General features: G+C 66.1%; 102 protein-coding genes, 4 pseudogenes and 2 riboswitches (2 of these 108 running past the window's edge). Of the genes and pseudogenes, 24 read left to right on the top strand and 82 right to left on the bottom strand.

From position 1 onward, the window contains the following. Positions 1 to 62, top strand: the final stretch of a protein-coding gene (locus IPG97_09740) for a hypothetical protein (protein MBK6856806.1). It extends 412 nt beyond the left edge of the window; the window shows 62 of its 474 coding nt (coding positions 413–474); the start codon falls outside the window, past its left edge; its stop codon occupies positions 60 to 62. A 155-nt stretch (positions 63 to 217) separates the two neighbouring features. Then, positions 218 to 760, top strand: coding sequence for a hypothetical protein (locus IPG97_09735; protein MBK6856805.1), 543 nt, complete (start codon positions 218 to 220; stop codon positions 758 to 760). 51 nt (positions 761 to 811) lie between these two features. Here the strand turns inward: IPG97_09735 and IPG97_09730 are convergent, their stop codons facing one another. The 20 genes from IPG97_09730 to IPG97_09635 form a co-directional block, all read right to left on the bottom strand. Then, entirely contained in the window at positions 812 to 2,110 is a 1,299-nt protein-coding gene (locus IPG97_09730) for a dihydroorotase (GenBank protein ID MBK6856804.1), read from the bottom strand. Next, a complete protein-coding gene (locus tag IPG97_09725) occupies positions 2,088 to 3,134 on the bottom strand; it encodes an aspartate carbamoyltransferase catalytic subunit (GenBank protein MBK6856803.1) in 1,047 nt (348 codons plus the stop codon). The genes IPG97_09730 and IPG97_09725 overlap by 23 nt, the downstream gene beginning before the upstream one ends. After that, on the bottom strand, positions 3,131 to 3,697 hold the full coding sequence (gene pyrR / locus IPG97_09720; protein MBK6856802.1) for a bifunctional pyr operon transcriptional regulator/uracil phosphoribosyltransferase PyrR: 567 nt from the start codon (positions 3,695 to 3,697) through the stop codon (positions 3,131 to 3,133). Before pyrR ends, IPG97_09725 begins: the two co-directional genes overlap by 4 nt. A gap of 85 nt (positions 3,698 to 3,782) precedes the next feature. After that, positions 3,783 to 4,469: a GNAT family N-acetyltransferase gene (locus IPG97_09715; protein MBK6856801.1), complete on the bottom strand. Its 687-nt coding sequence runs from the start codon at positions 4,467 to 4,469 to the stop codon at positions 3,783 to 3,785. Beyond that, on the bottom strand, positions 4,366 to 4,899 hold the full coding sequence (gene nusB, locus IPG97_09710; protein MBK6856800.1) for a transcription antitermination factor NusB: 534 nt from the start codon (positions 4,897 to 4,899) through the stop codon (positions 4,366 to 4,368). Before nusB ends, IPG97_09715 begins: the two co-directional genes overlap by 104 nt. A gap of 6 nt (positions 4,900 to 4,905) precedes the next feature. Then, positions 4,906 to 5,466: an elongation factor P gene (efp, locus tag IPG97_09705; GenBank protein MBK6856799.1), complete on the bottom strand. Its 561-nt coding sequence runs from the start codon at positions 5,464 to 5,466 to the stop codon at positions 4,906 to 4,908. Positions 5,467 to 5,853: 387 nt separating this feature from the next. After that, positions 5,854 to 6,948 (bottom strand): aminopeptidase P family protein, encoded by a 1,095-nt coding sequence (locus tag IPG97_09700; protein ID MBK6856798.1) that lies wholly within the window; start codon positions 6,946 to 6,948, stop codon positions 5,854 to 5,856. A gap of 70 nt (positions 6,949 to 7,018) precedes the next feature. Beyond that, on the bottom strand, positions 7,019 to 7,474 hold the full coding sequence (locus IPG97_09695) for a 3-dehydroquinate dehydratase (protein ID MBK6856797.1): 456 nt from the start codon (positions 7,472 to 7,474) through the stop codon (positions 7,019 to 7,021). A 243-nt stretch (positions 7,475 to 7,717) separates the two neighbouring features. Beyond that, complete coding sequence (locus IPG97_09690; GenBank protein ID MBK6856796.1) at positions 7,718 to 8,719, bottom strand: 3-dehydroquinate synthase; 1,002 nt, start codon at positions 8,717 to 8,719, stop codon at positions 7,718 to 7,720. Next, on the bottom strand, positions 8,716 to 9,285 hold the full coding sequence (locus tag IPG97_09685) for an AAA family ATPase (protein ID MBK6856795.1): 570 nt from the start codon (positions 9,283 to 9,285) through the stop codon (positions 8,716 to 8,718). Before IPG97_09685 ends, IPG97_09690 begins: the two co-directional genes overlap by 4 nt. Next, a complete protein-coding gene (gene aroC / locus IPG97_09680) occupies positions 9,278 to 10,465 on the bottom strand; it encodes a chorismate synthase (GenBank protein ID MBK6856794.1) in 1,188 nt (395 codons plus the stop codon). The genes IPG97_09685 and aroC overlap by 8 nt, the downstream gene beginning before the upstream one ends. Positions 10,466 to 10,504: 39 nt before the next feature. Further along, complete coding sequence (locus IPG97_09675; protein ID MBK6856793.1) at positions 10,505 to 11,086, bottom strand: prepilin peptidase; 582 nt, start codon at positions 11,084 to 11,086, stop codon at positions 10,505 to 10,507. 218 nt (positions 11,087 to 11,304) lie between these two features. Next, positions 11,305 to 12,435 (bottom strand): DUF4388 domain-containing protein, encoded by a 1,131-nt coding sequence (locus IPG97_09670; protein ID MBK6856792.1) that lies wholly within the window; start codon positions 12,433 to 12,435, stop codon positions 11,305 to 11,307. A 100-nt stretch (positions 12,436 to 12,535) separates the two neighbouring features. Next, the gene (gene aroE / locus IPG97_09665) at positions 12,536 to 13,387 is read right to left on the bottom strand and encodes a shikimate dehydrogenase (GenBank protein MBK6856791.1); all 852 of its coding nucleotides are present in this window, start codon (positions 13,385 to 13,387) and stop codon (positions 12,536 to 12,538) included. Continuing rightward, positions 13,380 to 14,618: an endolytic transglycosylase MltG gene (gene mltG, locus IPG97_09660; GenBank protein ID MBK6856790.1), complete on the bottom strand. Its 1,239-nt coding sequence runs from the start codon at positions 14,616 to 14,618 to the stop codon at positions 13,380 to 13,382. The genes aroE and mltG overlap by 8 nt, the downstream gene beginning before the upstream one ends. After that, positions 14,615 to 15,073 (bottom strand): Holliday junction resolvase RuvX, encoded by a 459-nt coding sequence (gene ruvX / locus IPG97_09655; protein ID MBK6856789.1) that lies wholly within the window; start codon positions 15,071 to 15,073, stop codon positions 14,615 to 14,617. Before ruvX ends, mltG begins: the two co-directional genes overlap by 4 nt. A 10-nt stretch (positions 15,074 to 15,083) precedes the next feature. Continuing rightward, on the bottom strand, positions 15,084 to 17,687 hold the full coding sequence (alaS, locus tag IPG97_09650) for an alanine--tRNA ligase (protein MBK6856788.1): 2,604 nt from the start codon (positions 17,685 to 17,687) through the stop codon (positions 15,084 to 15,086). A gap of 114 nt (positions 17,688 to 17,801) precedes the next feature. Next, positions 17,802 to 18,161, bottom strand: a complete 360-nt coding sequence (locus IPG97_09645) for a hypothetical protein (protein ID MBK6856787.1) — start codon at positions 18,159 to 18,161, stop codon at positions 17,802 to 17,804. Between the two features lie 10 nt (positions 18,162 to 18,171). Beyond that, positions 18,172 to 18,567 (bottom strand): hypothetical protein, encoded by a 396-nt coding sequence (locus tag IPG97_09640; protein MBK6856786.1) that lies wholly within the window; start codon positions 18,565 to 18,567, stop codon positions 18,172 to 18,174. Next, positions 18,564 to 19,817, bottom strand: coding sequence for a replication-associated recombination protein A (locus IPG97_09635; GenBank protein MBK6856785.1), 1,254 nt, complete (start codon positions 19,815 to 19,817; stop codon positions 18,564 to 18,566). The genes IPG97_09640 and IPG97_09635 overlap by 4 nt, the downstream gene beginning before the upstream one ends. Positions 19,818 to 20,074: 257 nt before the next feature. Here IPG97_09635 and IPG97_09630 point away from each other — a divergent pair, with 257 nt between their 5' ends. Then, positions 20,075 to 21,550, top strand: coding sequence for a phospholipase (locus tag IPG97_09630; GenBank protein MBK6856784.1), 1,476 nt, complete (start codon positions 20,075 to 20,077; stop codon positions 21,548 to 21,550). A 14-nt stretch (positions 21,551 to 21,564) separates the two neighbouring features. Here the strand turns inward: IPG97_09630 and IPG97_09625 are convergent, their stop codons facing one another. The 15 genes and pseudogenes from IPG97_09625 to ruvC form a co-directional block, all read right to left on the bottom strand. Then, the gene (locus tag IPG97_09625; GenBank protein MBK6856783.1) at positions 21,565 to 22,023 is read right to left on the bottom strand and encodes a DUF1003 domain-containing protein; all 459 of its coding nucleotides are present in this window, start codon (positions 22,021 to 22,023) and stop codon (positions 21,565 to 21,567) included. Positions 22,024 to 22,187: 164 nt separating this feature from the next. After that, positions 22,188 to 23,930: an aspartate--tRNA ligase gene (aspS, locus tag IPG97_09620; GenBank protein ID MBK6856782.1), complete on the bottom strand. Its 1,743-nt coding sequence runs from the start codon at positions 23,928 to 23,930 to the stop codon at positions 22,188 to 22,190. Then, complete coding sequence (locus IPG97_09615) at positions 23,927 to 25,294, bottom strand: histidine--tRNA ligase (protein MBK6856781.1); 1,368 nt, start codon at positions 25,292 to 25,294, stop codon at positions 23,927 to 23,929. Before IPG97_09615 ends, aspS begins: the two co-directional genes overlap by 4 nt. A gap of 64 nt (positions 25,295 to 25,358) precedes the next feature. Further along, complete coding sequence (locus IPG97_09610) at positions 25,359 to 26,252, bottom strand: alpha/beta hydrolase (protein MBK6856780.1); 894 nt, start codon at positions 26,250 to 26,252, stop codon at positions 25,359 to 25,361. A gap of 42 nt (positions 26,253 to 26,294) precedes the next feature. Next, positions 26,295 to 28,518: pseudogene (locus IPG97_09605) on the bottom strand (bifunctional (p)ppGpp synthetase/guanosine-3',5'-bis(diphosphate) 3'-pyrophosphohydrolase). A gap of 67 nt (positions 28,519 to 28,585) precedes the next feature. Beyond that, a complete protein-coding gene (locus tag IPG97_09600) occupies positions 28,586 to 29,167 on the bottom strand; it encodes an adenine phosphoribosyltransferase (GenBank protein MBK6856779.1) in 582 nt (193 codons plus the stop codon). After that, complete coding sequence (gene secF, locus IPG97_09595; GenBank protein MBK6856778.1) at positions 29,164 to 30,585, bottom strand: protein translocase subunit SecF; 1,422 nt, start codon at positions 30,583 to 30,585, stop codon at positions 29,164 to 29,166. The genes IPG97_09600 and secF overlap by 4 nt, the downstream gene beginning before the upstream one ends. Continuing rightward, positions 30,582 to 31,298, bottom strand: a complete 717-nt coding sequence (locus IPG97_09590; protein MBK6856777.1) for a SecD/SecF family protein translocase subunit — start codon at positions 31,296 to 31,298, stop codon at positions 30,582 to 30,584. Before IPG97_09590 ends, secF begins: the two co-directional genes overlap by 4 nt. Positions 31,299 to 31,307: 9 nt before the next feature. Then, positions 31,308 to 32,456, bottom strand: coding sequence for a hypothetical protein (locus IPG97_09585; GenBank protein ID MBK6856776.1), 1,149 nt, complete (start codon positions 32,454 to 32,456; stop codon positions 31,308 to 31,310). Further along, entirely contained in the window at positions 32,453 to 32,824 is a 372-nt protein-coding gene (yajC, locus tag IPG97_09580; protein ID MBK6856775.1) for a preprotein translocase subunit YajC, read from the bottom strand. Before yajC ends, IPG97_09585 begins: the two co-directional genes overlap by 4 nt. 93 nt (positions 32,825 to 32,917) lie before the next feature. Further along, on the bottom strand, positions 32,918 to 34,039 hold the full coding sequence (gene tgt / locus IPG97_09575; GenBank protein MBK6856774.1) for a tRNA guanosine(34) transglycosylase Tgt: 1,122 nt from the start codon (positions 34,037 to 34,039) through the stop codon (positions 32,918 to 32,920). Then, a pseudogene (gene queA / locus IPG97_09570) lies at positions 34,036 to 35,120 on the bottom strand (tRNA preQ1(34) S-adenosylmethionine ribosyltransferase-isomerase QueA). Before queA ends, tgt begins: the two are co-directional and overlap by 4 nt. Before the next feature lie 67 nt (positions 35,121 to 35,187). Next, positions 35,188 to 36,240, bottom strand: coding sequence for a Holliday junction branch migration DNA helicase RuvB (ruvB, locus tag IPG97_09565; GenBank protein MBK6856773.1), 1,053 nt, complete (start codon positions 36,238 to 36,240; stop codon positions 35,188 to 35,190). Further along, positions 36,230 to 36,844 carry a Holliday junction branch migration protein RuvA gene (gene ruvA, locus IPG97_09560; protein MBK6856772.1) on the bottom strand — a complete coding sequence of 205 codons (615 nt, stop codon included), beginning with the start codon at positions 36,842 to 36,844 and terminating at the stop codon, positions 36,230 to 36,232. Before ruvA ends, ruvB begins: the two co-directional genes overlap by 11 nt. Then, positions 36,841 to 37,356 carry a crossover junction endodeoxyribonuclease RuvC gene (gene ruvC / locus IPG97_09555; GenBank protein ID MBK6856771.1) on the bottom strand — a complete coding sequence of 172 codons (516 nt, stop codon included), beginning with the start codon at positions 37,354 to 37,356 and terminating at the stop codon, positions 36,841 to 36,843. Before ruvC ends, ruvA begins: the two co-directional genes overlap by 4 nt. A gap of 240 nt (positions 37,357 to 37,596) precedes the next feature. On the opposite strand from ruvC, the gene IPG97_09550 reads away from it, so the two are divergent. Next, positions 37,597 to 38,673 (top strand): ABC transporter ATP-binding protein, encoded by a 1,077-nt coding sequence (locus IPG97_09550; protein MBK6856770.1) that lies wholly within the window; start codon positions 37,597 to 37,599, stop codon positions 38,671 to 38,673. Next, positions 38,670 to 39,539 (top strand): ABC transporter permease subunit, encoded by an 870-nt coding sequence (locus IPG97_09545; GenBank protein MBK6856769.1) that lies wholly within the window; start codon positions 38,670 to 38,672, stop codon positions 39,537 to 39,539. Before IPG97_09550 ends, IPG97_09545 begins: the two co-directional genes overlap by 4 nt. 7 nt (positions 39,540 to 39,546) lie before the next feature. Here the strand turns inward: IPG97_09545 and IPG97_09540 are convergent, their stop codons facing one another. The 16 genes from IPG97_09540 to npdG form a co-directional block, all read right to left on the bottom strand. Further along, positions 39,547 to 40,011 carry a peroxiredoxin gene (locus IPG97_09540; protein MBK6856768.1) on the bottom strand — a complete coding sequence of 155 codons (465 nt, stop codon included), beginning with the start codon at positions 40,009 to 40,011 and terminating at the stop codon, positions 39,547 to 39,549. Positions 40,012 to 40,067: 56 nt separating this feature from the next. After that, on the bottom strand, positions 40,068 to 40,814 hold the full coding sequence (locus tag IPG97_09535) for a YebC/PmpR family DNA-binding transcriptional regulator (protein ID MBK6856767.1): 747 nt from the start codon (positions 40,812 to 40,814) through the stop codon (positions 40,068 to 40,070). Between the two features lie 79 nt (positions 40,815 to 40,893). Continuing rightward, complete coding sequence (gene pdxT / locus IPG97_09530) at positions 40,894 to 41,454, bottom strand: pyridoxal 5'-phosphate synthase glutaminase subunit PdxT (protein MBK6856766.1); 561 nt, start codon at positions 41,452 to 41,454, stop codon at positions 40,894 to 40,896. A gap of 100 nt (positions 41,455 to 41,554) precedes the next feature. Further along, positions 41,555 to 42,463 carry a pyridoxal 5'-phosphate synthase lyase subunit PdxS gene (pdxS, locus tag IPG97_09525; protein MBK6856765.1) on the bottom strand — a complete coding sequence of 303 codons (909 nt, stop codon included), beginning with the start codon at positions 42,461 to 42,463 and terminating at the stop codon, positions 41,555 to 41,557. A gap of 85 nt (positions 42,464 to 42,548) precedes the next feature. Next, positions 42,549 to 43,652, bottom strand: coding sequence for a DUF3048 domain-containing protein (locus IPG97_09520; protein MBK6856764.1), 1,104 nt, complete (start codon positions 43,650 to 43,652; stop codon positions 42,549 to 42,551). Positions 43,653 to 43,847: 195 nt separating this feature from the next. Beyond that, positions 43,848 to 44,756 (bottom strand): M48 family metalloprotease, encoded by a 909-nt coding sequence (locus tag IPG97_09515; GenBank protein ID MBK6856763.1) that lies wholly within the window; start codon positions 44,754 to 44,756, stop codon positions 43,848 to 43,850. A gap of 19 nt (positions 44,757 to 44,775) precedes the next feature. Next, positions 44,776 to 45,093 (bottom strand): LemA family protein, encoded by a 318-nt coding sequence (locus IPG97_09510; GenBank protein MBK6856762.1) that lies wholly within the window; start codon positions 45,091 to 45,093, stop codon positions 44,776 to 44,778. Positions 45,094 to 45,182: 89 nt separating this feature from the next. After that, positions 45,183 to 46,310, bottom strand: a complete 1,128-nt coding sequence (locus IPG97_09505) for a glycosyltransferase family 4 protein (protein ID MBK6856761.1) — start codon at positions 46,308 to 46,310, stop codon at positions 45,183 to 45,185. 1 nt (position 46,311) lies between these two features. Continuing rightward, complete coding sequence (locus IPG97_09500; GenBank protein MBK6856760.1) at positions 46,312 to 47,196, bottom strand: phosphatidylinositol mannoside acyltransferase; 885 nt, start codon at positions 47,194 to 47,196, stop codon at positions 46,312 to 46,314. A gap of 6 nt (positions 47,197 to 47,202) precedes the next feature. Then, positions 47,203 to 47,913, bottom strand: a complete 711-nt coding sequence (locus IPG97_09495) for a CDP-alcohol phosphatidyltransferase family protein (GenBank protein MBK6856759.1) — start codon at positions 47,911 to 47,913, stop codon at positions 47,203 to 47,205. Positions 47,914 to 48,085: 172 nt separating this feature from the next. Beyond that, on the bottom strand, positions 48,086 to 48,607 hold the full coding sequence (locus tag IPG97_09490; GenBank protein MBK6856758.1) for a hypothetical protein: 522 nt from the start codon (positions 48,605 to 48,607) through the stop codon (positions 48,086 to 48,088). 61 nt (positions 48,608 to 48,668) lie between these two features. Continuing rightward, positions 48,669 to 49,214: an HIT domain-containing protein gene (locus tag IPG97_09485; protein ID MBK6856757.1), complete on the bottom strand. Its 546-nt coding sequence runs from the start codon at positions 49,212 to 49,214 to the stop codon at positions 48,669 to 48,671. Positions 49,215 to 49,252: 38 nt separating this feature from the next. Then, entirely contained in the window at positions 49,253 to 51,268 is a 2,016-nt protein-coding gene (gene thrS / locus IPG97_09480; protein MBK6856756.1) for a threonine--tRNA ligase, read from the bottom strand. Between the two features lie 57 nt (positions 51,269 to 51,325). Continuing rightward, a complete protein-coding gene (locus tag IPG97_09475; GenBank protein MBK6856755.1) occupies positions 51,326 to 52,282 on the bottom strand; it encodes a 1-acyl-sn-glycerol-3-phosphate acyltransferase in 957 nt (318 codons plus the stop codon). A 125-nt stretch (positions 52,283 to 52,407) separates the two neighbouring features. Then, on the bottom strand, positions 52,408 to 53,529 hold the full coding sequence (locus IPG97_09470) for a cysteine--tRNA ligase (GenBank protein ID MBK6856754.1): 1,122 nt from the start codon (positions 53,527 to 53,529) through the stop codon (positions 52,408 to 52,410). Positions 53,530 to 53,543: 14 nt separating this feature from the next. After that, positions 53,544 to 54,260, bottom strand: a complete 717-nt coding sequence (gene npdG, locus IPG97_09465; protein ID MBK6856753.1) for an NADPH-dependent F420 reductase — start codon at positions 54,258 to 54,260, stop codon at positions 53,544 to 53,546. Positions 54,261 to 54,335: 75 nt separating this feature from the next. Between npdG and IPG97_09460 the strand changes: the two genes are divergently transcribed. Then, the gene (locus IPG97_09460) at positions 54,336 to 55,163 is read left to right on the top strand and encodes an ABC transporter ATP-binding protein (GenBank protein ID MBK6856752.1); all 828 of its coding nucleotides are present in this window, start codon (positions 54,336 to 54,338) and stop codon (positions 55,161 to 55,163) included. A gap of 102 nt (positions 55,164 to 55,265) precedes the next feature. On the opposite strand, the gene IPG97_09455 is transcribed toward IPG97_09460, so the two are convergent. The 5 genes from IPG97_09455 to IPG97_09435 all read right to left on the bottom strand — a co-directional run bounded on the left by IPG97_09455 (position 55,266) and on the right by IPG97_09435 (position 66,244). Then, positions 55,266 to 56,105: an ADP-ribosylglycohydrolase family protein gene (locus IPG97_09455; GenBank protein ID MBK6856751.1), complete on the bottom strand. Its 840-nt coding sequence runs from the start codon at positions 56,103 to 56,105 to the stop codon at positions 55,266 to 55,268. Positions 56,106 to 56,560: 455 nt separating this feature from the next. After that, complete coding sequence (locus tag IPG97_09450; GenBank protein MBK6856750.1) at positions 56,561 to 61,243, bottom strand: RHS repeat-associated core domain-containing protein; 4,683 nt, start codon at positions 61,241 to 61,243, stop codon at positions 56,561 to 56,563. Between the two features lie 1,037 nt (positions 61,244 to 62,280). Continuing rightward, complete coding sequence (locus IPG97_09445) at positions 62,281 to 63,543, bottom strand: IS256 family transposase (protein MBK6856749.1); 1,263 nt, start codon at positions 63,541 to 63,543, stop codon at positions 62,281 to 62,283. A 162-nt stretch (positions 63,544 to 63,705) separates the two neighbouring features. Continuing rightward, a complete protein-coding gene (locus IPG97_09440) occupies positions 63,706 to 65,799 on the bottom strand; it encodes a glycogen debranching enzyme GlgX (GenBank protein MBK6856748.1) in 2,094 nt (697 codons plus the stop codon). 7 nt (positions 65,800 to 65,806) lie between these two features. Further along, entirely contained in the window at positions 65,807 to 66,244 is a 438-nt protein-coding gene (locus tag IPG97_09435) for an SRPBCC family protein (protein ID MBK6856747.1), read from the bottom strand. A gap of 226 nt (positions 66,245 to 66,470) precedes the next feature. Here IPG97_09435 and IPG97_09430 point away from each other — a divergent pair, with 226 nt between their 5' ends. After that, positions 66,471 to 66,749: a DUF1778 domain-containing protein gene (locus IPG97_09430; protein MBK6856746.1), complete on the top strand. Its 279-nt coding sequence runs from the start codon at positions 66,471 to 66,473 to the stop codon at positions 66,747 to 66,749. Next, the gene (locus tag IPG97_09425) at positions 66,746 to 67,258 is read left to right on the top strand and encodes a GNAT family N-acetyltransferase (protein ID MBK6856745.1); all 513 of its coding nucleotides are present in this window, start codon (positions 66,746 to 66,748) and stop codon (positions 67,256 to 67,258) included. Before IPG97_09430 ends, IPG97_09425 begins: the two co-directional genes overlap by 4 nt. A 139-nt stretch (positions 67,259 to 67,397) precedes the next feature. Here IPG97_09425 and IPG97_09420 read toward each other — a convergent pair whose 3' ends face one another. The 5 genes from IPG97_09420 to IPG97_09400 all read right to left on the bottom strand — a co-directional run bounded on the left by IPG97_09420 (position 67,398) and on the right by IPG97_09400 (position 71,376). Next, on the bottom strand, positions 67,398 to 68,222 hold the full coding sequence (locus tag IPG97_09420; GenBank protein ID MBK6856744.1) for an ABC transporter ATP-binding protein: 825 nt from the start codon (positions 68,220 to 68,222) through the stop codon (positions 67,398 to 67,400). Positions 68,223 to 68,238: 16 nt separating this feature from the next. Next, positions 68,239 to 69,252 carry an ABC transporter substrate-binding protein gene (locus IPG97_09415; protein MBK6856743.1) on the bottom strand — a complete coding sequence of 338 codons (1,014 nt, stop codon included), beginning with the start codon at positions 69,250 to 69,252 and terminating at the stop codon, positions 68,239 to 68,241. A 104-nt stretch (positions 69,253 to 69,356) separates the two neighbouring features. Further along, positions 69,357 to 70,235 (bottom strand): ABC transporter permease, encoded by an 879-nt coding sequence (locus IPG97_09410; GenBank protein MBK6856742.1) that lies wholly within the window; start codon positions 70,233 to 70,235, stop codon positions 69,357 to 69,359. A 3-nt stretch (positions 70,236 to 70,238) separates the two neighbouring features. Beyond that, positions 70,239 to 70,532 carry a thiamine-binding protein gene (locus tag IPG97_09405; GenBank protein ID MBK6856741.1) on the bottom strand — a complete coding sequence of 98 codons (294 nt, stop codon included), beginning with the start codon at positions 70,530 to 70,532 and terminating at the stop codon, positions 70,239 to 70,241. Then, positions 70,522 to 71,376, bottom strand: coding sequence for a thiamine diphosphokinase (locus tag IPG97_09400; protein MBK6856740.1), 855 nt, complete (start codon positions 71,374 to 71,376; stop codon positions 70,522 to 70,524). The genes IPG97_09405 and IPG97_09400 overlap by 11 nt, the downstream gene beginning before the upstream one ends. Further along, positions 71,363 to 71,485, bottom strand: a riboswitch (TPP riboswitch). It overlaps the preceding gene by 14 nt. Positions 71,486 to 71,661: 176 nt before the next feature. Here IPG97_09400 and IPG97_09395 point away from each other — a divergent pair. Further along, a complete protein-coding gene (locus tag IPG97_09395; GenBank protein ID MBK6856739.1) occupies positions 71,662 to 72,810 on the top strand; it encodes an acyl-CoA dehydrogenase family protein in 1,149 nt (382 codons plus the stop codon). A gap of 305 nt (positions 72,811 to 73,115) precedes the next feature. On the opposite strand, the gene IPG97_09390 is transcribed toward IPG97_09395, so the two are convergent. After that, positions 73,116 to 74,357 carry an acyl-CoA dehydrogenase family protein gene (locus IPG97_09390; protein ID MBK6856738.1) on the bottom strand — a complete coding sequence of 414 codons (1,242 nt, stop codon included), beginning with the start codon at positions 74,355 to 74,357 and terminating at the stop codon, positions 73,116 to 73,118. Between the two features lie 279 nt (positions 74,358 to 74,636). Between IPG97_09390 and IPG97_09385 the strand changes: the two genes are divergently transcribed. The 4 genes from IPG97_09385 (at position 74,637) to IPG97_09370 (ending at position 77,654) form a co-directional block, all read left to right on the top strand. Next, the gene (locus IPG97_09385; protein MBK6856737.1) at positions 74,637 to 75,809 is read left to right on the top strand and encodes a CoA ester lyase; all 1,173 of its coding nucleotides are present in this window, start codon (positions 74,637 to 74,639) and stop codon (positions 75,807 to 75,809) included. Continuing rightward, positions 75,709 to 76,503 (top strand): CoA ester lyase, encoded by a 795-nt coding sequence (locus IPG97_09380; protein ID MBK6856736.1) that lies wholly within the window; start codon positions 75,709 to 75,711, stop codon positions 76,501 to 76,503. The genes IPG97_09385 and IPG97_09380 overlap by 101 nt, the downstream gene beginning before the upstream one ends. Positions 76,504 to 76,529: 26 nt before the next feature. Next, positions 76,530 to 76,931 carry an FAD-dependent oxidoreductase gene (locus tag IPG97_09375; protein ID MBK6856735.1) on the top strand — a complete coding sequence of 134 codons (402 nt, stop codon included), beginning with the start codon at positions 76,530 to 76,532 and terminating at the stop codon, positions 76,929 to 76,931. A gap of 78 nt (positions 76,932 to 77,009) precedes the next feature. Further along, on the top strand, positions 77,010 to 77,654 hold the full coding sequence (locus tag IPG97_09370; GenBank protein ID MBK6856734.1) for a hypothetical protein: 645 nt from the start codon (positions 77,010 to 77,012) through the stop codon (positions 77,652 to 77,654). Between the two features lie 274 nt (positions 77,655 to 77,928). Here IPG97_09370 and IPG97_09365 read toward each other — a convergent pair whose 3' ends face one another. Beyond that, positions 77,929 to 78,963 carry a hypothetical protein gene (locus IPG97_09365; protein MBK6856733.1) on the bottom strand — a complete coding sequence of 345 codons (1,035 nt, stop codon included), beginning with the start codon at positions 78,961 to 78,963 and terminating at the stop codon, positions 77,929 to 77,931. Between the two features lie 138 nt (positions 78,964 to 79,101). On the opposite strand from IPG97_09365, the gene IPG97_09360 reads away from it, so the two are divergent. The 3 genes and pseudogenes from IPG97_09360 (at position 79,102) to IPG97_09350 (ending at position 83,026) form a co-directional block, all read left to right on the top strand. Next, positions 79,102 to 79,563, top strand: coding sequence for a universal stress protein (locus IPG97_09360; protein MBK6856732.1), 462 nt, complete (start codon positions 79,102 to 79,104; stop codon positions 79,561 to 79,563). Positions 79,564 to 79,777: 214 nt separating this feature from the next. Beyond that, positions 79,778 to 80,953 carry a sterol desaturase family protein gene (locus IPG97_09355; protein ID MBK6856731.1) on the top strand — a complete coding sequence of 392 codons (1,176 nt, stop codon included), beginning with the start codon at positions 79,778 to 79,780 and terminating at the stop codon, positions 80,951 to 80,953. An 82-nt stretch (positions 80,954 to 81,035) separates the two neighbouring features. Continuing rightward, positions 81,036 to 83,026: pseudogene (locus IPG97_09350) on the top strand (peptidase M13). 100 nt (positions 83,027 to 83,126) lie between these two features. Here the strand turns inward: IPG97_09350 and IPG97_09345 are convergent. Genes IPG97_09345 through IPG97_09335 form a run of 3 tightly spaced genes read right to left on the bottom strand, consistent with a single transcriptional unit; the run spans position 83,127 to position 89,423 of the window. After that, complete coding sequence (locus tag IPG97_09345) at positions 83,127 to 85,067, bottom strand: NAD(P)/FAD-dependent oxidoreductase (protein MBK6856730.1); 1,941 nt, start codon at positions 85,065 to 85,067, stop codon at positions 83,127 to 83,129. Beyond that, entirely contained in the window at positions 85,012 to 85,722 is a 711-nt protein-coding gene (locus IPG97_09340; GenBank protein MBK6856729.1) for a hypothetical protein, read from the bottom strand. Before IPG97_09340 ends, IPG97_09345 begins: the two co-directional genes overlap by 56 nt. Before the next feature lie 17 nt (positions 85,723 to 85,739). Beyond that, positions 85,740 to 89,423, bottom strand: coding sequence for a DUF3367 domain-containing protein (locus IPG97_09335; protein MBK6856728.1), 3,684 nt, complete (start codon positions 89,421 to 89,423; stop codon positions 85,740 to 85,742). Between the two features lie 141 nt (positions 89,424 to 89,564). Here IPG97_09335 and IPG97_09330 point away from each other — a divergent pair, with 141 nt between their 5' ends. Beyond that, positions 89,565 to 93,833, top strand: a complete 4,269-nt coding sequence (locus tag IPG97_09330) for a DUF3367 domain-containing protein (GenBank protein MBK6856727.1) — start codon at positions 89,565 to 89,567, stop codon at positions 93,831 to 93,833. On the opposite strand, the gene IPG97_09325 is transcribed toward IPG97_09330, so the two are convergent. From IPG97_09325 to IPG97_09310, 4 genes are all read right to left on the bottom strand, one after another. Further along, positions 93,811 to 95,784, bottom strand: coding sequence for a glycosyltransferase family 39 protein (locus IPG97_09325; GenBank protein MBK6856726.1), 1,974 nt, complete (start codon positions 95,782 to 95,784; stop codon positions 93,811 to 93,813). The two genes, IPG97_09330 and IPG97_09325, sit on opposite strands and share 23 nt — an antisense overlap. A gap of 102 nt (positions 95,785 to 95,886) precedes the next feature. Continuing rightward, positions 95,887 to 96,759, bottom strand: coding sequence for a hypothetical protein (locus tag IPG97_09320; GenBank protein ID MBK6856725.1), 873 nt, complete (start codon positions 96,757 to 96,759; stop codon positions 95,887 to 95,889). Positions 96,760 to 96,813: 54 nt separating this feature from the next. Further along, positions 96,814 to 98,037 (bottom strand): cytochrome P450, encoded by a 1,224-nt coding sequence (locus IPG97_09315; GenBank protein MBK6856724.1) that lies wholly within the window; start codon positions 98,035 to 98,037, stop codon positions 96,814 to 96,816. Position 98,038: 1 nt separating this feature from the next. After that, positions 98,039 to 98,995: a DUF2236 domain-containing protein gene (locus IPG97_09310; protein MBK6856723.1), complete on the bottom strand. Its 957-nt coding sequence runs from the start codon at positions 98,993 to 98,995 to the stop codon at positions 98,039 to 98,041. Between the two features lie 154 nt (positions 98,996 to 99,149). On the opposite strand from IPG97_09310, the gene IPG97_09305 reads away from it, so the two are divergent. Further along, on the top strand, positions 99,150 to 99,809 hold the full coding sequence (locus IPG97_09305) for an endonuclease III (protein MBK6856722.1): 660 nt from the start codon (positions 99,150 to 99,152) through the stop codon (positions 99,807 to 99,809). Positions 99,810 to 99,820: 11 nt separating this feature from the next. On the opposite strand, the gene IPG97_09300 is transcribed toward IPG97_09305, so the two are convergent. Then, the gene (locus IPG97_09300; protein ID MBK6856721.1) at positions 99,821 to 101,050 is read right to left on the bottom strand and encodes a hypothetical protein; all 1,230 of its coding nucleotides are present in this window, start codon (positions 101,048 to 101,050) and stop codon (positions 99,821 to 99,823) included. A 141-nt stretch (positions 101,051 to 101,191) separates the two neighbouring features. Next, positions 101,192 to 102,202, bottom strand: coding sequence for an intradiol ring-cleavage dioxygenase (locus IPG97_09295; GenBank protein ID MBK6856720.1), 1,011 nt, complete (start codon positions 102,200 to 102,202; stop codon positions 101,192 to 101,194). A 513-nt stretch (positions 102,203 to 102,715) separates the two neighbouring features. Between IPG97_09295 and IPG97_09290 the strand changes: the two genes are divergently transcribed. The 4 genes from IPG97_09290 to IPG97_09275 all read left to right on the top strand — a co-directional run bounded on the left by IPG97_09290 (position 102,716) and on the right by IPG97_09275 (position 106,398). Further along, positions 102,716 to 103,933: an exo-alpha-sialidase gene (locus tag IPG97_09290; protein MBK6856719.1), complete on the top strand. Its 1,218-nt coding sequence runs from the start codon at positions 102,716 to 102,718 to the stop codon at positions 103,931 to 103,933. Between the two features lie 60 nt (positions 103,934 to 103,993). Beyond that, positions 103,994 to 105,307, top strand: coding sequence for a hypothetical protein (locus IPG97_09285; GenBank protein ID MBK6856718.1), 1,314 nt, complete (start codon positions 103,994 to 103,996; stop codon positions 105,305 to 105,307). A 147-nt stretch (positions 105,308 to 105,454) separates the two neighbouring features. After that, the gene (locus IPG97_09280; protein MBK6856717.1) at positions 105,455 to 105,988 is read left to right on the top strand and encodes a GNAT family N-acetyltransferase; all 534 of its coding nucleotides are present in this window, start codon (positions 105,455 to 105,457) and stop codon (positions 105,986 to 105,988) included. Positions 105,989 to 106,095: 107 nt separating this feature from the next. After that, complete coding sequence (locus IPG97_09275) at positions 106,096 to 106,398, top strand: antibiotic biosynthesis monooxygenase (GenBank protein ID MBK6856716.1); 303 nt, start codon at positions 106,096 to 106,098, stop codon at positions 106,396 to 106,398. An 80-nt stretch (positions 106,399 to 106,478) separates the two neighbouring features. Here IPG97_09275 and IPG97_09270 read toward each other — a convergent pair whose 3' ends face one another. After that, positions 106,479 to 106,778 (bottom strand): hypothetical protein, encoded by a 300-nt coding sequence (locus tag IPG97_09270; GenBank protein MBK6856715.1) that lies wholly within the window; start codon positions 106,776 to 106,778, stop codon positions 106,479 to 106,481. Then, entirely contained in the window at positions 106,775 to 107,107 is a 333-nt protein-coding gene (locus IPG97_09265; GenBank protein ID MBK6856714.1) for a hypothetical protein, read from the bottom strand. The genes IPG97_09270 and IPG97_09265 overlap by 4 nt, the downstream gene beginning before the upstream one ends. Before the next feature lie 824 nt (positions 107,108 to 107,931). On the opposite strand from IPG97_09265, the gene IPG97_09260 reads away from it, so the two are divergent. Beyond that, complete coding sequence (locus IPG97_09260) at positions 107,932 to 108,231, top strand: hypothetical protein (protein MBK6856713.1); 300 nt, start codon at positions 107,932 to 107,934, stop codon at positions 108,229 to 108,231. 41 nt (positions 108,232 to 108,272) lie between these two features. On the opposite strand, the gene IPG97_09255 is transcribed toward IPG97_09260, so the two are convergent. The 3 genes from IPG97_09255 to IPG97_09245 form a co-directional block, all read right to left on the bottom strand. Continuing rightward, complete coding sequence (locus IPG97_09255) at positions 108,273 to 108,593, bottom strand: type II toxin-antitoxin system RelE/ParE family toxin (protein ID MBK6856712.1); 321 nt, start codon at positions 108,591 to 108,593, stop codon at positions 108,273 to 108,275. Beyond that, positions 108,590 to 108,769: an addiction module protein gene (locus IPG97_09250; protein MBK6856711.1), complete on the bottom strand. Its 180-nt coding sequence runs from the start codon at positions 108,767 to 108,769 to the stop codon at positions 108,590 to 108,592. The genes IPG97_09255 and IPG97_09250 overlap by 4 nt, the downstream gene beginning before the upstream one ends. A 475-nt stretch (positions 108,770 to 109,244) precedes the next feature. Next, positions 109,245 to 109,622: a PIN domain-containing protein gene (locus IPG97_09245; GenBank protein ID MBK6856710.1), complete on the bottom strand. Its 378-nt coding sequence runs from the start codon at positions 109,620 to 109,622 to the stop codon at positions 109,245 to 109,247. 155 nt (positions 109,623 to 109,777) lie between these two features. On the opposite strand from IPG97_09245, the gene IPG97_09240 reads away from it, so the two are divergent. Then, on the top strand, positions 109,778 to 110,113 hold the full coding sequence (locus tag IPG97_09240; protein MBK6856709.1) for a hypothetical protein: 336 nt from the start codon (positions 109,778 to 109,780) through the stop codon (positions 110,111 to 110,113). Positions 110,114 to 110,586: 473 nt separating this feature from the next. Here the strand turns inward: IPG97_09240 and IPG97_09235 are convergent, their stop codons facing one another. The 5 genes and pseudogenes from IPG97_09235 to IPG97_09215 all read right to left on the bottom strand — a co-directional run. Then, positions 110,587 to 111,474, bottom strand: coding sequence for a cobalamin-dependent protein (locus IPG97_09235; GenBank protein ID MBK6856708.1), 888 nt, complete (start codon positions 111,472 to 111,474; stop codon positions 110,587 to 110,589). Between the two features lie 29 nt (positions 111,475 to 111,503). Next, positions 111,504 to 111,643, bottom strand: a riboswitch (cobalamin riboswitch). Positions 111,644 to 111,722: 79 nt separating this feature from the next. Then, a complete protein-coding gene (locus tag IPG97_09230; protein MBK6856707.1) occupies positions 111,723 to 112,769 on the bottom strand; it encodes a terpene cyclase/mutase family protein in 1,047 nt (348 codons plus the stop codon). Positions 112,770 to 112,780: 11 nt separating this feature from the next. Then, complete coding sequence (locus IPG97_09225; protein ID MBK6856706.1) at positions 112,781 to 113,569, bottom strand: ECF transporter S component; 789 nt, start codon at positions 113,567 to 113,569, stop codon at positions 112,781 to 112,783. Positions 113,570 to 113,658: 89 nt separating this feature from the next. Next, positions 113,659 to 115,313 (bottom strand): annotated as a pseudogene (locus IPG97_09220) (ATP-binding cassette domain-containing protein). Next, positions 115,310 to 115,343, bottom strand: partial view of a hypothetical protein gene (locus tag IPG97_09215; protein MBK6856705.1) — the 3' end only. The gene runs 464 nt beyond the window's last position; the window shows 34 of its 498 coding nt (coding positions 465–498); its start codon lies off the right edge, out of view — the gene reads right to left on this strand; its stop codon occupies positions 115,310 to 115,312. Before IPG97_09215 ends, IPG97_09220 begins: the two are co-directional and overlap by 4 nt.

The raw sequence follows: 115,343 nt of genomic DNA, 5'->3' as shown, positions 1-115,343 counted from the left end.
CCCTACCTCCGCGTAAGTACCTAGGTGAGACGAACTTCACGCTGATCAACGGAGCATACTGATGTCAAGAAGGGGAGACCGAATGCTCACGAGACCTACTATGGTTTGCATTGCTCTAGCGGTGATCGCCTCGCTTTCAACATCTGCGTGCGGCTCAGCCTCAAAGTCAGGCGGCCGACGACCGACAGGAGCTGTCGAGTTCCAAGGGATGTCTCTCATGCCAGTCGATGAGATCAACGACATTGTTGACTACACAGAGGTCGTCGCAGTTGTGACCGTCACTGCTGAGATTTTTGAGGAGCTTCCAGCAAACGACGATCAACCTGTCTTTTTCAAGCGGTTCCTGCATGTGTCCGTTGACGAAATCCTGCTCGATACCGGAGTGGCGATTGAGACATCTGTCACACTTCAGGTCCTAGGTGCCTTCAAGTCGGACGGTGAGCTACTACAGGAAACGGTTGACGGTGCGCCTCACATTGAGGTTGGGCGCCAGTACGTTGTCTCTCTCATTCGCGATGGTGATTACTGGATACCGCAAGATCCAATGGCAGTGTTTGAGTATCCCGATGGACGCGTCTCCATGAAAGGCCACAGGCAGGCCCAAACTATCCCGATCGATGGTTTGACATCCAGTGAGCTTCGACCACTCTTGACGCAGACTCCGAGAGACACGATCGCTGAGGAGTATCTCGAGCTTCCTTCACTGGAGAGGTCGGCCGCGGTTGCAGAGGAGAGGTCAGAAGGAGACTCAGCCAATTGAGGCCGTCCCAATAGCGCTCAGCTACACCGAGGCGAACCTCGATCTGACCGATTAGCGTTGGGGCTCACCCGCCATCACCACCGGCTCACCGTGGAGAAGGGTGTGACGGACCTTGCCACGCACCTCGCGGCCTTCGTAGGGGGTGTTGCGGCTGCGGCTGGCCATGTCGTCGGCCCGCACGGTCCATGTGGCCTCGGGGTCGAACACACACAGGTTCGCTGGTTCACCAGCGGCGATCGGTCGGCCGTGGCGGTCCTCAACCCCGGCCACTCGGGCCGGGTTCCACGACAACGCAGCCAGCACCTGACCGACGGGCATGTCCAACTCGGTGAGAGCCAAGGCCAGAGCGGTCTCGAGGCCCAGCATGCCGGGAGGGGCCTGGTCAAATGGCAGCTCCTTGCTCTCAGGAGTGTGGGGAGCATGGTCGGTGGCGATGGTGGCGATCGTCCCGTCGGCCAACCCGGCCCGGAGCGCATCCACATCCGCGGCGGTCCGCAACGGCGGGTTCACCTTGAACACCGGGTCGTAGGAGGCGCACTCGGCGTGGGTGAGGGTGAAGTGATGGGGCGTGGCTTCAGCAGTGACCGGTAGTCCTGCCGCGACTGCGTCTCGGATCATGGCCACCGAACGGGCGGTGGACATGTGCTGGAAGTGGATGCGACATCCGGTGAGGCGAGCAAGGGCGATGTCGCGCATGACCATCAACTCCTCGGCCTCAGCAGGCTGACCGGCGATACCGAGACGAGCCGACCACTCCCCCTCGTGCATGTGGCCGCCGCCGCACAGGGCATCGTCCTCGCAATGCTGCGCCAGGGTCACGCCGAGGCCCACGGCGTACTCCATGGCCCGACGCATCAGGCGGTTGTCCTGCACCCCGGCACCATCGTCGGTGAATACCTTCACCCCGAGCTCGGCCATCTCGGCCATGGGGGCGAGCTGCTCTCCAGCCCGCCCCACGGTGATGGCACCCGACGTGTACACGTCACACGGTGCAGTCCGCCCAAGTTCGAGGACCTGGCGAACCACCGCAGCACTGTCGATGGCCGGGGTGGTGTTTGGCATGGCCAACACCGCGGTGTAGCCGCCGAGGGCTGCCCCTCGCGCCCCCGTCTCCACCGTCTCGGCCTCCTCCTTGCCCGGCTCACGCAGGTGGGTGTGCACATCCACCAGGCCGGGGGCCACGATGCAACCGGCGGCGTCGAGGGTTCGGTCCGCGCTCAGGTCCGGACCTACCGCCTTCACCACGCCGTCGACCACGACGACGTCGGCGACACGCTCGCCGCTGGCATCGATCACGGTTCCGCCCTTGATCACGATCGTCGGCCGGTCAGCCACGGGAACTCTCCTCATCGGTGGGGGTGGCACCTACGGCGCCCGTCGGTTCGGGGGACGCATCGAGGCCCAACTGCGTCGAGGCGGTCGGGTCGTCGTTGCGGTGTTCGGGGTTCACCAGCCCGGCACCGGCTCCCAGCAACAGGTACAGCACGGCCATACGCACCGCCACGCCGTTGCGGACCTGGTCCAGGATCAGCGAACAGGGCAGGTCTGCCACCTCCGCCGCGATCTCCACGCCCCTGTTCATGGGACCGGGATGCATCACCACGGCCTCGGGTCGCAACAGAGCCGCCCGCCTAGTGGTGAGTCCATAGGTGGCGGTGTATTCGCGCAACGACGGCAAGAGGGCTTCGGTCATCCGCTCACGTTGCATGCGCAGGAGGTAGGCCACGTCCACGGTGGGCAGCACTGCGTCGATGTCGTGGCTCACCTTCACCGGCCAACCCTCCAGGCTCGGCGGCAGCAGGGTGGGAGGCGCCACCAGGGTCACCTCGGCGCCGAGAGCGGTGAAAGCCTCGACATCGGAGCGTGCCACCCGACTGTGCTTGATGTCGCCGATGATGGCGATGTGGCGACCGGCGACTCCACCGAGGTGCTGACGGATCGTGTAGCAGTCCAGCAGTGCTTGGGTTGGGTGCTGGTGCCAGCCGTCACCAGCGTTGATGACCGCGGCATCGACCCAGTCGGCAATGCGGTGGGGCGCGCCGGCCGAGGCGTGACGGACGACGATGGCGTCGATGCCCATGGCCTCGATGGTGCGGGCCGTGTCCCGGAGTGACTCGCCTTTCTTGACCGACGACGAACTGACCGAGAAGTTCATGGTGTCAGCCGACAACCGCTTGGCCGCGGTCTCGAACGACAGCCGAGTGCGAGTGGAGTCCTCGTAGAACAACCACGCAACCGTTCGGCCTCGCAGCGCAGGAACCTTGGGGATGGCTCGCTCCGACACCTCCACGAAGGAGTCGGTGAGCCGCAACACCTCCTCGATGCCCTCGGCTCCGCCCAGGTCTCCCACCTCGAGAAGGTGTCGGCCGATCATCGCAACATCTCCCCCAGGTCGACGCCGTCCGCGTGAACATCCACCACTTCGTCGCGCCGCGTCGGCAGGTTCTTACCGACGTAATCGGGTCTGATCGGTAGTTCCCGGTGACCTCGATCGACCATCACCGCGAGCTGCACCGCCCGGGGCCGGCCGTAGTCGGCCAAAGCGTTCAGGGCGGCACGAATCGTTCGACCGGTGAACAGCACGTCGTCACACAAGATCACGACCCGACCATCGAGGTTCCAGGGGATCTCGGTCACCGCTTCGGGTAGGACCGGGCGCAGCCCAATGTCGTCGCGGTAGAACGCCACATCCAGGCTGCCGATGTCGACCGGTTCATCGGTGATCGACACCAGTGCATCAGCGAGGGCAGCGGCGATCGGTACGCCGCCGGTCTGGAGCCCGATCAGCGCCACATCCAGGGCACCGTGGTTGGCTTCCACCACCTCGTGAGCCATCCGCCATATGGCCCGCTGCAGGTCGGCACGTTCCATCACGCGGGTTCGGGCCCGGAACACCCCACCGTAGGGAGGAGCCTGTCTTCTCTCTCGTTCGGCCATCGGCCTCGCTTCCTGTCCGTACGGGCCTCACCGGACCCGTTTCACGGTCAGTCCGACACGCTACCAGCGTGGCCCAGCCACGTGATCAGAGCGGCGGCGGCTGGTCGGCCACCCACACGATGGTGCCGTCAGGCAGTTCACCGGCCCGCTGGAACCCGCTTCGCTCCACCACCGCACCCGATCTGGGGTTGTCCGGATGGATGCGGGCGAAGACCCGCTTCACGTTCTGCACGTTCAGCAGCCAATCGGTGAAGGCGTCCACCGCATGGGTGGCCCGGCCCTCCCCTCGCACTCCGGGGAACAGCCAAAAGCCGAGTTCGCACCACCGCTTGGTGGGTTCGGCCATTGTCACGCCGACCTCGCCGAGGATTACCTCGGGGCTGCCGAGCTCGAAGATGGCCAAGTCCAGGGCCAGACCGGCATCTCGCCGCTCGGGTTCGGCGGCGATCCAGGCTGCGGCCGCATCTCGATCGGCATCGGCGGGTACCGCGCAGAACCGGGCTATGTCCGCTTCGGCCCAGGCCGCGGCCAGAAACTCCCCGTCCTTGGGGGTAGCCCCCCAGGGGCGCAGCGCGATCGACCCGCGAGACAGCGGAGGCCATGGCAGTGGGAACGGCTCGTTGGTCGGAGCTTCTTCGGCGGAGCCGTCTGTGTGGGTGTCTATGGCGTCATTCTGGCTGATCGTCGCGAACCTCGCGGGCCACCGCGCCCAGCATCCCGTTGATGAAACGGTGCGAGTCGTCGGTGGAGTACCGCTTGGCCAGTTCGACAGCTTCGGAGATGCAGGCCCCGACGGGAACGTCGGTCCAGGTCAACTCGAAGGCACCGATGCGAAGTAGTGCCCGGTCTATGGCCGGCATCCGCTCCAGCGTCCACCCAGTGGCGAGGCGTTCGATCTGGTCATCGAGTTCGCTCTGGTGCGATCCCACCCCGACGATCAGATCACGGGTGAAGGCATCGGGGGCCAAGGGCAGTCCGTCGAGGATGGCCGACAACGGGTTCAGCTCCCGCTGCTCGGCCTCGAACAGCAGCGCCAGCGCCCGCTCCCGACCCTCTCGTCGGGTGCCGACACCGTCGAAGCCAGACACCCGGGTCACGCCGGGCGCGGCCTCGACCTCGGCCTCATCGGGGACGACTTCGAACGCCTCTATGACGTCGTCGTCTTCGAGGCCCAGTTCGGGCGGAACAGAGGCGTCTGACACGTCGGCCTAGGCGCGGGTGATGTAGTCGCCGGTACGGGTGTCGACCCGGAGCTTGTCTCCGATGTTGACGAACAACGGCACCTGTACGACCTTGCCGGTCTCGAGGGTGGCCGGCTTGCGGGCACCGGACACACGATCGCCCTGCACGCCTGGTTCAGTTTCGGTCACCACCAGCTCCACCGCTGCGGGCAGGTCCACCCCGACGATCTCGTCGCCGTACATCTGGAGCACGGCCGAATCGGACTCCCGCAGGTAGTCAGCCGCCGAACCCAGCGAGGCTGGGGCCACGTTGAGTTGCTCATAGGTCTCGTTGTCCATGAACACGTAGTCGGCGCCATCTCGGTACAGGTACTGCATGTCGCGCTTGTCGATCATGGCCTGTTCGACCTTTTCACCGGCACGGAAGGTCTTGTCGAGCTGGTTCCCGGTGCGAACGTTGCGCAACGTGGTCCGCACGAAAGCACCACCCTTGCCCGGCTTCACATGCTGGAACTCGACCACCTGGTACAGCCCCTCGGGAAGGTTGAGGCTCATTCCATTCTTGAGGTCGTTGGTGGTGATGGCCATCGAAGGCTCCTCCGCGCTTGTCTGACGGTTCGGACTCGGCGCCCGGGAACCGACAACGCTACCGGAGACCGACCACGGGCTCCGAGCCGGCCCACGTCATCGTCGGTCGACCTCGACCAGCGGGTAGGTCACATCTCGTCCTGGTCACAGGGTCGACTCGCCTCCTTAGCTTAGAGGCCGACGTCTTCGTTGCTGCGACCGGCAGAGCCGATCTCCGCAGGTCGGGGGCTCCGCCACAAAGGGCTCTGCCCCCTAACCCTCGCCCAGCCCTCCCGTTTCCGGCTCGTCAGCCAGACCAGCACCATCGGTGGCCGAACAGAGAGCCGGCTTTGCCGGGGTGACCAGGAAGGATCGAGCACAAGCCACATCCGGTCGGTGGATCGAGGCTTAGACCATCGGGTCCTTGGGAGCGTGGGTGAGGGGTCGGCAGCCGTCCGCTGTCACCAAGACGGTGTCCTCGATACGCACTCCCCCGTGCTCGGGCAGGTACACACCGGGCTCCACCGTCACGACCTGGCCCTCTCGAAGGGGGTCTGTCAAACCATCTCCCACAGTTGGTGCCTCGTGGATGTCCAGCCCGACACCGTGACCGGTGCCGTGGACGAAGGCTGCGGCCCAGCCGGCGTCTGCGATGATTTGACGACAGGTTGCGTCGACCTCCCCGGTTGTCACGCCCGCGGCCACGGCGGCAACGCCTGCGGCCTGAGATTCCCGGACTACATCGAACATGCGTCGCGTGGTCTCCGACGGTTCCCCGATCATCACCGTCCGGGTCATGTCGGAGTGGTAGCCGTCTATCAGGGCGCCGAAGTCGATCACCACCAGATCCCCCTCCGACAGGACCATGGACCCGGGTCGGTGATGGGGTCGAGCCCCGTTGGCTCCGGCCGCCACGATCGTCTCGAAGCTGAGGTCATCCGCGCCGAGGCGACGCATGGCCGTGTCCAGTTCGAGCCCGAACTCGGCTTCGGTCGGCCCATCGGCGAGGCGGTTGCGGACCTCGGCTAGGGCGGCATCGGCGATGGCCGCCGCCGCCTCGATCCGGGCCACTTCCCCGGCATCCTTGACTATGCGCAGGTCCTCCACCATCGCCTCGGTGGAAACCAGGACACCCTGGATCGAAGCGAGCAGTTCTGCGTAGGCCTGTTGGGCCGACCAGGTGACCGACGCGGCCTCCAGACCGAGGCGGATACCGACTCCAAGTCCTTCGAGGCTTGCCGTCAGGGCTTCCTTCTGGCCGGCGGCACCGGCCACCTCCAAGTCGGCTACGACGCCGGCGTCATCGAGTTGGGCTTGGGCCTGTTCGCCGTAGCGGCCGTCGGTCAGGAGCGTCACACCGTCGGTGGAGATGAGTAGGCGTCCGGCCGAACCGGTGAACCCGCTCAGGTAGCGAACGTTGGTGAGGTTCGTGACCAACAATGCGTCAACGCCGGCCTCATCCAATCGGGCCTGCAAGCGGGGCAGGCGGGCCGTGATGTCCATGGCGGGCAACGAGGTTCGGTCCATCACCAGATCCTCGCAGAAGCGGTCATGGTTTCCACCGAACTGGGGCTCACCGCCCGAGCAGGGCCGCCACCGCTTCGATGGCCAAGCGGTAGCTGTGGCCACCGAAACCGGCGATGGTGCCGGCCGCCACGGGAGCCACCACCGAGGTATGACGCCACGGCTCCCGGGCATTCGGGTTGGACAGGTGGAGCTCGACCACAGGACCCTCGAATGCTGCCAGGGCATCGTGGATCGACCATGCGTAGTGGGTGAAGGCGCCCGGGTTGACGACGATCGCTGCCGCCCGACCGCGTGCTGAGTGGATGGCCTCGACCAGTTCACCTTCGAAGTTGGTCTGTAGGTGTTCCAGGGCAATTCCATGGCTGGCTGCGGCCGCTTCTGCGGTGGCAACGTGATCTTCAAGCGTGGCCGTTCCGTACACCGCCGGCTCTCGCTGGCCCAACAGGTTCAGGTTGGGACCCGACAACAGGAGGACCACAGGCTGGTCCGAGACGTTGGTCATGTCCCCATCCTCGCCCATGGCAGGCCGCCGAGGGGGGAACCCGTATCTGGTGGCGTAGTCAGGCGCCGGTGCGTACCAAGGCTTAGGACCGCGCGGATAGGTCCAGTCGTCGTCGCTGCGAGGGTGGTCAGACCGAGGCTTCGCCTCGGTTTAGCCATGCCGTGCTTATGGGTCGGTCCGCCCATCGGCGTACCTCCTTGGCCTGTATTCGCCGGAAGGCGCTGCCTATCGGTGGATACAGGCTTAGAGCACGGCGTCCATCGCCGCCCGGAGAAGCGCAGCATCGGTGATCTTCACCGGTTCAACTCCAGCGGGCCCGTCCAAAACGAAGGTGAGGGCGTCGACCGCCTTCTTGTCTCGGGCGAACAGGGCGATCAGTTCCTCGGGGTCCAGGCCCGGTGGGATCGTCATCGGGAGGTCGTATGCGCCCACCACCTTGCGGTGTTCGGCCACCCGGTCGGCATCAATTCGGCCCAGGAGGCGGGAAACCTCGGCGGCGTAGATGAGACCGATCGCGACTGCCTCACCATGTCGAAGGTCGTAGCTACCGGCCGTCTCCAGTGCGTGACCGAGGGTATGACCGTAGTTGAGGATCGCTCGCCGACCCGCTTCGCGCTCATCGGAACCGACCACGTCGGCCTTGCAGCGCACGCAGGCCGCCACCGCCTGATCCAGGGGTAGATCGGCCAGGTCTGGCACACCGAGAAATGCGTATTTGGCCATCTCACCGAGACCGTTGCGGTATTCCCGGGGCGCCAGCGTGGACAGCACCTCGGTGTCGCACAGGACGGCAGACGGCTGCCAGAAGGAGCCGACCAGGTTTTTGCCTTCGGGCAGGTTCACTCCGGTCTTCCCACCGATGGCAGCATCGATCTGACCGAGAAGCGTGGTAGCCACGTGAACGACCGAGATCCCACGGTGATACACGGCTGCCGCAAAACCGGCGGTGTCGGTCACGACGCCACCACCCACGGCCACGACGCAGTCACCTCGGGTCAGGCCCCACCGAGCCCAATCCCGGCACAGGTCCTCGACCGTGCCGAGGTTCTTGGCCGCTTCGCCCTCACCCATGGCAAACGTGCGATGGTCCACACCAGGATCGACCTCGACGGGAATCGACGGCTGGCTCACGACCGCAACCCGGCGGACTCCAGAGGGGATCACCTCGGACAACCGGTGCCGAGCACCGTCGCCCACCAGCACCGGGTAGGACCGGTCTGCCAGCGGTACCTCGATCTCGATCATTTCCTGTCGACCTCCAACTCGGCCAGCGCCTCTACGACCTGCTCCGCGATGCGCCACTTGGGTCTGGTCCCGGCCTCGTGGGCCGGGCGGACCTCGACGATGGCGTCAGCGACCTCCCGATACAAGGCGTCTCTGTCCTCATGCATCTTGGTCAAGACCACCAAGGGGTCGTCGGTCAGTAGTGGGCGATGCGGCTTGCGCTGGGTCCGAGAAGCCAGAAACGCCGGATCGGCGTGGAGGTACACCACGGCCACATCCCCTGCACGGAGCCGGTCTCGGTTCGCGGGGGTCACCACCACGCCACCACCAGCACCCACCACCGTCGGATGTTGACCGGCTTCGGCCAGTAGTTCGGCCAAGAGATCGGCCTCGGCCTGACGGAACGCCGCCTCGCCATCGGTGGCGAACCACTCGGCCACCGACCGACCCGACCTCGCTTCCAGTTCGACGTCACAGTCCACGAAGCGCCAGTCGAGCAGCCTGGCCACCTTCTTGCCGACGGTGGTCTTACCCGATCCCATCAGGCCGACCAGCACCACCGCCACGGTCGGGACGTCTTCAGGCACCGACAGGACCGGCGGCCAGCGCCGACACGAAGGATCGATGGTTCCTGACCATCTCCTCAACGGAGTCCCCGCCGAACTTGCGGGTGGCCTCTTGGGCCAACACCAGGGCGACCATGGTCTCGACCACCACGCCCAAGGCCGGCACTGCGGTGACGTCGGTGCGTTCCTTGAAGGACACGCCCGGTTCCTTGGTGGCGGTATCCACGGTGGCCAAGGTGGGTCGGTTGAGGGTGGCGAGCGGTTTCATGGCGGCTCTGACCAGGATCGGCTCACCGTTGGAGATGCCCCCTTCCACCCCCCCGGCGAGCATCGAGCCTCGCTCGTATCCGCCATCGGCTGACCACGTGATCGGGTCGTGGGCCTCGCTACCCCTCCGACCCGCAACGTCGAACCCGTCTCCGATCTCCACGCCTTTCACAGCCTGGATGCTCATTACGGCCTGGGCCAGCGCGGCATCGAGCTTGCGGTCCCAGTGAACGTGGCTACCGAGCCCGATCGGTGCTCCGTAGGCGATCGCCTCCACCACGCCGCCGAGTGAGTCGCCCTCCCGTGCTGCTTCCTTGATCTCGTTGACCATGGCCTGGGCGGCAACGGGATCGACGCAGCGAACCTCGTTGGCATCGACGAGGTCGAGGTCTCCCGGTCCGGGCCGATGTGTCGTCGAGGAACGCGCCGCGCCCATCTGGATCACGTGGGACACGATCTGGACCCCGATGGAAGCCAGCAGCTTCTTGGCTACCGCCCCCGCCGCGACGCGCGCTGCAGTCTCGCGAGCCGAGGCCCGTTCGAGCACGTCACGGGCGTCAGTGAACCCGTACTTCTGCATGCCGGGAAGGTCGGCGTGACCAGGACGAACCTGGGTGAGCGGGGCCTGAGTGGGACCGTCTTCGCCCCGAGGTGACATCTCGCGCTGCCACTTGTCGGGGTCTCGGTTCCACTCTGAGTTGGCGATCTCGATGGCCACAGGGGAGCCCAACGTCCGGCCGTGACGTACGCCGCCTACCAGCGTGACCACGTCCTGTTCGAAGCGCATCCGAGGTCCACGCCCGTAGCCGAGCCGCCGTCGAGCCAGTTCATGGCCGATCTCCTCGGTGGAGATCTCCAGTCCGGCCGGCAGCCCTTCGATGACCACGACGAGGGCGGGACCGTGAGATTCGCCGGCGGTTAGGTAGCGGAGCACGGGGGCCACGCTACCGGGGCACCCGTGACGGGACGAAGCTCACCAGGTCGCAGAAAGCCGGTTCAAGGGCTCGAGGATTGCATCGCTGCGCATGATGGCGATGATCGCCCCCATGGCCAGCCACGGGCCGAAGGGGAAGGCCTGACTCGATCTTCGAACGATCAGCATCACCACGCCGACCACCACACCGAGAACGCAGGCGAACACCAACGCGTAGGCCACCAGGATCAGGTGGATCCACCCCACCCAGATCCCCAGCAGCACCGCCAGCTTGACGTCGCCCATCCCCATCCCCTCGCGCCGGACGAGGACCTCCCACAGCAGCAGGACGACGAGCAGGAAGCCGGCGTAGACGACACCCCCCAGGTACGCCGACCGAATGGCCAGGCCCGGATCCTGTCGTAGCAACAACGACAGGATCGGGATCGCCACGATCGAGCCGACGATCGACGGATAGGTGATCCTGTTGGGGAGCAGGTAGAGCTCGAGGTCGATGACCGACAGTGCCAGCAGGACCGAATAGAACGCGAGGTAGGGCACCAGATCCCAGGTCGGCCCGAACCGGACTGCTGCCGCCGCCCACAAACCGACGTTGGCTACTTCGACCAGGGGGTATCCCACAGGAATGGGTTCCCCACAGTGACGGCACTTGCCTTTGGAACCAAGCCAGGAGAAGACCGGGATCAGGTCGGCGAAGCCCAGCTTGGCATCGCAGTCGATGCAGTGGGGCCCTGGGCGAAGGATGCCCTCCTCGGTGGGAGCGCGGACGATCAGGGTGTTGAGGAACGAGCCGACCAGCAGAGCTGGTAAGGCCAGCAGCAGCGCCAGGACCAGCGAGGTCAGGGCTTCACCGAGGAGAGGAAGTCGAGCAGGGCGCCCCGGTCCCCGTCATCGCCCCCGTCGCCCGAGCCTCCGTCGGCGTCGGTCGAGGGCGTCGAGTCCAAAGGGTCGGCATCGACCTCCTCGGACGGGGCATCAGAGGCCTCGGCGGATCCGAAGAAGTCGTCTGCGTCAGCGAAGGGCTCGGCATCGCCGGCACCGACCTCGGTACCGTCGCTGAACCTGGTGACCGGTGGTTCGGGGTCACCGAACTCGATCCCGTGAGCATCATCGGCCAATGGATCGAAGTCGGCGGCGCCGGGACCGGCATCCGGTTCAGAATCAGACTCAGGCTCAGGTTCGGTGTCACGACCGTCGACTGCGGTCATGTCATCGAGGTCGCCAGCGAAGCTGGTGCCCGACCCTGGAAGCGGCTCCGGCAGGAGCGCGTCCTCGCTGGTCTCGATCACCACTGGGCCATCTTCGGCCCGTAGCACCGACAGATCGTCTCGCTCGCCGGTACCGACGGGCTCGGTGGCTTCAGTGGTCTCGGTGGCTGACGCGCTGGCTTCTCTGCGGACCACTGGTTCGGGCCGGTCGGCAGGGGCCTCGTCCAGTCGGGCCAGACCTGCTTCGACCAGCTCCTTCACTTGCCGTGACGCGACCAGATCGGTCTGCTCGAAGTGGGCGCCAAGCTCGCGGACGGTAAGCCCTCCACCGAGGGCAGCCAGAACCCGCCAGTGGGCAGCGGTAACCGTGGTCTGCTCACCTTCGATCTCAGGAGCGAACACGACCCAACCCTCCATCGAGGGAACCACCGCTTCCACCTCCTTCCATTCCGCCAGCAGCTCCTCGGCCCGAGCCAGCACCGTGTCCACGTCGGCAGGTTCGGCCGGCTCGGAGATCGTCTCGTCGTCGTGGAAGGTGAAGGCACCTTCCACGAAGCGGAGGAGCTCCATGACCACGTCGACGACGTCGGTGGCGAACGGGGCGCTGGACACGGCGCCGCCCACCACCCCTTCACCGTCCAACCAGACATCGCCGTTGTCTCCGCCGCTGGTAACTGCCAGGCGGCCGGACTTGGAGGTGCCCGACAGGAGCCGGAGCACATCGTTTAGAGCAAAGGACTGAAGGTCACCCTGCAGAGCCACGGGGTCCTCCTAAGACGGTGTAGCGGGGCTTGCCGTCAACAGATCGGCATTTGCCGGTCCAAATCAAGGTTTCCCCACCCGGAATGGGCCGGTTGGCCCCTCAGCCAGCGCGAGCTGCCCGGTGCATGACGGCCAGCTCGGGGAGCTCTCCGGTCCAGCGCTCCAAGGAGATGGCAGCCTGGTGCACCAGCATTCCGATCCCGTCGACGGGTTGGGCTCCACAAGCCGCTGCCGCCGCCAGGAGCGGGGTGACAATCGGCTGGTAGACGAGATCCACCACGATCTGACCGCGACGCAAGGAATCCGCGGGGCACGGCAACGGACCCGAAGCGCCGGCAGGAGCACCCATGCCTACCGAGGTGGCGTTGATCACGATGTCTGCCTGGACAATGTCGTCTACTTGGCCGACCCGTCCCGCGGCACCACCCAGCGCTGCCGCCACCGCAGCCTTGTCGGGGGTGCGGTTCACGACCACCACCTCGGATGCTCCGGCGACCACCAAGGCGTGCACCACCGAACGGGCCGCTCCCCCAGCGCCGAGTACGACACACCGTCGTCGAGCCACGTCGACTTCGCTGTCGTGGCGCAGCGACCGGACCAGGCCCTCACCGTCGGTGTTGTGACCAACCAACGTGCCGCCCACCCATGAGATCGAGTTGACCGCACCGAGCGCCTGCGCTGCTGGGGTGAGCGAGTCCAGGGCCGGGATCACCGCAGCCTTGTGGGGCATCGTCACCATGAGCCCGCCCAGGTGGAGAGCCCGAACCGCTGCCACGGCCCCCTCGGCGCCTCCATCGGGTACGTCGAAGGCCACCATGGCCCAATCGAGGCCGGCGGCCCGGAAGGCGGCGTTGGCCAGGGCCGGCGAACGGGAGTGACGTACCGGGCTGCCGATCACCGCGGCCAGGCGCGTCGAACCCGACGGGTTCCACTGGTGGTCTATCTCAGCCACAACCAAGACCTCGTTCTCGACAGAGGCGCTTGGCCTCCAAGAACTCGGCGTCGGTGAGCAAGAACACGTGAGACCGTTCCTCGGCCAGCACGTAGTAGAGCCAGTCCCCTTCGGCGGGAGCCAGCGCCGCCTCGAGTGCGAACTCCCCTGGTGCAGCGATCGGCGTGGGGGGCAGGCCCTTTCGTCGACGGGAGTTGTAGGGCAAGGATCCGTCGGTGAAGTCCACCTCGGTGCCAGTCAGTTCGGCACCGTAGCGATCGACGGCATCGATTCCGAGGGGAATGCCTCGGGCCAGCCGGTTGTAGATGACGGTGGCGATCTTGGATGCCTCCTGAGGATTACCGGCTTCGGCTTGGACCATCGACGCCACCTTCAACAGGTCATAGTCGCTCAGCTCTAGCCCCCAGCGTTCGGCTAGGAGGACCCTTGCCCCGGCGGGGTCGAGACGGTCGAGCCGCTTCTCCATCTCGGCCGCCATGTCCTGTAGGAGGATCGGGCCGGTGGTGCCGTCTCCGATCTCATAGGTGGCCGGGAACAGGAGACCTTCGTAGCTGGGTTGATCTGCGGGGCGCAGGCTGGTGACCACCTCGCCGCGGTCCAATGTGGCCTGGAGGGCGGCCCGGTCTGTTCCGGGGACCGCTTCTGTCAGCCGATCGAGGATGCGCCGCACCGTAAGCCCTTCAGGGATGGACACCGTGTCGGAGGGTTCGGCCAGCACTGGTTTGGTGGGACCGGCGTCGAGCGTCTCCAACACCGTGTCGAAGTCGGAGTTGGTCTGCAGGTCGTACACCCCGGCCTGGAACGGACCGGCTCCTCGTCGACCGGCGTAGAAGTTGAAGACGCTGGCGTTCGAGATGACGCCCTTGTCCTCGAGGATGGCTCCGATTCCGCGGACCGACACGCCGGTCGGAACCTCGATCGAGACGACCTCTCCAGGACCGCCGGGCGGGTTCACCTGACGGCCGTACCAGACCCAGAGCGCTCCTGCCAGCATGGCCATGACGACTGCCAGCGCTCCGAGGCCGAGCAGGATCTGACGCCGTCGACCCACCCCGAGCCCGCGGTGGTCGTACTGGTCGTCGTCGTAGTGGTCGTCGTCGAAGTGGTCGTCGTCGAAGTGGTCGTCGTCGAAGTGGTCGTCGAGGTGATCGTCACGTCGCGGCGGGCGGGCCGGACCGGTGCGGGCCTCGGGCGATGTTGGCAGTTCCGGGCCGGGTTCTTGGTCTGTCATGGCTGGCCACCCTCGGGGTCGTTTCCTCCGAGTGCGATGTCATCGGCGCCTCGCTGCTGGTCCAACCAGTCCTGGAGGATCACCGACGCCGCCACCATGTCGACCACCTTGCGGCGGTCACGCCCGTCGAGATCGCCGCGCTCGCGCAGGGCCCGGTCGGCGATGCGAGTGGTCATGCGCTCGTCGTGGGTCACCACCGGAACCCCCACCGCCGTAGCAAGGTGGTCACACTCCTCGAGAACCGCGCTTGCCGCCGGACCGACCTGGCCGGAGAGGTCGATGGGGAGTCCAACGACCACCTGATCCACCTCCCATTCCCGTGCCAGCTCCGCGATGGTGCGGTGCACGCGCTGGCGGTCGCGATGGCGTTCAACGACCGTCAGTGGTGTAGCTACCCGACCATCGGAATCAGACACGGCCACGCCGATGCGCCTGGAACCGAGGTCGATCCCCATTACCCGCACGTCATCCCAGACCCGCGGCAGCGCGGGCCATCGCCAGGGCCTCGGGGATGGCCGACGGGTTACGTCCGCCGGCCGCGGCCAGGTCGCGTCCCTTGCCACCACCGCCACCCACGGCGCGTGCCGCGTCCGCGATGAGCGAGGCCGCGTCAGGCCCACCCTCGACAGCGGTGGCGGCCACGAGGGCCACGCCACCACCGTCGGGAGCCCCGATAAGGACCACGGCCCGGATGCCGGTGTGGTCGCGAACGGCGACCGCCAGGTTCCGCAGATCGTCGCGGGCCAGACCATCGACCTGGGCCACCACCACGCCGTCGTCGGCGGTGGCGGCCAGATCGGCGGCGCCGCTGGTAGCCAGCTTGGCCTTGAGAGACCTGACCTCGGCCCGAAGGTCCTTCAGTTCAGCCAGTCGTTTCTCCAGACCATCGAGCAGCTCGGGTCGAGGGACACCCACCCGTTCGGCTGCTGCCGCCAACTCGGCCTCCTCTCGACGGATCCGTTCGATCGGCCCGGTTCCGGTCACCGCTTCGATACGTCGCAGGTTCGAACCGATGGATGTCTCTGAGATCACCTTGACCGGCCCGATGTCTCCGGTCCGGCTGACATGGGTGCCACCGCACAACTCGATCGAATGGGGACCGGCCTCGAGCACTCGCACGGTGTCGCCGTACTTCTCGCCGAAGAAGGCCAAGGCCCCCCGCTGGGTGGCGTCGTCCTTGGTGGTCTCGAAGTGGTGGACCACCTCGTTGGCCAAGACGTCGCGGTTGACCAGGTCCTCGATGGCTACGACCTGATCTGCGGTTACGGGTTCGAAGTGGCTGAAGTCGAACCTCAACCGGTCATGTCCCACCCATGATCCCTGCTGCTTGACGTGGGATCCGAGCACCTCCCGCAGTGCCCAGTGCAAGAGGTGGGTGCCGGTGTGGTTCCGGCGGATTGCGGCCCGACGATCCCCGTCGATCGTGGCCGTAACCCGGTCTCCGACCGCAACCGCCCCGGCGGTCACCTCCACCACATGGCGGTGCAACCCAGGCAGAGCGTTGAGAGTGTCCACCACCGTGCCAACGAAATCACCCGACGCCGAGACCATCGTTCCGGTGTCTCCGACCTGGCCACCAGCTTCGGCGTAGAACGGAGTCCGGTCCAAGAAGACACCGAGGCGTCCATCTTCGGCAGGCACCACCCCGATGACGGTGGCATCCACCGCCTCTACCTCGCGCCCCACGAACACGGTGGTGCCGTGCTCCTCGAGGATGGCCTGAAACGCATCGGCGTGGGCTCCCACCTCGATGCCGCCCTTGCGGCCCGCCTCGCGCGCTCGACGCCGTTGATCCTCCATGGCTGAGTCGAACCCGGCTCGATCCAGGCCGAACCCACGGTCGCTGACTATCTCGGACGTCACGTCGAGTGGGAACCCGTAGGTGTCGTGCAGTTGGAACGCCACCGTTCCCGGCAGTTCTCCCCCGGCGGGGATCTCGTCTAGCGCCGTATCGAGTATCCCCAGGCCGCTTCGCAACGTGCGTCGGAACTGGTCCTCTTCCCGAGCCAGCGCGCCAACCACCGTGTCGGCGTTGTCCCTCAGCACGGGGTACGCGTCACCCATCAACTCGATGGTGCGTTCAGCCAATGCCGGGGTGATCGAGGTCTCGACGCCCAGCAGGTAGGCGAAGCGGATGGCCCGTCGGATGATCCGTCGGAGGACGAAGCCACGGTCCTCGTTGGAGGGCACCACGCCGTCGGCCACCAGGAAGGTCATGGTGCGGGCATGGTCGGCCAACAACTTGAGGGCGACGTCGCTGGCGGGGTCCTGGCCCAGTCGCTTGCCGGTGAGGGTTTCCCCGACCGACACCAGGTTCCTGAGCTCGTCGGTGTCGAACACGCTCGGCGACCCGATGGTGGCGCACAACATCCGCTCGAGGCCGGCACCGGTGTCGATGTTCCGGGTCTCGAGCGGCTTGAGGCTTCCATCTGGTTGACGGAAGAACTGCTGGAAGACGAGGTTCCAGAACTCCACGTATCGGTGCTCGGCGGCGGGATCCGCGGGGCCACCGGCGGGACCGTGCTCAGGTCCGAAGTCAAAGAACAGCTCTGAGCTGGGCCCGCAGGGACCGGTGTCGCCCATCTCCCAGAAGTTGTCCTTGTCCAGGCGTTGAATGCGGCCGGCCGGGAACCCGACCTCGCTCACCCACAACTCGGCCGCCTCGTCGTCGTCTACATGGCACGTGACCCAAATTCGGTCGCCGTCGAGGCCGAGCACCTCGGTCGAGAACTCCCACGCCCAGCGGATCGCCTCGGCCTTGAAGTAGTCGCCGAAAGCGAAGTTGCCCAGCATCTCGAAGAAGCTGAGATGGCGTGGGGATCGACCGATGGCATCAAGATCGTTGTGTTTGCCGCCGGCACGTACGCATCGCTGGATAGATGACGCTCGGGGCGGCTGGTACGGGACCTGCTCCTCACCCACGAAGTAGGGCACAAACGGCATCATCCCCGAATTGGTGAACATGGGGGCCGACGGGTGATGGGGAATCAGCCCCGCCGACTCGACGTCGGTGTGATCCCGGCTCACCCAGAACTCCGTCCACGCGCGCCGCAACTCGTGGGCATTCATGGTTCCAGGGCCTCCTGAGTGGCGGGTGGGCGGATCTGCCGCGGGACGGGTGCGTCCACCCTACCGGCGGGGCCTCCTTAGCCTTCGAACGCGCGCCAACTGACCGCTCCCGGCTCAGCGCCGGGAGCGGCGACGCCCGGTGACCATGTCACTGGGAGGACTAGAGGCGCGACTCTGGCGCCGTGGACCCGGCGGTGATGCGGCTGAGACCGCGGGCTGAGGACGTTCACCCACAAACGTCCGGGCTTCGACCCGGGCTCGTAGCTCCGATTCGGTAGCCCTCATGGCATCGCGCCCCTCCTGGGCCGCGGCCTTGACCACGCTTCCCACGCCACGGGCCGACGTGACGGCCCGATCGGCCACCTGCTCGGGCAGGTATCGCTCGACGGCCTCCTCGACCTTGCGTTTGGCCCGGAATGCACCAGCAGCCCCGACCGCCATGCCGATTCCCATCCACGTGACCCGTTTGAACATTCCGCACTCCTCAGCGTTTCCTGCTGTCCTCGCCTCGTAGGCGCCGCGCCGCCCGCGACGCACCGGAGGTGACCGCTACCGTCTTGATCACCGGGGCCGATAGGGCCCGGTAGGCGAGCTTGGACGTGGCGTCGACTGTGGCCGAGATCGATTCGGCCGACCCGACCAGGCGCTCCACCCGAGCCAACTCGTCGGTGGCCTCGGCCAGGCTCTGGGCCAGTTCGTCGATCAGCGGGACCGCCCGGGCATTGATCTCCTCCAGCGTTGCCGTGACCTGGCGGACCGTGGTGAGCACCCTCTGCAACGCGAACAGCACGGCCACAACCGAGACCACGCTGCACACGGTCAAGACCACCAGCGCCAGATCTGACGCCGACATTTCGGCCAGGATCCCCGACGTGGTCACGACCTATCCCGGTCGCTCGTGTTTTGGTGGAGTTGGTCCATCCGCTGCGCAACCTCGCGTTCATGACCATGGGCAGACGGTCGGTAAAAGGTCTCGTCGGCCACCTCGGGCGGCAGGTACTCCTGTTCCACCCAGCCCCGAGCGTCGTCATGAGGGTAGCGGTAGCCGGCACCGTGCCCGAGCTTCGCCGCCCCCTGGTAGTGGCCGTCGCGCAGGTGGGGAGGGACTCCGGAGCTCGGCTTGGTTCGGACGTGGTCGCGGGCCTGCCACACCCCCAGCGCCACCCGGTTGGACTTGGGGGCTGTGGCCAGGTGGACCACAGCTTGGGCCAGGTTCAGTTGGGCCTCGGGCAGGCCGACGTGTTCGAGGGCCTGCGCCGCGGCCACCGCTACCACCAGAGCCGTCGGGTCAGCCTCGCCGACATCCTCGGAAGCGAGGATGATCAACCGCCGGGCGATGAAGCGAGCGTCCTCGCCCGCTTCAAGCATGCAAGCGAGCCAGTAGAGCCCTGCATCTGGATCCGATCCCCGGATGCTCTTGATGAACGCCGACACCACGTCGTAGTGGTCGTCTCGCCCGTAGCGGATTGCCTTTGTTCCCAGCGCGGCCTCTGCGTCGGCTTCGGTGACCTCTGGTGAGCCTCCTTGGGCCCGGGCCCGGGCCAGGGCAACCGCCACCTCAAGGCTGGTGAGCGTGTGGCGACCGTCGCCGTTGGCCCGGCTGGCCAGGTGACGCACTGCCTCCCCTGTAGCTGTGGCGCCTTCGACCTCGAGCCCCCGTGCGATCAGCTGTCGGGCGGCGTCGTCGTCGAGCGCGTTCAGACGAAACAGTGTTGAGCGGCTGAGGAGGGGTGGGTTCACCTCGAAGTAGGGATTTTCTGTGGTGGCGCCTATGAGCGTCAGCAGACCGGACTCGACCGAGGGAAGCAAGGCATCCTGCTGCGATTTGTTGAACCGATGCACCTCATCGAGGAAGAGGATCGTCCCCTGCCCGCGTTCCCCCAACCGTTGGCTGGCGCGGGCCACGACCTCACGAACGTCCTTCACGCCGGCGGTCACCGCCGACAACACCTCGAACGCCTTGGCGGTGTGACCGGCGATCACTCGGGCCAGCGTCGTCTTGCCAGTACCGGGCGGACCCCACAGCACCACCGACGAGAGCCGGTCAGACTCGATCAGCACCCGGAGCGGCCGACCTGGCCCCAGCAGGTGGTCCTGACCGACAATGTCATCGAGTCGGACCGGGCGCATTCGTTCGGCCAGCGGAGCCCGGCGCTCCAGTCGGTCGTGGGCCGCGGCCGCGAACAGGTCCTCAGCCACAGCTTCTAGCCGGCCGGTTCGGCCCCTGCGATCGACGACACACACCGTCACGCTAACCGGGTGGGTCCGCTCGTCGCCCTGACCGAGGCGCCGCCTCGAAACGTGGTTGCATGACTACGCTATGGCATGGCGGGGTCGGATCCGCCGAGCCCTGTCCCGGGTCGAGTCCTCTCGCCCAAGCACAGGGGGTGCCGAACCAAGTGGACAGAAGATCGTTCCTGATCGGAGCTGGAGCGCTCGGCGGTGCTGCCCTGACCGGTGGCCTCACCGCCTGCAATCCGCCACCTGGCTCCATCCTCAACCTCCCGGCCTCCTCCAGCCCCATCAGCCACGTCGTGGTCCTCATGATGGAGAACCGCTCCTTCGACCATTGGCTGGGCTGGCTGGGCTCAGACCAGGCCTGGCTCGAGAACGCGTCTCGGCTCTATGGGGACGGGACCGCGGTGGATGCCAACCCGCACCAGACCTATCTGGACCCCACCGGCAACTCGGTCCCCACCGCCCACATGCTCGACTTCCTGGCTGGTGGCAACCCGTGGCGAGGATGCGACCACCCCGATCCGGGACACGGATGGAATGCCGGTCGCCGCCAACGGGACTCGGGCTTCTTGGCCACCGGCTCGGGCAACGACCAGTTCGCCACCGGGTACTACCTGGCTGACGACCTCCCGTTCTCCAGCCTCCTAGCCCGACGGTTCACGGTGTGCGACCGCTGGCACGCCTCGATCCTCGGACCCACCTACCCAAACCGGCTGTACCTGCACTCGGCCCAGTCCGGCGGCTACAAGACCAACTATCTGCCCATCAACGAGGGCGGCTACGGCTGGCCGACGATCTGGGAGAAGCTCACCGCCGCTGGGGTGTCGGCCGGCTACTACTACGTCGACCTACCGGTAACGGCCCTTTTCGGCACCCGGATGAACTCCTACAACCGCCCGATCGACGACTACTTCACCCACTGCGAACAGGGCACCCTCCCCCAAGTCACCTTCATCGACCCCGGATTCAACAGCGGGTCGCGCACCGACAACCATCCCCATGCCGACATACGCGCTGGCGAAGCCTTCCAACGCGACGTGTTCGCCGCCTTCGCCCGGTCACCACATTGGGGTAGTGGCGTGTTCATCCTCACCTACGACGAATGGGGTGGATTCTTCGACCACGTCGCCCCTCCCACCGGTTTCGATGACCGCTACAGCGCCAACGACGCCGACAACTTCGCCCAACTCGGCTTCCGGGTTCCAACCGTGGTCGCCAGCCCCTACAGCCGGGTTGGCGCAGTGGATCACACCAACTACGACCACACCTCCGTGCTGCGGTTCTTGGAGTGGCGTTTCCTCGGCGCTCCACCGGTCGGAATACACACCAACGGGGCGAACTGGTGGCTCACCACCCGTGACCAGTGGGCCAACAACGTCGGCCTGGCCCTTGTCGACACCCCGACGATCGACGTGGGCTTCGACCTAGACGTGGCGTTGGATCCTCCATCGCCAGAGTGCGGCGCGGGCGCCGCTGTCACCGGCGCCGACACCGAGCGCTCAGGCCGGATGAACCCACCGGGCTATGAGAAGCACCCGTTCGAGCAGGCCCTAGATGCCGGATACTTCGAACGGATCGGCATCGATCCCCAACCCAGCCTCATGGCCACTGATTGGGTCTACTGACCAACGCTGCAACTTCAGTCCGCTTCGTCCATCGAGGTCAGCAACCGGTCGAGTTTGGATTCGATGCGAGCGATGTCGGCCGAGTCAGCCACCCGGATGCGCAGGCTGGCCAGCTCCCGCGCCAGGTAGTCGAGGTCTGCTTTCACCTCGGCGGCGCGCCGACGGTCCTCGGAGGCCTCGGCCCGGTCCCGGTCGGCCTGGCGGGTCTCAGCCAGCAGGATGAGCGGCGCGGCATAGGCGGCCTGGGTCGAGAAGGCCAGGTTCAACAGGATGAACGGGAAAGCATCGATCCGCCAACCCTCTGGGGCCAGGATGTTCCACAGCACCCACCACACCACGAAGACGGTCTGGATGACCAGGAACTTGGCCGTTCCTATCGTGTGGGCGATGCGCTCGCTGAAGCGTCCGAACCCTTCAGGGTCGTAGTAGGAACCGAAGCGGTCACCGGCGCGCGGGACCGAAAGGTCCTCCACCGCACCACGACGACCGAGCCTCAAACGCACCGGACAACCCTACCGTTCTGGTTTCGAGCCTCCGCGGCCCCAACGGGTCCCAGCGCTTAGGGTCCTAGCGGATAGGTCCGGTCGTCGCGACCAGGTTGACCAGATCGGGGCTCTTGCCTTTGGGCGGATCCAGGTCAGGTGGTGCGGGGCAGGAGCCGGAGTCCCAGGTCTCCCAACTGCGATGGCTCGACCGCGGTGGGGGCACCGGTCATGGGATCTGTACCCGACTGGGGTTTGGGGAAGGCGATGACCTCGCGGATGTTCTCCTCCCCCGCCAGAATGGCGGTGAGCCGGTCTATCCCGAACGCGAAACCACCGTGGGGCGGCGCGCCGTAGCGGAACGGCGTGAGAAAGAACCCGAAGCGACGATCGGCCTCCTCCTCGGAGATCCCGAGCAACCGGAAGATCCGGCCCTGGAGGTCGGGTTCGTGGATACGGATCGATCCCGAGCCCAGCTCCCATCCGTTGAGCACCAGGTCATATGCCAGTGACCGTACCGACATGGGATCGGACTCCAACTTGTCCATGTCTTCGGGATGAGGATGGGTGAAGGGGTGATGACCGGGCTTGGGGTTCCCGGCCTCGTCCTTGCCGACGAACATCGGGAAGTCGACGACCCACACGTAGCGATAGGGACCTTCGTGAACCGGTGGTCTACCCAAGTCGTTTCGCAGGGTGCCCAGGACCTCACAGGTCTGGTGCCATTCATCGGCCACGATGAGCAAGAGGTCACCGGTCTCGGCCCCAAAGGCCGCCACCAGTGATGACTTCTCGTCGTCGGACAAGAACTTGGCCACCGGCGAGTTCAGCGTGGCGTCGGCATCGACCTTCATCCACACCAGGCCCTTGGCTCCCAGCCCCTTGGCCCGTTCGGTCAGGGCGTCGAGCTTGTTGCGCCCATAGGCCTCGGCGGCACCGGGAACTCGAATGCCCTTGATGCATGGAGCCTTGAACGCGTTGAAGTCGGTAGCGGAGAAGATCGGGGTCAGCTCCACCAACTCCATGCCGAAGCGCAGGTCGGGTTTGTCGATCCCGTAGCGGTCCATGGCATCGCGCCATGTGATCTGCTCGATTTCGGGGGGCCGCTCTCCCGTCACCGCCTCGGCGGCTGCCATGACCGCCTCGGAGATGAAGGCCAGGACGTCGTCTTGGGTGACGAAGCTGGCCTCGGCATCGAGCTGCATGAACTCGTATTGACGGTCGGCCCGAAGATCCTCATCTCTCAGGCAACGAGCGATCTGGAAGTACCGGTCGGTGCCACCGACCATCAGGAGCTGCTTGTAGAGCTGCGGGCTCTGGGGCAAGGCGTAGAACTCGCCGGGCCGCTGACGACTCGGCACCAGGAATTCGCGCGCCCCTTCGGGGGTGGAGGGCATGAGCATCGGGGTCTCGACCTCGATGAATCCCTGATCCTCCATGGCCCGCCTGATGGCCGAGTTGACACGGGCCCGGACCCGAAGGTTGCGCTGCATACGCTCCCGACGCAGATCGAGGTAGCGGTACCTCAGGCGGACCATCTCGTCGACATCATCGGCGCGGCTGTCCAACGGGAACGGAGGCGGCTCGGCCACGGCCAGCACCTCCACCTCGCAATCCTGGAGTTCGATCTCGCCGGTGGCGAGCTTGGCGTTGACCGTTCCCTCGAGGCGATGGCGAACCGTCCCGGTGACCCGGATGACGAACTCGCTACGCACGTCCACAGATCCGGGTACCACGCACTGAACCACACCGGTGTGATCGCGCAGATCCACGAAGGCGAGGTGTTCGCCGTGTTCACGCCGCTTGGCCACCCAGCCGACGACGCTCACCTGCTCGCCGACGTGGTCGACGCGAAGCTCGCCGTTGTAGTGGGTACGTAGCCCGGCTGCCTGGGTCACTGTCGCTCCTCGGTGAGGTCAGTGGAGACGACACCATCGTCTCCCGGATGTTGATCTTCGCCCGCAGCAGAGGGACGCGGCGACACCGCCACCGGCCCCGATCCCAGCAAGGAAGCGATTCGGTCCACGAGTTCGGCTCTGGGGACGGTGAGCTGGTCGCCGCCGAAGTCATTGCGCAGGGGACGTACCGTCACCACCTCGTCCGCCACTTCTTGGTCTCCGACGATCACGGCCAGCGCTGCCCCCGAGCGGTCCGCCGCCTTCATCTGGGCTCGCATAGCCCGACCGTCGAAGGCCCGATCGCAGCGGATCGACTGAGACCTCAACATGGCGGTGATGTCTCGAGCCTGGTCCCCACCGGTGACATCCACGACGAAGACGTCGATCCGCGACGTGGGTGCCGGGAACACCGACTCTGCATCGCAGGCGATGAGCAGGCGCTCTATCCCGGACCCGAAACCGATTCCGGGGGTCGGTTGACCGCCCAGCTCCTCGACCAAGCCGTCGTAGCGACCTCCACCCAGGATCGTGGCCTGGGCGTTGTCGACGGTGGTGGGCACGAACTCGAAGGTGGTGTGGGTGTAATAGTCAAAACCGCGCACCAACCGTGGGGCCAGCGAGTAGCTGATCCCCAAGGCATCGAGCCCGTCGGTCACCCTGTTGAAGCGAGCCTGGCTCTCGGGCGACAGGTAATCAGCGATGACCGGGGCGTCAGCGGTGGCCTCGCGGGTCTGGCGTCGTTTGGAATCCAGGGCCCTCATTGGGTGCTGTACGGCCTTGTCCCGGTCCTCCTCGGCTAGGTCACCGATCCTGTCGGCCAACCAGACCCGAAGCGCTTCGACGTAGCGCACCCGGTCCCCGACCGTCCCCATGGTGTTGAGCTGGAGTACCACCTGGCGCAGACCGAGGGCGGCCAAGAACTCCGCCCCCAGGGAGATCACCTCCACATCGGCGTCGGGGTCAGCCGAACCGAGGAGCTCGAGACCCACCTGGTGGTGCTGGCGATAGCGGCCGGCCTGGACGTTCTCGTAGCGGAAGGCTGGGGTGGCGTACCAGACCTTCCAAGGCAGCACCGGCTGGTGCTGGACGAAGGCCCGCACCACCGATGCCGTGCCTTCTGGCCGTAGAGCGATACGACGGCCACCCTTGTCGTCGAAGTCGTACATCTCCTTGCGAACGGCGTCGGCCCCTTCGGACTCGCGCTGGAACACGCCGATCTCTTCGAACATGGGGGACTGGACCAGCCCGTAGCCAGCCCGTTCCACGACGGCGGCGTAGGTGGCCAACAACGCTTCCCACCGAGCCGACACCGGGGGGAGGATGTCCTGGGTGCCCTTGGGGGCCTGGAACTTGGCTCTGGCCATGAGTGCACAACGCTACCGGCCCACCGATCGGCCCCCGAAACGCAATGCCTCGGGGTCGGTGCCGTCAGCGACGGTGCGGCTCGGAGTGGTCCCAGTCGGCTAGGAGCGTCCGGACGGCCGTGGTCAACACCAACGGTTCGTCCAACATCGGGTGGTGGCCGGCTTCGGGGATCTCCACCACCGGAGCGTTGCGACCGAGCATCTCGTACATGGAGTCCCCGATGTCTGGCGTGACCAGGCCGAACTCGGCCCGCAACAACGCGAACCGACATCGCACCTCGGGCAGATAGGGCAGGGCCACCGACCGGATGCTGCCCGAGAATGCGTTGAACAGGTTGTGGTCGAACTTCCAGCTGAAACCACCGTCCACCGCCCGCAGCGAGCGCCGAGCAACGTGGTGCATCACGTAATCCAGGTAGTGGGCCTGGGACGGAACCGTTCGAAACCGTCCCAGCGCGTCGGCGGCGGTCGGGTACACCTTCGGTTGGCCGAACGCCTGACCAGCCCGTGACGCGCCGATCTCGGGATCGATGGCGGCCACCGGCGAGTCGACCACTATTACCCCGGCCAACGCGTCGGAGTGGAGCGCCGCGGTGGTGATGGTGACGAACCCACCCATCGAGTGGCCGATCAGCACCGGCGGACCTTGCATACCGGCGTCGGCAGCCACCGACATGACCTCAGCCGACCACTGTTCGAGGCTGTACTTCTGGCGCCAGCCGCTGTCCCCATGTCCGGACAGGTCGATCGCCGCTACCCGGTACTGCCGCGAGTAATGGGCGGCCACGTGGGTCCACCAGTGGGCATGGGCGCCGCCACCATGCACGAACACGATCCCGCGACGCCCCGGTTCACCCCAGGCCAGGTAGTGGATGGGCGTCCCATCCACCTCGACGTGTTCATCGAAGAACGGCGTATGCAGGGCCCGGCGGAACCAGTCCGGTGAGTCCGGGGCGATCAGGTCATCGACGGCGGCTACCACCGCGGGCACGGTACCGGATCAGGAGCCGGGTGCCGATCCCGGTAACACCCGATAGGTCTCGTACACGCCCTCGATCCCCCGGATGGCGCCGAGCACGAGACCCAGGTGCGACGGATCGCCAAGCTCCACGTCGAAGCGCATCGATGCCACCCGATCCCCGCCTGCATTCATGGTGCAGGTGAGGATGTTCACGTGGTTGTCGGCCAGCGCACTGGACACATCTCGCAACAGGCGGGGCCGATCGATCGCCCGGACCTCGATCGAGGCCACGAACGTGCCCCCGGAGAAATCCTCGTCCCACTCGACTTCGATCAGCCGGTCCCGCTGCCCAGATCGCAACGAACCGGCGTTGGCACAGTCGGCCCTGTGCACCGACACGCCACGCCCGCGGGTGACGAACCCGATTATCTCGTCTCCGGGAACTGGCGTGCAGCACCGCGACAGGCGCACCATCACGTCGTCTGAGTCCCTCGACATGGACACCTGCGCCCGGGCGGGTGATCTGGGTGCTACGCCGACGTTGCACCGTGGTGGGCAGCTGTTCCTCCCGACCATCCCCGGTGCGCAACGCCTTGCTGATCCGGGCGACGACGGACTGAGCCGAGACGTGGTGTTCGCCGATGGCCGTGTACAGGGCATCGACGTCGAGGTAGTTGAGGCCGCTGGCCACCTCGGCCAGGACCGACGGAGGCAGCTTCTGAGTGGGCAACCCCTCCCGTCGGAGCTGCTTTTGCAGGTCCTCCCGCCCAGACTCGCGGGCGTCCTCGCGCCGTTCCCGCGAGAACCACTGGCGGATCTTGTTGGCCGCTCGCGGAGTGTTGACGATCTGCAACCAGTCTCGACTGGGCCCGGTGCCCTCCACCTTGGAGGTGAATATCTCACACGTGTCACCCGAGGTGAGTTGATGGCTCAAGGCGACCAGACGGCCGTTGACCCGGGCCCCGACGCAGGAGTGGCCTACCTCGGTGTGGACGGCGTAGGCGAAGTCGATTGGCGTGGCCCCCTTGGCCATGGTGACGACCCGACCCTTAGGGGTGAACACATAGACCTCGTCCTGTTCGAGATCTACCTTCAACGTCTCCATGAACTGGGCGGGATCAGATGTCTCCTGCTGCCAGTCGACTATCCGGTTGAGCCAGGCCAGCTCGTCGGTGGGCGAACCGATCTTGTACGCGAAATGGGCCGCCACCCCGAACTCGGCGCGCTGGTGCATCTCTCGGGTTCGGAGCTGTACCTCCAGCGGTTTCCCCTGCGGTCCGACGACGGTGGTGTGCAGGGACTGGTAGAGGTTGAACTTGGGCATGGCCACGTAGTCCTTGAACCGCCCTTGCACCGGACGCCACGTGGCGTGGATCGAACCCAGAGCGGCGTAGCAGTCACGCACCGATTCGACCAGGACCCGGATACCGACCAAATCGTAGATGTCGTCGAACTGGCGACCCTTGACCACCATCTTCTCGTAGATGCTCCACAGGTGCTTCGGCCGACCGCTCACATCGGCGTCTACGCCCAACTCGTCGAGGCGTTGGCGGACCTGTTCGAGCACCTGGGCCAGGTACAGCTCTCGCTCCGGCGCCCGGGTCGACACCATGTGGTCGATCTCGGCGTACTGCTTGGGGTGAAGCGTCGCGAAGCTCAGGTCTTCGAGTTGTTGTTTGAGATCCTGCATGCCGAGCCGGTGCGCGAGCGGGGCGTAAACGTCGAGGGTCTCTCTGGCGATACGGGTCTGCGCCTCAGGCGACATCGCACCGAGGGTTCGCATGTTGTGCAGACGGTCGGCCAGCTTGATCATCAGGACCCTCAGGTCCTGAGCCATGGCCACCAGCATCTTTCGCATGGACGCGGCCTGCTGGGCCTGCTTCGAATCGAACTGGACCCGGTCGAGCTTGGTGACACCGTCGACGATGCCGGCCACATCTGGACCGAAGCGGCGGCTCAGCTCCTCGAGACCGACACCGGTGTCCTCGACCGAGTCGTGCAGAAGGGCGGCGGCGATGGTGACGTCGTCCAACCCCATGTCGGCCACGATCTGCGCCACCGACAACGGGTGTTGGATGTATGGCTCCCCGGTGCGGCGGACCTGGCCCGAGTGGGCACTGGCGGCCAGGTCGTAGGCCTGGGTTATGAGGGCAGTGGTCGACTTGGGCTGATGACTCCGAAACGACGCCAACAGCGGAGCCAACTCCACCGATGCCGGCGCGCTGGACAGTCGCCACGGCAGAACCCGGCTCACGGTCGACATGCCACCAGCCTAGGGATCGTCGGGCAGCCCGCGGGTGCTGCCTGCCCAGCGAGAAGCGCCGGCCTCGTCAGCCGTAGGTCAGCAGGGTGTGGATCGGGTACGAGCCGATTCCGTCGCGGCCGGCCAAGAACGCCAGTTCCATCAGGAACCCGAACCCGATCAGCTCACCACCGACCCCCTCGACCAGCCGCGCCGCGGCTGTGGCCGTTCCACCGGTGGCCAACACGTCGTCCACGATCAGAACCCGCTCGCCGGGCCGGATGGCGTCTCGGTGGATCTGCAGGTGGTCGGTTCCGTACTCCAGGGAGTACTCCTGGGTCTCGGTCTCCCATGGCAGCTTCCCAGGCTTGCGAACGGGCACGAACCCCACGCCCAACCGCAGCGCAACCGGTGCAGCCAGGATGAAGCCTCGGGCCTCCACCCCGATCACCTTGTCGACCGGATGATCCGCGAACGCGGCGGACAGTGCCTCGATACACGCGGCGAAGGCTCCGCCCGAGGCCAGCATGGGGGTGATGTCCTTGAACATCACCCCAGCGCGGGGGAAGTCGGGCACGTCACGGATCAGATCCCCGAGCACACCTGACAGGTCGATCCCCGAACCGGCAACGGTCTCCGACGAAACGGAACTGGGACTCTGCTCGGTCATCGGGAGCTCTTCTTTCGGGGTCGGGGTGCCGAACCTGGCGCCACCGGGTTGTCGGCCAAATCCGCGGGACCATCGGTGGCACCGGAGCGGCGAGCCAAGACTGTCTCACGACCCTCTCGGAACCGGGGCTCACGTTCCTTGAGTAAGGCCAACAACGGGGTTGCGATGAACAGGGACGAGTAGGCGCCGGACAGCAGACCCAAGAACAGTGCGATCCCGTACTCCTCCAGGGTGGACGCGCCCAGCGCCACCGAGCCCACCAGCAGAACCGACACGATCGGCAGGAGCGTGGTGATCGATGTGTTCAACGACCGCATCAACACCTGGTTGAGGGAGAGGTTGGCCATCTCGCTGTAGGTCATCTTCGGCTTGGTTCCCGAGGCCAGACCGGTGTTCTCGTCGACTCGGTCGAACACCACGATGCCGTCGTAGATGGAGAAGCCGAGCATGGTCAACAGGGCGATGACCGTGGCCGGGGTGACCGGGAAGTTGAACAACGAGTACAGACCCACCACCACGATGAGATCGTGGAACAGGGCCACAACGGTGGCGATGGCCATCTGCAGCTCGAATCGGATGGTGATGAAGATGGTGATGGCGGCCAGGAACACCACCAACGCACTCTGTGCCTTGTCGGAGATCTGTTGTCCCCAGGACGGTCCCACCGTGTCGATGGTGACCTCGGCCTCGGGGGTGCCGGTCAGCCGGGTCAGGACGTCGGTGACGTCTTGGCTGAGACGGGCCCGCTCGGCGGCTTCGAGATCCACGAGGTCCTCGACCTCACTGGTCATCTTGTTGATCGACGCCCGGTATGCCGCGACCTTGGCCGCCTGGTCCTTGGCATCCTCGACCTTGCCCGGCAGCGCGTCGATTTCGGCCTGAAGGGCAACCAGCGGATCGGGAACGGGTTTGGCGAACGGACCGGTCACCCCCGACAGGTCATCTCGTACTCCTCGAAGGCCTCCCACCACCGCGGCGGGAGCATCGTCGATCAGCCCGTCGAGTCCGGAGCGAGCTTTGGCCAGCGCCTTGTCGGTGGCAGGGGCTGGGTCGACCTCGGACGCGGCTTCGACTCGCAGGAAGCTCTTGGAGTTGCCGTCGCTGTTCTGGGTGACCTCTTGGACCTGGGCATCCTGGTAACCGAGGTCGGTGAGGGCGGCCGATACCTCGGCCACGTCGGCCTTGCCGGCCGCCACCTCCCACACCGTTCCGCCGGTGAAGTCGATACCCAGGTTGAGGCCGCTGCCGACCACCGACACCAAGCCGATGGCGATGGCCAGGCCTGAACCAACGAACCAGACCTTCCACCGACCGACGATGTCGAAGTCGGTCTCACCGTTGTAGAGCCGGGACCAGATGCTGGAGGTTTCTGCCGCGCCACCGGTGGGTTCGCTGATCTTCTTCTCCGATGTACTCATGCCGTGACCGCCTTGGGCGAGGAAGTGGCCCGGTCCGTGGCGGCCCCGAGCCCGAACAGTCGGGAGTTGGCGAACCGTGGCGACCGAGACATCAACAAGATGAGAGGCCTGGTGAAGAAGATGGCCACCGTCAGGTCGACGATCACCGAAATCCCCAGGAAGTAGGCGAAACCTCGCACTGGCCCAACGGTGAGGTACCACAGCAGGAACGCACCGATGAATGCAGCACCGTTGGCCGTCAGCACGGTGCGGATGCCGTGGTGGTAGCCGACCTCGGTGGCCCGCCTGATGCTGCGACCCTTTCGAACCTCGTCCTTGACCCGCTCGAAGACCACCACATAGGTGTCGACGGTGGTTCCCACCGACACGATGATCCCGGTTATTCCGGCCAGAGAAAGCGCCAGCCCCTGGCTTTCGGACAGGAGGCACACCACGCCGTACATCAGCGCCATCCACACCAGCAGGCTCACCACCACGACCAACCCGAAGCCCCGGTAGTAGAGGATCATGTACAGGCAGAGCGCGGCGATGCCGATGGCGCCGGCGAGCAGGCCAGCTCGAAGCGAGTCACTGCCGAGGGTGGCCGACACCTGGCGGAGGGCAGCCTGTTCGAACTCGACGGGGAGCGAGCCATAGCGAAGGACGAGGGCGAGGTCCTTGGCTTCTCCTTCGGTGAAGTCACCTGATATCTGGAAGCTGTCGTTTGAGGCCAGGTCTGGGCCTTAGACGGCGGGGGCCGATAGGACAACGCCGTCGAGAACGATGGCAATGGACCCATTCGTCCCACCCACCGCCGGGCAGGTCTCGGCACCCTCGTAGCAGGCGTTGAAGGCCTCGTTGGCCTTCTTCACCTGGCTGCGCTTGACCGCGGTGACAACCTGCCACTCGCCGTTGGTGAGCACGGCATCGGCCTTGGAAAGGGAGTCTCCCTCCATGGCCACGGGGCCCAACGTGTAGATGATGCTTCCGTCTTCGGACAGCAGGTTCACCGCCCCTTCGGGAAGGCCGGTGCTGTCGATCGGCGGGTCGACCGTGACCCCCGAGGAGCCGCACGCCGCCGAGCTGCCGCTACCAGACGAACCTGCGCCCGCAGCGGTGGTGGTCGTGGTCGATGAACCGTCGACCACCGTTGTGGCAGTCGACGCCGTGGTCGCTGGCACCGTCGTGGAGGGCGCCGTGGTGGTGGGTGCCGTGGTGGTGGGGATCTCGGTGGTGGTCGGCGGGGTCGTAGTCGTAGGCGCGAACTGCACCGGGAGAGCGCCCTCTCCGGGTGCAAGCCCCACGGCCCCACCTTCGAACTCGGCCATTCCGGTCTCGCTGGAGCCACCTTCGGTCTCCGGCTCAGAGGTCTCTGCCGCCGTGGTCGCGGTCGTGGATGCACCGACCGCGGTGGTGGTCGACTCGCCGGGAACCGCCGTGGTGCCGGCACCTGTTGACGTGGTCGTCGTTGGGTCTGCCGGGGCGGTCGAGCCTGACGTGGCCGGGCTCAGTCCCGGTGAGTTCGGATTGATGGCCCGGCTGAGAACGGGCCTGAACTCGAGGCGGGCGGTGCAACCGACCAGCGATTCGGCCTGGGCGCGGTTCTTGACGCCGGGAAGCTGGATGACCACGGTTCGACCTTGGCGACTGATGTCGGGCTCGGCCACGCCGAGACCGTCCACTCGCTGGCGGATGATTTCCATGGCCTTGTCGACCGATTCCTCAGAGGGAAGTCGACCGTTCACCTCCTTGGCCTGCAACACAACCGAGAACCCACCCTGAAGGTCGAGCCCCAACACCGGGCTGGTCGAGGTGGCCTTGGCCAGAGCCAAGCCTCCGAACGACACCACCAGCATGGCGATGAGAGGAACCAGCAACTGTCTCCGCTTCACGAGTGCACTCCCCGCTCCATGCCCTCGTCGGGCTCGTTCTTGTTGTCTGAGTTGACCATCGGAATACCTTCGGAACGTTGGTCGGACCGAGCCTCACCACTGGCACCATCTGCTGCCGGGTTGGTCAGGAGGCGGACTACCGCGGCCCGGGCCAGGGTCACCTCCACGCCCGGAGCCAACTCGATCAGCACCGTCTCGGTTTCGAGACCGGTGATCCGTCCGTGGATTCCGCCCGCGGTGATCACTTGGTCTCCGACTGTGAGGTTGGCCACCATCTGGCGTTGTTCACGGACCCGGGCCTGTTGCGGTCTGATGAGGAAGAACCATCCGATGGCGATCAGCAAGATGGTAAGCAGCAGTTGAGGCACGCGGGAACGCTCGGTGGAGGGTGGATGAGGCCGGGGTGAACCTTAGGACCTCGACCTGACCGGTCCTACATCACCGGCGCGCACACACCATGATCAACCCCACACCTCGAGGATGCGTCGGCGCTCAGCCTGGAACCGCCCGGCTCGAACCGCGTCGCCCAGGCCCGACACCAGCGTCGACAACCAGGAAACGTTGTGAACGGTCAACAACCGGGCCGCGGTCGGTTCTCCCAGTCGATGCAGGTGACGTAGGTACGACCTCGACCACCGTCGACACACCGGGCACGGGCAGCGCTCATCGAGCGGGCGCTCGTCACACTCGTACTCCGATCGCTTGATGTTGAGCTTGCCGGTGCTGGTCAGGACGGTGCCGTGACGGGCGTGTCGGGTGGGTAGAACGCAGTCGAACATGTCGACGCCCAGGCCCACCGCCTCCACGATCGACACCGGATCGCCGACACCCATCAAGTATCGAGGCTGATCGGCGGGGAGGTGTTCGATGGCCGCAGCCAACGCCGGCAGCATCTCCTCCAGCGGCTCGCCGACCGAGAGCCCACCGATGGCGTAGCCGTCGAACCCGACCTCGACGGTTCGACGAGCCGACTCCGAACGCAGGTCCAGGTCCACTCCCCCCTGGGAGATGCCGAACTGGACTTGGGCCAAGCCACGTTCCTCGCGTTCGGACCGGCTGGCGATGAAGGCGCTACGTCCCCTCGCCGCCCACCGGGCTGTGCGATCCACCGCAGACCTCACCACCGACGTCGGTGCCGGCAGCGCCGGGCAGACGTCGAGGACCATCTGGATGTCAGCACCGAGCAGGGCCTGGACCTCCACCGCCCGCTCCGGGGTCAGGTGGTGTGAGGATCCGTCGTAGGTGGATCGGAAGATGGCGCCGTCCTCGGTGACCTTTGGTGACAGCGAGAAGATCTGGTACCCACCCGAATCGGTGAGGACGTGACCTGACCAGTCCATGAAGCGATGTAGACCGCCCATCTCCGCAATCAGCTCGGCACCCGGTCTCAACATCAGGTGGTAGGTGTTTCCCAGGATCAGTGGGATCCCCAGTGCCTCCAGGTCCTGGGAGTCCAAGGTCTTGACCGCGGCCCGGGTGCCGACGGGCATGAACAAGGGTGTGGGCAACTGCCCCCGGGCCGTCCTGATGACACCGGTGCGGGCCGAGCCGTCCACGGCATCGAGGTCCAACTTCAGCGTCATCCGCCCTCCACCATCGCCTCCTCGATCTCGACGCCGGCGCGCAATGCCCCCTTGTCCACCACCATGGCGTCACCGAAGGAGAGGAACCGATACCCTCGGCCAGCGCCACGGCGTAGAGATCACGCCAGCCGGGTCCGGCGAAAGCCTCGACCATGGCGAGGAACGAACTACGGAATACGTGGAAATTGGTCATCAACCGATCGACCAACCCGAATGAGTAGTCCCCATGGATGAACAGGTCGGTGTCGCCTTCGGTCTCGCCCGTAGCGGCGAAGGATTCCAGTGCCCTTACCGTGGTGGTCCCGACCGCTACCACTCGCCCCGAGGCAGCGGACCGATCTCTCAGGGCGACCACGGTGGCGGGCGGGATTCGATAGCGCTCAATGTGCATCGGATGGTCTTCGACCCGGTCCACGGTGATGGGCCGGAACGTGCCCAGCCCGACCACGAGTTCGACCCGCAGGAGCTTCACCCCTCGGGCCTCACATCGCTCCAACACGTCATCGGTCAGGTGCAGCCCGGCGGTGGGGGCGGCCACCGAGCCCGGGCGTTGGGCGAACACCGTCTGGTATCGCTCAGGGTCCGTCAACGGGGTGTGGAGGTAGGGCGGGAGCGGGACCTCACCCAGATCGGCCAACCACTGCTGCTCCGAGGCCTGATCCGAGCCCTCGAAACGGACCAGGCGACGCCCATCGTCTCCCTGGGGTGGGCCCACCTCCAGGACCGGAGAGCCGACGGAGGCCCCACCATGTGGACCTGGCGCGTGGAGGACCGTGCCCGGCGCAACTCGCCGCCCAGGGCGAACCAGTGCCTCCCACCCTCCTTCGGCTCGTCGGTGCAACAGCAACACCTCAACCGCTCCCCCGCTCGGTTTGAACAGGTGGAGGCGAGCCGGGATGACGCGCGTGTCGTTGACCACCAGGAGGTCACCTGGTTCGAGCAGGTCGGGGAGATCGGCCACGCTGCGGTGGAAGATCGGCCCTCCAGCGGCAACCAACAGCCGGGCCGAATCACGGGGTTCGGCCGGGACCTGGGCAATGGCCCCATCGGGTAGGTCGTAGTGAAGCGAGGCCGTGTCCATGAGCTTCGCCAGCGTAGGGGGGATGCCTCACCTCCTTGCCCCTTCCCAGGCCGGCGCGGTGGACCAGCTAACCGAACAGACCCGGAGGTGGGGCCTGGTCAGCGCTGACGACCGGGGCAGTCAGGCCCAGGTGAGCCCATCCCGCGGCCGTAGCGACCCGACCACGCGGCGTTCGCATGAGTAGGCCTTCACGGATCAGGAACGGTTCGTACACGTCCTCGACCGTTTCGGTTGGTTCGGACACGCTTATGGCCAACGTCGACAACCCCACCGGACCGCCCCCGAACCGCTGGCACAGAGCCCCCAGCAGTGCCCGGTCGACCTTGTCCAAGCCGCGTTCGTCTACCCCGAACAGTTCGAGTCCGGCCCGGGCTGCCTCCCGGTTCACCAGCCCATGTCCGCGTACCTCGGCGAAATCCCGAACTCGTCGGAGCAGGCGGTTGGCGATCCGGGGCGTTCCCCGGGCCCGACGGGCGATCTCGACCGCTCCGTCTTGTTCGATCTGGACGCCGAGAATTCCGGCTGCTCTCACCACGATGGCCACTAGGTCGGCGGGCTCGTAGTAGTCGAGGCGGGCCACCAGTCCGAACCGGTCTCGAAGGGGCCCGGTGATCAGACCGGTACGAGTGGTGGCTCCCACCAGGGTGAACCGGGGGACGTCCATGCGGATGGAGCGGGCCGCCGGGCCCTTACCCAGCACGATGTCGAGCTGGAAGTCTTCGATGGCCGGGTAGAGGACCTCTTCGACGGCTCGGGACAGCCGGTGGATCTCGTCGATGAAGAGGACATCGCCCTCCTCCAGTTGGGACAGGATCGAGGCCAGGTCACCGGCCCGTTCCAAAGCCGGTCCGGAGGTGACGTGGAATCCGACCTCCATCTCGGTGGCGACGATCCCCGCCAGGGTGGTTTTGCCCAGGCCGGGTGGCCCGGCGAACAGGAGGTGGTCGGCGGCCTGACTGCGGAGCTTGGCCGCGCCCAAGATGATCGACAGGTGTTCCTTGAGTTCGGCCTGTCCCACGAAATCGCTGAGGGTGCGGGGACGTAGGCCGGCTTCGTCGGAAGCCTCCGACGGCTCGACCGGCTCGGGATCCAGCAGTTCGTCACGCACGTCAGCGCCCACCCGACAGCCGCTTCAGTGCCTGACGGAGCAGGTCACCGGCATCGGCACCACTCAGATCTGCCGTTGCGGCCGCGATCTCCTCGGGGCCGTAGCCGAGACCGGCCAGGCCTTCTCGCACGTCGGACAGACCCGAGCGCGAGCCGTCACGCTCGGCGTCGCCGTCACCGTGGCCGGCGGGCCGGTCGTCGTTGTCGGGAATGTCGTCGAGACGGCTCTTCAACTCGATCAGCAACCGGGCTGCGGTCTTGCGGCCGACACCGGGTACGAGGCACAGCGCCGTCACGTCTTCTTCTGCCACCACACGAGCGAGTGTGGCCGGAGGGTGGACCGACAAGATGGCCAACGCCAGAGCCGGGCCCACTCCGTGCGCTCCGAGAAGAGCCTCGAAGGTATTGCGCTCGGACTCGGAGACGAAGCCGTAAAGGGCCTGCGCGTCTTCTCGGATGTGGTGGTGGATCCACACGAACACATCGGCCCCCAGATCTCCGAGCCGGGCCGAGGTGGCGGGACCGGCCTGAACCCGGTACCCGACCCCTGACACCTCGACCAGCACCTCACCGGAGATCGATCGGCTCACCATCCGGCCGCTCAAGGAGCCGATCACCGGGCGCTCCTGGCGCCCGCGGCGCTGGCGACCCGCCGAGCCATCCCGGCCCGGGCCAGATGGCATAGCGCCAACGCCGCGGCATCGGCGGCATCAGCAGGCCGGGGCGGGGACTTGAGCAGCAGCAGCCGTTGGACCATGGATTGAACCTGGACCTTGTCGGCCGATCCATCTCCGGTGACGGCCAGCTTCACCTCGTTGGGCGAGTACTGGACGACCTCGCACCCAGCTCCCACCGCTTCGGCCATAGCCAGGCCGCTGGCCTGACCCACCGACATCGCCGTTCTGACGTTCACCTGAAAGAACACCCGCTCGACAGCGACCACGTCAGGGCGCAGCTCGGAGATCAGCTCTCGGAGGTCTCGCTGAAGGTCGGCCAGCCGGACCGGCAACGGGGCGGTCGGATCGGTCCGCAGGACGCCCAGTGCCTCAGCCCGGGGACCGTTGGAGGTGGCCCGAACCGCGCCGTACCCACAGCGCGAGAGCCCCGGATCGATACCCAATGCGAACACCTGTACGACGCTAGCAACTGGGTGGGGACAGCCGGCGGACCCGAGTCGAACCACTGCCATTCGGGCACGCCGCAAGCGGGCCGCCGACTGACATGCCGAGCGATGAGTGCAGAGACGAGTCCGGATCTCTGTGGCAGGGCTCGGAGACCCTGACCAATCCCCAGGGTCGGTGGGTGTGAGAATGACGCCCACCTTCCCCAAGCCGGTCAAGTAGGCCGCCCCGGAGCCGATGAGAGTTTGATGTCGAGCGCCTCCCCAAGAACCGCATCCCCACCCGATCCGGTGGTCGAGCTCGTCGACGTCAAGCGAAGCTTCGGAAGCGTCCACGCCCTGGCCGGGCTGAACCTGGTGGTCCCCTCCAATCGGATCACCGTTCTTCTCGGCCCCAACGGCGCTGGCAAGACCACCGCCATCCGCATGATCACCGGAGCCTTGGACGCCCACAGTGGAACGGTGCGTACCTTCGGCCTCGACCCATCCCGTCACGGTGAGCAGGTGCGGCTCCGCTGCGGGGTGGTTTCGGCCAAGCCCGCGCTCTACGACCGGCTGGATGCCCATTCCAACCTGGCCTACGCCGCCGAGCTCTACGGCCTCGGCCGCGGACCATCGGTGGATGCCCGCATCCGAGAGGCGGCCGCCCGCTTCGGAATCGACCACGCCTTGGACCAGCGCGTCGGTGGATTCTCGACGGGCATGAAGACCAGGCTGGCTCTGGCCCGGTCGATCCTCCACCAACCAGACCTGCTGCTCTTCGACGAGCCGACGTCGGGCCTGGACCCCGAGTCCAGCCACGCCGTGTTGGAGATGATCAGGGAGATGACCGACAACGGCCGGACGGTCGTCATGTGCACGCACCTCCTGCTGGAAGCAGAAGGTTTGGCCGACACCGTGGTGGTGATGGAGGACGGACGAGACCTGGTGGCGGGGACCCCGAGCCAACTCACCCGCCAGTTCTGGCCCGGCACCGTCGTGCTCGTCGGGGCCGAGAACCCCGAGATGTTCGCCACTGCGGCTGAGATCGGGGGAGTCAGCCTCGTGGAACCAGATTCCGATCCGAACCGTGTTCGGCTTCACCTCGACGGTGACCACCACACCCCAGATGTGGTGAGGGAACTTGTTACCCGTGGGGTGCGTCTCACCAGGGTCGAGCTGATCGAGCCGTCCCTCGAAGACCTGTACTTCGCGGTCCGCACCAAGAAATCGATCGCCGACGACGGCGGACGCCAACTCACTCCGTCGGGGGCGGAGGTGGTCACCGACAGACACCGACAGGTGGCAGCCCTAACCGGATGGCCGAGCTCCGAGGAGACCCAGTGACCGAACCGACCTCAGCTCCGACGAAACCGGGCTGGCGCAACCTGAACTGGGGACGGGTGCTGATCGTGGCCCGTTCCGACATGCGTCAGCTCCTGGAAGACAAGGGATTCTGGATGCCGATGGTGCTTTTGGGCGCCATCTTCTTCTTGTTCATCCCCACCGTTCTCCTCCTGTCGATCACCAGCATCGGCAACGTCGAGGTCGTCTCCCAGATGTCCCAGACGCTAAAGGTGCTACCCAAGTCCGCGCAGGCCCAGATCGAAGGACAGAGTGACCAGGGCCGCACCGCCTACGCCTTGGCCGTGTTCTTGTTGGCCCCGGTGGCGATCGTGGTGCCCCTGACCATCTCGACGGCCATCGGCGCGTCGACCATCGTCGGTGAACGAGAACGTGGCACCGGGGAGTTCCTGGCCCACTCCCCTGCCCACGAGCACGAGATCTATCTCGGCAAGCTCCTCGCCAGCCTCCTTCCCGGCTACGTGACCACCATCATCGGCTTCGGCATCTACTCCTTGGTGGTCAACCTCTTCGTGGGACCAGAAGTGGGCGGATGGTTCTTCCCCACGCCTCACTGGTGGGTGCTGATGTTGTGGGTGGTTCCACCGTTTCTGGCCCTGACGCTGTCGATCGTGTTGCGCTTGTCGGCCCGGGTGAAGAGCACGGCCGCTGCCCAACAGGCCGCTGGGCTGGTGACACTTCCGATGATCGGCATCGCCTACAGCCAGAGCACCGGCGCCCTGTTCGGCGCCCAGGCTGCGGGTCTTTACCTGGGTGGGCTGGCTTGGATCGTGGCCGGCTTCGGCCTCGCCCGCGGGATGCGCGCCGTCAGCCGATCCCGCCTCCTGGGTGTCGCCGACGGCGTGTGACCAGCGGTCAGACTGCTGATCGGATAGCGGCCAGCAGTTCCTCACTGCGACGGAAAGTGGCCCCGGCGAACCCGCGGTGAACGTAGGTGACCAACCCGGCCCCATCGACCACGAAGACGCATCGACGGTAGAAGCCGACCGGGCCCAGCACCCCGTAAGCACGGCCCACATCCTTGGCTTCGTCGGCGAGCAGCGGAAAGGCGAAGCCGTTCTGCTCGGTGGCGAAGTCCTCATGGCTGTCGAGGCCCTGTGGGCTGATGGCCAGAATCTGGGCGTCCAACTCCTCGAACTGGGCCACGTCTTTGCTGTAGCTGTTGAGTTGCCGGGTGCACACCGGCGTGGAGTCTCCGGGGTAGAACACGAGCACCACCGGAGCCCCCCGCAAGTCCGAGAGCCGATAGGTGGATCGCTCGCCATCACGCACCCCAGCCAACTCGAAGTCAGGTGCACGATCGCCGGAGGACAGAGCCATGGCACGGACCCTAACGGATGCCCTCGGCCCACCCGCGCCCCCGACTGGCACCTGACTCAGGCCAGTTCGGCGAGGACTTCGTCGGGGATGTCGAAGTTGCCGTGAACCGCTTGGACATCGTCGAGATCATCGAGGGCGTCTACCAGGTCTAGGACCTTCTTGGCCGCGCCCTTGTCGTCCAGGGTCACCAGGTTCTGGGCGACCATGGTGAGGTCGGATTCCTCCACCTTGTAACCGGCCTCTTCCACCGCGGTCCGAACGGCGTGGAGATCGGTCGGGCCGGTGGTGACCCGCCAGAAGTCTCCTTCACGCACGATGTCCTCGGCGCCGGCATCAACGGCGGCCATCATGAGGTCGTCCTCATCGACGCTGCCATCGACCAGCATCGTCCCCTTGCGGTCGAACTGCCACGCCACCGCGCCAGGCTCGGCGACAGAACCGCCGCGCTTGGTGAACACGCTCCGCACGTCTGATCCGCTTCGGTTGCGGTTGTCGGTCAGGACGTCTACCAGCAGCGCGACACCACCGGTGGCGTACCCCTCGTAGGTGATCGACTCGTACGCGACTCCCTCGAGTTGGCCCGAGCCTCGCTTGATGGCCTTCTCGATGGTGTCGAGCGGTACCGACTGGTCGCGGGCCTTTTGGAACATGGTCCGAAGCGAAGGGTTCATCTCGGGGTCGGGGCCACCCTCGCGGGCGGCAACCTCGACCTGGCGGATCAACTTGGCGAACACCTTGGCCCGCTTGGCGTCGGTGGCGCCCTTCTTGTGCTTGATGGTTGCCCATTTGGAATGGCCGGACATGGAGCCTCCTCGGCGGTTCTGTTGTGGTCCGGTGAGGACCGACATGGTCTAGGCCATGTGGGGGATATGGGTGATCAGGTCAGGTCATCGAGAGGAACATCTGGTGGATGCGCAGATCATCGGTCAACTCGGGATGGAAGGCCGAGACCAGAACGGATCCGGCTCGACACAGGACCGGATGGCCATCCACCGAAGCCAGGACCTCGACGTCGAGGCCGACCTCTTCCACGAAGGGGGCCCGGATGAACACAGCGTGGAACGACTCATCCAGTCCGGCCACCGCCAGGTCCGCTTCGAAGGAGTCGACTTGGCGGCCGAACGCATTGCGCCGAACGGTGATGTCGATTGCTGCGAAGCTGCGTTGATCGGCACGACCGTCCAACACCGTGTCTGCCAGAACGATCATGCCGGCACATGTACCCATGGCCGGCATGCCACCGGCCAGGCGTTCGGCCAGGGGTGCGGCCAACCCCGACGAGGCCAGCAGCTTGGACATCGTGGTGGATTCTCCGCCTGGGATCACCAGTGCGTCGACATCACCCAGTTGCTCGGGCGTACGCACCTCGACGGTGACGGCGCCCAGAGCAGCAAATGCGTCAGCGTGAGGGCCGACCGCTCCTTGTAGAGCCAGCAGTCCGATCTTCACCGGTGACCGATCCTGGAGGTTCCGACGGGCTCGGGCCGTCGGAAGCGGTGTTGGAGGAGCGGGCGGAACGGACGGAACGACGAGGCAAGTTCGGTCACCAACCCCGATCGGCGAAGGTCTGCTCGAGCGAGCCGATCTCCAAGCCCGGCATGGCCCGACCCAGACCACGGCTCACCTTGGCCAGGATGGCCGGGTCGTTGTAGTGGGTGGTGGCCTCGACGATGGCCTTGGCCCGAGCCGAAGGGTTGTCGGACTTGAAGATCCCCGACCCTACGAACACAGCTTCAGCCCCGAGTTGCATGGCCAACGCGGCATCGGCGGGGATGGCCAGACCGCCGGCGCAGAACAACGGGACCGGGAGGTTGCCCGTCTGGTGCACCTCTTGAATCAGAGGTAACGGGGCCTGGAGCTTCTTGGCCCAGTCGAAAAGCTCGGCACTGTCGGCCTGGGTGATCCTGCGGATGTCGCCGGTGATTGAACGAAGGTGACGGACGGCCTCGACCACGTTGCCGGTTCCGGCCTCGCCCTTGGAGCGGATCATGCAGGCGCCTTCGCTGATCCGGCGCAGGGCTTCACCCAGGTTGGTGGCACCGCACACGAAGGGAACGGTGAAGGCCCATTTGTCGATGTGGTGAGCCTCATCTGCTGGGGTGAGGACTTCGGACTCGTCGACGTAGTCGACGCCTAGCGCCTCGAGGATCTGGGCTTCGACGAAGTGACCGATTCGGGCCTTGGCCATCACCGGGATGGTGGTCACGGCCTTGATGCCCTCGATCATCTCGGGATCTGACATGCGGGCCACGCCACCGTCACGGCGAATGTCGGAGGGCACCCGTTCCAGAGCCATGACCGCAACCGCACCGGCGTCCTCGGCGATCTTGGCCTGTTCCGGGTCGACCACGTCCATGATCACGCCGCCCTTGAGCATCTCCGCCAGGCCCCGCTTGACCAGCCTGGTACCGGTCTCGGCGGCGGAATTCGGGGAGGAAGAGGTGGCGGACATGGTGTCCAGTGTAGGGATGCCCATCGGCGCGGCAGAAGCCCAAAAACGGGGTGACTCTGCCGGTATGGCCAACAGGACTCTTCGATCAGTTGATGGTGGTGACCCCGCCACTGCGGGGAAGCTCGACCCAGGTATTCCCGGGCGTCAGCAGGATCGGGTTTCCGGATCGGTCGGTGAGTGTGGCGGGCTGATCCTGGGCCAAGCGGGTCCATCTACCCCACACCACCTTGCCATCGGTGTAGACGAACAGCTCGCCCTCGCCGACGGTGTGGGCCTCGGGTGACCGGGTGTCGGCCGCGCTGCGCCCGTACTCTGTGACCATCACCACGATGTTGGCGGCGCTGACCCGCGTGCCGTCGGCGGCGTTGTGCTCTCGATCGTTCTGGGATCGCAGGTACAGGCGTGTACCGGGGTCCCAGTGCCATGACACCGGCGACGAGTTGGAACCTCCACCCCAACCAAGCTGCACACCTTGGGCTGGTTCGGCCAGCGGTGACGGGGGCTGGTCATCGGCTCGGAACTGAAAGATCGGGTTGGGTGGGGCCGTGGCTTCAGGCCGCCGGCCCCACAGTTCGTCGGCCTCCACGAACAAGTTGTGGGGCGCTCGCCGCCCGGGCTCGCGCGAGTACGACGAGCTGGCAGCATCATGCCCCACGTCCAGCAAGAACGGCGATCGACGCACCTCACCGACCACGCCGTCGTTCCCGCCCGACCACGCGAACAAGACCGGGCCGAGTTGGGGCAGGAGGATGACGTCGGTGGTGCGGGCCGAGCGGATCGGGCCAATCCGGCCAGGGGCCTTGGAATGGAACACGGCAGCAAAGCGCGTGATGTTGCCTTCGACGATCTCCTCGAACACCACATCGGCCCGGGAGACCCCGGCCTGGGGTAGTGCCGACTCAGGTCCCCGGTCCAAGTTGTCGATCTTGGCCACCAGCGCGGGCCGGTTCACCAGCGCGGGGTCGGCCACCTTGAGACCGGTCAGCGGGGCTACCGGACCGGAGGCAGGCTCGGTGGTGGTCGCAACCTTGGTGGTGGTGGTCGTGGCTGCCGTGGTGGTTGATGCCGCCGGCTCGGCGTCGTCACCACCTCGCAACGCGAAGGCGACAGCCCCGATCAGGACTACGACGGCGGCGATCACCCCGCCGATGATCCGCGGATCGATGCGTGAAGTCGAGGGCTCGGTCATCGACTACAGGTTGCTCTCCGGCGGGCAAGTTGTGGTGGATGGACCGGGCGGCCACGGCTCCTCAGCCTCGATCCGCCGATCGAACTTGGGTCCTTCTCAATTCTTCCTGGTCACCCAGGTGAGACGGGTCTCTGTGCGGCCACCAGAGGTCCCGCACACGCCAAGCACTGGATCACGACGGGTGGTAGTTCTGGATCAGAGCTCGCGGAGGGCCTCGATGCGGTGCTCCAACGGCGGATGGGTGTCATACATCACGTTCCACTGGGCGAGGTGTCCTTGCTCATCGGTGACGGCCAGCGGAGCCGCCAACCAAAGGTGAGCGGTGGAACGCCCCGCGGCATGCACCACCGTCGGCTCTCCGCTCATCTTCTCCAACGCCGATATGAGCCCGGGTGGGTACCTGGTCATCGCCACCGCGGCCGCGTCGGCTTCTATCTCCGTGCTTCGACTGACCGCGAGGTGCATCATTCGCGACACGACGGGGGCAAACACCAACAGGGCGAATCCGAGGAGGGCAATGGGACGGGCGGCACCGTCTTGGCGTTCTTGGTGACCGTGTCGACCACCGTTCCACCACGCCAGTCGGATCAACATGTCCGACAGCAGCGCCAGCGGGCCGAGCAGGCAGACAGCCAGAGTGGCCACCTGCACATCGTTGTTCTTGATCCGGCACAGCTCGTGGGCCACAACCGCTTCCAACTCCAGCCGGTCGAGCCGTTCGAGCAACCCGGTGGTCACCGCGAGCGTGGCGTGGCGATGGCTTCTACCCGCGGCCATGGCGTTGGGGGCGTCGTCGACTATCAGCCGGATCGACGGTTTGGGCAGACCGCCGGCGATGCACAGACCGTCCACGATGTTGTGGAGCCGGGCGTAGGTGACCTCATCGGCCACTCGAGCTCGACTGAATCGGACCACGACTCGATCGGCTGCTAGCCACGCCAACCCAGCGGCATCGGCTGCGACTAGCAGGGCCACCATCGGCACCTTCACCCCGTCGAATCCGGCCAGGAGCAGTAGCGCCCAAGTGATGGCGCTCGCGCTCACTATGAACACGATGACCAACGCCGCGGTGCGGCGGCGGGTCCGTTTCGCCTCTTCGTTCACGTCGGAAGACCTCGGCGGGTCAGTAGTCGTTGGGGCCGGTCGTAGCGCTCGGTTCGCCGCCAGCGGCGAACGGCTTGCGGCTCTCGAACTTGAATCGACGAGCTATGGCCGACCAGGGAACGGTCTCGATCTTGGTGTTGTAGACCGCGACCGAGGCGTTGTAGACCTTGGCCGCGGTGGCGACCTGGCCGGGGTCCGAGCTGGCCTGGGCCTGCTCCAGGGCTGCCCACGCGGCGTCGACTTCAGCCCGCACGCCCACCAGGCTCTTGTAGAAGTAGACGTCGAGAAGCACCAGCAGGGCGATGATCACGACCACGGCGATGACGACGGGAATCACTGGATCTCCAAGATGGATGGTCGTGCACCGGTTGCTCGGAGCGCACGGTTGGATCGGGCCACTCTATGGGAGGTCCAGCCGGCCGGAGTTCATCTGGTGGAGGACCGATTACCGCGCGTCGATCGCCAACCCCGGGGTTGGGCCGTGGGGGTGGTGACCTGCCGGTAGAGCTCGACGTAGTGGGATGCGAGGCTGTCCATCGAGAACTCCACGGCTCGATCTCGACCAGAGGACACGAGGCTTTCTCTCAGGTCCGAGTCGATCAGCACTCGGGTGATGGCGGCGCCGAGGGCATTGGCGTCGCCGGGCTCCACCAGCAGGGCATCTCGGTCCGAACGGGCCACCAGCCTGTAGCCGCTCAGGTTTGACGCCACGATGGCGGTGCTGGCGGCCATGGCCTCCAACAGGACCACGCCGAAGGACTCGCCGTGCAGCGACGGAGCGCAGAACACCGTGGCGGCAGCCAAGCGGCGCCGCTTGTCGAGGTCACTGAGACGACCGAGCCATTCGATCCTCGGGTCTCCGGCGTGTCGAACCTTGAGCCGTTCGGTGTCGGGTCCGTCGGATCCGATCCAGATTCTGATGTGCTCGGGTAGACCGGGCAGCGCGTCCAGGAGCACATCCAACCCTTTGCGCTCCTCGTGGCGCCCTAGGAAGAACACGGTCGGACCCTCGGTGGGCCACGGGTCCACGTCGGTGAAGCGATCTATCTCGATGCCGTTGAACAGACGCTCGTAGGTTCCGCCGAGGTGGGTGGTGGCCAGCGCCTCAGCCTCAGCAGACACGGTGGCCCGCACGTCGATGCGCTCGGCCAACCAACGCAGGGCCGGGTTGAGGAACTGGTACGACGCGTGGTTACCGGCGGCGTGGAACGTGGCGACGATGGGAGCGGGCTTGATGAGGCACGCGGTCATGCACGGGCCAGGAACCATCGGTTCGTGGATGTGAAGAACATCGAAACCTTCGTCTCGTACAGCTCGGATAAGCCGGAGTTGGGCTGATGGATCCGGTGCGATCGGGGCAATCGAACCGTTGGCCGCGGTGGGGACGCTGTTGCCCAGCGGGGTGACCCATCCATCGGGGGGAGGTCCATCCGACGGAGCGAGAACGCGGGCCATGTGACCTTGTGATCGAAGAGCTCGGGCCAGGCCGAGCACCTGTTCCTGCACGCCTCCGGGAACGCTGATGCTGTACGGGCAAACAAGTCCGACCCGCACCTCAGCGGACCTCGTGATCGCTGGGCCAGTTGGGCTGGAGCAGGTGCCATTGTTCTGGTGCTCGTCGAATCATGGCTTCGAACTCGTGGGCCATGGCCTGGGTGATGCGAGCCACGTCTTCGCGGAGCTTTCCCTGACGTGTCGTGTCGAGCGGAGGCCGGGCCACCCCGAAGTGCACGTTGCCGTCGAAGTAGGTGGTGGCGGGAACTATGGGCGCACCCGAACGAAGGGCGAGGGTGGCAGGTCCGGCGGGCAGGGTGGTCCGTTCGCCGAAGAAGTCGACCTCCACTCCTCCGCCGGCCACGTCGCGGTCGCTCAGCAGAGCCAGGACCCGGTTGGCTTTGAGGGCCTTGGCCGCGGTGGTGCCCGCGTGGGCGTCGAGGGGGACGACCTCCATTCCGAGCTTGGATCGCAATCCCACGAACCATGCCGCCAGCTCTGGAGGTTCCACCGCCTCGACCACGGCCGTCACCGGTACGTGGTGACACGAGGTCAGCCAGAACGCCGACCACTCCCAGGCTCCGAGGTGGGGCATGGCCAAGATGCAGCCCTTTCCGGCTTCGAGGGCAGCGAAGATGTGATCCGCGCCTTCGGTGTGCAGGCGATCGTCCAACACCGCCGGCGGAGTTCCCGGCAAGCGGAAGGACTCAACCCAGTAGTGGGTGTAGTGGGCGAAGGTGGCTCGTACTGCCCGTTGGAGCTCCTCCTCGGTCAGGTCGGGACGGACCCGGAGTTGGTGGCGACGGACCATCTGTCGTCGGTCGTCCATCACACGGGCCGCCAGGCGGCCGACGCCGGCGGAAAACGGGCCGACCGCTCGCTCAGGCAGGGCGCGCGCTACCGCGCTTCCGAAGCGATAGGCGGCGTAGGCCGGTTCGATGGCCAAGGAGCGTCAGCGAGGCGGGCGAAGTTGGGTGCGGCGCCGCACCTGGCGGGTGGTGGAGCGTGCCACTCGACGATCCTGTCGGTTGCGTACACGGGTTCGCGGGCGGTCCATTGAGCGTTCGGCCAGGGTGGGGACCGATGCCGTGGCCTGGTTCCACACCTTCATGAACCGGGTGACGGCGGTGAGCGCGGTGCCGGCCAGCATCACCCACAGGATCGGGATCAGGAACTGGCTGAACAACAGACCGAGAGCCAGGGCGATGATCCGCTCGGCCCGCTCCATGAGCCCGCCTCTGGCATCGAAGCCTAGGGATTCTGCCTTGGCCCGCTCGTAGGAGATCAGCATCGACAGCGCCATGATCGCCATGGGCAGCAGGGCGATCCGTCCCGGGTGGTTCGTAGCCAGGTACCAGGCCACACCCATGAACATGAGTGCGTCGGTGAAGCGGTCTGCCACGGAATCGAAGAACGCACCCCGAGGCGAGGCGGTACCCGACGCCTTGGCCACCGCGCCATCGAGCACATCGGGCAGGGCGGTAAGAGCTAGTAGCAGCAGCCCGAGGCGAAGAGCGCCCATGCCTATGGCCACCGATGCCCCGAAAGCCATGGCCACGCCGAGCATCGTCAGGTGGTCGGCGCGTATGCCGGTGCCGTGAAGTTGCTGGCCGACTGGCTTGAGCTTGCGTTCGGCGTCGGCACGGAAGTGACCGTCGAACATGGTGTTTCCTCCGAAGGGACGAATCTGCTTGCAGAAGTTAGCACCCTTACCTGTTCTTGCACAGGTCTAGTCGCGCCAAACCGAGTTCACCCGTCATTTCATTCCGCCCGAGGCTGGGCCGCCTCCCACGCCGACTTCCCTGCCGACTCACTCGTCGGCCCGCCGCAGGGACTCAGGTCTGGGTCAGGTCACCGTCTAGGTCGGACCAGTCTTCGGGGTTGTCCTCGGTGAACCAGTCCACGATGGCTCCATCGACCCCGTCGACCATCACCAGACCACGGCGGGTCGGCGGGTTCTCGGCCGAGTAGAGGAGGATCCTCCAAGTCGGGCGGCTGGCCAGACCCCGCCAACCCAACTGAGCCGATGCGTGACCGACTGGGAAGCCGACCTGTTCGGTGGCGGCCACCAAGGCATCTCGCTCATCCACATCTAGGTTCCAGCCCGCCAACAAGTGGTAGAGCCCTATCGCCACCAGGGCCACTCCACCCCACAGGTAGCCCACGTTCACCAGCACGGCATCCTCACCGAAGGCGAGGTACCCGATCACCATGGCGGCACCGATGCCGATGTAGAGGTAGCCGGGAACCCGACGGCGGTTGTTGTTGGGGAACACGTAGGGCCCGACGAACTCGGACGCGTTGAGGTCCTCTGGGAGCTCGTCTCTGACCTCGTCGTCTGGGGGAACCTCTGCCATCACCCTTGACGGTACCGAGGCTCGAGGCCATCAGCCCAATGCGGCGGCCATGGCGACCTCCTCAGGTCGGCCAAGCCGACGTCAGCTTGTCCCACGAGGTGACCAGCGGTTCGGGCAGGACCCGGGTCTCGGCCACTGCGGTCATGAAGTTGGTGTCACCCGACCAGCGGGGCAGGCAGTGGACGTGGAGGTGGTCGGGCACACCGGCGCCGGCACCCGCACCCAGGTTGACTCCCACGTTCACCCCATCGGGCCGATAGGCAGCCCGGATGGCCGCCACCGCGGCGTGCACCAGCGACCACAGCTCGGCCGACTCATCGGCGTCTAGGTCGGCCAGGTCGGCCACCGCCCGGTTGGGCAGCACCATCAGATGACCCGAGCCGTAGGGGAAGGCATTGAGGACGGCGAAGCACCGCTCGCCACGGTGCAGCACTCCAGACTCCCGGTCGGGCAGATCGCTGGCCAGGATCCGTTCGAACAGCGAGCGTCCCTCGATGTCGGGCCGCACCTCGGCGTCGTCGTCGCTGACCCGGGTGATGTAGGTGGTCCGCCACCCGGCCCACAGCCGCCCGAGTGCGGGGGTGGGTCCGCCCCCAGCCGCTGGCACTCCCCCGGGCCCAGCGGGAGCGGTGGGATCGGTGCCGCTCACCGAGCCAGGTGGACCTGGTCGTCCACCTCGTCCACGATCCGCTGGGCGAACACGTCGAGGGAAACCCCTCGCTCCACCTCACCGCCGCGCGGGTTCACACCCACGGTTCGGGCCGCCACGTCGTCGTCACCCACCACCAGCACATAGGGGATCTTCTCGCCCTTGGCCTTGCGGATCCGGTTGCCCAACTTCTCGTCCGCGTCGACGCCATCGGCTCTGATGCCCAGCGCAGCCAGCTCGTCGACCACCTCGGCGGCGTAGGTGTCGTGGTCGTCGCGCACCGGCAGGACCCGGACCTGGACCGGGGCCAACCAGGTCGGGAAGGCACCGGCGTAGTGCTCTAGCAACACGCCGAAGAATCGCTCCACCGACCCGAACAGGGCGCGGTGCAACATGATCGGCCGATGGTGCTTGCCGTCCTCCCCCACATAGGTGAGGTCGAAGCGTTCGTTCATGTTGAAGTCGTATTGGATGGTGGATAGCTGCCAGCTCCGCCCGATGGCGTCCTTGACCTTGACGTCGATCTTGGGTCCGTAGAAGGCGCCGCCGCCTTCATCGACCTCGTAGTCCAAACCTTCGGCTTCCAGGGCTGCACGCAAGGCATCGATGGCCGCGGCCCACCCCTCATCGGTTCCCACCGACTTCTCGGGGGGTCGGGTGGACAGGTTGGCTTCGAAGTCGTCGAACCCGAAGGCGCGCAACACCGACAGCACGAAGCCCAGCAGGCTGCGGATCTCGTCGTGGGCCTGCTCGGGCGTGCAGTAGATGTGGCTGTCGTCCTGGGTGAAGCCCCGGATGCGCATCAGCCCATGGAGCGTGCCGGACTTCTCGTAGCGGTAGACCGACCCCAGCTCGAACAGGCGCAGGGGCAGCTCCCGGTAGGAGCGTTGGCGCGACCCGTACACCAGGTTGTGCATCGGGCAGTTCATGGGCTTGGGGTAGTAGCGCCCGTTGTCCATCTCCATGGGCGGGTACATGCCCTCGGCGTAGAAGTCGAGGTGACCCGACGTCTCGTACAGACGACCGTTGGCGATGTGGGGCGTGTAGACGAATTCGTAGCCGCCCTCTTGGTGGCGGGTACGGCTGTAGTCCTCCATGAGCTTGCGCACGATGGCACCCTTGGGGTGCCACACCGCCAGACCACCGCCCAACATCTCGGGGAAGCTCAACAGATCGAGTTCGGTGGCCAGCTTTCGATGGTCTCGCTTGGCCGCCTCCTCCAAGCGGTGGAGGTGGGCCTCGAGATCGGCCTTGGTGGCCCACGCCGTGCCGTAGATGCGTTGGAGCATCGGGTTGCGTTCATCGCCGCGCCAGTAGGCGCCGGCCACCCGCATCAGCTTGAAGTGCCCGAGGAAGCGGCCGGTGTCGGGGACGTGGGGGCCTCGGCACAGGTCGACGAACCCGGGGTAGCCGGCGAAGGGCGGCTCGGCCCACGGTTCGGTGGGAGGGTTCTCATAGGTACGCACCACGCCCGCGGCGGTGGCCGACATGGGGTCGTCGGTCTGACCGTCGATGATCTCCAGCTTGAAGCGATGCCCGGCGAACACCTCACGGGCCCTGTCCTCGGGGATCTCGTCGCGCACGAATGGTTGGGCCTGAGCGAGGATCTCGCGCATACGAGCTTCGATCCGTTCGAGGTCTTCGGGAACGAACGTCCCCGCCCGGCCATCGGGACCGGCCGGGAGCTCGAAGTCGTAGTAGAAGCCGTCTTCGACCGGTGGCCCGATGGCGAAGGTGGCACCGGGGAACAGTTCGAGCACGGCCTGGGCCATCACGTGGGTGGTGGAGTGGCGAATCGTGTAGAGCCCTCGTTCGGATCCCGCCGTAGCGATCTCGACCTCGTCGCCATCTTGGAGCACCCAGTTCAGGTCGCGTTCGGTGTCGTTCACCACGCCGATCACGGCGTCCTTGGCCAGGCGGCGTCCGATCGATTCGGCCAGACCGAGCACCGTTGTCCCCGCTGGAACCGAACGTTGCGACGCGTCGGGCAGCTTGATCGTGATGTCGGCCATCGTCGGATGGTAGGCGTTCGCCCACCCCTCCCCGAAGGTGGATTCGGCCCCTGGCCGTCAGGTGGTGAGGTGGGCTCGCCGCGGCGGGTTGCGCAGCACGTCGGCCGAGGACCGGGGCCGGGTGGCTCGTACGAACTCGCTGTCCTCGGCGTCGCTGGCGCCGTCCGCGTTGGCCGGAGCCGCCACTGGTTCGGAGTGGCCGTTCTTGTGGCCGTTGTGGCCGTTGGTTCCGGTGTGGCCGTTGGCTCCACCGCTGCCGTTGCGAGCTGGTACCGGGCGCAGTTCGGCCTCTGCCGCCGGTTCGGGCGTGGGACGAAGGTCTATGACCGGCTCGACCGGGGCTGGCTTGCGGCCGGCGGCGTACTCGTTCACGTATTCCTGACCCGACAGTTCTCGGATCTCGTACATGACCTCGTCGATGATCTGGCGCAGGACCATGTGGTCATCGGCTCGGCTCATGTAGCGGGTGACGTCTATCGGGCGCCCGAAGGTGATGGTCACCGGCATTCGCAGCCTGGGGAACTTGGCGTCGGGCGGCATGACGTCTCGGGCGCCACGGATTCCGATGGGGATGATCGGTGCGCCGGTACGCAGCGCCAGCCGGGCCGGGCCGGTCTTGCCTCGGTAGAGACGGCCGTCACGCGACCGCGTGCCTTCGGGGTAGATGCCGAACAGCTCGCCCTGTTCGAGGAGGCGCTGAGCGGTGGCCAGTGCCCGTTCGGCGGCGTCTCCACCGCTGCGGTCGATGGGGATCATGCCCAGAGCCGGGAACAGACGGCGGGTCTTCCAGTCGTCCATGTACTCGGCCTTGCCCACATAGCTGACCCGTCGTGGAAGCATGGCGGGAACGAAAAACGAGTCCAGCACCGAGGTGTGGTTGGGGCACAGAATGGCCGGCCCCGCCGCGGGAATGTTCTCCAAACCCTGGAGGTCGAACCGCCAAGCGGCGCGAAAGATCGGTGTGAGCACGGCCTTGGCGACCGGGTACAGCTTTCCTACGTCTTCCGAAGTCATAGCGGACCTTCATCATGCCTCATCTGGCGCCGCGGTGCGTACCAGTTTTCGTCAGAGTGGATGAGACTGCAATGAATTTGATCGTGACACCAGAAGATGTCACGACTTCTGACGGGGTGTCAGGATCAATCCATGGTCATTTCCACGCCAAGAAGCCGGGCAGCGGTCGATACACCACTCCCCGTGGCCGCTGCGGCGTCGATGGCGGCAACGGCGGCCGGGGTGTCCAGGTCTGAGTCGAGCGCGGCCCGCACCTCATCGAGGGCAGCGTCGCCACTCCCGGCCTTCTCCCAAGCCGCCAGGCGGGCCGCCGCTTGGGGCATGACCTCGTCGTGCCATTCCCACGGCGTCCGGTAGTGGTGGGCAAGGGTGGCCAGCCGGATGGCCCGAGGGTCCCACTCCTTGCGAAGCTCGCTCACGAACACCAGGTTGCCCAGCGACTTGGACATCTTCTCGCCGTCCATCCGCACCATGGCCTGGTGCATCCAGTGGCGCACGAAAGGCTCTCCGGTGGCGGCCTCGGACTGGGCCGACTCGCACTCGTGGTGGGGGAAGATCAAGTCACTGCCACCGCCGTGCAGGTCGATGGTGGTGCCCAGTTCGCGCAGCGCCAACGCCGAGCACTCGATGTGCCAGCCGGGGCGGCCCGGACCCCACAGCGATTCCCATGCCGGTTCGTCAGGGGCCGACGGTTGCCACAACACGAAGTCGAGGGGGTTGCGCTTGTTGGGGTCGTCAGGGTTTCCGCCCCGCTGGGCCGCTAGGTCCAACATCTCGGTGGTGTCGTAGTGGCTGATCTCACCGAAGGCCGGCCAGGAGGCGACATCGAAGTAGACGGCACCGCCGGACTCGTAGGCGTGGCCCCGGTCCAACACCATCCCGATGAACCCGCGGATGTCGGAGATGGCCGACGTCGCCCGCGGTTCGCTCCACGACGGCAACAGACCCAGGGCTTCCACGTCGGCATCGAATCGGGCGATCTCCCCCGCCGCCAGGTCCAGGTAGTGCACTCCCAGCTCCCGCGCCTTGCGCAGGAGGTCGTCGTCGACATCGGTGATGTTGCGGACGCAGCGGGTGTCGTGGCCGCGGTCGCGAAGCCGACGCTGGAGCACGTCGTAGGTGAGGTAGGTGGCGGCGTGACCGATGTGGGTGGCGTCATAGGGGGTGATGCCACACGTGTACATCGTGACCACCGGACCCGGTTCGAACGGGACGATCTCCCGTCGGGCCGTGTCGTAGAGGCGCATGGGCTCGGGGGTCATCACGCCTCCTCCGTCCCGGTTGCGGCTTCGGGCGAGGCCTCCGCCGGACCGACCGGCTGCGGCTCGGGGATACCGGTGAACTTGACCGCCACCCTGGTCCGGTAGTGGACGTTGAGCTGGAGGAGAACGGCGGTGAACGACTCGATTGGGGTGGCCTGGGACAGGCCGCCGGCGTCGAGCGGACGCATGTTGGGCACCGCCGCCACGATCGCCGAGGTCACCTCGGTGGCATCAGGGAAGTCCGAACAGATCAACACGTCGGACTCGATCGGGTGATCGAGATCCCCGAGCTCCTTGGCCGGAACGTGGTGGAAACCGGCCGCCACCCGACAGCCCGGCACCGCGGCCTGCACGCTGGCGGCCACCGAACCCCGGGGCGGAACCAGAGGTTGGAACTCCTTGCCGATGCGGGTGAGGGCGTTGGCCATGCAGATCACGACCTTGCCGTCGAGGGCGTCGGCGACCGAGGTGGCGGTGCCGTAGGCGGCGTCCCACGGCGTGGCGATGACAACCACGTCGGCCGCCGCGGCCGCGGCATTGTCTCCGGCGGTCACCGACAGGTTCAGCGCTGGCCACTGCTCGTGCAGCTTGTCGACCACCTCCATGGCCCGATACTTGGACCGAGAGCCGATGACCACGTCGAACCCCACCGATGCCAGGCGCACGCCCAAAGCGCTGCCCGCGGGTCCGGTACCTCCAAGGATGCCGATCTGCACGGCGCAACCCTAGGGCCAACCTCCACGGTTACCTCAGGTAGCCGGGCCGAGTCAGCGCCCCGATACCGTGCGTTGATGCCCGACGCCGTCGTTCCCCCCGAGCCGGCCGTCGAGCTTCGCGGAGTGTCCCTGGTCCGCGACGGGCAACGGATCCTGCGCGACATCGACTGGACGGTGGAACCTGGGCAACGGTGGGTCGTGCTCGGTCCCAACGGGGCCGGCAAGACCACCCTGCTTCGGATCGCTTCCTTGTGGGAGCACCCGACAACCGGGTCGGTAACCGTGCTGGGCGAGCGTCTAGGCCACACCGACGTCCGCCAGCTCCGGACCCGCATCGGGGTCGCCTCCCCCGCTCTGGCCGACCAGTTCCGGCCCAACCTGTCCGTCGCCGATGTGGTGATGACCGGCCGCCGAGGCGCCCTGGAACCGTGGTGGCACACCTACGACGAGATCGACCGGGCCCGCACCGCCGACGCACTGGACGCGGTCGGAGCCAGCGCCCTCGCCCGCCAGCGCTTCGGCACCCTGTCCTCGGGTGAACGACAACGGGTTCAGTTGGCTCGCACCCTGGCCACAGACCCCGATCTGTTGATTCTGGACGAACCAACCGCCGGTCTCGACCTGGGTGCCCGCGAAGAGCTGGTGGGCCGACTCGGCCGCTTGGCGGCCGACCCCCAGACCCCGCCGGTGATCCTGGTCACCCACCACGTAGAAGAGATCCCACCAGGCTTCACCCACGCCATGTTGATGCGCGATGGCTCCACGGTTACATCAGGCCCACTCCCGACAACCATCACCGCCAAGTCCCTGTCCAAAACCTTCGGAATCACCGTAGAACTTGCAGTAACCGATAACCGCTACCGAGCCTGGTCAACCCCAGACCAGCCAGCAGACGCCGACTGAACGCACCGATGACAACGGCGGGTTCCAGCAGTCAGTGCGTTTGATGAGTGACCTAAGCTTCATGGCCGTTCACCGCTCGCCGGGTGCTGGAAACGCAACAGCCTACCAAACGAGTGTCATGATCTGCTGGTCCAACTCCTTGAGGTAATCGATACCAAATGGACCTGATTCAAGTCCCTCGATAAGTACTGTTGGAATATCATTGTCGTAATCCACTGACCAGGATGCCGATGCGAGAGCAATAGTCGCTACTGTGTCGACGTCCCCGCCAAGGTCGACGCACCCGCGCAGCAATTCAGCAAGCGATCGGTGTCGTGAAACCGCCGTGAGCGCAGCGCTAACACAGTCAACTCCATTCATTGACACTCGTCCCTTCCATGGCATTCTCCAGGGCCCTGGCACGTACTCGGCAACAAACTCCGCCAATCTGTCAGGCGCACCAATCTTGTAGAAGAAGTAGTGAACCATCAAGGCTGCCGCCATGGACGAGGAAACGCCTCCTGGCGTGTCATGTGTAACTCGCGCCTGCAACTCAGCGCACCACAACAGCTCCTCAACATTGGCAATCAGACCGATCGGACCAGCTCGCATCGCTGCACCACTACGATCACTTTGGGGGCGAATTCGTGCAAGGAAGTCATCACCATCCGTGACGCGTTGCAAAAAGCGCCCGAACCGAGGCGCATATCCACCTCGGGGATCCCGCTTGAAAACTCGAACAAATGAGTCAGCAATGAGATCAGGTGACCACAATTCACCAGAAAGGAGCGCCTCCGTTATGGCAAGTGTCATTTGCGTATCGTCGGAGTATCTACCAGGTTTAGCTAAACTCAAGGCTGGCCGATGATATCGGTCCAGCCTATTGAACGTACGTATATAGAACCCATTTCGGAACTCGAATCCAGCACCATAGGCATCGGCGATCGCCAACTCTACCAACATCTCGGCTCACCGGAGGACGGTCGGAACTGTGTCGCACTGTCAAAACTCATACGTCGCCAGACGTCCGGAGTAGGCCAATGCCATGCGCCAAACAAGCCTATCACCGCCATGACCAAAGGACCCTCATGTCTTGTCGGACGCACCTTTGGCCCGAGCGCGAAAACCACATAGCAATCCAGCACGATAAAGCACACCCCACGACAAATACGATCCAGCCACGACAGAAGTAAGCATTGCCATCACCACCGGCCACGGCAATATTGGATCATCAACTCCAGCAGCAACGAATGTAATGATCAGAATTAGCGGCGGGTCAATAGCCACAACAGGCGACACATTGATTCGAACGCCACGAACACCAGCCCGGAAGTGTACCATTCCAACTCCAATTTGATATAGACACTTTACGGACAATAATGCTGCCGCAGTATGGAACACTACCTCCGATGTCGGCGTCATTTAACAACACGCTGACCAAGAAATCCCTTTACCCATTCCCACCCCTTCGGCCATGCCAGATTGGACGCGTCCATTGCCTTCTCTACTCCCGAAGAGTATTTCGCCTTCCCAAGCATTCCAGATTTCAGGTAGTTTAAGAAGGATTTTCCACCATTCATAACCCAAGGTGAGTCCGCCCCCCAATGAGTGACTATTCCACCACCCTGTCCGATAACAGGGAAGGACAGGAAGTCCACAAGCATCATCGACATCACCCCCGCCTTAAACCAGCCTGAGCCCTCATCCGCACATTGGCCAGTATTGGTCGCCCCGATTGCGTTCGTAGTCGCAGTTATGGGGTTTACCTCGAGCACCCCGCTCGAAAAATCTACGACCTCCTGTGCCGCTTCAGGGTGCTCATCTCGTATCTCGTCGGTAATTGTATTACAGCTCTCATCCGATGGTCCATACTGAATACAAAAATTCCCAGGCAGGTCGATTCCTAGACCCAAAGGATCACCAAAATTGGATGGGTTACCGTAGACGTATCCATAGGGTTCTTCGGTGATTGCGACTAGTGGGTCGAGGGTTGTGAATTGGCCGGTTGTGGGGTCGTAATGGCGGGCTCTTAGGTAGATGTAGCCGGTTTCTGTGTCGTGGTATTGGCCTGTGTAGCCGTTGAGCGGTTGTTCGAGCCACCAGTTGGTGTTGGCGGTGATTTCGCCGTGAGCGTTGTAGGTGATGGTGTTGCGGGTGGTGCCGTTGGCGTTGGTTGTGAGTCTTGTGGAGGCCTGGTGGTCCTGGTGGAGGTAGATGACTTCACCGGTTTTGTTGATCTGATAGATCGGTGTCCCACCAGGACCGTAGATCACATACGTGCTCTGGCCTCCTTGATGCTCCGCGAGCAGTAGCGGGAGGCCGGTTCCGGCGGTCCAGGTGTGTTCTTTACGCCACTCGGCACCGGCACCAGCCGTGTTGTCTAGTTGTTTCGCGGTGCGCATTCCGGTGGTGTCGTATTCGTAACGGTAGGTGCGGGTCGGGGCCCGAAACACGCCGATCACATCGATTGCCACATCGGTTTCGGTCCATGACCCGACGGTGATGGTTCCGGTGTCGGAGAGGGCGACGATCATGGTGGTGGACGCGTGTTGGGCGGGGTCGAACACCACGATCCCACCATCGAGCTCACCCTCTTGTGCGCCGACACCGACGACACCAGCCGCGGTCGGGTCGATCGCGGTCACCGAAACCATCACCGCAGTGATATCACCAGTGAGTCCGCCCTGGCCGGTGACCTGAACGTCGACAGGGTTCATCGCTTGCAGAGTGCCACACGGGTTTGCGTCACAGGTCCCGGTGCCGTTTGTGGTGTCGACGAGGCGGGTGGGGGCATCGAGCAGATCCAAGCCGAGCCCGGTGTCGGTTCCGGTGGGGATCTTCCAGTACCCGGTGACCGCAACACGAATGCTGGTGGGACCAGCGGTGTTGAGAGTGATCGACCCGTCCGGGGTCAACGGAACCGTGAACACACCAGCAGCCCCGACACTCCCCGCCTCCCACGACAACTCACCCGCTGATGCGATCCCGTTCGGGGCGACCCGTACGTGGCCGCCAGTGGAGTTTTGGGCCACGATCGACACCGTCACCGCGTTCACCCCAGCAGCGGGGATGCCGCCGTGACCAGCGGTCGCGATGTCGGTTTCACCAGCAGGCAGGGTCCCGCACGGCGAACCATCACAAGTCCCGACACCCGAGACCGATTCGGCGGTAACAGCAGGAGTAACCGGCCAGTAGTTCAACGCCGGAACCCACGGGGACGGCGCCCGGAAGTAGCCGACCACATCGACCGACACATCCACCCCAACATCAGAAGCGAGCACGATGGTGCCGTTGGCGGCGACCTTCGCCGTCACCGTCTGAGCCGACGTCTGCCCGGCATTCAGTGGAAGGGTTCCGGCCGCGGCGTCCCCGGCCGGGTTCACCTCCAACCAGCCATCCGATGTGGTGCCCGATGCGACGATCGACACCACCACCGCCGTCACCCCCGTAGCCGGGACACCACCAACACCAACAACCTTCACCGCCACCGGATCACCAGCGGCGATACGGGCACACGGCACCCCATCACAAGTACCGGTGCCCGCCGCGCTGTCCGCGACACGGGTAGCAGAAACGGGGACGTACTGGCGGACAGTGTCGTCTTGCCATGTCGTCGGCAACACCGCCGACGTCATGCGGTTCTCGGCATCAAACCCATACGTCGCGGTCGCACCCGACGCGAACGTCATCGACGTCCGATTACCGCGGGCGTCATAACCGAAGGTGGTCGCATCCTCAGGTGTGGTCCCACAATCACCACCCTCGACGGTTTGCGATGTCCAACACAAGCGCTGGGCGGGGTCGAACACCTGCAACACACCATCCGCATCCACCAGGTTCGTAGCCGCATCAAACCCGAACCCCTCCGTCCCAGTCGAAGTGAGGCGGTCCCGGTCGTCATAGGACCACGACCGGTTCTGACCAGCGACCACGCCGGTCCCGGTGACGGTGGTGACCTGGCCCTTCAGGTCGCGGGGCCCATACGCGAGGCTGCCCAGCATTGTCGAGCCGCGGTTCCAGGTGACACCGACCATCCGATCTGCCCGGTCAAAGCTGTACACGTCACGGTTCTGCGACGACACCGGGAACACCGTCTCGGACCAGTTGCTGTTCTGGTCATAACCAAACGTGGTGAGCCGGTCCGCCCAATCCGTAACCGACACCATCCTGCCGGCCCCGTCGAAGGCCCTCGTCACGGGTGTGGACTGACCGGGGTAGGAGATCGACGTCAGGTTCGACATGTCATCCCAGCCATAACCAGTGGAACGGCCGTTCACATCGGTGTGGGACTTCAACCTGGAACGCTGATCCCACACCCACATCTCAGTGTCACCGCCCCGACTGGCATGGGTACGGCGGCCGATCACGTCATAGGTGATGTTCTCAACATCAGGAGTCCCAGGATCCGCGTAATCCACCCCAACCGGACGCCCCGCCGGATCATACGAGTAGGTCACACACCCGGTCTTGGGTGAGACAGCGCAGTTGCCGCCGGGTTGGGTGATCGTCCCCAACCGGCCCTCACCATCCCAGCCATAGGAGGTGACCTCCCCGGCAGGGTCGCGCTGCGAGACCAAACGCCCCAGACCGTCATAGCCATAGGCCCAAGCCCCGCCCTGCTCTCCCAACTCGTTTACGAACCCCACTCTGCGACCATCCGCGTCATAGGAATAGGTGCGGGCACCGGGACCGGGTGGATCCACCGACGTGAGCCGATCCACGGCGTCATAGCCATAGGTGGTCACGTCACCTGTGGTGACCGTCGCTGACAAGCCGGTCTCCACCCGGATCATGTTCCCGTTGGCGTCGAACCCTGTCTTCACCCGGTTGCCCAACGGATCGGTCTCCTCGATCACCCGACCAAACGCATCAGACACCACCGTCGTCTTCCACAACTGCGGATCTGCGCCAGCCAAATTGCCTTTCGGGGCCACCACCCACTCCAGACGCCCGATCGAGTCATAGTCCATCGACGTCTTGTTGCCCTCCGGGTCCGTCACCGACACCAAATCACCAGTCAACTCGTCGTAGGTGTACAGCCAATGCTCACCCCGACCATCGACCACCTCACGCAAATCCTCGCGATGAACCGGGTCATACACCAACGACGACACCGCCTCATCAGGAGTGCCAGCGGCTTCCACCACCGTCTCCGGCATACCATCCGCGTTATAGGCGACCGTCGAAGTCACCACCCCCACCGTCGACACCAGCAACGGGGCCCCCGTCTCACCCACCGACACCGACGTCACCTGATCAAACAAGTTGTAGGTCCAACGCGTCACCCGACCCGACGCATCACGGGCCATCACCCGATTCCCACGAGCATCATTCTCAAACACCACCACCCCGCTGGGAGACGTGACCTGCTCAAGCGCCAACGTGTCCGGATCGCGGACCAGCGTGGTGACCGTTTCGACTGCAGTTCCGGGGGCCGACACCGTGGACGTGTGAACACCCGCAGTGTTGTAGTAGTCGATTCGCTTACGACCCGACCCTGAAGTGATCGTGGTCGCACCCCGCACCGGCGTAAAATATTCGAACCTAATCAGCTCACCATTTTCATTGGTTTGGGTAGCAACACGACCCAAATGGTCATAGGTGTTAGCAACTACATCCCCAGCCGCTCCACCGTCGTGGCGAGGTTTGCGCATCGACTTCAACCGGTGCCCCTCATAGGTGTACGACCAAACACCACCACCAACATCGGTGAACCTGACCAGGTCACCAGCCCCATCATATACCAAACCAATCGAGCGAGTTCCGTCAGTCACCGATTCCAACCTGCCCGCATTCCAACCAAACACCAGCTGACGGTTCGCCTCGTCCACCATCGACAACGCCTGCCCACCACCATCACGGGCAATGGTGGTCTCGTTCCCGAACTGGTCACCAAACCCGACCAGGCGTCCTGCCGCGTCAAACCGGAACCTCTCGAAATGGTTCCTCGTGAACAACCAGCCACCACCAGGCGCCGCCACCAACGACGCGCTAAACCGGTCCGGCACCACCCAACCACCCGAACCATCCGGCGAGAACCGCACCGTCGACCCGCCCTCTTGAGTCACCACCCGATCCACACCATCGGCGGTCACCGCCATGGACAACACCGACGACCAACCAAACCCCACCCCCCGATCCACCCCAGAACCCAACGAGTTATACGCCAAATCAAACCTCAACCCGCCGCCCCGACCAGAAACCCCCAACCCTTCCAACCCCATATGTTGATTACCAGTCCGGGTATCAACCGGATCACCAAACACCTGCTGAATCGCACACGGCAAACACAAAGCCGGATTAGCCCCAAATGACTCCGACTCCTCAATCAACCCATTCGGGCACCCCGGCGGCACATACGGCGCCCCACCCGTCACCGTAAATCCCGCCGACCATTTCAAATCCGCACCACCCAACCCACGCCTAGTTTTGATCGAAATGGTGAACCGCTGCGAAACACCCGTATCATTCGTATACGCATACCCCACATGACTGGGCAGATCAAACTTTCCCAGAACACCACCCGTGGCCACATTCAACGAGAAAGGATTATCAGGATGACTCGGACCATCAAGATCAGACGTCTTATAAACCTCAATATGACTATCGAACTGCAGCCACGTATGCGACCTTTCCGCCGTCGAAAAACCCGAACCCTCCTGATCCGCCCACAACGACGCACCCGCCGGAACCCACACCGTGACCCACTGCAAAGGCGTCCACTCCCCCGACCCAGCATCCTCCAACGCCACCCGCTGCGACGAGGAACACCACAACTCCGGCGCCCCCTCAGCACCCACCCCCGGATCAACCGCAGCCCCCACCCGGCCCGGCACCAACACCACCAAACCCGCCACCAACCCCACCACCACCAACCAAAACCGGACCCCTACACGACCCGAATCACCACGAGAGAGAGAGAGAGAGAGAGAGACGACACCAAACCCACCTTCACACGAGACATCCCACCAACATCGGCACCCGCATCCGGGTACTTGAGCAACTATTCACGGCTAGGGACACGCGGCAGCGAGAAGATCTCGCGGTCACTGACGGTACCAACCCCGGACTTCTACAAGTCGGGACGTCGGCATCTGGAGGGACTGTGGATTTGTGTGTGTAACCGGTGTGGTCATGGCTAGTTGGTGGCCGCTGTGATGCGGTCGTGGTAGTGGATGGACAATACGTTCAGGATGTGTTTCCAGCCGTTGATCCGGCCGGTCGGGTTCGTGCGGTTCTTGTGCTTCTCGATCGACACGAGGTAGAGGACCTTGAGGGCAGACTGGTCGGTGGGGAAATGCCCTCGCCTGACCGCGGCTTTGCGGAACCGGGCGTTGAGCGACTCTATGGAATTTGTGGTGTACACGATCTGGCGTAGCTCGACTGGGAAGTTCAGGAACGGTTCGAAGTCTTCCCAGGTATCTCTCCATGTTTTGATCATCGCTGGGTAGATCGGTTCCCACCGTTCGGCGAAGGCTTCGAAGGTCACCTCGGCGGCCCCCACCGATGGGGCCGTGTAGATCTCGCGGAGCTCTCTGGTGATCTGGCCCCAGTGCTTCTTGGATGCGTAGCGCAGACTGTTGCGCACGAGGTGCACCACACAAAGCTGTACATCAACGAGAGGCCAAGAGGCCTTGGCGGCGTCGGGGAGGCCTTTGAGGCCGTCGCAGCACAGGACCAGCACGTCAGCGATGCCACGGTTGCGGAGCTCGGTCATCACGCCGAGCCAGAACTTGGATGACTCGCCGCCGGTTGGCCCGACCCACAGACCGAGAATGTCGCGTTCGCCTTCCATGGTGATGCCCATCACCACATAGACGACCCGGTTCGTGACCGAGCCGTCGCGGATCTTGATGCGGATCCCGTCCACCAACATCACCGGGTAGATGGCGTCGAGCGGGCGGGACTGCCACGCTTCGAGATCTCCCAGCACCGTGTCGGTGATCCTCGAGATCATCGACCGGTCCAGATCCTGGTCATAGACGTCGTGGAGGTGAGCGGTGATGTCACCGGTGGTGAGGCCCTTCGCGTAAAGCGAGATCACCATCTGATCTAGGCCGCACATGCGGCGCTGCCCAACCGGGACCGTCACAGGTTCGAAGGTGCCGTTACGGTCTCTGGGCACCTTCAGATCAACGTCACCGACTTCAGTTCGCACGGTCTTGGGGTAGTAGCCGTTACGGGAGTTGCCTGATCCTCTACCCTCGACCGCGTGAGGCTCATAGCCCAGATGGTCAGCGATCTCGGCTTCCAACGCGGTCTGCAACACCTCGCGGACCAGCCCGGTCAACAGGCCACCCTCGCCGGTCAACGCGACCCCATTGGCCCTGGCCTCCTCGACGAGACGGCCAGCCGCTGCCGACACCAGAGCGTCAGGCGGCAACACCAAGGCCCCCGTCACACCCTCAGCCCCTGCCGGCGTGTTCTTCGATGTAGTCATAGAAACGATCCTTCCCGGCCCGCAGCACCACGCCGCGGACCATCAGGACCACCCCGGTTACACACACGCCTCCACAGTCCCGACCGATGCAGCCGGTCTGGCTCGGTTGGAAGTCGTCGGGGATCAGGCTGGGCTCTGTCCTGGTCCGATGAAGACCAGGAGCGTCGGTGCTACTACCCGACAGCTAGTGGTGGAGCGGGTTGAGGGTTCGGGGCGGCGTTGCGCCGCATCCAAGGCCAGGGTCCAGTCTCCGGCGGGCAGGACAACGTTGCGGACGCCAACGCCTAGGACCACTACGACCAAGACCGCAGGACCCACTTCGCCATGATCGGGCGAAGGCTCCAAGACCGCCTGCAACACCACTGGATCGGGCGACGCAGCTACTCCGGTCTTGTCCAGGCTGGGACCGCCCTCGTCGGTTCGGACCTCCGGGCCTGTCGAATCAGAGCCTGGGCCGCTCCGGTGCCACGAGGCATCGGTCATCGGGGTGCCGTCACCGTCGAACCAGCAGATGCGATTGTCACCGACCTCGACACGGTCCGGGCGTCTCAGCACCGCAATGGTGTTGCGCATGGTGATGGCCCGCGCCACCCAAGCGGTCAGATCCCATTCGGCATCGGGCCATGGCAGACCGAACAGATCAGAGGGAAGGCAGTAGCCGTTGGCACGGCCCCCTTGTGACCGGCCGATCTCGTCGCCCGAAGCCAGCATCGGCACCCCCTGGGCGAACACGGTGAGGCCAAGCATCATGCGCTGACGTCGGGCTCGCGCCGACAACACGCCTGCATCGGCGGTCGGGCCTTCCAACCCACCGTTCCAGGACCGCTGACCGTGACCGTCATCGGTCGGGTCGTTGTACGACACCAGGTCTGCCACGGTGAAACCGTCGTGGGTGGCCACGGCGTTGATCGAGGTGGTGACCGCTCGACCAGGAAACGTCAGCGTTGACCCGGTTAGAGCAGCGGCCACCGCGGCGGGTGTGGAATGAGCACAGCCCAGGTCCCGGAGGCTGTCACGGCTCCGGTCGTTCCATTCCCGCCACGGATCGGGGAAACGCCCCAACCCGTACCCGTCAGAGCCGAGATCCCAGGGTTCAGCCACCAGCTTCACACCGGCCAGTTCGGGGCAAGCGGCGATGTCAGCCAGCAGTGGGTGCCCGTCGGTCGGTCCCTGATCGCCTCGGATCAGCGTGGCCGCCAGATCGAAGCGGAAACCGTCGATCCCGTAGTCGTTCACCCACCCGGCCACCGTCTCGACCACCAGGCGCCGCACCATCGGCGAGCGGGTATCCACGGCGTTCCCGCAACCAGTGACGTCATCGTCCACCAGACCGTGCTCGCCGGCGCGAAGCCGATAGGTGGCCCGGTTGTCGAAGCCACGCCACGACAGGATCGGACCAGTCCCCAGCGACCCCTCACAGGTGTGGTTGAACACGACGTCGAGCCACACCTCCAACCCCGCCTCGTGCAGGCGCTGCACAGCGCCGCGCAACTCCCAGACCGGATCCCCACCCCGAGAGGCATACCCGGCGTGCGGGGCGGCCCACGCCAGCGGGTTGTAGCCCCACACGTTCCGCTGACCGCTGAGCACCAGCGCTTGCTCACTCACGAAATGCTGCACCGGCAACAACTCGACCGCGGTCACCCCCAGCCGCAAGAGATGATCGATCACCACCGGTGCCGCCAACCCCCGGTAACCACCACGGTCCTCGACCGGGACCAGTCCGTGACGAGCGGTCAGATGGCCGACATGAGCCTCATAGACCACCGTCGCATCCCAATGGTGATTGGGGCGCGCCTCCCTCGACACCGCAGGAACCGGCGCCACCACCACCGAACGCGGCACCAACGGAGCCGAATCGACCCCCGGAGCAGTCAACTCGGCACACCATGTCAACTCGCCAGCGATGCGGCGAGCCGCCGGGTCGACCAACAGCTTGGCCGGATCACAGGCGTGACCCTCAGCGGGCCGGCCCGGACCATGGACCCGGTACCCGTAGTGCTGTCCGCCCCCAACTCCACCTACGTCAACGGTCCACTCGACACCGTCCTGACGGTTCAGGTCTACCCGGTCCGTTTCATCGCCGGCACCGTCGAACAGGCACAACTCGATGCGTTCAGCCACACCGGACTGGACCACAAAACGGGTTGAATCGGGACCGACTGTGGCCCCCAGCCGGTTCTGACCACCTCCTACCGGATGGCCGACGCCGTCCATGATCGCCTCACCCGACCTCGGGGCTGGCCTGCGATCCGAGCAGATCCAGCAACCGAACCTTGGCGCCCACGATCTCGTCGCCGAGTAGACGCTCCAACACCGGCCCGAAGAACCGGCCCTCATAACGCAGAACCACCCTCAGGTGAGACGACGGGCTGTCTCGATCCACCGGGGTCACCTCGGCATCCAGGCGCCACGGGCTGTGGCTACGACCGTCCAGCTCATGTCGTTCGAACACCACTCGTTGGTTGGGTTGGTGCACGGTGCGCACCATGCGCAGCCGCTTGGTACGGGCGACGGGACCGACACGGCCGCGCAGGTCGACGTCCCAGGCCGGGCCCTCGTGGTCGGCGTCGCTGCGAGGCTCGGCCCGGGTCACGATCTCCAACCAGCGCGGGTAGAACCCGAGGTCCTCGATCCAGGCGAAAACCCTGTCCGGGGGCACGGGGCTTCCATCTCGGCGACCAGCTCCATGTGCGCCAGTGTGGCTCATGAGCTGTCGCCCGCCGGCAGCTCCTGTCTCGGTTGCCGCAGCCGAACCCCCAATGAGGTCCCTCCCTTCACCGGATGTCAACGACATCCACGTCGGCCGCCAGGACGACCACCGATTCAAGTTCGCCGTGTCCGTGTGTACGCTGTCCTGACAGCCACAGCAGTAGCAAGGAGTCGCCATGGCCACCCCGACCACCCGAACCAGAAGGATCGATGTTCGGGTCACCGAAGCACAGGACTCCACGATCCGAGAAGCGGCGGCGCTGGCCGGCGAGACCGTGACCTCGTTCCTTCTGACCGCAGCCGAGGATCGCGCTCGGGAACTCCTGGACGAACGCCGCCACCTCACCATGAGCAATGCCGCGTTTAGTGCGCTTACCAAAGCCCTCGACGAACCGGGAGCGGCAGTGCCTGAGTTGGTCGAACTTTTCGACTTGGCACCCCTCAGCCAGACGTGACCGAGATCGTCCTGGCGCTCCTGCGCGGCACCCACGATCTAGGCGAGTTCGACTGCGGAAACGACGAGCTGAACGGCTGGCTCGAACGCCACGCCGCATCCAGCCAAAAGGCGGACCTGGCCCGAACCTACGTCGCCCTCGACGGCTCTACCATCGCTGGATACTTCAGTCTGACCACCGGGTCGGTCCGACCCGAGGATGCCCCGAGACGCATGGCCCGAGGTATGCCTCGCTACCCGATTGGCACCATCCTCATCACCCGGCTCGCCGTCGACGTCTCCTACCAACGCCAGCGCCTCGGGAGCCGACTCCTGGCCGAAGCCCTCCGTAAAGCCGTGGCTGCCAGCGATGCCGCGGCTGCGCGACTCGTCGTGGTCGATGCCATAGATGTCGACGCCGCCAACTTCTACCGCCGTTGGGGTTTCATCGAAGCGCCTGAAAACCCCAACCGGCTCTACCGCAAGGTGGCCGATATCCGGGCCAGCCTGCCACCAGACAACATCGGATAGCACCCCGGCCACCTACCCCGCGGCCGGTCACGCTGGGAGCGCTGTCGACCGTCGCTTCCACGCACAGGGGTTCCGTCCTTGCATCAGCAGGGCCGGAACCGCCCCGAGCCACCACGAGGCTCACAGAGCCGACGCTTGCTCAGCGGTCCCCCAGAGCGTCGAGCAGCTGGGCCCGCAGGGATACCACCGTGGGGTCCGACACCAGGTGGGCCAGGCGGGGGCGCGCAAGCCCGACCTTCACGTCGTCCACCACCCGGCCGGGGCGATCGGACAGGACCACCACTCGGTCGGCCAACAAGATGGCTTCCTCCACGTCGTGGGTGACCACGATCACGGTCCGGGGCGCCCGGCCGCTGTCGGGCACCCCAGGCATGGTGCTGTCTCCGGCGGCCCTGGGACCCTCAGCAAACAGCACATCCTGGAACCAGGACTGAAGCGACCGGCGGGTCAGGGCGTCCAGGGAGCCGAAGGGCTCGTCCAGCAGCATCACCGGGGCCTCGGCCAGCACCGTTCTCAGCACCGCCAAGCGCTGTCGCATTCCCCCCGAGAGCTGGCTGGGCCACGAATCCTCGAACCCTCCCAACCCGAACTGGGCCAACAGGGGCCGGGCTCGGGTCTCGGCTCGGGCCCGGAGTTGGCGCCGCGCCGCCCACGAACCTCCGCCAGCCACGTCGGCCCCCAAGGTGGCGTTGGCCAACACCCGGCGCCACGGGAGAAGTCCGTAGTTCTGGGGCATCCACCCGCATGCTCCTGGTCTGCCGACCACCGATCGGCCTCCGACCTCGACGGAGCCCGAAGTGGGAACGGTGAGGCCGGCCAGCATTCGCAACAGGGTGCTCTTGCCACAACCACTAGGGCCCACCAGGGCCACCACCTCCCCGGCGCGCACCTCCAGGGTCACATCGTCCAGGGCCAGCGTGGCGACGCCGCGCTGGCCGGGCCACTGGTGACGGATGCCCCGCAGGGCGACGTCACCAGGTTCAGCTCGGGTCGAGGAACTCACCGGTCCAAGCCTGAGTCGAGTCGAAGCCGGCTTCGACCATGCCGGCCTTCACCAAGAAGGCGGTGAACCGCTCCCAGATCTTGGCGTCCTGTTGCCCCCATGTCTCGGGGTCGGCGGAGTACTGGTCGGCCAGGAACCGAGCGCTGCGCTCGACCAGGTCCGAATCCAGGTCCGGAGCCACCTCGATCACGGCATCAGCGGCAGCCTTCGGGTCATCCATCGCCGCCTGGTAGCCGCGGCGGGTGGCGGCCAGGAAGGCCCGCAGATCCTCGGGCCGGTCCGCCATCACGTCGTCGGAGGAAGCCAGAACCGGGGTGTACCAATCGGGGATGCAGTCGGTGTGGTCGATGAAGGCGATGCGGTTCAGGTCGACTCCGTCGATCTCAGTGAGACGGATCCCGTCCCAGCCGTCATAGATCCACACCGTGTCGTATTGACCTCGCTCCATTCCGATCCGATAGTCGGCCTCTCCCACCTCGACGAATTCGACCTTGGACGGGTCGCCTCCGTCGCACGAAACCAGCTCGTGGAGCAAAGCCTCCTCCAACTGGCCACCCCAGCCACCGTAGGTGCGCCCTTCGAGGTCCCGCGGCCGTTCGATGCCGGCGCTGGCCAGCGACACCAGGCTCGACGTGTTGTGCTCGATGACGGCAGCCACCGACCGGACCGGCAGCCCCTCGGAGCGGGCCGGTACCACCTCCTCGGACACGCTCACCGCCACATCGGCCTTGCCACCAGCCAGAAGTTGGATGCTGGACGAATCGCCCGGTTCCACGAACTCCACGTCGAGGCCCGCCTCGGAATACCAGCCGCGGGCATCGGCCAGGAACATCCCCGAGTGGTTGGTGTTGGGAGTCCAGTCCAAGACCACGGTGAACTTCTCCAACTTGGCGGACCCGGTGGTTCCGGCCGCATCCTTGGTGTTGTCCGATCCGTTGTCGGAGCCGCAAGCCCCCACCACGACGGAGACCAGGACCAACACGGCCACCAAGCCACCGCGGGCGACACTTCTGGTGGCTCGTCTGGTGCCTCGGGTGGTACCCGAATGGTGCGGGTGGTGTGCGCTTCGAGCGGGCACGGCGCTGGACAGATCGTTCACGGTGATTCCTCGGGTTGGTTGGGGGAAATGCTGGGGTCGGCGAGGGCCTGGGCACCCCTCCGATCGGCACCGAGGTGGTGCCAGGGGACGGCCACACGGGCCAGGGCATCGATGACCACGAACAGGAGCGCGGTTAGCACTCCGACCAAGGCCACAGCCACGAAGATGACGTCGACGTCGTATGAGGCCTGGGCTCGTTGGATGAGCCGACCCAGCCCTGATGCCCGTACCGATCCGCCGAGATACTCCGCGATCACGGCGCCACCGATGGCATAGGTGCCAGCGATCCTCAGTCCTGAGAAGAAGTCGGGCAACGCCGATGGCACCCGAACCACGTGCAGCACCTGCCTGGGGGATCCGCCCATGGACCGCACCAGATCGACCAGCTCGGGATCGGCGCCGTCGAGACCACCAACGGTGGCGACCAGGACCGGGAACAAAACGATGAGCGCGACCAACACGATCTTGGGGGTCAAGCCGAACCCGAACCAGATCACCAGCAGCGGGGCCAGCACGATCATGGGGATCGTCTGGCTCACCGCCACCAGCGGGTACAGGACCTGGCGGGCCAGTCGAAAGCGCGCGATCAACATCGCCAACCCCACCCCCACCACCGCCCCGACGGCCAAGCCCGCCATCGCTTCCATGAGGGTCCACGCCACGTGGCCACCCAGGCGGGGCGCTATCTCCACCGCGGTTCGAGCGATCCGGCCCGGGCTGGGGAGCAGGTAGGGCTCGATGCCCCGAAGCTGCACCCACGCCTGCCATGCGGCCAGCACCAGCGCGAAGGTCAGAGCCGGGGCAACCAGGTCGTAGACCCTTCGACGCCACCCTGGCGAGCGACGTTCGGTGCGCACAGCATCGGGCACGGGCATGGATCAGTCCCGGAACGGTCCGGCCAGATCGTCGATGCCAGGCCCGGAGTCACCGGCGGACTCGGCCAGCTTGACGACGCTCACCACCGCTTCGGCCCCTGCGGTGAGGGTCGCCTCGTGCGCGGCCCGCAACGCCGCCCACACCGCATCGGGCGCGCCTTCGATGGTGGTGCCCAGGGCACCGACCTCCACGCGCAGACCAGATGAGGCCAGTGCGGCGATAGCTGCCTCGATGTTGGCGTAGGGCACGGTCGCCGTGCCGGCGGGACGGGGCAGGACTTGAAGTTCAGCGATCATCGGGATCTCCTGGGTAGGCAGCGGGCTGGTCGACGACGGTGGGCGAAGTGCGGGCTCGAGGGGACGGGTCATAGGTGCCGGTACGAGGCGGGATCCCAGAGCGCCGAACTACCCCGGGGCCAGGGCGGACCACGGCAAGGGTTCCGACCCCCACCGTCACCGTGGCCGGCCCACCGATCAGCTCATTGCTGATGGCCCGGCTGGTGCCCGCAACCAGGTCCCCATCGGTCAGCGCCCACCGCAACCCGGTCGTGGTCACCCCGAGGGCATCACCATGCATTGGCAGCAGCGACACCACCGTGCCCGCCGGGCCATCGAAGCCGGTGACGTGACCGGGACGGACCACGTCGAGACGGGCCGGGCCGAAGCGGGCCGTGACCGTGTAGCCAGCCAGCCGAGCAGCCGTCAGCAACATCACGTCTCCCAACAGGTGGTCGAGGCGTCCCCCTCCCCCGCCGACGACGTGGATCGCGGTTCTCGTGCCACCACCGAACCCACCGATGAGCTCGACCGCTAGGTCCAGGGCCAGTTCGAGGTCGGTGGCGTCCTTGTCTGCCTCGTGGCGGTGAACGGTGGCTCCGGATGCGGCCGCCGCCTTCAGTGCCCCGGGAGACACCGAATCCAGGTCACCGACCACATGGTCGACCGCGACCCCCAGGCCAATTGCTCGCTCCAGCCCCGAGTCGGCCGCCACCACCAGCGCCGCGCCCCCCACGTCGAGATGATGCCCGGCATCGGTGAGCGGGCGGTCCACGCTGGCTGGCGCCGCGAACTCGGGGTCACCGCCCACGAAGAGCAGCACCCGACGGGAGATCGTGTTGGTGGACTGGTAGTCCCCGGTCATCGCGTCCCTCCGCTGGCATTACCCAGGTCAGGTTCACGGGTCGGTGACGGTCGCCCGGAGGCGTGGCCACCCTCTCAGCCCGACTCCTCGAGCTCCCCGGCGTTCAGTTCACCCCCCACATTACCGACGCTCCCGTCATCACCGCGAAGCGAGCACCTGTATCCCCGGAACCAGCAGACAGGCGCCGCAGGCGATCCACAAGACCGGGACCACCGACGGACCGAAACCACCACCACGAAGCCAGCCACCAGCCACCGGAGGTGGCCCTTGGGTCAGAATGCGGCCATGCGCCGCACGATCTTCACCGACGAACACAACATGTTCCGCGACTCCTTCCGCCAGTTCGTAGCCCGAGAGATCACCCCCAACATCGACCAGTGGGAACGCGACGGGATCGTGCCCCGCGAGCTTTTCGCCGCGGCCGGCGCTGCCGGATTCCTGGGCACAGACGTCCCTGAGTCCCACGGCGGGGGCGGTGTCGAAGACTTCCGCTACAACCTGATCATCGGCGAAGAGGTCCAAGCCGCCGGGGCTGGAGGGGCCGGGCTCGGCATCACCCTGCACAACGACGTCTGCCTGCCGTACTTCTTGTCGCTGTGCACTCCCGAACAGAAGGACCGCTGGTTGCCCGGCATCGCCTCGGGCGAGCTGATCACCGCGGTGGCCATGACCGAACCCGGTATCGGCTCGGACCTCGCCTCCATGACCACCACCGCGGTCCGCGACGGCGACACCTACCTGGTCAACGGGTCCAAGACCTTCATCACCAACGGGATCAACGCCGACCTGATCATCACCGCCGTCAAGACCGACCCCACCCAGCGCCACAAGGGCATGAGCCTGCTGGTCATAGAACGGGGCATGGACGGGTTCGAACGGGGACGCAACCTGGAGAAGGTGGGCCTTCACAGCCAGGACACCGCCGAACTGTTCTTCACTGACGTGGCCGTACCGGCCGCCAACCTGTTGGGCACCGAAGGCCAGGGGTTCATGCACCTGGTGCACAACCTTCCCCAAGAACGGCTGTCCATAGCGGCGGCCGGTGTGGCCGGAGCCGAAGCGGCGCTGGGGTGGACCCTCGACTACGTGAAGGAGCGCACCGCCTTCGGCCAGCCCATCGGGTCGTTCCAGAACAGTCGGTTCCGCCTGGCCGAGATGCGCACCGAGATCGACCTGGCCCGGGTGTACGTGGATCGCTGCGTGGAAGCCCTGAACGCCGGTGAGCTCACCGCCGAGGAGGCCGCCCAAGCCAAATGGTGGTGCACCGAGCTCCACAAGCGGGTGGTCGACACCTGCGTACAACTCCACGGCGGCTACGGCTACATGCTGGAGTACCCGATAGCGCGCGCCTACGCCGACGTGCGCATCACCACCATCTACGGAGGCACCACCGAGATCATGAAAGAGATCGTTGGCCGATCCATGGGTCTTTGAGACATCGGGGACGTTCGGACCTGTTCCGCTCGAGTTCTTAAACCTCGATCCACCGATCGATCTTGGGTTGTGCTCGATTCTCCATGGTCACCCAGGCGAAACGGGTTCTCTGGGCGGCCACCGTTAGTGCTCGGCTGTCTGACGAGCTGAAGTCACAGGACTGGGCGGGGGTCGGGGGCAGAGCCCTTTGTGGCGGAGCCCCTGACCTGCGGAGATCGGCTTTGCCGGTCGCAGCAGCGAAGACGTCGGCCGTCAGGCCGGCTACCGAACTCCGCCGGAAGGCTGTGCCTTTCGGTGGACCCTGGCTAACGGCGCAGCAGGTCCTTGGCGATGTGGGTGATCTGGATCTCGTCGGTGCCGGCGTAGATCTGGAGGACCTTGGCGTCACGGGCCAACTGTTCGACCCGGAACTCGCTCATGTACCCGTTTCCGCCCAGGATCTGAACGGCTTCCAAGGCAACCTCGGTGGCGGCGCGGGCCGAGTACAGCTTCATGGCCGACGCCTCAGCCAAGGTCATGGTGTGGCCGTTTGCCGACATCTCGATGGTGCGGAACACCAGGTTCTCCACGTTGAGCCGAGCCACCTCCATGCGAGCCAACTTGTCTTGGATGAGCTGGAAGTCGCCGATGGGCTGGCCGAACTGGACTCGATTCTTGGCGTAGTCCACCGAGATGGTGAGGCACTCTTCGATGATGCCGAGCGCCATGGCCGCCACGCCGGACCGCTCCTGCATGAACGTGGCCTTAGCTCCCTCTCGACCACCAGCGGGTGGGTTCTCGGTCTCGCCGATGAGGCGGTCCCGGCCGACGCGGACGTCGTCGAGGAACAGTTCCCCGGTGGGCGAGGAGTGCATGCCCATCTTGCGGAGGGGCTTGGACTGCTCCAGGCCGGGCGTGCCCTTGTCCAGTACGAACGACAAGATCTTGCGGTCGGCGGGATCGTTGCCTTCGTCGAACTTGCAGATGAACACGATGGTGTCGGCGTAGGGGCCGTTGGTGATGAAGGTCTTGGACCCGTTGAGGACGTACTCGTCACCGTCGCGGCGGGCCGTGGACTTCATGGAACCGAAGGCATCCGAGCCCGAGTTGGGTTCGGTGATTGCCCAGGCACCGATCTTTTCCAAGGTGAGAAGGTCGCCGACCCAGCGTTCCTTCTGGTCGATGGTGCCCTTGGACATGATGGCGGCCGAGGTCAGCCCGACCGACACACCCATGGCGGTGACCATCCCGGGACACACCTTGCACAACTCGATGATCGGGATCATGGTCAGGGCCGCGGTGCCGCCGTCTCCATCCCGCTTGGCCTTGACGGGCGGCTCCTTGCCTTCCGCGACAGCAGCCGCGACCGAGCGCTCGAACTCGATCTGGCGCTGGTGACGGTCACGGTTGGCGACGTCGATGCCGAACTCCTTGTACATCTTTCGGAGAACGTCATAGGGCGGAGTGTCGCCGTGTTCGAACTCGTCGACGCGGGGGCGGATCTCCTTGTCGATGAAGTGGCGGGCGGCGCTACGCACCATCTCCTGCTCGTCGGTCCACTGGTACACGGCGCTACCTCCGGTCATCAGCCGGCAACCCCTGCCAGCGGTGATTCGACAACCCTACCGCACTCACTTGACCGTCTGGTCAAGTGAGTGCGGTAGGAGAGCAACGGCACCGATAGAGGTCGAGCCATGGCGTTGCTCGCCCGCGCCTAGCGCGCCTGCGGCGAGCAGGCAGTCGAGCCCACAACTCCGCCCAATGGCGGAGCCTCTCATGCGTTTGGGGGGCCAAGGGAGAGGTTCCGTAGGGTTGGCTCTACCTGTCCGCTCGTCTTTGGAGACTCGATGCGCAACCCGAAGGACTTCTTCCGCCCCCTAGCCGCCGGGGCACCCGACCCTGTTCGGGAGATCCCCTTCCGCCCGTCGCGGATGATCCACTTCTTCGACCCCAGCAACGAGAAGATGGCGGCCAAGGTGCCCGACATCGCCGCCAAGGTCGACATCATCTTGGGCAACCTGGAAGACGCCATCAAGGCCGAGAACAAGGAAGCGGCCCGCAACGGGCTGGTCCAGATCGCTAATAGCAACGACTTCGGTGACACCCAGCTTTGGACCCGGGTCAACAGCCTCGACTCCCCGTGGGTGCTCGATGACCTGATCACCCTGGTCACCGAAGCCGGCGACAAGCTCGACGTGATCATGATCCCCAAGGTCGAAGGCCCCGAGGACATCCACTACGTCGACCGAATCCTGGCCCAGCTGGAAGCCCGAGCCGGGCTGGAGCGGCCTCTGCTCATCCACGCCATCTTGGAGACTGCCCGCGGCGTCGCCAACGTCGAAGAGATCTGCTCGGCCAGCCCCCGCATGCAGGGCCTGTCCCTGGGCCCCGCTGACCTTGCCGCCAACCGGCGCATGAAGACCACCCGCGTCGGCGGCGGTCACCCCGGCTACCTGGTTCGTCAGGACCCGATCGACGGTGACATCGACAGCGCCCGCACCACCTACCAGCAGGACCTCTGGCACTACACGATCGCCCGCATGGTCGACGCCTGTGCTGCCAACGGGATTTTGCCCTTCTACGGCCCCTTCGGCGACATCAAGGACGTGGTCGCCTGCGAGGACCAGTTCCGCAACGCCTTCCTGCTCGGCTGCGTGGGCGCCTGGAGCCTGCACCCCGTGCAGATCGACATCGCCAAGCGGGTCTTCTCGCCCGACCCGGCCGACGTGGCCCACGCCCAGCACGTGATCGAGGCCATGGGCGACGGCCGCGGCGCGGTGATGATCGACGGGAAGATGGAAGACGACGCCTCGGTCAAGCAGTGCCACGTGATGGTCGACCTGGCCCGGCAACTGGCCGCCCGTGACGCCGACGTGGCCGAGCGCTACCGCTCCGCCGGCCTGGAGGTAGGCCAAGGGCATCGACGCCGACGCCCTGATCCTCGACCTCGAGGACGCCGTGGCCCCCGACGCCAAGGCCGAGGCCCGAGACCGGGTCTGCGCCGCGGCCGCGTCAGGTGACTACGGCTCCAAAGAGGTGACCATCCGGGTCAACGGGCTCGACACGCAGTGGCATGCCGCCGACATCGCCGCCGCTGCTCAGGCTGGTCCGGCCGCGGTGGTGGTCCCCAAGGTCTCGTCGGTGGCCGATGTGGCCGCCATCGAAGCGGGCCTGGAAGCCGGCGGCGCCCCGGACCACACCAAGATCTGGGCCATGGTCGAGACGCCGATCGCCATGCTCCACGCCGAGGAGATCGCCGCCGCGTCGGACCGTCTCACCGTCCTGGTGATGGGCACCAACGACCTGGCCAAGGAGCTGCACGCCGAGCACGTGCCCGGCCGCCAGCCGCTGCTCACCGGTCTCGGCCTGTGCCTGCTGGCGGCCCGGGCCACCGGCAAGGTGATCCTCGACGGCGTCTACAACGACATCAAGGACGACGCCGGGTTCGAGGCCGAATGCCTACAGGGTCGCCAACTGGGCTTCGACGGCAAGACGCTCATCCACCCCAGCCAGGTGGAGCCGGCCAACCGGATCTGGGCCCCCTCCCCCGAGGCGGTGGACGACGCCCGCACCCTGATCGCCACCTTTGAGGAGGCGATCGCCGCCGGCAAGGGAGTGGTCACCCACAACGGCCGCATGATCGAGAACCTCCACGTCGACAACGCCCGGCGAGTGCTGGCCGTGGCCGACGCCATCGCCGCCCGCCAAGCCTGACAGAGGACATCAGGACGGTGGTCGAGGTGAAGGCGATCGACGCAGTCGTTGTCGGTGCCGGAACCGCGGGCGCCAACGCGGCCTACCAACTGGCCCGACGGGGTCTCACCGTGGCGCTGGTGGAACGACGGGCCGCGGAGGACGGCGGCGCTCAGTGGACCAACGGGGTTCTGGACTGGCAGTTCGAGCGGGCCGGGATCGAGCCGCCATCGGGCCCAGAACGGGTGGCTGCCAACGCCGTGACCCACATCGTGGGTCCCGACGGCCAGCACGGGGTGACGTTGAGATCTCCGACCGTCACCGCTGACATGGGCCTCCTCGGTCGGCGCCTGCGGTCGCTGGCCCTAGACGCCGGGGTAGTGCTCATCGACCGGGCCGAGCACCTGTCGGTCGAGGTGACCCACGGCCGCGTGAGGCGGTGGAGGTGACCGCTCCTGACGGTGCCCGACGATCGGCTCGCACCGCTTCGAGGCCCCTCTTCGTCGACGCCTCCGGGGTGACGTGGGGTGCTGCGCCAGCACGTTCACCGGCGCTTGCCCCGTGGTGCCCATCGGTGCGGGGCGACAGAGCTGTGTTCGGCGGCCGACGTACACCTGAGCATCGAGGACCCGATGGCGCCCGGCGGTTTCTGGAATCCCACCGGCGCCCGGCCGGGCCAGACCGTCACCGCCGTCGGAGTCAACGGTGGCTTCTCGACCGTGGCAGTTACCGTCACCGAAGAACTGGACCATGCCCGGGTGCTGGTCGGCTGCCTTGCAACGGGCCGCTACGGCACCGGCCCCAAGATGTTGAGCGAACTTCGGGCTCGCCAGCCCTGGCTCGGCTATCAGCGCTCGGGAGGCTTCGGCGTAATCCCCCTTCGCCGCCCATACCCACGCTTCACCGCTCCCGGGCTGGCCCTAGTCGGTGACGCCGCCTGCCAGGTGTTCCCCGCCCACGGGTCAGGCATCGGGATCGGACTGATCGCTGGAACGATGCTGGCCGACGCCGTCGCCGACGCTGCCGACCCTGGCGACGAGCGGACGCTGTGGCGCTACCAGGCTGGGTTTCAACACGAATTCGGCGGAGTCTTGTTGGCGTCGGACATCTTCCGTCGGCTGAGCACCGAGATGGGAACCAGCGGCGCGCCGCCCTGGTCGCCGCCGGGCTGATGACCGAACCGATGGCCCGTGCCGGGCTCGACCAGCGCTGGCCCAACCTCGACCCCGAGCCCGCCGAGATGGCCTCGCTCGCCGGCGCCTGGCGACGGCACCCGGTCTGGCCCGCCAGATGCTGCCCCGGCTGGCCCGCGCCCAGTGGGCTGGCCGCATTGCCCGCCGGTTCCCCGACCAGGTCGACCTGGCCGCCCTCAGGCGTTGGGATCGCCGCGTCGACCGCCTGGTGGGAGCGCTCCCGGGCTGATCATCGAGCGGGTTCCCGTCGGGGTCAGGGTTCGACCCTGGGATGGGCCGACAGGAAGGACCAGACCACCTCACTGGCGTCCAGGTCCTGATAGGCCGGGCCGAGTCGACGCTCGGAGATGTCGGCCTGTTCGTGCCCCATCCATGCGTGGTTGGCACCGGCGACAACGATCAACTGAACATCGACACCCTCGGGACAGCCCCGCCAAGATTCGACGGTCACATCTGATTGCCTGGCCGCCGGTGATGCTGCGGGCTCGTCCCCACCGGTGCAACCGTTGGCTTCGGCCAGAGAGGCCAGACCATCTCTTACCGGCGGGAAATCGACCCCTACCAGGCTTTGGTCACCGGCGCCTCCCTCCAGCTTCACGTTCTCGTCGTCGGCGCCATGGATAGCCAGCGCCGACACCGGGGTTTCGACGCGGCAATGGGGTATGAACAAGGTTCCGGCCTGGAACGCAACCGCGGCGACCTTCGAGCTCAGCTCGCAAGCCAAGCGCATTGACAAGATCCCACCGTTGCTGTGGCCGGTGACGAACACACGATCGTCGTCGACTCGATACTTGGCGGAGAGGGTGTCGATCAGCGTTTCGATGAAGGCGACATCGTCCACGTCGTTTTGGTCCTCGGCCGCGCTGGCGCAACATCCGCCCCCATTCCACACCGCCCGCTCTGGGTTGGAGCGGATCGGCGTTCCGTCGGGGAAAACGGCCAGGAACCCGTTGGCCTCGGCCAGCTCCACCAGGCCCGACGACTCACCGAACTGCATTCCGTTGCCGAGCCCTCCGTGCAGACCGACGAGCAGCGCCACGTTGTCGTCGGGCAACGAAGTCGGAACGTACAGGTGGTAGGTGCGGGGCCTTCCATCGGCGGTGACGATCTCGCCATCGATCGTGTCTCCTACCGCCCGAACCGCCGGCCTCACATCGAGGTCGAGCACCGCTGGACTCAGCGCCCCCGGCGGTGTGGTGGAGGTGGCCGGCGACGTCGACGTAACGGACCCCTGGCTCCGGGTACACGAACCGCCCAGGGCAGCGACCGCAACTGCGACCGTCGACACCAACCACCTCGACGTCGATAGACGTCGACGTGGCGGGAAGCTCGATCGAGACCGGACTGTGCGTTCCGTGCCATAGGGGGTGGCCACACCGCGAGCCTACGACTCCCCAATGTCGATGCCCGGCGGTACGGTGCGGGCATGGATCGACCACTCCTACTCTGCGCTGACGGCTCGCACCACTCGAACCTCGCCCTGCGGGCCGGGATCGATCTGGTGGGCACCGACGGACCGATGATCGTGTTGACAGTTGTCCATGAGCCCGATCCCATGCTCGTCACCGGCACCGGCATCGCTGGCGGAGTCATGTCCGCTGAGGCCTTCGACGCCCAGGTGAAGGCCAATGCCGAAGAGGGCGAACGCCTGGCCCGAGAGGTGGCCTCCGAGTTGGGGCTCGACGCGGTCGAGATCCGGGTCCTGGCCGGCGAGCCCGGGGCCCAGATCCTGGCCTTCGCCGAGGAGGTCCATGCCCGGGGCGTGGTCCTGGGGACCAGGGGTCACGGTGGGCTGCGCCGGGCCCTGCTCGGATCGGTGTCGGACCACATCGTCCGCCACGCCACATGCCCGGTGATCATCACCAGTCACCCTGAGGAGGCGAGCTGATAGGCGAGCCGACCCATAAATGCGGCATGGCTAGATCGAGGCGAAGCCTCGGTCTGATTACCCTCGCAGCGACGACGACTGGACCTATCCGCTCGGGTCCTGAGGGTGAGACCTGACCATCAACCGACTGACCACCTGATCGACCGACCGGCGGACGGAGGAAAGCTCTGTGAAGAAGCTGGAAGTGGCCGTGGTACCGATGTACTTCGCCACCATGGGTCTCGAACACCTGCACCATCGGGCACGAGCCGCCCGGATCGGCCCTCGCCCCGGCGACTACGAACGGCGCGACACGCTCACCAGCCTGGCCATGGGGACCGCCAGCCTTCTCGTGCCGATGGTTGCTCCCCGCCTGCTGGCACCGATAACGCCGGGTAAGGGCAGACACGCCAAGAAGCTGGTGGCCGGGGCTTTGGTGGCAGGCGTGATGACCACCATCGCCGACGCTGTCGCCCGACGGGCCGAAGACGAGTCCGCCCAGATCCCCGATCCAGATCTCGAAGCTCCGCTCGCCGATGCTCCGTCGCCGGCCGCGGTCCTGGCCCGCCAGGCTGGAGCCGCCTATGCCGATCGACCGGCGCCAACCGGTCGCGACCGGCTCCGTCAACGGGCTCGACGGGCTCGAAAGGTCGCCTCGCTCGGAGGCGTGGCCACGGTGGCGACGACCGGTGTGGCGGCCACCACGGCCTGGGGCCACGCCACCCGACCGAGCGCCATGTGGAGAAGGCGAGTCCTTCCCGACCTCGGTTCAGGTGTGATCGGCTGGACCGTAGCCATGGTGGGATGGGACCTCATCTACTACTGGAACCACCGGATCTGGCACGAGCATCGCTTCATGTGGGCCAACCACGTGATGCACCACTCCAGCGAGCGCTACAACCTGTCCACCGCGCTCCGCCAGGCCGTAACCGACCCGTTCCTCTTGAACGTCCCCTACAACACGTTGTCCCTACTGGGTATCCGACCGGACATGGTGGCCACGTCCCGCTCGTTGAACTTGATCTACCAATACTGGATCCACACCGATGCCATCGACCGGATAGGCCCGCTCGAGGCGGTGGCCAACACACCCTCCCACCACCGGGTTCACCACGGTGTCAACCCGCAGTACATAGACCGCAACCACGGCGGGATCCTCATCGCCTGGGACCGCATCTTCGGTACCTTCGAGCCCGAGGACGAGACGGTGGTGTACGGCCTGACCACCAACATCAACACCTTCAACCCTCTGCGCGTCGCCACCCACGAGTACAAGGACATGTTCCGCGACGTGTACCGCTCGACGACCTGGGCCGATCGCTGGTCCTTCGTGTTGCGCGGACCGGGCTGGGCTTATGACCGTCATCGCCGGGACGCCTCCGCCCACGCCCCTGAACCTCAGATCTCCTGATCGACAGCCCCGGTCCGGTCCGGGGTCATGGGTCGATAGGGTCAGCGGTCCACATCCGCCGACGGCAGGGAAGCAGGCCCAGATGGCATCCACCGGGATCGACCTCGACCACCGAGACAACGACGTTCGACCCCAGGACGACCTGTTTCGAGCGGTCAACGGCGCCTGGCTGGCGACGGCAGCGATCCCTGACGACCGGGCGTCTGACGGCGCCTTCCATCGACTCCGAGATGAGTCCGAACGCCACGTCCACGCACTGCTGGAGAAGCTGGCCTCTGGCGCACAGGAACCAGGCTCAGAGGCTCAGAAGGTGGGAGATCTCTATGCCAGCTTCCTCGATCGCGACCGCGGGAAGATCTGGATCTCGAACCGATAGCCGCTGATCTGGCCGCGGTTGACGCCGTCGGGTCGCTCCCCGACCTGTTTCGCCTGATCGGCCGCCTGGGTCGTCTGGGGATCCCCGGGCCATTCGGGCTGGCGGTGTTCGCCGATGCCGGCCGGTCGGATCATTACGGCGCATACCTGGTCCAAGGTGGACTGGGCCTGCCCGATGAGGCGTTCTACCGGGAGGAGTCGTTCGCGCCCATCCGCCAGGCCTATGTGGCCCATGTGGCCCAGATGTTGGCCTTGACCGGTTTCGGCGAGTCTGCCGCCGAGGACGGCGCGGCCCGGATCATGGCCCTGGAAACACGCCTGGCATCTCACCACTGGGACAACGTCAGAGACCGGGATGCCAACGCCACCTACAACCCTCACAGCCGCGCCCAACTGGAAGACCTGGCTCCCAACATCGACTGGGACGCTTGGTTGAGTGGACTGGAGGCTCCAGCGACCACTCTCGATCAGACCATCGTTCGAGAGCCGAGCTACCTCAGCGGCCTCAGCGATGCCCTGAGAGAGGTGGCGCTCGCCGACTGGCGACTGTGGTTTCACTGGCACGTGGTCCGGGCCAGTGCATCGCTGCTCAGCTCACGCTTCGTCGACGCCGACTTCGACTTCTACGGCCGCACCCTCACCGGAGCCCCAGAGCTGAAGGCCACCTGGAAGCGGGCTGTGGCCGTGGTCGAATCGGCGCTGGCCGAGGCCGTGGGCAAGTTGTACGTGGCCGAGCACTTCCCGCCCGACTCCAAGGCCCAGATGCTCGATCTGGTTGCCAACCTCATCGAGGCCTACCGCCGGTCGATCACCGACCTGGACTGGATGACCAACGAGACCAGGGCTCGCGCCCTGGCCAAACTGGGCACCTTCACGCCCAAGGTTGGCTACCCCGACCGCTGGCGGGATTATTCGGCCCTGGTCATCGACCGCACCGACATGGTCGGCAACCTGCGTCGGGCCGCCTCACATGAAGCCGATCGGGACCTGGCCCGGATCGGTCAGCCCGTCGACCGCGACGAATGGTTCATGAGCCCCCAAACCGTGAACGCCTACTACAACCCGCTCATGAACGAGATCGTGTTCCCGGCCGCCATCCTTCAGCCTCCCTTCTTCCACCCCGAAGCTGATCCAGCGGTGAACTACGGCGCTATCGGGGCCGTGATCGGCCACGAGATCGGACACGGCTTCGACGACCAGGGCTCTCGCTACGACGGCGACGGAAATCTCAACGACTGGTGGACGCCTACTGATCGCGATGCCTTCGAGGAGCGCACCGGCGCCCTCGTCCGCCAGTACGACGCCCTAGAACCACGTCAAGCTCCCGGCCAGCACGTGAACGGTTCGTTCACCTTGGGCGAGAACATCGGTGACCTCGGCGGTCTGGCCATCGCCTACGCGGCATGGCGCATAGCCACAGAGGACGAGAACAGCAACGACGCGAACCGCGCCGACGTAGACGGCAATGACGACGGGCTGAGCGGTTCACAGCGGTTCTTCTGGTCGTGGGCACAGGCCTGGCGGTCCAAGTCCAGAGACGAGGAGGTGGCTCGGCTTTTGGCCATCGATCCCCACTCGCCGCCGGAATTCCGCTGCAACGAGGTGGTCCGAAACATCGACGCCTTCCACGATGCCTTCGGCGTCGAAGCCGGCGATGGCCTGTGGCTCGAACCATCTGACCGCGTGTCCATCTGGTGACATCCCAGACCGTCGGATTCGTGACCGTCCGATTCGTGACGGTCGGTGTCGTGACCGGGCTACTTGTGACCGCTGACGTCGGACCGAATGAGGTGGGCGGTCAGACGAACTCGAGACCTTCGAACCGGCCGTCGTTGCGCCAGTTCTCGATGAAGGAGAAGAACGCCATCGGGCCCTGGGGATAGCCGCCGGCGTCGAGGTGTTGACGTCGACCGATGGCCTGGCCTTCGTTGTTGTAGTAGCCGGGGGTGCAGTCAGCGTTGCCCAGGAAGCCGCCGCTTCCTCCGCCGACCAGCTCGACCCAGTCCGCCTCGGCCTCAGCGCTCACCTCGACGGTCCGGGACCCGATCGATGACGCGTGCGCTACCACCGCGGCGATGGTGGTCCCAGCCTCGACCAGGTTCGAGGTGATGTTGGAGATCAGGTTGGCACCTTGGGTCATCCCGATGATGAACAAGTTGGGGAAGCCCCGCACGTGGGTGCCGTGCAGCGTCCGCATTCCGTCGGACCAGTGATCGCTGAGGGTCAGGTCATCTCGGCCGGTCACCTCGAAGCCGGCTCGACGAGCCAGTTCGGTACCGACCTCGAAACCAGATGCGAAGACGATGCAGTCCAGCTCGTAGTGCTGGCCCGCTACCCACACGCCGGTCTCATCGATGCGTCCCACACCTTTGCCGTCAGTGTCCACCAGAACTGTGCTGGGCTCGTTGTAGGCCTGTAGGTAGTCGTCGTGGAAGCAAGGGCGCTTGCAGAGCTGGCGGTACCACGGCTTGAGCGCCTCCGCAGTGGCGGGGTCTGACACCACTGCGTCCACTCGGGCCCGGATCTCGCTCATCTTCTCGTCGTCGCTGAGTTCGTAGGCAAGCTTGAGGGTCTCAGGGGTGAAGGGCTCGCCCCGCTCGATCTCGGCCACCACCCGGTCCCTGATCCGCTGGGAGATGTCGGTCCAGCCGTCTTGGACCAGATCCTCCGCGGCGAACCCACCGGTCTGGAGGGTGGCGAAGTTGTGGAGCCAGCTCCGCTGCCAACCTGGTTCGAGGGTGGCGAACCAGTCCGCGTCGATCGGGTGGTTGTTGCGAACGTCCACCGATGACGGTGTGCGCTGGAATACGTGGAGGCTCTGCGCCGAGCGGGCCAGATGCGGGATGCACTGGACGGCGGTGGCCCCGGTACCGATGATCCCAACCCGTTTGTCGGCCAGGCCCGTCATCACCGAACCGTTGGGGTCGCCGCCCGTGTAGGCGTAGTCCCAGCGACTGGTGTGGAAGGTATGACCAGCAAAGGTCTCGATGCCAGGGATCCCTGGAAGCTTGGGACGGTGAAGCGGACCGGTGCCCATGGCCACGTAGCGGGCGCCGATTAGGTCTCCCCGGTTGGTGTGAATGACCCAGCGCCCGGCGGCATCGTCCCACGCCAGGCCCGAAACCTCAGTGGACAAGAGCGCATTGTCATACAGGCCGAACTGGTCGGCGATGCGGCGGGCGTGGCCGTGTATCTCGGGGGCTGGAACGTACTTGTGGCTGGGCCGATGGCCGGTCTCCTCGAGGAGCGGCAGGTAGATCATCGCGGCCGTGTCGCACATGGCTCCCGGATACCGGTTCCAGTACCAGGCCCCGCCAACATCGCCGGCACCGTCGATAAGCATCACCTCTTCGATGCCTGCCGCTTTGAGTCGGGCCCCAGTAACCAGGCCGCCGAACCCGGCCCCGATGATGGCCACCTCGACCTCTCGCTCGATGGGCTCACGTTCGGCCCAAGGAGTCCACGGGTCCTCGATCAGACGGGCGAAAGGCCCGGTGGGTTCCAGGTACTGGTCGTTGCCGTCGGGCCTGATCCGCTTGTCGCGCTCGAGGCGGTAGCGAGACTGGAGGGCCTCGTGGTCGATCGGATCGGCTGTCCCCTGTGAGCTCACTTGACCCCTCTGGTCCTCAACGCCCCCGAACGAGAACAACACGGGCGAGTCTTTGCACGCACCATGCAAGAAGTCAAGCAGTGTGGCCCGATCCCGTGGGATCAATTCGGGAAGTGCTGCGCCGGCCATCTCGTCGCCAGACGGTGTCGACCACCAGGTCGACTCCCAGCGCGACCACACCGGCCAGAGCGATCGGATGAAGACGCTCCATCTCCGTCACCCAGTCGACGCCGGTGGATATCTGGTAGCGAACCAGCAGCGCCGAACCGTAGACGGCCGCCAACCCCACCAGCGCCACCGGGAGGATTCCAGCCACCACGCGGCCCTCAGGGCGACGAACGCCGATACCGCCGACCACACCCAGCGCCAATGCCACCAACGGTGGCACCACCAGCATCGAGGCCAACCCAATTCCCACCCCGACCGCGACCGATCCGGCCCGAGATGCCCGCCGACCTCCATCATTGGACCGAAGCCCCGGTAGACCGGCGGGCAAATCGGGTCCCACCCGGGGCCGACGGAGCGCCAAGATGAGGCACGCCCCTACCCCCAACGCCGACAGCCCGAGCGCCACATCTACCCTCCGTTGCGGGGCAAAGCGAAGCTCGACCGAGACCGTCTCCGCCGTGGGAGTGACCAGCCAGCCGTTGGCGTAGCCATCCACCAGTTGTGATGGCCCCAGGTCCCGGCCGGCGGCGGTCGCCACCCAGCCGTCGGTCTGGCTCTGCCCGAGAACCAACCACACCGGCACGCCGGGCGTCAGACCGCTGAGCGTGGCTGTCACCTGATCAGGGTCTGAGTTCACAACCCGGACCTGACCCACGTCCGACGCCCGCGAACCGGCGACATCGTCGGTCGCGGTGTGACCGCTCGCCGCGCCGACTCCAACACGATCTGGTCCACGTCTATGCCGGTGTCAATCCCTGCGGCCGTCCGCACCTCGTGGTCACCATCGGTGAGATCGATCTCGGACCCGCAACTGACCAGGTCGAGCGGACGGCCCGCGAGTGCATCGGAGGTTGAACCCACCACCCGCACCGGAACCGCCTTGCCGTCGACGGTCACCAGATCGTCGCGGCATTTGTCATCGAAGGTGGCCTCCGGACGAGATGTGCGCAGGCCTGCCACGCCCAGCTCGGCGATGGCAAACGGATGGGCGATCGGCTGAGCCGAGGTCCAGTCCACAGACGCCACCGTCCGACTGTCGAGCACCTCCACCTCCAACACCTGACCCGTGGTGGCGGCGAACTCGACGGGGATCTTCACCACATGTCCGGCCTCGGTGCCATCCTGCACTGCTGGCAGGGTCGGCGTGGCCACGACCTTGCCGTCGACTCGAATCTCCAGGCGGGTCGGAACCGAGTGGACACCATCGGCGACCACCTGAAGGTCGAGCCGGTTGAACGTGTGCGGCTCCGCAGTACGTACCGTGATCCATTCCCCCTCGGCTCGACCGAAGGCACTGGACCATGCCGTGGTGGCATCCCCATCCAGCGCGGAGCTGGCCCTGGCATCCCGACTCCCGCTCAAGCGGAGGCTGCTGGTGGCCTGAACATCGTCGTCGGCGACCCCAAGAACCGAATCGAGGACCGCGTCACTGGCCCGACCCGACAACCTCGCCGTTCCCACCACCGTGAAGATGCGGCGGTCGGGAACCCTCAGCAGACGAACGATGGAACGTTCCTCGTCCTCACGGGTCCGATCGGTGGGATCCTGACGGAGGCGGGTCAGCACATAGGTGAGGGCGGTCGAATTGCGGGCATCGGCGGGGGCGGCACTCACCGCGTCGACCAGGTCGACAGGCATGCGGATCAGCTCTTCGAGCACCGGAGGCTCATCGCCGAGATCCACCTCGGTGAAGCCGACCGGGCCGGCGTTGCCGTAGTGGAGTGGTTCGTCGAGGTTGTCGGCCAGGATCGTGATCTCCACCCGTTTGGTGGTGCGCTCCCCGAGATCGACCCGCTGACCGGGAGGGAGCCGTGAAACATCACCGAGATCCACCTCCACCGGTCGACCATCACCCACGTCGATACGCACCCTGGTGATGGCCCGGGTCGTCCTCACCTCGGGTAACTGGAACAGATCGATGTGGTCGAGGTCCAAGGGTTCGGCCAGTGTCAAAACCCACCGCTCGCCGCGGGCGTCGCTGAACGACGCCGTCGACCAGGCCGTGGTGTCGTCGCCGTCGACGGCCAGCGCTGGTCTCCCGTCGCCGGCGAAGGTGATCGGGTTCCCGTACGACGTGGCATCGGCCTCGATCCCTCCCCGCTGCACGGTGACGGTTTGGACGTCGGTACCGGCCTCGGGGAATCGGGGCAGGCGGTTGTCGGTGAGGTTCTCGGCCAGGGCCTCTTCGCCGATGCGCTCGGTGTGACCGCGGGTGTGGCGCAGCGACCCCCATCGCTCACCCCGGTCCCGGTTGCCGTCGGTCACCACCAGCGACGCCCCCCGGGCCATCTCGATCGCCACCTCGGCAGCATCGAGGGAGGCGCTGTAACGGATCAGCTCCGTTCCGTCGATGACGCCAGCCCCGGCGGCATCGACCATCCCGGCCCCATCTCCCGACAGGAGTACCGCACCCGAGGCCGGTTTGACGTCGACGATGCCGGGGACGTCGTCGACGTCCACCACGGCCACGGCCGGGCCATCGGGAAGGTCACGCTCCTCCAACAACCACACCTCGTCCTGCATGGGCAGACGCGACGGCGGCCGGTTCACATAGGGACCGGTCATCTCGACCGGCTCCCCCAGGCCCGGCGCTCGCTTGACGAGCTGCCACACCATGCGGGGCCGAGCCAGGTGATAGCGCTCGTACTGGAGGTCACCCCGTACCACCAGGTCCCCGACCCGCAGGAGGCGGGCGATGGGGGCCAACGACGCATCCTCCAGCGTCCGCTCTTGAAGCCTCAGATCCAACGCGTTGAGCAGATCCGCGGACATCGGTGTGCCGTAGGGCACCAGTTCTCGGGCCACAAAGGGACGTTCGATCAACCCGGGCAGTATCGGGTCGACGGTGTTGCCCCACCGATAGGAAGCGAAGTCACTACCGGGTATGGCCATGACGCGGGTGCCGTCGTCTCGCTCGTCGACCAGGGCCGCGGCTTCCAGCCAGTAGTCGGGTACATCTCGCCGAGACAGGCTGGTTTGCACCAGCGACCGCTGCCACAGCGGCACCATGCCGACCACCGAAGCCAGCACCACCACCGCGGCAAGCGGTCGAGCCAGGCGCGGACGGTGGGCCAACACCCACAACAATCCTCCGCCGATGAGCCCGGCGGCGGCCAGGGAGATGAGAGGAACGGCTCGGGGCAGGCTTCGAAAAGCCAGTCCCCGCTCGGTGGCCAGAAACGCCTTGATGAGACGACCGAACAGGGGTGGGTCAGCCCAGGGATGAGCCCCGACTGCAACCACCGTCCCCACCACGAACAAGGCGGCGAAGAAGCTCCGATATCGCCACCTCCCCACCGCGGCACCGGCCAACGCCAGGAGCGGCACCAGGAACGTCGCCCCGAAGATCAGGGCCTTCTGCGTGTATTGGTAACTGGGTTCGATCCACAGGTCGAGCTTGTCGCCCCCGTAGAAGAACCAATAGCCGAGGCCGCGCACCACCTCGAAGGCGGTGGACGTCCGGGCCACCACCTCGGCCGACTCGCTGTAGCGGACGATGTTGATGCCATGGGTGGCCTGCACTGACAGTCCCGCCAACCACCACGAACTGGACACCACCGTCAAAAGCCCGATGCGGGCCACCGCCGACAAGACCCGCCCCGGTGCCGCTTCCCGAGCCACCAACACCGACACGACCCACAGCAGCGGCGCCAACCCGACCAGGACCAGCGCGGTCAGGTTCACGCTTCCCACCGTGGCCACCACCAGGGCGAACAGTGCAGGATGGCGCCACGATCTGACTCGGATGGATTGGATGGTGAGACCCAACAACCAGGGCAGGCCGATGGCTGGGAGCAACACGCCCGACAGGCGCCCGAGGTAGGCCACCGCGAAGGGGCTCAACCCGTAGGCCACCGCGGCAGGCCAAACCGCCACCTCGGGCAGGCGCAGCAAACGCAGCAGGTACGCGGTACCGGTGATGGCCGCGAACAGGAGGGTCCCCCACCACAGCCTTTGAGCGACCCAGTCCGGGACGCCGAGGGTGTCGAAAGCCCAGAACCACGGCCCCATCGGCCACAGGTAACCGATGGTCTGGTGAGAGACCGTTCCCAGACCGACAGATGGATCCCACATCGACCAGGCCTTGGACAGCAACGCCCTTGGGTCGAGGTACAGGTACGACTTCGTGTCGGCGCTGATCCACCCGGGCCTCGTGGCCAGAAGGGGCAGGTAGCACAGTGCCGCGATGCACCAGAGCGGACGCCACGATCGCCGAGGCTCGTCGGCGGGGACCGCGACCGAGGGTGCCATTTGTACGTCATCACCAGTGCCGTCGGTGGCCAACTCCGCTTCGGTGGTGGTCGACGGAGTGGTCACAGGTGGTCAGGGCTTCGAGCTAGGTCGGGTCACGTCGACCAGACCGCCCAAACGGTAGCGGCCCGCCGATACCCCAGGGTTGCACCCTCGCCGCCGTACAATCTGGCCCCGACACAGGACCGACCAGGCCAGGAGGCCTCGGTGAGCCGCCGGGAGCGAGAGACACCAACGAGCAGGACGGCCCGAGCCGTGGTCGCCCGCCTGGATGTGGTGGTGCTGGCCTTGGTCGCCTACCTGCCGTTCCTGGCATCCTCGCCCGGTGAGCTGAGCTCGGACAGCAAACAGGCGCTCTACGTCGATCCCGGCGGGTTCCTGCGTGACGCCCCCTTCCTGTGGGACCCCACCGTGGCGGCAGGAACCGTGCCCCACCAACACGTCGGCTACCTGTGGCCCATGGGGCCATGGTTCTGGCTCTTCGACACCATCGGAGCGCCGGACTGGGTCGCGCAACGCCTGTGGCTCGGATCGTTGACGTTGACCGCGGCGCTAGGCGCACGATGGTTGATGCGCTCCCTGGGGCTAGGCCGTATGGCTGCCCTGGCCGGCGCTCTGGTCTACGCCCTGACCCCCTACCAGTTGGCCTTCACCGCTCGAACGTCGGTGCTTCTGTTGCCCTGGGTCGGGTTGCCGTGGCTGGTGGAGCTGACCCGCCGGGCCGTGCACCGGGGCGGGTGGCGCCATCCCGCCCTCTTCGCCCTCGTCACCTTCTCGGCCGCAGGCGTGAACGCGGCCTCGCTGGTGCTCGTCGCCATCGGTCCGTTGGTGGTGCTGATCGACGCGGCCCGGCCCAGCCGCCTCGGACCTCGGGCCACGGCAGGTGCCGCGGCGCGCATCGGTGTCTTCACCCTGCCGATCTGCCTATGGTGGCTGGCCGGCCTGCGCGTACAGGGTGGCTACGGAATCCCGGTGTTGCAGGTCACCGAGAACCTGCGGACCGTGGCCGAGCGGTCCTCACCCGACGATGTCCTGCGCGGGCTGGGAAACTGGTTCTTCTACGGCCGTGATCGGGCCGGATGGTCGCTCGACCAGACCGACTACTACGAGCACCATCGCCTGGCCATCGCATTGAGCTTCGTCATCCCGGTCCTGGCCCTGTCGGTGGCCACCGTGGTGAGGTGGAGCCACCGGTGGCTGACGGTGGGTCTGGTGGCTTCCATGGTCATCGCGGTCGGGGCCTGGCCCTATGACCAGCCCAGCCCGGTGGGCCGACTTTTCCGGGTCATGGTCGAATCGACCTCGGCCGGTCTGGCCTTCAGGAACCACCCTCGGGTGGTTCCCGTTCTGATCCTCGGCCTGGCCCTGATACTGGCCGCGGGGGTCCGGGCCATGCCGGACCGGGCCCGCTGGGCCGCGGCTTCGGTGGTGGTCCTGGCCGCACTCGGTGGCTTGGCGCCCGTGGCCCGGGTGGGGATGTTGACCGACGGCATGAACCGTCCCGAGACGCTGCCCGACCACTGGGTGCAAGCGTCCCGATACCTCGACGAGGCCGGCTCCACGACACGGGTCCTGGAGGTGCCGGGGGCCAACTTCGCCGACTACCGGTGGGGTAACGCGGTCGAACCGGTCACCCCCCTACTCCTGGACCGGCCCTATCTGGCCCGGGAGATCCTTCCCCAAGGTTCGACCGGTTCCACCCTCTTGTTGGATGCCCTTGACCGGCGGATCCAGAACGGAGTCCTCGACCCTGACGCGGTGGCCCCGATCGCCAGGTTCTTGGCGTCGGGCACCGTGGTACTTCGCAACGACCTGCGTTTCGATCGCTTCGACCTGCCCGGCCCGGATTCGATGTGGAACCTCCTGGTGGGTTCGGCCGCCACCGTCCTGGCCGCGCCCACCGGATTCGGCGAAGCGTTCGTCAACCGCGGCAACCCTGAACTGGACTCCATCACCCCGAGCGATCTTCAGGCCCACCAAGGCGTGACCCGCGATAGTCAGCTTCCCCCCGTGGCCGTCATCGAGGTGGCGCAGCCGACGACCATCGTGGGGGTAGCCCCCGTGGATCGCCCTGTCCTGTTGGCCGGTGACGCCGACGGGATGGTCGACGCCGCGGCCGCGGGGCTTCTCGACGGCCGGGGCCTGGTACTGCTTTCGGGGTCGCTCAGCCAGGCTGAGCTGTCCGCCCACGAGAAGCGAGGCGCGGCGCTGATCGTCACCGACTCCCACCGGCGTCGCATCCAGACCTGGTTCTACTCGTTGCGAGACACCCGAGGGGCCACCGAGGAAGCGGGAGAGACCATGGTCGAGCCGTCGGGCTACGACGCCCGCCTGCATGCCTTCCCGGCCCCAGATGACCGGACTCGGACCGTCGCTCACCAGATCGGGGCCACTGTCAAGGCCACCTCCGCCGGGGGCGGGGCCGAACGACCTGAAGATCGTCCGGTGGCCGCGGTGGATGGGCGACTCGACTCGTCGTGGCGAGTCGGTGGGTCCGATCCCACTGGCGAACGCCTCACCGTCACCCTGGAACGTCCGCAGGTGGTCGATCGGGTGGTCCTGATCCAACCCCAAGACGGCCCGCGAGACCGGACCGTCACCCGCGCCAGGCTCCGATTCGACGACGGGTCGACCATCGACGTCGATCTTGGTCCGCAGTCGTTGCGACCAGACGGCCAGGTGATCGAGATCCCCGAGCATCTGGTCGCGTCTCTCACGGTGGAGATCGTGGCCGTTTCTGATTCGGACGGGGACCCCGCGGCGGCCAACGCCGTCGGTTTCGCCGAGATCGGCCTCGGTGACCTGCGGGTGCAAGAGAGCGTGCTGATGCCTCGAGACCTACTCGAACGCCTGGGATCGGCCAGCCTCGACCACAGCCTCGACCTGGTCCTCACCCGGCTCCGGACCGGTGCTGACCTCTGGCGACGGTCAGACGACGAGGTGACCCTGGACCGCACCTTTCACCTGCCGACGGCCCGGTCATTCTCCCTGGTCGGCACGGCCCGCCCCTCCGACGACGCGGCGGACCGACAGATAGATGAGTTGCTGGGTACGGCGGGAACCATCGAGATGTCCTCGTCCAGCCGACTCCAGGGCTCACCCGGGTCCCGGGCATCGCGGGCCGTGGATGGTGACCCGTCCACGGCGTGGACCGCCTCGTTCGATGACCGTGCTGGCGACGGGCCCGAGCCCCTCGGTGGATGGATCGAGATGAGCGCCGACCGCCCATTCGGCGTGGCCGAGTCGTTGCGTCTGGACTTCGTGGCCGACGGGCGTCACTCGCTCCCCGCTGAGGTGACGGTCACCATCGACGGCCAGTTGGTGACCACCCACCGGATCACGGGGTTGACCGAGGGGAGTGAGCCGGGTGACCTGAGCTCGGTGACGGTTCCACTGGAGGGAGGGCCGAGAAGCGGTCGGTCCGTTCAGATAGCGGTGACCGAGGTGGTTCCCCGACTCACCGACGCCTCAGCCACCGGGATCGCCTTGCCCGTGGCCATCGCCGAGGTCGGGGGCGTCCAGGCCGGCGTCGCCACCACCGGGATCGTGGACCCGGCCTGTCGTGGAGACCTGGTCCAGATCGACGGAGAACCGGTTTCGGTGCGGCTGGGCGAACCCGCCGCTGATGGCACCCTCACCGTCACAGCCTGTGAGCCCGTCGACCTCGCCGCCGGAACCCATCGTCTAACCGTCTCGCGCGGGTCGAACACCGGAATCGATGCGGATGCGCTCACCCTCAGTTCCGCGGCCGGCGGTGAACCCGGTCCAGTGGGAGTTCGGGGCCTCGACGTCGGAGAGGCTCCAGCCCGCGTCACCACTTCGAACGTTGAACGCACGACGGTGAAAGCAACCGTCCAAGCCGATGGGGATCCCTTCTGGTTCGTACTCGCTCAGAGCGCCAGCCCCGGCTGGCAACTCGAGGTCGACGGTGGCACCGCCGGGCCTCGGTCGCTCGTGAACGGCTACGCCGACGGATGGATGATCACGCCCACCGGGTCCGGCCCGATCACGATCTCACTCCGGTGGCAACCTCAACAGACGGTGTGGGTGGCTATGGCTGTGAGCCTGACCACGTTGGTTCTGGCACTGGCGGTGGTGGCATCGACCCGGCCGAGCGGCCCGGTACCGCAGACCGTGGCACCGACGTTCGCTCCCACAGCATTTCGACGCGCACGCCCTGGAACTGCTCAGGTCGAGGACCCAGGCCCGGCTGGGTTGGCTGGCATCGTCACGTCGACCCTGGTGACGGCCCTGGTGGTCGCGGTCATCAGCCGCCCCTGGATCGGATTGGCATGCGCGGCAGTGGCGGCCGCGACCTGTCGGTGGCGCACCCTGGTCTGGCTGTCGGCCCCGGCCGCAGGGATCGCCCTGGCCCTCGCCCGTCCGCTGGACCGGCCAGAACTGGGGTGGCTCGCGCTAGGGGTGGTGATCGCTGTCGTGATCGCCGATGCGCTCAGGAGCCGGGCCGGGCAGTGACCGTCACGTCGAATCCGGCTACTGCGGCGGCGTCACGCCACACCAGCTCATCGGTGATGCCTTTGTCCGGTTTGAAGGCGACGCCGGGGATCAGCGCCCTCATGGTAGGGCCGGCCTGGACCAGCACCTCGTAACGCAGCGACGGGTTGGCCCTGGCTTCGGCCGGTGAACTCCCGAACCCGACCACAACGGCGATTGTGTTCCCACCGACCGGGACCGGGAGTCCCCCGTTCCCGGCGTCGGCCTCGTCGGCCGCCACCCGCCAGGTGGTGTGAACCGTCGAGTTGGGTGCGGCCTCCGCCGCAACGTCGCGCCAGAACACGTAGCCGTCTATCTCCAAACCGATGCTCACCGCGGGCGGACCGGGAGTGGACACCCGTACCGGGATCTCCAGCACCTGGCCCCGCACGATCTGGGCCGGGACGAGCTCCACGCCATAGGGCTTCGTGCTCTCCAACGGAACCAGTTCCGCGGTGGGGACATCGGCCCGTTGCACGAAGGCGCGTCGATCGGGGTGGGAATCGATCAGGTCGATCACCTCGGGATCGGAGTCTGTGGCCCAGAGGATCTGGGCGTCGAGGTCAGCCGTGTTCCCACCGGCAGGGTTGAGCTCGAACAGGTATCGGGCTGGTGACACCACCACCACGGCGGGGCCTTGGATCGTCTGGGTGGACTCCCGCCAGGCGAGCTGGATCCGGCTGAGCTGACGGTTGAGCCCGATCCGACCCACCCCGACGGGAACCGTCACCACCACCATGGCCACCGTCACCACCGCCGCCGCCCTCACCGATCGCCGGGCCAGGATCAACAAGCCTTGGGCCATGAGGATGCACAAGGGTACGTACAGCGGCACGAAGTAGATCGGTCCGCTCAAGCGACTGGCCAGGGCCGACACGCTGGTACCCCAGAACGGGAAGTACCCGACCGGGAAGGCCACCACGATGGCCAGCAGCAACCGCGTATCGGTGTTCCTCCGTCGGGCGACCGCCGCCAAGGCGGCCACGGCAACACCCAGGTAGGCCCCGACCACGAACCATGGAAGGAAGAAGGCGTTCTTGGCTGTGCCTCTGAAAGCCTTGGCCAACGTGTAGTTCTCGACATCCATGGCCGGCATCAGACGTCGCTCGCCAAACCCGAACGTGTCGAGGGGGTCGGCAACGGTGATCGGAAACTCGAACGGGCTGCCGGTGAGATGGAAGTTGTGGGCCAGTTGAACCGCCACGATGGCCAACAGGGGAGCCATGAACCAGGGCACCAGGCGCAGAAGTCGACGCCAGTCCCTCCACCGTGTGATGAGGGTGAAGCCACCCACCGCCGCCGCCCACATGACAGCGTCGAAGGTCCGGGTCATGACCATCCAGCCCAGGAGGATCCCGGCCACCATTACCCGTCGACGTGATCCGACCCGCACGCCAGCGTGGAACTGTGCCACGAACCAGGTACCCAACCCCAAGGCGAACACATAGGTGAGGTAGACGCCGCTCTGCACGGCCAGTATCGGCGACGCAACCAGGAGCAGCGCCCCGATGGCGGCGACCCGACGATCCTCCGTGATCTCCCAGGCCAGCGCATAGGTGCCGGTGACAGCCAGGACCGCAGCCAGGGCCAGGGACAGCGGGGGCCATCCGACAACCTGTCCAACCAGGAGGACCACCGGCCACCCCAGCGGGTACTGGGAGAAGAAGGCACCCTGGTGGTGGCCCGACAGCCATGGCTGCATCACCCGCGGGAACCCGAGATCGCCCAGGGTCAACTGCCCGCTACGCAGCAGGCCCGACTGCCACAGATAGACCGGTTCGTCCCGGTTCCAGGAGAACCCGGGGTACACGAAATGTTCCGACAGCAGCGCGACCACGGCGGCGCACAGGCCGAGCACCGCCACCGCCCGAGGAGACCGGAGGCAGGCATCCACCTGGCACAGGACGGGGCCTTTGGGGCGCGGTCTGGACAAGGCCGTGAATCTACCCAGGAGCCAGCCAAGCCACGAAGGCAGCTACCCCGGTTCGAGTCGACATAGAGCGGATCGGCCCGGCCGGAAACCGAGCCGCTGCGGTCATTCGTCCAGGTCGATGATCAAGGCGGTCCGGGTCTGCTTGGTGTGCCCGTAGGCCACCACCAGATAGCGGTGCCCGGCCTTGACCTCCAGATCGACGAGCGTGCCGGTCGGTTCGCTGCATCCACCGTTGGCGTCGTAGATGCCGATCTGCATTGACCCTGGATCCACCTCGAACACCGGGCCGGCATTGCCGCCGCCGCTGTCGTTCTGGAAGCTCAGGCAGGCTCCGGGCGCTCCCATGGTGACGAAATCGTCCTCCAGATGGCCGAGTCCGGTCTCGATGAGGAAGAGGTTGGCCTTACCAGCAGCCGGCTCGGGAACGTCGTCGTCTCCGCCGTCGACGAAGATCCACCGCGAGGTTCCGGAGGTGGCGCCCGCGTTCATCGGGTCCTCGTCGCTTCCCAGGATCCAGATGAGCTCCTGCCCCTCGGCCACGATCTCATCGTCGCTCATGATCGGCTGGTCATCTTCGGCTGCGCCCGAGCGTTGGGCAACCACACCCATGTCGACCTTGCCCTCTTCGGGGTCATCGGTGAGTGTCTGGGAAGGCACCTTGCCCTCCAGCATCTCCGACGCCTCGCCGTAACCGAGCGAGGCCGCGTCGCTTCGGGCCGAGTAGTTGCCCCAGGAGAAGTCCACTTCGCTGTCGGCCCCGCCATCGCTGAACACGTTCACGAATCGAACCCGGAAATCAGCGTCCTCGAACTCGACCTCTGGGATCTCGAAGCCCGTATCCGGGGAACCCGCGGCGGTGGTGGTCGCCCCCGCCGCGGTCGTGGTGGTCTCAGCTTCCTCGTCTCCCCCGCCGCCTCCGCATGCCGCGAGCAACGAAAGAGCAAGAAGGACAGATGCGGTGCGCCGTGAGTTCATGGGGGCAGATTGCCACACTCGGGGCACGGCGGTGGACGATCCCCGCGACCGCCTTCAGCCAGGTGCGAACGGCAGGTGGTTGAAGCGACGCACGTAGTTTCCCGGGGCGAACTGGCCAGCATCTCCATCGACCGAGAAATCGGGGCAGCGGTTCAGCAGTTCCTCGAGCACAACGCGGGCTTGAAGGCGGGCCGCGGCCGCGCCGAGGCAGTGATGCGGACCATACGAGAACGACATCATCCGAGAGATGGGCCGGGTGACGTCGAAGGTCTCCGCGCCGTCACCGAACTCGCGGTCGTCGCGGTTGGCCGAGGCGTACAGCAGCAGCACCTTGCGCCCGGCGGGGATCGTGGTTCCGTCGATGGTCACGTCTCGGGTGGTCGTACGGGCCAGGCCCTGAACCGGGCATACCAGTCGGAGCATCTCCTCCACCGCACCGGGCAGCAGCTCCGGGTGGTCGACCACGAGTTGGCGCTGGTGAGGGTGGCGGGTCAACAGATCGGCCGAGCCTCCGAGCAGTGATGTGGCCGTGTCGTTGCCCCCGGCCACCATGGTGAAGGCGAACCCCAGGATCTGGGCGTCGTCCACCGCGCCCTCGTCTCCGTCTGCGATCGCTTCGGCCTGGGCCGTCACCAGCATCGAGAGCAGGTCCTCACCTGGGTCGACCCGACGTCGGTCCACCAGGTCGGCGAAGTATCCGAGCAGCTCGCCGAGCGCATCTCCGGCGGCGATGATGTTGCCGTCGGCGTTGGCCTCCACAATCGCCTCCGTCCATCCATCGAACCGGGAACGATCCTCAGCGGGCACACCCAGGTAGTGGGCCACCACCATGCTCGGCAGAGGCTTGAAGAGCTCGGCCACCACGTCGCCCCCGCCCCCGGCGCGTAACCGTTCGATCCGTTCGACGGCGAAATTCCGGACCATCGGCTCGATGGCCAACACGTGGCGAGGAGTGAAGGCCCGCGCCACCAGTCGACGAAAGGCCGTGTGTTCGGGCGGGTCGAGCATCACGATCGGAGCGGCCACATCGAGGCCGATCCTCTCCCGTTCGCCGTAGGTGGTGGTGAGGCCCTGCGCCGATGAGTAGGTGCCTGGGTCTCGGGCGGCATCGAACACGTGCCCGAAGCGGGAAAGGACCCAGAAGTCTCCGTCGGCCACGTGGTGAACGGGGTCATCATCTCTGAGTGCCCGGTACATGCCGAACGGGTCACGCCAGGTCTCGGCACTTCGGGCCACGAAGCGTGCGGGTTGATCCGACGACGGGATGGTGGCCTCCATCTCAGTCCACCGTCGCGATGGCGGTGCTGTGGGCCCGGCGGGCTCTCTGGCGGGGATTGGGACCGGCCACTACCACTCGGGTGTGATCGCGCGGATCGAGGTGGGGGGTCCGCTCGGGGAAGATGCTGGACAACGCGCCTCGCCGAATGGCGGGGTCCATCGCCCGGAACCCAGCGCACACCGCGGCGAAGGCGATCCGATCCTGATGGGTCCACCGCATGTCGAAGCGACGCCGGACCACATCTGGCAGGTTGCCGTAGACGGTGACCCGCAACAGATCTGACATGCGGTCGGTAGCAAAGCCGCTGAGGGGGGTGAACGGTCCCGGAAGGGAGATGCGCTGAGCGCCGGTAGCCGGGTTGGCCGAGGGGTCCAGCACCCATTGGACGGCCGGGGTCAGCTCCAGTTCGTGTCGGCAGATCTCGTCGAAGCGGGCCAGGAATGCGTCGTAGGTGGCTGGCACCGGGCGTTCACTCACTCCGTAGCGGCGATACCAGGTGACGGACTCGGCGTACATCTGGTTGCGTTGGGCTCGGTTGAGTGGCCACGGAAAATAGAGTTCGCGTGCCCGGAAGAACTCCCAGGTGAAGGTGGCATGGGCCCACCAGTAGGTGTCCGGATCTAGGGCGTGGTACCTCCGCCCTTCGGCATCTACCCCTTTGATGTCAGGGTGGAAATCTCGGATCTCCCGGCCGCGACGATCACCTTCGACATCATCGGGGGCGAAGATGCTTCCCCAGATGTAGGGGATGGAGCGGAAGATGCGGTCATAGGGATCGCTGAAGAAGTCGGAATGGTCGGTGACCGCCGCGCCCAAGCTCGGCAGCATGAGCTGGAGGATCCCAGCACCGGTGCCGGGGATGAGGCTCCTCGGGTCACCCGCTGTCTCCCACAGAAGTGACCCCGGCCCGAGCGGAGCGCCGACGGCCTTGGATGTGGATCGGGCCTGTGTGGTCAAGGTCGACTCCTGCGAGAGGAAACGGTGCCGTCGCTGCGAGACGACACTAGGAGGTGGCCCGGGTGTCGCGCGGATCCGTCGGCGGGCGGGCCGCTCGGGCCAGGTCTCCGACCGTGGCCCAACCTCTGACCCCTTGGGAGTTATGGTCCGGGCGGTGAAGCGCCATGACAAGGCCGACCGGATCGGGGAGATCCTCGACGACCTGTACCCCGATCCTCCTATCCCGCTCGACCACCACGACCCATACACACTCCTGGTGGCGGTGGCACTGTCGGCTCAGACCACCGACAAGAAGGTCAACGAGGTGACGCCGGCGCTGTTCGCGCTGGCGGCCACCCCCGAACAGATGGTCGAACTGGGACCGGAGAGGATCCTGGAACTGATCCGGGAGGTCGGTCTTGCCCCTACCAAGGCCAACAACTTGTGGCGAGCCGCTACCCAGATTCTCGAAGCTGGCGGCGATGTCATCGCCGACTGGGAATTTCTGGAGTCGTTGGCCGGCGTAGGCCACAAGACAGCCAGCGTGGTCATGGCCCAGGCCTTCGGGGTCCCCGCCTTCCCGGTCGACACCCATATCCATCGTCTGGCCGCCCGGTGGGGACTGTCCAACGGCACCACCGTGGAGCGCACCGAAAGGGACCTCAAGGCGGCGTTCCCCGTCGACACCTGGAACCGGAGGCACCTCCAGATCATCTTCTTCGGTCGGGAGTGGTGCCCGGCCCGAAACCACGACTTGGCGGAGTGCCCGATCTGCTCGTGGGCCGCCACCAAGCGCCGGATGGCCGAAGAATCCCGCCTGCGCCGGACACGCTGACGCTGCTCTCCTCAGCCGTCGAGGTTCCGTCTCGGTTCATACGTGCCGCGCCCATGGGACGGCTCGCCCAATCGCTCGACACCAAATGCGACGGAGACAACCAGTCGCAACTCGAGCGACATGCGCAGCACGCTCCTGCGGGCAGACCGGGCCCTGTCCAGCCACCTTTGACGCTGTCGAACGTCCATCACCGAGACCGATCCCGCCCTGGTGATCACGTCAACCATTTCGTCGATTGCCTGACGCAATGCGGGCGGTGCGCTGACAGGAACCTCACAGCCGTCGAGCTCCGAGACAAGACGGGCCGCCGCCGCTACATCTCCTACCTCTAGTGCCACTTCGATCGCTTCGAGGCCCAGGTAGCAGCGTTCGGCCACGTCCTCGCCGGGAAGCACTGCTGATGCGTGAGGCGTGCTCAAGGTGTTGAACACATAGGCCGAGCGCTGATCCATCTCCGAACGGAAGAACCAGCGCTGGTCGGGGTGGTGGGCAAAGGTCCAGATGTCGTTCACGACCTGGTCCTGGTCCCGGTCCAGGAACGACTGGGTGGGGAGCCCGTAGCGGAGCTGATGGCGGGCTCGGTCGAAGCTGGCGCCGTCGGCCAACACCAGTGGCCTGGTGATCTGCTGCAAGGGGATCCACAAGTTGACGAGCATCAGCGAGGCGTCGTGATTGAAGCCGTCGGGTGAGTCGTGGTGGAACAGGTCCGGCGCCCGGCCGTCCATCAGCTGGACCAACGGAGTGCCGTACACGTCCTGGTCGGCGTGAACCGACACCGCAGGGGCGTGGCCGTTCATGCCCTTGGTGTCTCCCCCACCCACGGCAAGTCCGTTGGGTCCGCCGACGCGCATGATCAGCCCTTCATCGGCCACGTACAGAACGGTCAGGGTGTGACCGCCCGAGCTTGGAAGCTCGGCGCCGTCGAGCGCATCCCGCACAGACGCGGCCAAGACGTCGCTGATCTTCCCGGCCTGGTGGATTCCTGCAAGTGCACGCTGAAGTTCTTCATGACCGCTGAGGTCGACGGTGTCGAATCCAGTGGTGAGCAGGTTCGGGCGCACCGAAACGTTCTGCGCCAGGTCGCTCGCCTTGCACGCGTGGACCTCGAAGCCATCGTCCTCATAGGGCGTGGCCCCTCTCGACTGGGCTCGAAGGACCGCTGGCCGCTCGGCATCGGCGACCGATCTCGACAGTGGCGTGAAGGCCAGGTTCATGCAATAGGTCGTGTCAAGCACAGCCACCGCCCGATGCTACGTCCTAGGAGGCGAGCCTTCCGGCGACACCCATCGGAACGGCCTGGCTACACCCTTGACCAACCAGGCCCGATTTCAGACGAGAGGCTGTCCTGAGGGTCCGAAACGGACGTCGCCAAGGCGATCGGCTCAGCGACCGGGGGGAGGACCACCAGGGCCACCCCCGACACCACCGCCACCCATTCCGCCGCCTGTCGGTTCGGTAGCGGTGTCGACCCCGACGGTCAGCGAAACCCGGTAGCCATTCGTGACATCTCCGCTGACCGTTCCGAGCTGGGAGGCACCCTCGTCTTCGCCGAACACGTTGTCACTGGCCAGGGTGATCGACCCGAAGTTCCGAGCCGAGCTCTCATAGCCGGGCTCGCCGTACACGGCGCTGCTCGCATCGACGGGGAGGGCCACCTGTGATGTGGCCACCGCCTTCGTCGAGTCGGTGATGTCGCCTTCCGCGCCGTAGACCTCGAAGTGGATGTGCGGCCAGCGCCCCGAGTAGCAACCCGGGAAGATGCTGGTGAACGACACCACACCGTTGCGGTCAGCGACCTGGACGCCTCGGAGGTAGTTCTCCTCGGTGATCCCCTCCGAGTACATCGAGTACCGCCCTTCGCGGTCGCAGTGCCACACGTAGACCGCGGCCCCGGCGAAGGGGATGTTCCCATTGGCCATGTCCACGATGGTCAGGTCGAGGGTCATCTCGACCCCTTCGGCCACGCCGGTCGGGCCGCCGAAGCTGGACCGGATGTCTTGGCGCACCACCCCGCTCTGAGTCAGAACATCGGGCCCATTCGAACCGTCGCCTGGATATGGCCCGGCAGTCTCGTCGGGAATCTCGGCCAGCCCTTCGGCCCCGCTCGCTCCGGTTGTGGACGACGAACCGCTCGAACTCGAGGTGGAGGACGTCGACGTGGTGGAGCCTGAACCCTGGTCGGTCGAAGAGGCCGAGTCCGAACCGGACGATCCTCCGCATGCCGCCAGGGCCAGCGAGGCAACACCCATGCCGGCCACCGTGAGCATCCGCCGCCGGGTGAACAAAGTTCCGATGTCGAAGGCCAAGCCTTGGTCGACCAACTCCTGGTCTGGCCGGGGCAGCACCCTCCCCTCGTAGGAAGCTGCTCGCAACTGCGGTTTGGGATCGTCCATGTGGTCAGCTACTCCTCGGTCCACGTCTCCACGTTGTCTGCCGTCGAACACTCAGCGTCGCCCGACCTGCTGGCATTCCACCGTGAACTTCCTGAGAGTCAGCCGAGACCTGTGCCCGGCCCCAAGCAACGGAGCCGCCTATGAGCAGCGCCGCGACCACGAACGTGAGACACACCAACACGGCCTTGTCTACACGTTGGCTTAGGAAGCGGGATGGCGAACCGACCCATGAGCACGGCATGACTCAGCCGAGGCAAGGCCTCGGTAGGCGTACCCTCGCAGCGACGACGACTGGACCTATCCGGTCGGGTACTTGAAGGTGCTGACCGACATCCAAGGGGGATCTGTCCACGGCGATACGGTGACCCCATGTCCGCAGCAGATCAGCTCAGCTCGCTCACGCCCCCAGCGCCCACACTCCCCCGTCGGCGCCCCGCGGTGACGCTGCGCCGGCACAGCCGGTCCGGGGTGTGGCGTTCAGCGACGGCGGCGGCGGCGACGGCGGCGACGGCGATGGCACTGCTGTTGGCGGCCTGTTCGGGCGGGGATGGTGGCTCGGACGACAAGGCGTCGACTACCACGACCAAGGCCACCACAACGACCAGCGTGGCTGACCGTTCCGGCGAACCGATCGTGACCACCACGGTGTTTAGCGCTGGTGAGGACGGCTACGCCACCTACCGGATCCCGGCGGTGGTGCGCGCTGGCGACGGCACTCTCATTGCCTTCGCCGAGGCCAGAGTGGCCTCGGCCGCCGACCACGGCGATGTGGATCTGATCGCCAAGCGCTCCACCGACGACGGGGTGACATGGGGAGAGCTCCAAGTCGTTGCCGACATGGGTTCTGACTTCATCGGCAACCCGTCGCCGGTGCTGCACGAGGAATCCGGGCGGCTGGTCCTGCTCGCCACCTTCAAGAACGCGGCCGACCAAGAGATGCAGATCCTCAGCGGAACCGGCATCGATACCAGCCGTCAGTACCTACTGACGAGCGACGATGCCGGTGAGACCTGGTCTGAACCCACCGAGATCACCGAGGCGGTGAAGCGACCGGAGTGGCGCTGGTACAGCGTCGGACCCGGACATGCGTTTCAGCTCCACACAGGCCCCAACGCTGGGCGGCTCGTGGCCGCGGCCAACCACTCCGATGAAGCCATGAACTACGGGGCCCACCTGCTGTTCAGCGACGACGGTGGCAAGACCTGGAGCATCGGGGCGTCAGACACCCCCCAGGGTGGGCCGATGCACCCCAATGAAGCCACCGCCGCGCAGGTCGCAGACGGCACCATCGTGGTCTCGGCCCGCGATCAGGGAGGGCTCGACGAATGGCACCGCCTCCAGACCACGTCCACCGACGGAGGCGAGTCATTCACCGGCCCCTTCGAGAACCAGCAGGGTCTGGTCACCCCGGTCGTACAAGGGTCGATGCTGTGGCTCGATCTGGGCACCGGCGCCGGGAGCCGATCTGAACCTGACCAACGCGGCGATGGGATCCTCCTGTTCTCGGCACCGTCTCATGGCACCGACCGTGTGAACCTGATGGTGCGCACGTCCTCAGATGGCGGGGCAACCTGGAAGGACGGTCTGCTGCTACGCGAGGGTCCGTCGGGCTACTCGGACCTGTTGGCCTTGCCGGGCCACGCCGTTGGAGTGCTCTATGAGACCGGAGATGCCACCGCGGTGGAGCGGATCGACTTCGTCACCTTCGGGGCGGACAAGCTCAGCGGCTGATCGGGAACAGGTTCGGGCGGATCCCTCAAGATCCATGGGGGGCCGTTCGATGTACACGACGTGACCAACACGCGTGTTCGAGCCGTCATCGTCGGGCTGGTCGCCATCGTCGTGCTGGCAGGCTGCTACCCCGCCACGCCGGCACCGCCCGGCACCGGGGCCCGAGCCTGGGACACACCCGGATGTGGCGGCCTACCGGCACCGACGGGCTCTGTCATCGACGTGGTTCCTTCGCAGGCCTCCCAGCTCGGCACGATCGTGCGCAACGCCGCCGCCGGAACAACGATCCGTCTCGCCGACGGCACTTACACCGTCACGGGCGACTTCACTCGCAGCCTTCTGATCGACAGCGCGGGCATAACTCTTCGAGGAGCATCGGGTGACCCGACCAAGGTTGTGATCGATGGCGCCTACGGGATCGGTGCGCTGGTGTACGTCCAGGCGAACGACGCAACGCTCACCGACCTGACGCTCAGACGAGCGAGCGACCACCTCGTTCACAGCTATCCGGCCACCGGCTCAACCAACGTAGAACGACCCCGGCTACATCGCCTTCACCTCGTCGACGCTGGCGAGCAGTTCGTGAAGGTGAACCCGAACTCGGCTCGTACAGCATTCGTCGACGACGGTGCCGTGACGTGTTCTGAGCTGACCATGACAGCGACGGGCCGCCAGAACATCGAACGCGCCTTCGGGTGCTACACGGGTGGCCTGGATGTCCATTCGGCGCAGAACTGGGTGGTGCGCTCCAACACCTTTGATGGCATCTACTGCGAGGACGGAGAGATCGCCGAGCATGCCATTCACTTCTGGAATGGGGCTCGCGGGACCTTGGTCGAGAACAACCTGATCCTCAACTCCTCCCGAGGAATCGGATTCGGACTTCGCGAGTCCGGACCGGGCCGCGCCTACCCCGATGACCCCTATCCAGGGCTGTACGTGGGCCACTACGGAGGGATAATCCGGGGCAACGTCATCGCCATGTCGGTCGACCAGTACGACACCGGGATCGAACTGACCCAGGCTCGGGGCACGATCGTTGTGCACAACACCGTGATCGAGACCGGAGCGGGGGCCACCTCGTTCACCTCGATCGACCGGCGCTACGCCAACACGTCCGTCGAGATCCGCAACAACCTGGTTCGCCGGATCACCACCCGAGATGGCGCAGGCGGGGTGTTGTCCAACAACGTGACCAACGTGCCCTCGACCTGGTTCGTCGATGCCGCCGCCGGCGATGCGCACCTGACCGCCGCCGCTGGCAACGCCATCGATGACGGGTTCGTCCTGACTCCCGAGTTGTCCGGCACGGACCTCGACGGAGCCCGATTCGACGCCGGCCCGCCCGACATCGGAGCCGACGAATACCGCTGACCGACCAAGCGCGGCGTCGATGGTGACCCACATTCACCATCCTGAAGAGCGGCCCCAAGGGCCCCAGCGGCCCCAACGGCACGGACGCTAGCCAGCAGCGTGGAACCGAACTCCTGGCTCGTTCCGCGTCGATAGCCTCGACGTCCGATGTTGGTCACCTTCCGCCGCCTCACCGACGACGACCTGCCGCTGCTGCATCGCTGGCTGAACGACCCGGGCGTAGTCCGGTGGTGGGAAGGTGAAGACGTCTCGTGGGACGCGGTGGTGCGCGATTACGGATCGACCAACGAGGACCAGGTCGAACACTGGATCGCGCTCTTGGACGGAGACCCGCTCGGATGGATCCAGTGCTACGCCTGGGCCGACTACGACGACGAAGAGGAGGCTCGAGCTCACTTCGCCGCCGGAGTCGACCGCCTTGGAGCGGGCATCGACTACCTACTCGGCGATCCCAGCACGCGAGGCCAGGGCAAGGGTTCAACGATGATCGCTTCCTTCGTGCGGGAGGTCGTGTTCGCCAACCACCCTTCTTGGCCACAGGTTTCGGCCGGTCCTTTCCTCGCCAACGAAGCGTCGTGGCGGGCGCTGGCCAGAGCGGGATTTCGCCATCTGGCCGACTACCCCACCGAGGACGGGCCTTGTCGGGTCATGGTCAGAGATCGAATCCCCCAGGACCGTTGATCGCCCCCGACGGGTAATCGAACTGGCCCGGTCACTGCCGGCCAACGGGTGGGGCCAGCCAGGTCGGCTCCAGCACCTCGACGAGAGTGCCGGTATGGTCCGCAACCATGATCCTCGTATCCGGCTATATCACCATCGACCCGGCGAACCTCGACCGGGCCACCGAACTGGTCACGGCACTCACCACCGCAACCCGAGCCGAACCCGGCAACATCGACTACTCGTTCGCTTCCACCCTCGGTGACCCTGGGCGGCTGAGGATCACCGAGAAGTGGGAGGACCAGGCCGCCATCGATGCTCACATGGTCGCCCCCCACTTCGTGGAGTTCATGGGCGCAGCCGACGAACTCGGTATCACCGGAGTGGAGATCATGAAATACGACGTGACCAACGAGTCCAAGCTCCTATAGGAGCGAAACGTGCCCGCGACGATCCACCACGGGTCGGTGCCCGATGAGCCGATTCGTGGGCGTGCTGGAATCGCCATCGCCTACCGGCTGCTCATCCACCCCGACGATCCGGTGTCCACCACTCGCTCCTGGTCCACAATCGACGAACTAGTGCCGTGCGCGGCCCCACTGGCGGTGACTACATCGGAGGTACGATCGCGATCGGAGTTGACCCCCACGGCCACTCCCACGACCACGAGCAGACATGCAGCGACCAAGAATGCACGGTGCCGTCGGCTCGGTGGCGGGTTCGAGCATTGGATCTCGAACCCATCGGTCGCCGCTGTGGCCCCGTTCGTCGAGACGTGGTCGATGTAGCCGGCGAACTCGTCGAGGTTCATTTGGTCACTCCCAGATTCTTCCTGAGGCGGGTGAGCGCTCTCCGACCGTGCGTCTGGACGCTGTCAACAGAGATCCCTATGAGATCGGCGACCTCCTGGTTCCGGTAGCCGAATGCGTGCACGATCACGACACACAACCGTTGTCGCTCGCTCAGTCCTTCGAGCGCAACTATGAGGCCAGGCTCGATGTCTGGAATGCCGGCTACCGCTGGCGACGGGCACAGCGGCGCAGGCGGACGACGGTGCGCCGCGAGTGCTCGCTGCCGGCCGACGGCGAACAGGTACCCGCCAGGGTTGTCCATCGCCAAGACCCGGTCCCGATGCTCCACGAGATGGAAGAGTGCATCTGACAGCGCCTCCGCACCGAGCCGAAGACCGAGCGCAATCGTGAACGAGCGACGAAACAGATCAGGCGCACGGGACCGCAGTGAGTCAATGAACACGAGCGCGCTACGAGCCGTCGATGAGTGATGCCAGAATGAGCCGATGGAGACCGAGGCAGGCGATCACAGCCTGTGGCGACGAATGATCGTCGCCACAGGCCGTCCCTGGGTCTTCTGGCCGGCGTTTCTCTTCGCCGGGGTCCTGAACCACGGACCCGATGGCCGATCCACATCGACCTGGCTGGTGATCTTGGTGGCTGTCGGTCCCCTACTCGCTTCAGTGATTTACGCGTTGTGCCACCGACAGCCCGCCGTCACCTTGGGCGGCTCGGGCCGCAGCCGGATGCGTGAACACTTCCGAGGTCGGTACCAGCCGCACGACCCATAGTCCGTCCACCGCGTGTCCGAACGCCGGCGTGCCCACTCAAAGCCGTCGGGGTCTCTCGGGCGGGCCAACGTCTACCCCGGTGATGAGCGAGTGGCCGCGACCGTCGCGCGCGCATATGCCGACGTGATGGCGGGGGTCGAAGCCCAGCGTCGCACTCAACCAGGTGGGTGCCGACGCGCTCTGCTCGCCGGAGAATCGGAGATTGCCGTCCTCCGACTCGGCCCGGTCAAAGGTACTCGTGTGCCATATGACGGAAGAATGCCGTCCCCCACGCCGCTACGCAGTGCAAAGCAACATCGCCGTCCGGCCACCCGGCGACTCCCGTGGTGACTCGAGGGCGTAGGCCCCGACGCCCGCGTTTCAAGCCAGGTACCGTCGTCGAATGGCTGATGAGCACCTGGTGCACAGATGGTCCGCAGCGATCCGTCAGATCGAGGTGCTCGAGCCCTGGCTCACCGAATCACACTGGGACGAGAACTACTGGGACGACGTAGCCAAAATCGTCGTGCAGCAGGCCGCAGAACATCCAACGCACGCTGCCGCCCGCAACGCACTGTCCGGCGCCTTGCGAACGATCTTTCCCGACGTTTCGCTTGAGGCCGATAACGGACTGTACAGAGATGAGCTGGACCGCCGCTTGGACCTCATCGTCGGCTTGGCCCTCGACGCTCCCATGCCATGAACACCCCGGCGCGTCACCAGCGGTGCATGATCTCGCAGAACCTATTCGTCGGTTCGAGCAACCCAGTACAACGGGCGACGACGCTCGTGGTGCACGGCGAGCACCTCGATGTCGAGATCCGTAACCCGATAGACGACGACGTAAGGAAACCCCGGCGTCGCAACCTTGCGCTCAAGCACCTTGCCCATCGCGTCATTACGGGTCGGGGTACCGGCATTCGGCCAACGCACCGCGCCCTCGGTCGTACCCTGAACTGCTCCCAGCAGGCGGTCACCAAGACCGGCCACACGAGTCTCATACCAGAGTTGGGCCTCCACCACCTCGGCGGCCGCCAGCGGATGGAATCGAATCTTGCGAATCAACGCCCGCGACGGGATTCCGCAACCTGCGCCAACACGTCATCCCAGGACTGCGTCACCACATCGCCCGAGTCGACCTGAGCGGCCCGACGAGCCGTCTCGGCCGCCCACACGCGCGCAAGCTCGTCCTGGTCCCCCTCCACCGGGCGGTCATCGAGACTGTCGAGCAGGTCAATCACCAACCCGGCACGCTCAGACTCGGAGAGAGCAAGCGCCGCATCCCGCAACGCTTCGGCCCTAGCGTCAATAACCCCACGCTACAACCCGGGAGCACCATCCCGAGATGAGTCCTTGTCGGATAATGGGGCTCTAACCCGGGACCGCAACGCCATCCGACCCGGACAACTTCAACGCCGCATCGACCAACTCGCAGCCCAACTCGAACGCCTCGCCCTGTCCAAAACCGCTGCCCCACCCAGACCCATCAACCGGGCCTTCAACAAGCGCGACCGTCCGGAGGTCTTAGGTGAGGCAACGAACTAGCCCTCCCGGAGGTTTTGACATGAGGCACCAGGACTGTCGAAGGTGACGGTCGAGATGTGCTCTCCATCGCCGAGCCTTGGACTGAGGCCCAAGTCACCTCGGTCACGATCAGGCTGCTATCAGCCGTGGGCAGCCAGCGACGCTTACGGAAGGCGTTGAAGGCCTGGTACGTCAATGAAAAATGCCATCGGCGCTGACTAGGGGAACCTCGAGATGGATGGCGGTGGCAGCGATCCAGAGATCATTGGCGTGGGTTCGGTCAGCCAGCGGGTGCGCCACAGTCCGACAGGCCATGCGCAATCTCGCAACGCCTGAGACAAGCTCGTCATCAACGGGCACCACCGAGGCCGCTGAGATCGCGTCCTCAAGTCGCTCGCGCCGTGCAGGACCCCACTGTGCGACAAGCGCGCCGTAACGAAGCTCGGCAACGGTCTGAACCGTCAACAAGATCCGGTGACCCTTGATCCGAGCGACGAACGGCTCGAGATCAGCGCGCCGTGTTCGGTTGAGCGTGGCGCTGAATACGCCAGTGTCGACGACGACGATCACGCGTTGATGGCGTCGAGGAAAGCGTTGAACTCGTCGGTGGTGAGGTCATCGATGAGCAGCGCATCAAGGTCATCGACGGGCGGAGACGTGGCGATCTGTTCCGCTGACATGCGAGGTGGGAGCAGACTCGTTCCCGTGGGCCCGTCATCGTGGGGGTGCGCCGCATCACTCACGACGGCAACGCTACCGGTTCTCAGCGCACGTGGGAATGGACTTCGCCCAGAAAGCCGCAGGCACGTCATCAACTCGCACGCAGCCAGGTAAAAGCCCTGGTCAGAGCACTCAGAGACATCGTCGACGTCCTCGCCGACGCCGACCCAACAGCAAAGGCCGAGGTCTACAACGACCTCGGCCTCAAACTCGACTACTCACCCGATGGAACAGTCTCCGTGGAGGCCCGTCCCCGTGGGGTAATCGTCCGTGTCGGAGGGGGGACTCGTACCATTACCCCACGCGCCCCCGCCGCCGGGACCTTCGCGGTCGCTGCATAGCAACCGGGCAAGGTCTCTGGGCTGCTCCCAGGAGCGCACCTCCCAACAGCACATGGATGCTCTTAGGAGCGCACCTCCTAACGGCACATGGATGGCAGTCTCCCGCACTTCGTATCCAAGGCTTCGACACGGTTGGCGGCGAGGAGGAACGCAGGGAGTGACGGCCGTGTCGGTCTGGGTGATCGAGCAGTGGACCCGTTCGCCGTGCTGTTCGATCGAACGGTGCGGAGCGGCACCGCCAACCTTCCCGGTGAGGATGCTGTGACACCGAAGAGACCATCGAGCGATGTGGGTCGGACTTCGAGTCGCCGCGGACCCGTGGCGGTGGCGCCAAGCTTTGATCGCCGGCGACCTGGCCATCGTGAACACGACAGCGGGCGCCGCCCTGATCGCCCCATGCCCCTGTCCAATCGGATGCGGACGCGGTCGGCCGGATGGCCCCACCTGCAAATGTCGTCGCCGACGACGAACAGTCAGGACGTGACGAACTGCGGATTAGGCCCCGTCGAGGCCGTGGCCTGCTTGCGCGCACGCGGCACTGGTAGGAGGGTCTCGACCAGGTCTGCCAGCGCCACAGCGTCGGGAGCCCAGTCGGCTCCGCCGCTGAGCGCTGCGACCTCGGGGTTGGCCACCGCTCGTCCGCCGACGAGCACTGGCACGTTGGGGCGGACTTCGTGGACGGCGTGCACCACGGCTTCCACGTCCTCGAGGCGCTCGACGGTGCTGATGCCCAGGCCCACGGCCACGAGGCGGTCTGCCATGTCGGCGGCGGCGGCGAAGGCATCTGGCGGCACGTTGGTGCCGAGGTCGAGGACGTTGAGGTTCCGCAGCCGCAGGACGTCGGCCACGACGGCCAGACCGAGCGTGTGGCCCTCGCCGAGCGGGGCGCCCAGCACCACGGTGCCGCGGCTTCGCCCGCTCCGGCGGAACCGTGCCGCTACGAGCGCCACCATGCGGGTCGCCGTGGTCACCGCCAGGTGCGCCGCGGCCGGTCCGTCGTCGTGGCTGGTCGTGCGCACCGCTCCGCTGACCAGGTCGACCAGCACCTGTTCCGGCTCCCAACCAGCGACCATCGCCGCTTCGATCACCCTCCAGGCACCGGCCTCGTCACCTACCACGAGCCGACCGCGGAGCCGGTCGATCCAATCGACCGGAGCACCGTGCGGCTGCTCGCTCCGGTCGAGATCGTTCGCTCCGGCGGACCCACCTGTGCGGAAGCGCTCCAGCGCGTCGGGGTCCACCAACCAGCCAGTGCCGACCTTGCGGGCTACCAGACGGCCTGATCGGACGTAGCGGTAGACGGTCATGTAGTGGACATCGAGCAGTCGCGCGACCTGCTTGAGGTTCAGTTCTTCAGCCAAGACGACTCCATCCTCGTGGAAGCGGAGCCCATCGCTCCGCTCGCCTCGGGCGGTGTCTGGCTGGCGAGGGTCGAGGTGGACGACCACCGGTCACAGTGGCGGGACCGCTCCGGGTTCTCACCGGATTCCCGTTCCGAGGTGGCGTTGAACCTAGTCACCCTCGCCTCGGGGGAGCCATCTGGCGCGCACTGACGGTGCGGAACCGGCCGAAGGGCCGGCGCCGCACCGTCGCGACTGCGTGGAGGTCGTCAGCAGCCGCGGCGCGGGATCAAGGAGTTCACCGGCATCCAGGCTCGGCGCATCGCCTGGATCGACTGGCTGGTGGCAAAGGTGTTGACCCCCCATGCGTCGGCCGGACTGGCGATGTGGCCATCGCCGGCAGCCTGCGCGTTCAGCCAGGGCAGGGGCGACACGTAGGGCTGGGAAGCCAGGGCCGGAGCCACCCGGTCCCGCCAGCACGCCTTGGCCGGATCGAACCCAGCTCCGCTGATCGCCATGATCGCCATCGCGGTCGAGTTGGGGTCGTCCGAGCCGAAGGACTGCCACGCTCCGCTGGCTTGCTGGTTGGCTGCCAGGTAGGCGAGGCCCGCCGACACGTCGGCGTCGGTTTCGTCGAGACCAGCCGAGGACAGGGCTTGGATCGCCAGTGCCGTGGTATCGATGTCGTAGCCGACCCCGGACGGGTCACCGAGGTAGTCCCACGAGCCGTCCGCCTTCTGGGCGGCGCGGATGTGGGACAGCGTCGACGCCGGCACCGACCCACCGTTGGCCCTGCTGGCGATGGCGGCGAAGAGGGTGTCGCTGAAGGTGCCGTACGAGCCGTTCGGCTGCTGGGCGCCGTTCATGATCGCGATCAGGTTCACGGCGCCGTCGCCCTGGGGGTCGAAGGACGTGGGCGACAGGCCGAGCGGGAGGGCGACCAAGACCGTGAGCTTCGCTGCGGTGCCACCGCCGATGGGTCCCTCAGCCAGATCGTCCACGTAGTCGAGCGGCGACTTGCCGTTCGTGGTGGTCGCCTGCACCGCTGCCAGCGCGAGGCTCTTGTCCCACGCGGAGGAGGTCTGGGCGTTCTCTGCGATGGCGATGAGCGCGTCGGGGGTCTCGAACCCGGCCATCCCCGCCACCTCGAACCCACCGTCGGGCTGCTGCTGGTCGACCAGCCAAGCAGTGGCGTCGGCTGCGGTGGCCCGCGACGCGGTGTCGTTCCATCCGGTCCACCGGCAGCCGGCGAGGCCCGATGCCAGGACCGTTGCTGCTCCGACCGCTGCCAGCCGCGTGATCTTCTTCGATCTCATCTGTTGTCTCCTCATTCCCTCACGGGGTGTTGTTCGGCGCCGACGCGGCGCCCTGCTGCGCCGGACGTGATGTCCGGCCGGTCTTCGAGCGCGATCGCGGCGCCGAAGGCCGCTCGCCGCGCGGTACGACGGAGGACCACCAGCACCGATGGCCCCACGGCGACGATCGCCATCGCGCTTGGTGATGGCGGTCCGGTGTCCCACCCCCAGGTCGAGGTGAGCAGGGTGAACACCACGAAGCGGTGGAGGTTCTCGAGAACCGGGTCGCCCGCCACGAACGAGACCGACGTCTCGTTGCCGATGGCGAAGGGCCAGAACCACATGTTCATCAAGAAGCCGTAGAGGTAGGCCGCCACGACGCCGTAGGCGACCAGCAACGCGATCTCCCGCCCACCTCGTGCCCGGCGGGGCAGCAAGCCGGCTCCGGCCCCGACCCACGACGACGCGAGCATCTGGAAGGGCAGCCACGGCCCGACCCCGCCGGTGAGGAGTGCCGAGGCGAACAGCGTCGTCGATCCGAGGAGGAACCCGAACCCGGCGCCGAAGACCCGCCCGGCCAGGATCAGCAGGAAGAACACCACCTCGATCCCCGCCACGCCCGCCCCGAGCGGTCGCAGCGCCGCCCCCACCGCCGACAGCACCCCGAGCATCGCCACCGCCTTGGCATCCAACCCACCGGCGGCGGCCTGAGACAGACCGACGGCGAGGAGGCCCGGAAGGAGGGCGAAGAGCAGGAAAGGGGCGTTCGCGGAGTGGTCCTGGCCCTCGGAGGGCGAGAGGATCAGGGGCCACAGGAACATGGCGAGGCCCGCCACGGAGACGAGCACGAGAGCCGCCACCGCCGTGCCCGACAACTTCAACGCCCGGGCGTCATGGGTGTCGGAACGGTTCACGACCGCGTCCGCAGTTCCGCCACGACTTCTTCGACGGTCAGCCACGGCTGGGGCGACAGCACCCTGGCCACCTGGGGAGCGAAGACCGCTGAGGATCCGATGACGGTCCTCGTCGGACCCGAAGCCACCAACTCCCCCTCCGCCATGACCATCACGCGGTCGGCGACGGCAGCGACGAACTCGACGTCGTGCGTCGCCACCAGCACGGCGCGACCCTCCGCGGCGACCTCGTGCAGGATCTCCACCAGTCGGCCCTTCGCCTGGTAGTCGAGACCCCGGGTCGGCTCGTCGAGGAGCATCACCGCAGGCCTCGGTGTCAGCTGGATCGCAAGGACCAACGACAGGCGCTGGCCCTCCGACAGGTCGCGCGGGTGGGAGGAACCGTCGATCCCGGGTGCGATCCGATCGAGGATGTCCCGGCACGAACCCGGGTCCCGGCCCGCGTCGGCGTCAGCTCGTGCGCATTCCGCGTCGACGGTGTCGAGGTACAGGAGGTCGGACGGGGTCTGGGGAACGAGTCCGATCCCCGCCTTCGTCGAGGCCCCGCGACCGCTGGAGGCTCCGAGGCTCTGGTCGACCTCACAACCTTCAGGTCCACCGATCAACTCCACAGATCCGCCTGACGGGGCCCAGTGCCCTGAACCGCCCAGATGAGCGACGACTTGCCGGACCCGTTGCGACCCATGAGCGCGGCGACCTGCCCGCCGTACAGATCGAGGTCGACTCCCCGGTTCGCCACCACCTGGCCGTAGCGGACCACGATGGCGCGGGCCTCGAGCATCGGGGGGCGGGGGGACGCCGCTGATGCTCCGACGCCGGTTGCGTCACGGTCCGGCGGTGGAGTGCCGAGCGTCTCGCGCAGGGAGGATGCGTGGCGTCGAGCGTCGCGGACGGACAACGGGAGCGGTTTCCAGCCGAGGTGGCGGCCGAGTCGGATCACCGGCGGCGCCACGTCTACGTCGGCCCACAGGGTTCTGGGGTCGCCTGAGCAGACACGCCCGTCGGCCACGTGGACCAATCGATCCGCGAACTGAGCCACCCGTTCGAGGCGGTGCTCGGCGATCAGGATCGTCATGCCGAGGTCGTGGACGAGTCGGGTGAGCGCCGCCATGACCTCCTCGGCAGCACCAGGGTCCAGCGACGACGTCGGCTCGTCGAGCACGAGCGCTCGGGGCTGTGTGGTGAGCACCGATCCGATGGCGACCCGTTGCTGCTGGCCACCCGAGAGGTTCCGCAACCGGCGATCCCTGAGGTCCGCGATCCCCAACAGGTCGAGGACCTCCTCCACCCGGGTTCGCATCACTTCGGGCGCCACCGCCAACTGCTCGAGCCCGTAGGCCAGCTCCTCCTCGACCGTGTCGGTCACGAAGCCGGCCAACGGGTCCTGCCCCACCACCCCGACCACGTCGGCGAGGTCTCGGGCCTTGTGGGTGGCGGTGTCGCGACCGTCGACCGTCACCCGGCCGAGCAGCGTCCCGCCGGTGAAGCGGGGAACGTGGCCGTTCACCGCTCCTAGGAGGGTCGACTTGCCCGAACCGGTGTGACCGGTGACGACGCAGAGCTCGCCCTCCTCGACGGTGAACGTCACATCTCTCAGTGCCGGCTCTGCGGCTCCGTCGTAGGTGATCGTGACCTGTTCGAAGCTGATCATCGAACCGTCCCGGCCGGCGACGACGGTGGC

It is taken from the genome of Microthrixaceae bacterium, from assembly GCA_016702505.1.
Lineage (GTDB): Bacteria > Actinomycetota > Acidimicrobiia > Acidimicrobiales > Iamiaceae > Aquihabitans.
The sequence above is the reverse complement of the archived record's forward strand: the minus strand, read 5'-3'. Positions and strand labels throughout refer to the sequence as shown.

Bases quoted from the DNA above. Each gene is read 5' to 3' on its own strand.
- IPG97_09735 (MBK6856805.1), top strand. From the start codon at position 218: ATGCCAGTCGATGAGATCAACGACATTGTTGACTACACAGAGGTCGTC.
- IPG97_09730 (MBK6856804.1), bottom strand. From the start codon at position 2,110: ATGAGGAGAGTTCCCGTGGCTGACCGGCCGACGATCGTGATCAAGGGC.
- IPG97_09725 (MBK6856803.1), bottom strand. From the start codon at position 3,134: ATGATCGGCCGACACCTTCTCGAGGTGGGAGACCTGGGCGGAGCCGAG.
- pyrR (MBK6856802.1), bottom strand. From the start codon at position 3,697: ATGGCCGAACGAGAGAGAAGACAGGCTCCTCCCTACGGTGGGGTGTTC.
- efp (MBK6856799.1), bottom strand. From the start codon at position 5,466: ATGGCCATCACCACCAACGACCTCAAGAATGGAATGAGCCTCAACCTT.
- IPG97_09700 (MBK6856798.1), bottom strand. From the start codon at position 6,948: ATGGACATCACGGCCCGCCTGCCCCGCTTGCAGGCCCGATTGGATGAG.
- IPG97_09695 (MBK6856797.1), bottom strand. From the start codon at position 7,474: ATGACCAACGTCTCGGACCAGCCTGTGGTCCTCCTGTTGTCGGGTCCC.
- IPG97_09690 (MBK6856796.1), bottom strand. From the start codon at position 8,719: ATGATCGAGATCGAGGTACCGCTGGCAGACCGGTCCTACCCGGTGCTG.
- mltG (MBK6856790.1), bottom strand. From the start codon at position 14,618: ATGACAGACCAAGAACCCGGCCCGGAACTGCCAACATCGCCCGAGGCC.
- ruvX (MBK6856789.1), bottom strand. From the start codon at position 15,073: ATGGGGATCGACCTCGGTTCCAGGCGCATCGGCGTGGCCGTGTCTGAT.
- alaS (MBK6856788.1), bottom strand. From the start codon at position 17,687: ATGAATGCCCACGAGTTGCGGCGCGCGTGGACGGAGTTCTGGGTGAGC.
- IPG97_09645 (MBK6856787.1), bottom strand. From the start codon at position 18,161: ATGTTCAAACGGGTCACGTGGATGGGAATCGGCATGGCGGTCGGGGCT.
- IPG97_09635 (MBK6856785.1), bottom strand. From the start codon at position 19,817: ATGCGCCCGGTCCGACTCGATGACATTGTCGGTCAGGACCACCTGCTG.
- IPG97_09615 (MBK6856781.1), bottom strand. From the start codon at position 25,294: ATGGCCAGAGCCAAGTTCCAGGCCCCCAAGGGCACCCAGGACATCCTC.
- IPG97_09600 (MBK6856779.1), bottom strand. From the start codon at position 29,167: ATGACCGAGCAGAGTCCCAGTTCCGTTTCGTCGGAGACCGTTGCCGGT.
- secF (MBK6856778.1), bottom strand. From the start codon at position 30,585: ATGAGTACATCGGAGAAGAAGATCAGCGAACCCACCGGTGGCGCGGCA.
- tgt (MBK6856774.1), bottom strand. From the start codon at position 34,039: ATGACGCTGAAGTTGGACCTCGATGCCGTGGACGGCTCGGCCCGCACC.
- IPG97_09550 (MBK6856770.1), top strand. From the start codon at position 37,597: ATGTCGAGCGCCTCCCCAAGAACCGCATCCCCACCCGATCCGGTGGTC.
- IPG97_09540 (MBK6856768.1), bottom strand. From the start codon at position 40,011: ATGGCTCTGTCCTCCGGCGATCGTGCACCTGACTTCGAGTTGGCTGGG.
- IPG97_09535 (MBK6856767.1), bottom strand. From the start codon at position 40,814: ATGTCCGGCCATTCCAAATGGGCAACCATCAAGCACAAGAAGGGCGCC.
- pdxS (MBK6856765.1), bottom strand. From the start codon at position 42,463: ATGTCCGCCACCTCTTCCTCCCCGAATTCCGCCGCCGAGACCGGTACC.
- IPG97_09520 (MBK6856764.1), bottom strand. From the start codon at position 43,652: ATGACCGAGCCCTCGACTTCACGCATCGATCCGCGGATCATCGGCGGG.
- IPG97_09495 (MBK6856759.1), bottom strand. From the start codon at position 47,913: ATGTTCGACGGTCACTTCCGTGCCGACGCCGAACGCAAGCTCAAGCCA.
- IPG97_09490 (MBK6856758.1), bottom strand. From the start codon at position 48,607: ATGGCAGAGGTTCCCCCAGACGACGAGGTCAGAGACGAGCTCCCAGAG.
- thrS (MBK6856756.1), bottom strand. From the start codon at position 51,268: ATGGCCGACATCACGATCAAGCTGCCCGACGCGTCGCAACGTTCGGTT.
- IPG97_09475 (MBK6856755.1), bottom strand. From the start codon at position 52,282: ATGACTTCGGAAGACGTAGGAAAGCTGTACCCGGTCGCCAAGGCCGTG.
- IPG97_09470 (MBK6856754.1), bottom strand. From the start codon at position 53,529: ATGCGCCTCTACGACACGGCCCGACGGGAGATCGTCCCGTTCGAACCG.
- IPG97_09460 (MBK6856752.1), top strand. From the start codon at position 54,336: ATGCCCGACGCCGTCGTTCCCCCCGAGCCGGCCGTCGAGCTTCGCGGA.
- IPG97_09455 (MBK6856751.1), bottom strand. From the start codon at position 56,105: ATGTTGGTAGAGTTGGCGATCGCCGATGCCTATGGTGCTGGATTCGAG.
- IPG97_09450 (MBK6856750.1), bottom strand. From the start codon at position 61,243: ATGGCGGTGACCGCCGATGGTGTGGATCGGGTGGTGACTCAAGAGGGC.
- IPG97_09440 (MBK6856748.1), bottom strand. From the start codon at position 65,799: ATGGACGGCGTCGGCCATCCGGTAGGAGGTGGTCAGAACCGGCTGGGG.
- IPG97_09430 (MBK6856746.1), top strand. From the start codon at position 66,471: ATGGCCACCCCGACCACCCGAACCAGAAGGATCGATGTTCGGGTCACC.
- IPG97_09410 (MBK6856742.1), bottom strand. From the start codon at position 70,235: ATGCCCGTGCCCGATGCTGTGCGCACCGAACGTCGCTCGCCAGGGTGG.
- IPG97_09405 (MBK6856741.1), bottom strand. From the start codon at position 70,532: ATGATCGCTGAACTTCAAGTCCTGCCCCGTCCCGCCGGCACGGCGACC.
- IPG97_09400 (MBK6856740.1), bottom strand. From the start codon at position 71,376: ATGACCGGGGACTACCAGTCCACCAACACGATCTCCCGTCGGGTGCTG.
- IPG97_09395 (MBK6856739.1), top strand. From the start codon at position 71,662: ATGCGCCGCACGATCTTCACCGACGAACACAACATGTTCCGCGACTCC.
- IPG97_09385 (MBK6856737.1), top strand. From the start codon at position 74,637: ATGCGCAACCCGAAGGACTTCTTCCGCCCCCTAGCCGCCGGGGCACCC.
- IPG97_09360 (MBK6856732.1), top strand. From the start codon at position 79,102: ATGGATCGACCACTCCTACTCTGCGCTGACGGCTCGCACCACTCGAAC.
- IPG97_09355 (MBK6856731.1), top strand. From the start codon at position 79,778: ATGGGTCTCGAACACCTGCACCATCGGGCACGAGCCGCCCGGATCGGC.
- IPG97_09345 (MBK6856730.1), bottom strand. From the start codon at position 85,067: ATGGCCGGCGCAGCACTTCCCGAATTGATCCCACGGGATCGGGCCACA.
- IPG97_09320 (MBK6856725.1), bottom strand. From the start codon at position 96,759: ATGAACTCACGGCGCACCGCATCTGTCCTTCTTGCTCTTTCGTTGCTC.
- IPG97_09315 (MBK6856724.1), bottom strand. From the start codon at position 98,037: ATGGAGGCCACCATCCCGTCGTCGGATCAACCCGCACGCTTCGTGGCC.
- IPG97_09295 (MBK6856720.1), bottom strand. From the start codon at position 102,202: ATGGACGATCCCAAACCGCAGTTGCGAGCAGCTTCCTACGAGGGGAGG.
- IPG97_09290 (MBK6856719.1), top strand. From the start codon at position 102,716: ATGGCACTGCTGTTGGCGGCCTGTTCGGGCGGGGATGGTGGCTCGGAC.
- IPG97_09280 (MBK6856717.1), top strand. From the start codon at position 105,455: ATGTTGGTCACCTTCCGCCGCCTCACCGACGACGACCTGCCGCTGCTG.
- IPG97_09275 (MBK6856716.1), top strand. From the start codon at position 106,096: ATGATCCTCGTATCCGGCTATATCACCATCGACCCGGCGAACCTCGAC.
- IPG97_09270 (MBK6856715.1), bottom strand. From the start codon at position 106,778: ATGAACCTCGACGAGTTCGCCGGCTACATCGACCACGTCTCGACGAAC.
- IPG97_09260 (MBK6856713.1), top strand. From the start codon at position 107,932: ATGGCTGATGAGCACCTGGTGCACAGATGGTCCGCAGCGATCCGTCAG.
- IPG97_09230 (MBK6856707.1), bottom strand. From the start codon at position 112,769: ATGAGATCGAAGAAGATCACGCGGCTGGCAGCGGTCGGAGCAGCAACG.
- IPG97_09225 (MBK6856706.1), bottom strand. From the start codon at position 113,569: ATGTTCCTGTGGCCCCTGATCCTCTCGCCCTCCGAGGGCCAGGACCAC.